Source organism: uncultured Stenotrophomonas sp. (assembly GCF_963519925.1).
In the GTDB taxonomy this organism is placed as follows: domain Bacteria; phylum Pseudomonadota; class Gammaproteobacteria; order Xanthomonadales; family Xanthomonadaceae; genus Stenotrophomonas; species Stenotrophomonas maltophilia_AE.
The window spans coordinates 57,104-172,446 of sequence record NZ_CAUQPH010000001.1 but is presented as its reverse complement, the minus strand read 5'-3'; the positions used below and the strand labels follow the sequence as shown (position 1 = coordinate 172,446).

Below are 115,343 nucleotides of genomic sequence, written 5' to 3'. Positions count from 1 at the left end.
TTGTTTCACATGAGCTCCCCGATGACTCGCCCTATCTGGCCGACCTACAGGCCCGCCACCTCGCTGTCATCGACGTCAGCAAAAGCTCGCTGGCCCCTTTGCTGAGCCAATACCGAAGCCGCAAGTCGTATTTGATGGGCGGTCCGGCGCTCCACATCTTCGTGGTCTCCCTGCGCTGCCATCACACCTGCAGCTACTGCCAAGTCTCGAGGCAAGGCGTCAACGCTCAAGCGTTTGACCTGGCCGACTCGCCAGCAGAACTGGCGGTGCAAAGACTGTTCGATTGGCCAAGCCCTGAGCTCACCATTGAGTTCCAAGGCGGCGAACCCCTGCTGAACTTTGAGCAGGTCATGCGTATCACGCGCCTTATCGTCGCGAGGAACCAGCACGAAGGCCGGGTCCTCCGATTCGTCTTGGCTTCCACCCTCCACGACCTGACCGAGGAACAGCTCGACTTCTTAGCCGAGCACCGCTTCAAACTGTCCACGTCCCTGGACGGTCCCGAGTGGCTCCACAATGCAAACCGCCCTCGTCCTGGTCGCGACAGCTATCGGCGGACAATAGAAGGCATTGAGCGAGGGCGACGCCGCCTGGGCGACGATGCGGTGTCCGCACTAACCACCTTGACCAAGCTGAGCCTCGCCGTCCCGGAAGAGATCATCGACGAATACCGGAAGCTCGGCCTCCACTCCATCTCGCTCCGTCCGTTGAGCCCTTATGGCTTCGCTACGAAGACAGTGAGCCGAACCGGGTATGCAACCTCGGACTACCTAACGTTCTACAAGAGGGCGTTTGAGCACTTGGTGGCGGTCAACCACTCCGGCTATGCAATGGACGAGTCCTACGCTGCGTTGCTCCTGTCCCAACTGTTCACGTCGTTTGGCCATGGCTACGTGGATCTGCGCTCGCCGTCCGGCGCCGGACTGGGGGCGGTCATCTACGACTACGACGGACGGGTATACCCCTCCGATGAGGCGCGGATGCTGGCTGCAATGGGCGACCCGACTTGGTGCCTCGGCGACGTCAGCCAGCCGGTCAGCGCTTGGCTGGAGTCCCCAGCCATGGCCTCCGTCCTCTTCGCTGGGGTTGCTGAGGCGCTGCCCACCTGCTCGGACTGCGCGTATGTGCCCATGTGCGGAGCCGATCCCGTGGAGCATTACGCCAGGCAGAGGGATACCGTCGGGCACCGCCCCACCAGCGACTTCTGCCAGAGGAACATGGGGCTGTTTGATTTTCTATTGGAGCGCTTTGAGAAGGGGTCAGCAGAGGACCAGCGGCTGATGCAGCGATGGGCCATGCGCCAAGATCCAGTCGAGGAGGCGCTTCATGTTGCCGCTTGAGAGCAAAGCCCTCATCTCGAAGTCGCTCGGCCCACGGCTTCTAAAAGTGGTTGGGCTCGCTGATTTCCCATCGGCCGTGCTGCCCTACGAGCGGATGGCGCTGGACCTGCGTGGGTCGCCCGCCGGGTTCATTGGCGGAGAGATGTTGGATCTGCCCTGGGGCGGGATCGTGCAGTCGCCGGAGGCGCCACGTGACCGTGAAAGGCCCTACGTCGAGATCCTTGGAGACCAAAGGGTAGCCAAGTCAGGGGACGTCATCGAACTGGACCCCTTCCGACAGCGTGTCGCCAGCCGGTATCGGCGTGGAGACAACGGCAACGTGCTCTTTGCGACCGAACGATGCAACAGCTTTTGCGTTATGTGTTCGCAGCCGCCCAGGCAGGTTCAGGACGATTGGCGGGTTGGCCAGCTTTTGGACCTCATTGACCTGATCGATGCGGACGAACCGTCCCTCGCGATAAGCGGGGGGGAACCCACCCTGCTCGGGGACGGGCTGGTGGAGGTCGTAGCACGCTGTGCTTCAGTGCTCCCCGACACCCACCTCCACATCTTGTCTAACGGCCGCCTCCTCGACGGTTCGACCCTGCACAGTCGCTTTGAAGGAATCCATCCGAACCTCAGCTGGGGCATTCCCCTCTACGGCGACCATTACGGGCTCCACGACTACGTGGTCCAAAGCGAGGGGGCGTTCGCTCAGACCCTGCGGGGCCTTTATGCCCTGGAAGCGGCAAAGCAGCGTATTGAGATCAGGGTTGTGCTGGTCCGGCCCACCTTCGAGCGGCTGCCGCAGATAGCTCGATACATTCAACGCAACCTGCCCTTTGTAGAGCACGTGGCTTTGATGGGCATCGAGCCAATCGGGTTTGCCAAGGCGCACTACGCGGACGTGTGGGCAGACCCAGCTGACTTCGGCGACCAACTGGCCGCAGCTGTCGGCATGTTCGATTCAAGCGGCATAGGCGTGTCGCTTTACAACCTGCCGCTGTGCACCATCGACCGCTCCTTATGGCCCTATGCCGCCCAGAGCATCTCCACCTGGAAGAACGACTATCTGCCCGCCTGCGCCAGCTGTTCGGTGAAGTCCAAGTGCGGCGGCTTCTTCTCTTGGGTAACGCCGGCTTGGACCAGCCGCGCGGTCGCCCCCGTCAAGGAAAATGAGACATGTCCAGCGCATTGATGATTGTGGGCGCGACCCTGGGGGCACTCGGGGCGGAGCCGAACCAAAAACCCCAGGACCTGTCGGCACTGACGGAGATGGACAGCAAATACGCCACTGTCCTGAGTTCATCGCTGAACTCGGGTCGGCACAACCTCTATGCCGGGCATCGGAGCCATAGTTCGCATCGCTCGCACAGCTCCCACCGTTCCCATTCGTCTGGCTCGGGGAGCTCCTACCGATCCTACACACCGCCGGCGACCTACACCCCGCCCGCTCCCGCCCGGACCACGCCAGCGCCAGCGCCAAGGCCAGCACCCATCCGCGCACCGGTCATCTCAACGCCGCGGCAACCTCTCAGCGCGCCTGTCACCTCTGCACCCAAGACAAATGCTTATCGGGCCTCCGGAAGCGATCTGAGCGACCTGGAGGTTCAGCGCCTGTCGGCGGAGCCTGCAATCGATTCGCAGACTTCTGTAGACACTGGTGACTCGGCTGCCCCTGACGCCTCGCCCTTCAACAACAACTTTTGGCCAACCCCGACGGCGCAGCCCCCACGCCCGGATGCGGATGAGCTCCGGATGCTGATCATGCGCGTCCAAGCCGCCCTCTACTCCAAAGGCCTTGACCCCGGCGCCATCGATGGCGTCATGTCCCAGAAGACGCAGACCGCGCTGCGCACCTTCCAAAGGCGCTACGGTCTGCAGGTCACCGGCACCATGACGACCCCAACGCTCGACGCGCTAGGCGTTCGACTCTAGGGCAATCGCCCCTTTGCTCGAGGTGCGCCCTGCAGTAGGCCCACTTGGACAACTATTTGCCATCGCGCATTCATTTATGTGAGGCGCCTCACGTCTGAGCTGTTGCGGAAGCGACAATTCCTGCTTGGATAGTGGTTCACCCACTACGCCAAGGAGCGTTCATGCCGTCCCCCCAATTGAGAATCGCCTCGAAACTTTTAGGGCACCTACTCTGGCAAGGTCCCAGCCGCGAGCTTCCTGATCGCATGGAAGATGTCCAACACGCGTGGGATGTGGCCGGAGCGCTTCTTCAGCTTTCCTACTCATCGGAGCCGGTGGTGGAGGATGGCTCGAGCGCTCCTCAAGCCGCCGCGCTCCGTCCCACGATTGAGGTCAGGCGTGCGATGGTCGACCGCAATGCCCTGCCAGTCATGCCACAGTCTGTGGAGCAATGGCGTGCAAGCAGATCTAAGAAAAAGCCTGGTGCTTCAGAGCTAGATCGGCCTCGCCGCCCTACCATCCACTGATACCGATTGCCCTTGGCCCAGCCAACAAAAAGCCCCGCTCGCGGGGCTTTTGGCTTTCAGGGGCTCGGACGCCGCCGTCTGGTCGTTGGGACGCCGAGAGGGGGAGTGCTTGGCACCCCTGCTCCAAGAGCGCCCTGCTCTGCTTCCATGGCACCTTGGTCTAAAGCCATCGACGAGCGGTGCTCCAGGGCCTCGTTGCGACGGACCACTTCCGCCTCGCATGCGTGCCGAGCCTCGTCGGTGGTCCCAGCCCTGGCTCGCTTAAGCTCATTGGACCTCTTGTCCAATGCGGCCAGCCGCCGCCCACGCCTCGCCAGCCAGTCTCGGGACATCCATTCGGTAGCTGGCTTCGGACAGTCTGCGTTGAACTGCTCCCAGGCTTGCTCCGCCATGTGGAACAATCGCTCCGCGCGCGTCACCACAGCGAGCCGCTTGGCAAACACCATCAGACCCGTTTTCAGCTGCTTCAGGCCGTCGACGACCGATTGCAGTTGGCGCCTAAGCGTTGGACTGTCCACGAGATTGGATAGCGCCGCTTGCCAATGCGAAACCAGGCGTCGAGTCTTTTCCAACGGCAGGTCTGGGTTCAAGGCGAGCACCTCGCTTAGCTCCATGCCGGCTTCATCCACCATTTCTTCAATCGACGCCCCGGCGACGGGTGATTTGTCGCTGGGGCGCTCGGCGCACAAGCCAATCTGGGATGCCCGAACGCCAGACAGCCCCTCTATGATCAAGCCATTGCCGACCACGTAGGGACCCCGTTGTCGCCGTTGATCCGCACGGGCTTGGGCTGCGCTGTGACCTGGCGGGACCGCGACGGCGCGCCCCTCCCGATTGGCTTGCTTGATGAGCGACTCGAACGCCTCTTCGTTTTCTTCAATGATTTGATCGTTCTGCGCTCCCCGTTCGGTTTCCATGCCCTTGCGCTCCATGGCGGTGACGTTCTTCCCGAGGTGCTTGGTGGGCTGGCGGGTCAGCGCGAAGGCCTCGGCCCAATCTCCCCTAAGCATCGCGTCCTCAGCCTGGACCTCCAAGCGTCTGTGGTCCACACGGGCCTCTATCCCTGCTAAAGCCAAGTGCGAATTGGTGAGCTCAGCCACAGTCGCTCGCACCCAGTCCACCTCCAACCGCCCCGATGAGCCGCCATCCAGCTCACGAGTTTTGTCTCCGAAGCCGTCGGGGGTCATACGGCGGGTCGTGGCAAGAATATGGACATGGAAATTCCGTCCGTCCCGTGTCCCGGGGCTATGGATGCTCGCCTGGATTGCAAACTGGTAACGATCAATGAGGGCCTCCGAAATGGCTACGGTGAGGTCTGACCGTTGCGCGTCGTCGAGTTCGTGAGGCAAGGCCACTTCGAACTCGCGGGCCACGGTGCTGTTCTTGCGATTCTCAGCGAGCTCGGCAGCCGGCCAGAGCTCACTGGGAATGAATGCCCAGTCAGGCGCCCCCTCGGGAGCCAAGCAGATGGACTCCACTACTCCCCCTCGGTGACGGTAGTCGTGGCGCCTGCCGGTGAGATGGTCTACGAGCAGAAGGCCTGCACGATAGGCAGCTGCGGCGACAGAGGAGTCGCCTTTGGCGCGACTAAAGGTTTTGATGCGGGAGTGGTAGATGGCCATGCTGGCTCCGATGTGGACTCTCGCTCTTTATGCCTTCGGTTTGAACTTTGGCAAGCGCGAAGCGCTTGGGGTCCCAAGGGCGAAGCCCTTGGCGCAAGCAATGTCGAAGACATTGCCTAATTGCGCTCTTGCTTCCCTCTTCTAAGCCCCTTTTTTTCGATCCTTTCGATTTCGAGAGGCTTCAAATCCCAAAGCCGGCGCAAACTTGACGAGCAGAGTTTCTTTGGTTGAATCGTAAGCACACAGAGGAGAAAAGCATGGCCGAACCGCATCACTACCACCAAAGAATTCAGCGAGCCACCGAACGGCTGGCTCAGCTCCAAGCCCGCGAACTTTTAGCGAACCAGCGCCAAGCGGTGAGAGCGAAGGAAACGCAGCGCCGCGAAGAAGCCAAGCGACGCTTGCGGGCCGCAGAGATTGTTTTCTTGGCCGGCGCCGGAGCGCTTGAGGATACTGAGTTGGTCGGCGCGCTGTTGAGCCATATGGAAAGTCGCAATGACCATGATGTCCGCAACCAGGCCCGTTCGCGCGGGACCTTGCGGCTGACGATGGCAGATGCAGAACATCGGAAACTCAGACACTGACCTGACTCTTCAGCGCTCGCACTTGCTGGCGGCCTCCGAGTTGCAGTCGTCTGAAATCTGAGCTAAAACATGTTTGCCGGTCGCTGAGAGACGGTGTTGTGCCCGCATGCCATAAGGCTCCGGGTGCCCGAGGTCCACCCAATGGGGGCACGGGAATCTTCTTTGATTCCGGAGCCAACCCATGAGCAATGAACGCCTCAAGACCCTTCGCACCCATGCATTCCAAGCCCAACAGGGCCGCTGCTTCTATTGCGGCTTTGTGATGTGGCTCTCTTCCCCTGACGAACTCATCCTACGCTCGCGGGCTTCGCGTGCTTACCAATGCACAGCAGAACATCTGCTTGCCCGACAGGACGGCGGCAAGGATGTGGCTAGCAACGTTGTGGCCGCTTGTCACTTGTGTAATCTACGACGTCATAGGCGTCCCAACCCTGCCCCATCGGCCGAGGTTTACCGGGCTCACGTCAGACAAAGAGTAGCCAAAGGAAAGTGGCATCCTCCAGATCTACGCGTCGCCATGGTAGCGGCGTCGCAAGAACTATTCATCGGGAAGCCCGCATTCCGCCACCAATGACGGCAGCGAGAATCATCCAGAACGCGATTGGCGAACGCAATGGCACGATTTCCTGCCACTTCGCAGAGCAGGAATATTACTTCAAACGACAACCACTGACACTTGGGCTGGATTGACACTGTGAACGTAGCCCAAGATTCCGTCAGCGACCTGCGACGAGCTCGCTCCCGCATAAGCCAGCCGGAAACGCTCGATCCTTTCCTTTGAGATGACCAATGAACCATGTGAGAGGTCTACATTGAAAGCAGTGACGGTCGGAGACGGCCCTTCAGTTTTTCCAATGCCCAGGGGCAGACCTGCGTCATTTGAGAGCTGCGTGAGCTTCGCTGCTGCATCGGCAAGCAGGGCAGCATCGTTGGACGACAGAACAATGTCATCCATGTAGACACTGACCTTGAGATGCTTGGCGGACGCGCATTGACGGAGAAATCTCCCAACGCGACTTTGGTCCAGAGCCAGGGATGCCAAGATAGGAGACTGGACGTAGCCATACGGCAGCATCGTTTGGACGGTGCCTGGCCTAAAGACCACACTGTTGCTGGCCATTTGCCGGGCGTCCGCGTAAGAGAAATAGCGCTTCAGGCAGCGTGTAACTCTCGTCTGATTGATCCTTCCGAAGAAGTCATCAAGATCGCACCGAAAGAAGTATTGATTTCCGACGTGCCGCCGAAGAGCTGCCACGTGCCCACCTTGGCGAAGATGGAAGTAGAACGGAGGGTGGAACCAAGCCTTTGCGACGGCCGATCGAATTTTCTCGCCGGCAGCCTTTCCTAAGGGCGGGGGCACAAACACCCAACGTCCGGGCTTTACCTCAAAGCGATGGTCCCACCTCTTCACGGCTAAACCTCTGATAGTTAGATGCCATGTTCAGGAGCGCTGCCAGGAAGCGGAGAAGTCCGCCCCCGAACGACAGCAACCGATGAACTAGGCGGGTCTTACGAAATAGTCTCTTCATAAGATCTCTCCTCTATTCATAGCTCCGGCTTGCCTAGCGCAGGGCGCATGGACACTTAACCAACAGCGACACCGCATAGCGAACAGCGGCACACAGCAAGTCACATCGTGACGAATAGAGGGATAGGCGCATGTGTCCTATCGCCAGAGCGTCGCCAGTATAGTCGTGCACGATCATCCATTGGAAGCCTAGTGAGGAGGAATTTCACCGGCGGCGCTTCGTTTGACGAAGCTCAATATGGACGAAGTTTTAACCTTGCTGCGGCGCCGCATGCGCGCCCTATTCTTTCCGTGCTATAAGCGAAAGCGTGACGGCCGTCACAAAGCGAACCATTCAAATCAGGATGAGGACTATGACGAACAAGGTTGTTTTTGTCGCATTCGCAATCGAAGACGTCGCCATTCGGGACATGCTCAAGGGCCAGTCACTCAACACAAAGACACCCTTTGAATACATCGACATGTCGGTGAAGGAAGCCTACGACGAGGAATGGAAGAAAAAGGTTCGGACCCGAATCCGCCGCTCGGATGGCGTCTTGGTAGTGGTCTCCAAGAACTCCCTAAAATCCAGCGGCCAGAAATGGGAGATTGCCTGTGCCAAGGAAGAAGGCGTCCCCCTGAAGGGCATCTGGGCATACAAGGATGACCGGACAGAGCTGGAAGGGGTCAGCATCATGACCTGGACGTGGGCGAACATCGAGAACTGGATTGATTCGCTGTGACCCGCCGTGCACTCGTGGTGGGCGTGGATTTCTATCAGCACGTCTCCTTGCTGCATGGATGCGTCAACGACTCCTTCGCAGTTAAGGCAATGTTGGATCGCCACACAGACGGCTCACCTAACTTCGGCGTCAAGCACCTGACCGGCACCGGAGCTCATGATCCAGTGCTGCGGGAAGAACTGCGCAGCGCCGTTGAGGAGCTCTTCGCGGGAGAAGGTGAAGTCGCGTTGCTTTACTTCGCTGGACACGGCCACATTGAAGAAACCGGCGGCTACCTCTGCTCTTCGGAGGTTCGGAACGGCCACGACGGCGTTCCCCTGTCTGAGATCATGACCATGGCCAACAACTCCAGGATGGCAAATCGGGTCATCATTCTGGATAGCTGCCACAGCGGGGTGGCGGGTGGCAGTGCGATCAACCAAAAAGTTGCGGAAATAAACGACGGCGTGACGATTCTCACGGCGTCCACTGCGGAGCAATACGCATCTGAAGAAGATGGAGCAGGCGTGTTCACATCGCTTCTCGTTGACGCACTCGGCGGGGCGGCGTCAAACCTGGTCGGGGATGTTACGCCTGGCGGCGTGTATGCCCATGTTGATCAGTCATTAGGCCCTTGGGCGCAGCGCCCGGTCTTTAAGACAAACGTCAAGACCTTCGTATCTCTTCGCAAGGTCCAACCACCACTAGAACTTTCAGACCTCCGTAGGATTTCCGAACTTTTTGGTGCCAAAGGAGCTACCCTCCAGCTCGACCCATCATATGAGCCTGAGCGATCAACGGACTGGAACCGCGATCCTGATGGAATTCCCGCGCCCAATCCAGACAACACGGCGGTGTTTGCGATACTTCAGAAATACAATCGCGTCGGACTGCTAGTTCCAGAGGGAGCGCCGCACATGTGGCATGCCGCCATGGAGTCAAAATCCGTGCGTTTGACTGCGCTGGGCGAACACTACCGCGCACTGGCAGAAAAGGGGCGCATATGAGTTCTGTTGCCCCTGACGAGGTCGAACGGATTCTGAACAAGCTAGTGGATGAGCTCGCCTCCATCGAGCATGCCCGGTGGGCCCATTGGCAGGCTTATCTGCATGACCAAGGTGTGAGGCGGGAGGACGGTAGCCTCGTCCTTCCGGCCGAACTGGTGTCACGCTGGGACCGACAGATTGCCACGCCCTACGAGGACCTCTCATCGGACGAACAAGCCGCTGACCGCGACCAAGTGATGAAATATCTTCCGACGATAAAGCGGCGGCTTGCTGGAGGTTGATTAGCATGTGGGGGGCACTACTTGCAGAGCCGATGCTTGCTATCTTTATTAGACTTGCGAGAGTGTTACTACCGCCATGGCCCGTATCCGTCCCGTCCGAGTCCTGATGCTTGCCTCGCTTGCAGTCATCTCCCTTGCAGGGTGCGCGGCAAGCAACCGGGTCGCGAGCCCTCCCGTTGAAGGCCCTGTGCGTCTGGGAGAAATTGCGGCGGTTGATGGCCCCAGAGTGCGTCCCAACCGCGTCATCGAAGACAGCCGTTGCCCTGCCGACGTTCAATGCATCCAGGCGGGCCGGCTAGTCGTCAGGGCGACAGTGCTCGGTGGCGGCTGGTCCAAGGAGATTGACTTCACGCTGGGCGTCCCGGCCCCTATAGCTGATGGGACGTTGACTCTTGTCGATGCTAAGCCCGTGCCCATCCTTGGGGAGACAGCTGAGTCCGCCGCCCGCTTCACCTTCAAGTTTCAGGGCGGCCGTTAGGTATCCCGTTGGATGTGCCATGGTGTCAGCCCAGCAGGACAGAGCGCCCGATTGTCCTGCTGGGTCTTCGTAAGCAACTCGCTCCCAAGAGCAATGGCGCCAAGGCACTACTTCCGAAAAACGTGCGGAGAGCGGTGAGCGCTAGCGCAGCCGATCGTCCCGTCGGGCAAGGAATCAAGCGTGGAACTCCTCAGCGCGGGGCACGCTGCTATCTCGAGCTTGGGCAGCACTTGACGACAGACCGTGCTCGTCGGACGCGTTAACACAATGTGCCGACGCGTCAGAGCTTATCGCTCGCATGCAGCGCTGACGGATCCGTTGACCTCTCCAATACGACGAACGTGGCCACCAGCCATCCGTAGTTGTCGCTCAACACGCCGGCGATATCATCCTCGCCGTCGCACTCGACTGTGCACTCCAGCGGCAGCTCAAGAATGTGCCCGTCCGTCTCCCACTCGATGCCTACTACACGATAGATCCCCACTCGCTCCAACCCCTCTAGGTCCAGGATTCTTACGTCGACGACAGGCCACAGCGGCAGAGGCCGACGCCAAGGCTGTGCCCTCCAGTTGTAGCAGCTCTACATTCTCGCCTTCTTGCTCCGAGAACTGCCCCGCCTCAATCACTTGCCGGTCTTATGCTTGTGAGGCTTCAAACCAGGCGTATTTCGGGGAGTGTCCTTGTTGTCCCGTCGGCGCTTATCCGGCTCCCCAGTAGACGGAGCGATTGGTTTCGGACCGGGCTTAATCGACATAGCTTGACTCCTTCAGTGAGAGGGAACGGCAGAGCTAACCTGCTACGTCACACTTCTACTGTCAACACAGACTAACAATCACGCACACCATTTATGCTGCGTTCAGCTTAATGTTAGCTAGTATCGCGATTATCGTGGCCCTGAATTTTTAAACAGTATGGTTATGACTATGAAGCGGCAGATACCTTATGCCGCTAAACCCTTGCTGCGCTTAGGTTTCATTGCGCGAAATAGATCGGATCCGCCGAGCTGGGAACGGCGCGACGTGATAGCCCTGAGAGTTTGCCTGAGGAAGTAAAAACCCGCTCAATTCGGATTGACGTTTAGCGAACTCGTCGTATCTGTACTTCCATTGTAAACAATGGAAGCAAAGCAGTGACTCAGTCCCCCACCGACATCCTCAGCAACTACATCGATTCATCTGGCGGCAGCTTGGTTCTCGACAGCCTTCAGATCGGCAGGGTCAAGTTCGGAAAGATGACGATCTCCGACCGCGAAGGAGCGTTCAACGCTCAGGACCTTATCAACACGGTCTTGAACAAGACCGCCCGCATTCGGAGCGGGAAGCACGGCACACGCTACTCCGAGCCGCTGCCACCCGGTAGCCCTGCCCGCCTTTTGTCCATCGAGATTGGAGATTTCTCGAAGCATCAGCAGCGGCGCAAGTTGAAGTCCACCACCATCAAGGACTACGCCCGCACCTTGAGCTTGCTGCTGCTGACGTGCGGCGATATACCCGTTTCGCGCATTGACCACACACACGTCGAGCGCTTCTGGGATCTCCTGCGATGGGCTCCCTCTGCTTTGCTTCAGGATGACAAGCTTCGCGCGATGACCGTAGACGAGGTGATCGCCCTGGGGCAAGCCAACGGAGTGCAAGGGGTGTCAGAGGCCACGCTCAGTAAGCACAACCTTTGCCTGAACAACTTCTTCCTCCGCCTGGTGGCCACCCGCGCCATTCCCGGCAACCCCATGGCGGCCATGGGTAAGATCAAAAAGAACTTGGTGATCGACCCTAAGCGTGGCAAGAAAGCCGAGCGCTTCTTGGAGGAGTCCGAGCTTCAGAAGATCTTCGAGCCAGAGACGTTCCTCACTTGGGCAAAGAAATGGCCCCACCGCTGGTGGATCCCCATCTTGGCTCTCTACAGCGGCGCGCGTGTCAACGAGCTCGCACAACTCAAGGTCCACGACATCGTCAACGAAGACGGTGTTTGGTGTATCGCTATCCAACTCACGGTAGACGACGACTTGGCGCATAACGAGCACTTCAAAACACGCCAGACCGTCAAAGGTGCTTCGGCCCTACGCCGCATCCCAATTCACCAAGCGGTGCTGGATGCTGGATTTATCGACTTCGTCGAAGATATCAAAGCATGCGGTCACCCTCGATTGTTCCCCAACTTGTCTGCCGGGACGTGTGAAGCCTCGGGTGAGACCAGCGCTAGATACAGCCAGGGCCTGGTGATCCAGTTCAGTGCCTACCTAAAGAAGCTTGGCTTCGGAAAGGGGGTCGGGTTCCACGCCTTTCGTCACACTCTTGCGTCCAAGCTCAAGCATGTCCTCGTCCCCCAAGAAGACATCGCCGCAATCACTGGTCACTCGGAGAACAAGCGCTTCCCTGTCTTGAATCTCTACCAAACAACTGAGAACCCCGAGGTAAGAACACGCCAAGTGGCCGCTCTGCAACGATACAACCCTCCGGTGGTGCTGCCCAAGTATCAGCGGGGCCAGTTCAAGAAGCAGCTGGGCAAGAAAGCGAAGTTCTATCCGTGACTGATGCCAACCAACGATCACGCCGGTATCTTGACTTCAACACCGCTCACTCCGCTCATATGCGCCACCGAATCGAAGAGTGGAAGTCGATCTACGACACGGATGACAATGCCATCACCAAGGCTCTCTCCACGCTTGCAAGGGACCTGGCTGCCTTCACCCTTATAGTCGAAATGGTCCGTCAGGCCCCGGATGAAGGCGAAGGCAAGCACCTCAACGGGATGGTGGTGGAAATGCGGGTGACCGGATTCTGGAACAGCATGCTGCAAGGGGTCAGGCGGCTGGCGGAACCGGGCCCCGTCCGGGGAAAGAGGGCCGTTTGCTCGCTTGGCGGCCTAATTCAAGATGCCAAGGTGGCCCACGCCGACATCACCCGGAGGGTGTTCGTGGAGGAAATCGCTGGCTTGGAATACGATTACGAGGCCATCGAAGGTTGCCACTGGGCCTACGTTTTTGCGCACCGGGAGCTGAGTTACATCAACATCCCTCGCGAACTTGACAGCGAACCCTCCCGGCAACGGCATGTCTCGTAACGACTGCGCGAAGACAGCGTCAAGCGCTTAGGCGACTTCTGGCCCGTCCACGAACACGGTGCGCGCGCTTCGTGCCTCCACAGTCAAGTTGACCGTGCGACCAATAGCGCGCGTTCGGTGCACCGTCCCTGCTGGAATAGTGACGCACTGCCACGGCCCGAGTGCGAATCCAGCTCCGGAGCCCAAATCAATGTGGAGCTCGCCCTCGACGACCAAGAAGACTTCATCGCTGTCGGGATGCACATGCCACTGATACTCCCCGTGGAAGACCGCCATCCGAATGCAGCTGTCATTGAACTCCTGCAAGACTTGGTTTTGGTATGAGCCAGTGACCCCATGTTGCAGGGACTGGATATCCAAGACCTGCAGCTCACCATGGCGTGGTCGTTCGGCGGCATACTCTTCAGCAGAAGGGAAATCAGTGTTCATGAGGCTCAGCGGTGGCACTCAGGGGATGGTAAAAATCCAAGGGACGAGCATCCCCGTCCTCTACGGCACTCTCTATGCGTAGGCGAGCGCGGGTAGGCAGACCACAGGCCCAGCGCCAAGCACGGGCTCCCGGATACGCAGGTGTCAGCCCCCGCTGCACTTCTGCGACCCACCTAAGTGCCTCGTGATGGTAAGCGGCTCCGTGGGGCTCGCTCCCATCCACTTAAGCTGCAGTGTATCGACCGCATGACCCGCGCCATGCTCAAACACCTGCTAGGTCACCTGCAATATCCGGGTTCCTTCCGCTTGGAGACACCCCTAAGGGTGGCGTCTCCCCCGTGGTTGTCAACAAATTTGCTCGCAGGCGCGTGAATGGCGTGAAAAGAAATCTCGTTCAACCCTTGCAGTCGCCGCTCAGAGCTGCTCGGAAGCAAGGGGCCTCACCAACATGCCCCTAGCAGAGGGACTGTTGATCGGCGACCACGAACGCCAAGCTGTTTTTGGCCAGGTGTGTCGCGGTGCGGTTCCCATGCCAGTCCGGTGAACCTCACACCGGCTGGTCGGTTGCCTGCGACAGACGGCAGGCGGCCCACTCCATCGAGATCGGGTGCCAAGATTGAAGCATGGGCCGGTGCCCGACGCTGATCACAATGGAATGCGGAAGTCGCTCTTCCAGCAGTTGATACATCCTCGATTCGCCATTCGGGTCAAGCGCCGACGTTGACTCGTCCAAGAACACCACCGTTGGCCTGTGCAACAACACCCGGGCAAAGCCCAACCGTTGCTGCTCGCCCGGTGACAAACGTCGATGCCAAGTTTCGTCGCACTCAAGCTCCTCCGCCAGCTTGCATAAGCCGACGTCAGCAAGCACTTCGCGCGCGTCATCGACGTGTAAGGTTTCCGGATCTGAGGGGTAAGCCAAGCATGCCAGAAGCGATCCGTTGGGCATGTAGGTTTGCTGCGGCACGAACATGGTGAGTCCGTCTGGCAAGGTCACTTCCCCCGAAGCGAAGGGCCATAAGCCGGCAAGAGCCCTGAGCAGGAGAGACTTCCCGCTCCCCGACGGGCCCTGGATCAACAGCCGGTCGCCAGGATGGAGGTGTAATCGGCCCACTGCCCCCAGGCTAGACCCGTCTGGAAGCTCCACGTTCACGGAACTCAGCACGAGATCGCGTCCTCCTTCCCGGCGCTTCAGGCCATTTCCGCTTGGTCTTTTTAAGGCCAAATCGAACTCATGAAGGCGCTGAAATACCGAGCGCAGCAGGGCCAAGTCCTTGTATCTGTAGACGAACCAAGACAGTGAACCTCGCACGCGATTGAACAGGCTGTTGAGCTGCATCACGGTGCCGATCGTGATCGCCCCGGAAAAGTATCGCGGGCCCGTGATCAGGTAGGGCAGCAGCATTGAGCTCTGAACGTAAAGGGCATTGAAGGCAGTGATGCGCTTTGTGTATCGCATGATCTCACCCCAGTTGGAGCGGATGCGCAAAAAAGCAGTGGCGAGCCCCTTGGATTCGACCGTCTCTCCACGCCACATAGCGATCGGCAAGGCGTTCTCGCGCATCCGGACCAGCAGGTAGCGAAAGTCGGCTTCTCGTCGCTGTTGCTGGTAGTCGATCGGAACCAGGCCTCTATCGATCCGCTCCATGATGACCGAGCCCACGAGCGCGTAAAGGACGGCGGCCCACATCATGTAGCCGGGAACTTGAATCTGCGCCCCCGCCAACGCAAAGCTCGCAGCTCCAGAAAGCCCCCACAGCATCGTTGCGAACGTGAAAAAGTCCACTGCATAGTTCAGCGCCCCCACTGAAAGCCGAAGCGTCTCGCTTGCCATCAGGCGAAGATCCTCGGCAATGCGCTGATCGGGGTTGTCCACCTTCCCGAACGTGCCCACGCGCCAGTAGGCGTGCTCCTTAGTCCACCGACTCAAGTAGTCGCCTGTTAGCCAAGTGCGCCACCTCATCTCCAGCGCTTGCTCAAACCACACCCGCCCGGTTCCCGCCACCACGATGCCGGCCACGATGGCCGACAGTTCCACCATCTGGCTCCAGAAGGCAGGCAGATCGCGTTCCACCAAGGCGTCGAAGAAGTTCTTCTGCCAAAGCGTCTGCCGAACCCCGATGTAAGTCAGGAAAACGTCCAGCGTAATGATGGTGGCGAGCAGTGCATAGGCCCGCCACCGATCTTCAGAAACCCAGTATGGGCGCACTAACCGCCACACGTCGCGTGCTGATAGCTTCATAGCACTGGCCGGGTGACGGTTAGAACGTCGAGCGCAAGGTCACAAGGACATTTCGCGGCTCTCCAGGCGTGTTGTAGCTGTTGAGGCCCCCAACCCGCTCAAAGTAGTGACGATCGAAGAGATTGTTGACCGCCACGCTCATTTGGAGGGTCTCGGTGAAGCGGTAGCCGGCGTGCGCGCTTGCGACCGCATAACCGCGCTGCTCCCGGACTCCTGCCACTCCCGTGCCCAAGATGCCGCTGGAGGCGTGCAACCCACCGCCCAATGACAGCCCGCCCAGCACCCCCGTTTCAATGCGGTAGTGCGCAAAGAGCTTCCACGTGTGGTCCGGCTCAAAGAGCGTGAAAGGGGAGCCCTCTTGAATGGTCTGGTGACGGACGTAGCGAGTCAGAAGCCGCGTGTAGCCCGCGGTCAGGTCAAGGTTTGGCCATGGGCTTCCGCTCGCCTCCACCTCCCACCCTTTGACCTCCACCTCGCCAGCCTGCAAGAAGAAGCCCGGGTTTGCCACGTCTGGATAGGAGCGGTTTACGTCCTTGGTCTGGAAGGCTGCGGCGGCCAGGTTCAGCGCACCTCCCCGAACGCTTGCTTTGGCACCGATCTCCAGCTGTTTTCCGATGCGTGGATCGATCGTTTCCCCAGAGACCTTTCGCTGGGTCTGGGGGATAAACGTGTCTGCATAGCTGGCGTAGGCCGTCACAGTGTCTGAGAAGTGGAACACGGCCCCAGCATACGGGGTGAACTTTCCATGGGCTTGGGCACCGTCGACCCATGCCGTGAGCGGCTGCGGCGATACCGACCGGCTTTTTACCTCGAAGTTGCTCCACCGACCACCGATCACGCCGGTAAGGCGGTCGGTCAATGCCAGCCGCAGCTGCCCGTAAAGCCCGCTTTGGCGTGTGATGGAATGGTAGCCGGAGGTGTAAGCAATCGGCACCTCAGGGACCACGTTGGGGGAAAGCACTGGAACGTCGCGGACCGCGGGGCCCTGGCCATACCGCGTGGTGCTTTCGTATTCCTCCATGGTCGCGCCAATCGTTGCATGATGGTCGCGACCCCACGCCTGGAACGCGCCGGCGGCAAAGAGGTCAACGCCCTCCCTAACCTCATCGCTGTCGCTTTGGCGACGGGCGTAGCTGGCTACCGTGCCCCTCTCCGGGTTGACGCCACCGGTCGGATAGCTGTCCTTGTAATACCAGTCCAAGCGTTGCCGGCTTGCGCGACCTTTGATTGACCATCCGTTGTCGAATAGATGTTCCAGGTCAAGCGTGATGGCCTCCTTATCCCACTGCTGGATGACCCAATCCGGGTATACGTAGAGGGCACGAGACGCGCCCAAAAATCGTTGGTCGGTGTAGGCCGGCTGCCCCATGTAGGGCATCACATCGTCCGTCTGATGCGTGGCGGAGAGGGAGACAGTGGTGGAAGGGGCAAGGTCCCAGTCCAGCGTCCCGTGGAACAATCGCTTGCTCGAGTCAGCGGTCTCATAAAAGTAATCGCGCTCCTGAGCGGAGGCGATGAAGCGGCTGCGCACGCGCCCTGCAGCGTCCAGAGGGCCGCCGATGTCCACCTCGCCGCGGTAGTTGGACCAACTCCCCGCAGAGAGCGCAATGGACCCGCCGAACGCCTCCCTGCCGCGCTTGCGAACGAAGTTGGCGACGCCGCCAGGCTGGCCGGACCCTTGGAAGATACCCCCCGGGCCTCGCAGCACCTCCACCCGGTCGTAGATGGCCAAGTCGAACTGTTGAAACGCGGACAGTGCTCCGTAAGCGGGGATGCCGTCGTAGGAAGACTCCAAGTTGTAGCCGCGGGACCGAATTTGGCTTGTGGCGCCGTCCCACGGGGTAACGGTGACGCCAGTCACTTCCCGAAGCGCGTCCTCCACGGTGACCAAGTTCTGGTCCTCGATGCGCTGGCGGGTGATGACGCTCATCGAGTTGGGGACATCCAACACCGGGACGGGGGCCTTGCCCCCCCAAGTGACCACGGGAGACGTATACGAGCCAGTGCCCTCTGTGGTGCCAAGGCGCTGCGCTTCGACCTTGACCGTATCCAAGTCCGAGACGGTGGTGTCCACCGGGGATCGCTTTGCTTCTTCTGCGGATGCATGACTCGCCGCAAGCAAGGCGCCGGCCAGCAAGGTGTGAACGGGGCGCAAGCGGCTATGCCTTGCAGAGCCGTTGGCTCGGCCCGAGGACGTGGTCGATTTGATCATGATGATGTCACTAAGGAGGCGTGCAGGCGGAGCATCGGCGGGCGCTGCACGTGCCCTCCCCCGTAGACCGGAACCGACGGCCTCATTGTAACGTTATGTCATAACATTTCAATGGCGTATCGGTTGGCGCTGTTGCTCGGCGAAGCGAGGACTGCAGACCTCTCTGCAGGCGAGCTCTTGCGTCCTGAGTCAGCGGGACGGTTCTCGGCGGGCCCATGGCCGGCAGCGCGACTACTCCGACCGCTTTGCCCGCCTCCATGTCAGTCTGGATGGCAGCACGCACCGACGACCGCCGCGATTTCTGGAGTGTCGAGCGTTTGCTTGAGGGCTGCTCAAGATCAAGGGCTCCATTGAGGGCGACGTTTCGCAGCCGTATCGAGGCATTCCCCTCTGGAGTGCCCCTTCAAAGCCCGGCGTTGGCCACCTGCCCGCGCGGATCGTCCGAGCACAGGTTGGCAGATGTCACTCACTGGCATCTGCCTCTCGATGGCGGCGGCTTAGCAGCATGCTAGATTGATCGGTTAAGACCATCCACCCACCTGCCGATGCCATCCATGCCCCAGTCCCGCCTTGCCGCTCAGCAGACAGCCGCCGCCTTCCGCACGCTTTGGCCGCTCTTGGCGGTCATGGTGTTTTTTGTCGGGACTGGCTTCCTCGCCGGCAAGAACATCCGAACTATTCGTGAGGGAAGCGCCTTAGTTATCCGCTCCCAGCAGACGATGACCGCCTTGGGCGATGTTCTATCGGCGGTGCAGGACGCTGAGACGGGTCAGCGCGGCTATCTGCTCACGGGCGACGACAGCTACCTCGAGCCCTATCGGACGGCCTTGGGCGTGGCCAGCACGCGCCTGGAGGCCATGGAACGGGCGTTAGCAGATGACCCCGCTCAAGTGGACGGTCTCAGGATGCTGGGGCGACGAGTCCAAGACAAGCTGGACGAGCTGCATGAAACGATAGAACTCCGCCGCACCCAAGGGCTAGAGCCCGCTCTGGCGGTGGTTACTTCCAATCGCGGCAAGGCCGCAATGGACGACATTCGGGCCCGTCTGGCTGCCATGGGTGCGATCGAACTGGACAAGCGCGCTAAACGCCTGGCCGAGATGGAATCCGCCTACAGCACGGCGCTGACCTCGGGCGCAGCCAGCGCTGTCTTGGGCATTGTGCTGACGATCTTCATCGCCATCCTGCTCCGCCGGCATGCCCGGATCCGGGAGCGCGATGCTTGGCTGCAGCAAGGTCGGCTTGAGCTGGCCACCGCCACTGGCGGGGACTTGGACAGCAGCACCCTGGCGCAGGCCAGCCTCGGCTTCCTTGCCCGCTTCACCGGCGCCCAGGCGGGCATGCTGTTCCAGCCGGTGGACGCTGGGTTCAAGCAGATCGGCGCAGTTGGCACGGCCCCCACACCGGGCGATACCGATGGGCTTCGGGCAAGCGGCAGCTTGCTGAGCCGCGCAGTGGACGAGAAACGGGTGATGGTCGTCTCAGAGGTGCCGACGGGCTACTTCATGGTCGGCTCGGGACTCGGGCAAGCCCAGCCGCGCCACTTGGTCATCGCTCCCAGCATCCACGAGGGCGAGGTGGCTGGGGTAATCGAGCTGGGCTTCTTCGGCGCCGTGCCCGCAGAGGTCGTCCAGCTGCTAGAACTCGCCTCGGGAGACATGGCTGTCGCCCTCCGTTCAGCGTTCTACCGGGCAAAGCTCTCCGAGCTGCTTGCGCAGACCCAGCAGCAGTCCGAAGCGTTGCAGGTTCAAAGCGAAGAGCTGCGGGTCTCGAACGAGGAGCTGGAGGAACAGAGCCAAGCCCTGCGTGCTTCCCAACATGAGCTGGAGGAACAACAAGCGGAACTGGAACAGACCAATAACCAGCTGTTCGACCAGTCCCAGCAGCTTGAGGCCGAGCGCGACAAGCTCGCGCGCGCCAATGCGGCGGTCGTCGCGGAATCGCACAAGGTCCAACGTGCCAGCCAATACAAGTCAGAGTTCCTGGCAAACATGTCGCACGAGCTGCGCACCCCGCTCAATTCGGCGCTCATCCTTTCCAAGTTGCTGGGTGACAATCGCGACGGCAACCTGAGCGCGGAACAGGTGAAGTTCGCGCGCACCATTCACTCTTCCGGAAACGATCTGCTCAACCTAATCAACGAGATCCTGGACCTCTCTAAGATCGAGGCCGGGCACATCGAGGTCCATGCCGAGCGATTTGGTGTGGAGAAGTTGCTGACCGATCTCTCTGAGCTGCTCGGCCCCGTCGCCAGCGAAAAAGGGCTGACGCTGGACGTGTCGATGATGACCGACTGCCCGACTATGATCGAGTCCGATCGCCAGCGAATCGAGCAGATCCTGAAGAACCTGCTGTCAAACGCGTTGAAGTTCACTGAAGTGGGTGGCGTTACCGTGTCGGCTTCTGGTGCTCCCAATGGCCAGGTGGCGTTCTCGGTGACCGACAGCGGTATTGGCATCGCCCCCGAGCAGCAGGGGCGCATCTTCGAAGCATTCCAGCAGGCCGACGGCTCTATCAGTCGACGCTACGGCGGCACCGGCCTTGGGCTTTCCATTTCCCGGGAGCTTGCTCGGTTGCTGGGAGGCGACATCGCCGTGGAAAGCGAGCCGGGCAAGGGCAGTTGTTTCAGGCTGACGGTGGCGACCCGGCTGCAAACCGAAAAACGCGCGCCGGCCGCCGAATCGGCCCCGGTCACCACGCCCGCGCGCGCCGCGTTCCCGGTAAAGGCCCCCACCCCTGCGCAGGAACCCCGCCATGTCAGCGTTGCGGGAAGCAAGGTGAGCAACGGCCGGGGCCTGATCCTGATTGTCGAGGATGACATCGCCTTCGGGGAGATCGTCAGCGACTTGGCGCGTGAAATGGGGTTCCGCGCTAGAGTGGCGCATACCGCGAGCGACGCATTGGCCGCCGCAAGGGCAGAACTGCCTCACGCCATTGTGCTGGACGTTGGTCTTCCGGACCAATCTGGTCTGTCCGTGCTTGATATCCTTAAACACGACATGCGCACGCGGCACATTCCCATCCATATGGTTTCCGCGATGGACCACTCGCGCAAAGCACTGGCGTTGGGCGCAGTGGGCTACTTGGGCAAGCCTGCAACCCGCGAGGATCTTTCCGACGTGCTGCTCTCACTGGAGCAGCGACTGTCGCAGCGGCCACGGTTGGTTCTGGTGGTCGAGGACGATTCCGTCCAGCTGGATGCAGTGCGCGACCTTCTGGCGTTGGCCGACGTAGAGACCATCGGCGCCCGGTCAGCGGCCGAATGCATTGAGGTTTTGGCACAGCATTCGTTCGACTGCATGGTATTGGACCTGACATTGCCCGACGCATCCGGATTCGAGCTGCTCGACCTGTTGAGCCAAGAGAGCGCTCGCCCCCTGCCCCCCATCATCGTCTACACCGGCCGGGTGCTCTCCCCGGCTGAGGAGATGCGACTGGGCCGCTACTCCAGCTCGATCATCATCAAGGGCGCGCGCTCGCCCGAGCGCCTCCTCGACGAGGTGACGTTGTTCCTTCATCAAGTCGTCAGCGAGCTGCCCGAGCCAAAGCAGGGGATGATCCGCACTGCGCAACACCGGGACACTGCGCTCGATGGTCGCCGCGTGCTGGTCGTCGAAGACGATGTCCGCAACATCTACGCACTCATGAACGTGCTGGAGCCGCATGGCTGCAAGGTGACGATCGCGCGAAATGGCCAGGAGGCCATCGACATCTTGACGGCCACGGTCGAAGGACCCGCCCCCATTGAATTGGTGTTGATGGACATCATGATGCCAGTAAAGGACGGCCTGACCGCCACGCGAGAGATCAGGCAGGACGCACGGTTCGCCAGGCTGCCCATCATCGCGCTGACCGCAAAGGCGATGCCTGATGATCAGCAGCAATGTATCCAAGCCGGGGCGAACGACTACGTCGCTAAGCCGTTGGACGTGGATAAGTTGGTGTCGCTGATCCGCGTTTGGCTGACGGCGTAACGCCGCCAAGACCGGCCCTGTGCGCCACCCCGTTGCCCGCTGACTCGCGGGCGCGGGACAGCAGCAATCGGCGACCAGCACCGGGCGACCGCGCAGAAGCCTTGCTGTGCTAAAGCGTAACGTCGACAACGTCACAGCTTGTGGGTGCCTGGATCGTGGCCGCGCCTCCGTGTGGCAGGGGCCGCCATCCACGCGAAAGCCTGGCTAGTTCGCGTTGATCATCCGCTTGTTAGCTGGTCGGGATGGCTCAGCCGTGTTTTGTCATCCAAGTCTTTGACTTCAAGCGAGATGATTTCCATGGCAACCACCTCCGCGCGGCGAAGAACCTCCAGACAGGAGCTTCCATGAAACTCGATCCCGCCAACCACACCGACCCTATGGACTTGCACCTTTAGCAGAGCCCAGCTTGTTTCCCTTTCGCGCAGTATCTCGGACGTATATATATGACGCCCGACTGACAAAGTGACTCGGCGAATGCTACTGGCTGGTCTTGGGGCCATTGCTAGATCCTGAGGCCGTTGCGTCCCGAGTGTGGCCCGCCCAACCTAAATCATCAAGCGCTAGACGCTGGTCCCAATCCGCGCTCTTCTCATCCTTGACGAACCCGGCCCATTCTGGGCCTCCGGGTCCGGGTCCGGCGCCTGCCTCACAATCCCTCTCACGACTGCCCTTGTCGCTTCGAAGCCAGCATGTCTTCGAATCGCTTCCGGCTCACCGCTTGGCGGCACCCGCAACCGGGGCAGGTCAACACGCCTCCACCATCAATGCCTTCGAGGCCTTGGCCTGCGGAGAGGACAGCGCTGCGTCCACACGACTTGCATATCACCCCTACCTTTCTTAGCGATCGCACCGTCGTTGAGTCAACCATGTCCGCCTGCACATCGGTGATTAAGAGGCGGCCTATCACGTTTTCACCTCCCTAGCCTGTGCCAAGCCATGCTTGATTTAAAGAATCCTGGGAACCACCAACGTGGACCAATCCATCAATGTGGCTCTGATTCTCTGCCGGGGCGGCTAAGGGAACGGTGATAAGACAGCCAACGCCGTGTCAGCGCGGCATTGTTGCCCCCTTCACGCTGCGCCGCTCCGCCTTCCTTCTTGCGGTGGATGATTGGCCCACAACTCCGACTCGGGGCAGATGGGTCCGTGCCCCCTCGTCGTCCATACAACGCGGATGGATGGCAGACCCGCCATTGCGGATGGGGGATATGAGTGTTGGAACGACACAATCAACGCTGGGTTGCATCCCTTAAATACTTTGCGAACGCTTCGTCCGACGACTGCATCGCGAACGCCAAGGCTTCCCCCTCCTCAACATCCGCCCCGAACTCCAGCAGGAGGGACGCGACTGCGACCTTGGTGTCCGTGTTCAGGGTGTCTGCGGTGATCAGCCATATCAGGGGAGGCTCGTCCGTTTCGTCTTCGGTGAACGGGTATGAATTCGGACCAATTCCTGCCTCCAGGAGCCCCCTGACTAGCTCCACGTCACCTCGCAAACATGCATGGTGCAGGGGTGGAAAGTCGAGCGAACGCCCTCGCTCAACCAGCTTAGGTGGCAGTCGATCGACAGCCGACATCGCGTGTCTAAACGCTTCGCGAAACTCGGGGACAGTCATGTAGAGCTTGCCCCACCCGAGCGCGATGGCCTTCGGCAACGCATCCATTACCCGATCTCCTAGCCGGTCAACTTGGCCCACTAGGCGGGCCTCTGGGGATTCTATACTCAGCAGGCAGCGCCAGTCGCCTTGGCCGGGGTGCTTGGGGGGATTCGTCCTGCCGGCCGCCCAGGGCTTGGCGCACGCCATTTCAAAGAATAGGAGTCGTCACGTGGGCATAGAGGTGCCGCGAGTTGTTTGGGTAGGGACTGGTCTGCTTGCTTTTGCTGCCGGGGTGGTCAACGCGGTGGGCTACTTGGGGTATGAACATCAAGCCTTCAGTCATATGACCGGCACGGTGAGCCTGCAGAGTATTGCCATCGAGGGCAGCAATTGGGGCAATGCCCAACAACTGCTCGCAGTGATTGTCAGCTTCGTCATCGGATCGTTCGGCGCCGGTTTACTGCTTCGGGATAGGAGCCTCTCTGGCGCCTATGTGGGACTTCTCGCCGTCGAAGCCATGCTCTTCATCGCTGCCGCAGCTCTGCTGGCCGGTGGAAATGCCTTCGGCGCCTGTTTTGCCGCAGCGGGCTGCGGGCTGCAAAACGCCATGACGTCCTTTTACAGCGGCTCGTCCATCCGCAGCACGCATTTGACGGGCTTCTTCACCGACTTTGGCCTCGTGCTCGGCCAAGTGTGTCGGGGACATCCCGTTCCGCGCCGCCGCTTGGCCATGTGGGGACTCGTGCTATTCAGCTTTTCAACGGGGGGCATGGTTGCAGCGACGTCCTTCCATCAATTGGGATTTCTCACGCTGCTCCTGCCAGCGGCTATCGTCGGCCTTTGCGCGATCGGGCTTTGGATTTATCTTCGTCCAGGCACGCTGCAAACGTGAGCTCGGGCTTCCTGCCGCCCTGCCCCACGGTGTGCGCCCGATCTGCTGCCGCTTGAATGCTCTTTCATGAGGTGACACATTGCGGGTGTGGCAGGCGATCGGAGCGTGAGCTCATGGAACTTCAAAAACGTCTGGATCTGCTGGCGGACCTCAGCATGGCGGCTCAGGGCTTTCGTCCTTCACCGGCTCGGCTGGTCCAGCTGACTTCGCAAGGCTTGATGTGGCTGCACCCATCTAAGCCACCTGTGACCGGCATGACAGAGGAAGGCAAGGCGGTCTTCTTGTCTTTGCTATGCGATGGATCCGGAATCGATTCGACCGACCTTTCCTGCTCGGCGCAGCGGTTCACGCCTTCGGTGAAGCAGTTCACGATGGGATCGGCATTTCTCGACACTTTGGAAGCCGAAGCACGTTCAGGAACCCGGGTCATCCCAAGCGTCGATGAGGCGCTGTTTGCATTCTGGCTTTGCCACCGGCAACCCCCGCCGCCCCCTCCCTTGGCGGATTCGGCTGCGGGCAATGGTCCAGAAGTGGGAGAATCAAACGTCCCGGGCATCGGCAGCGATTAGACAACTGAAACAGGACGCCGATGGCGCAGATTCCGACCTTGAGCTGGACGCTCCTCTGGGCATCGAGCCCGCTGCTGCCACCAACGAGCCTTCCCTCACAGCAGGACTTGGCGAGTGCTGCGAAGCAACTGGTGAATGCGCTGCTCAACATCCTCCTCGATCATGTAGACCGGTCGGCGGCCATTCGGGCACGGGAGGTTCGGAGTAGTGCCGAACAGCCGACAGATCAGAGGCCGCTCTTGGTAGACCTGGCACCCGCCTGCCCCCAAGTGCGGGCAACTCAACTGAGAAAGTGCCTCATCGCGCTCCGCGTCGCTTTTACGCGGCAGCCGCGCCATCTCGTCGGTCGACACTGTCACCGGACCACAGCAGTCATGACAGCCCACGATGCAGCGGAAGCCCGGGATCTGCTCACGCAGGCTGAAAATCGTCTCCAGGGCTTCGTAAGGCACTCTTCCACTCCTAATCATCCCCACCGGTGCGGAGGGGAGCGCTACGCTTGACCTCGACTCGGGCTCAGCCGTTCCATTTTAAGGCCAACGTCCTTGCCTGTCCCGTCTTCGCTCCGTAGCCAAGCGTCGCGATGCCGCCCTGCCGACCTCTCAGTTGAACGTTTCTGCGGCCGGGCATCCAGGCAACAGGAGCAAGTGGCCGCACTCGGCGGGATCGCAGTCCATTGTCAGGCATCGTTCGCCTGCTTCTGTCGTCCCGACGGTAAGGGGAACCAGGCCCGCGTCCAGCTCGACGTGGAACGTCCACTCCCCCCTGTCGATACCTGCAATCGCCGACTCGGCAGACAATGACCACCGACGCCCATGCGGATGCACCCCTCCGATCGTCGTTACCCGGCGCAAAGAGGGTTCCGGTGAGAGGGTTACGCAGGTAACGACACGCCCAGTTGCCATCGCTTAACTCCAGAAGCACGGAGTGAATTTACGCCCTTGGTTGGGGCGAGCAACGCGCTTTTCTGAAGCGTTAAGTCTGACCTCGGAACGGCGAACCCTCCATGGCCAACGAGAAGACTACTTCTTCGCCTCATCGTCTAGCGGCGCGCCATCGCCGCGGATCGTGCCCATCGTGAAAACGTAGCCTTCGTTGGATAAAAATTCCCGCATTCGTAGTTCGGCACTGCGTGGTGCAGCCAAGCGTTCCGGCGCGTAGAGCCCGTAGACGCATGCACCTCCAAGCACGTTATCCCGCCTTACCGCACATCTGCTAGTTTGCGCTGCGTTTGACCAAGCTTCTTTCAGCTTTCCGGGAGCGATCGACTGACCGTTTCGAAGACGGAAGCTCAACCAACGTATTCCCGCTTGCTCCATGTGATCCATTGCTCTCTCCATGCGTCATCCCTTCAAACTACCCTCCCATGGCCCTTCAGCCTACCCCCTTCTGGCCGCCGGGATGAATACTTAACCGTTCAGCATTGACGCTGAATTGGCCGTGGCAGTTTGCTACAGTCTTCACGCGCCCCCCACGCGCCTATTTTTAGGAAATGCTATGCCCTTACGGGCTGTCGTCTATACGAGCAAACGTTCAGAGGGCGTGACAGACGAACAGACTCTCCGTCTGGCCGCTGACGCGGAGCGCTTCAACCGCTTAGCCGGAGTCACGGGCGTGCTGCTCTCCGACGGCCAGCGATTCCTTCAATACTTTGAAGGGCCTGAAGACGGCGTCAGTGCTGTCTATGCGCGGGTCAAGGCGTCGAGAAGTCATACAGCGCTTCTGGAACTGGCCAACGGCACCGTCCATCAGCGTCTGTTTCCATACTGGGCGATGCACGTGATCTCCGCTTCCACCATGGACACGTCCCGTGTGGCCGCCGCTGCCTGGGCTCCCTTTGACGACGTTGATTCAGAAAACCCAGATCCCTCGTCGGGCATTTCTTGCCTGGATGCTTTAGTGAGGCAGCACCTTTCGACGCCGAACGGGCGTTCAACCTACTAAGTGCCTGCATTGCGCGAGAGTGCAGGCATGCTGATTGAGGGGGCATCCACCTCCCGCCAAGCATTGCGCAGGCCTCTGCCGCTGTCGGGCCCGCAGCGGGTCCGATGGTTGGTCGCCGCCCGTCGGCTCACCAGGAAGGTGCAGGTCGAAGAAAAACCGGTCACGACGGTGCCCCTAACGGGGGCGTCGACTCGACAATGGGGAAGCACACATGCTCCTGCTTTCATCGACGAGTCCCGGCATCGCAAGTGATTGCATCACTCAGGACTGCCCGAAGTTGGCGGACGTCGGGTTGGGTTCATGATGCCACGACGGCTAGCGGCGGAGCAAAGGGTCACCGCTATCGATCCCCGCCGCAGTCAACGAATGACCAGATAGGCGCTGGTAGCTAAGCCAAGCTAGCCATCAACAGCCAGCGGCTCCGATTGTTTCCTGCTATCCCGTTGCGTAGATCCTTTACGTGCAGGACGATGAGGCGGTTCGGAGGACAACCCGAGACCTTCTTAAGGGCATCGGGTATGACGTCGTAGCAGCCAGCATTGCAGAGGCGGCACTGAGCGCTATCGACACATACCCCCGCTTCGACCTGCTCCTCGCCGACCTTAGCCTGCCGGGATGGACGGCCGGGAGCTGGCGCAGCGCGCCCAGGCCAATCAGAACGACTTGCGCGTTGTCTTGGTGACGGGCTACGCGGGGCGCAGATGCAGATGCCACTTCGCATCTGCCACCCGCCACCGCCCTGTTGCGTAAGCCGTTCACCTTGCGTGAATTGCTCAACTCGGTCCGGCAATCGCTGTGATCGGTAGAAAGGCGACCCTCAGGTGCCCGCTCAACTCTCAAGCGTGCGTTACTCTCTGACGCTGCGCGCGCCTTGACCCTTTGTCTTCACGCGCGAGTGACCGTGCCGTGAGCATCATTTCTCAGGGCTCTGCTTCCACAGTCGGGCCGACCACTGGCAAAGACTAGGCATCGCTGGTCTTGGCTCTGCTGAGCCCGCATGGAGAGTCTTGCCAAGCCTGATAATGTTACTGAAGAGGATTGTGTCGTGCCCAATACCGGTGTCTTTCATCTCCGATCGGTCTCTGCAGAGGCGGACGGTCCAGAGACGATTCGAGCACTACGCTGTGTCGAAGTGCAGTGCACCGCTTGTTCTACAGTGTCGAGTCTCTCCGAGGGCAGTGGCCTGGTAGATCTGGGGGGCGCAGGCATCCTGACGTGCAGCACGTGCGGGGCGCGGCAAGGGGTTAGCCGAGTCCGCTTCGAGGAGTTCGTAAAGAGATTTCCAACCGGCGTGCTCGACGGTTCCGGATCATTTCATGCCCCCCCCGATCCAATGACATGGGTCGAAGCCCACTGTTGATCGAGTGAGCATTACTGGACGTTCCTCGCGGGTGTGCGGCCGCTTGTCATAACGCTTCACTCTCAGCCTGCGCGAAGGGCCTGAATGCTTCAGAACGGCACACAGGCTTTCTACTGAAGATTCGGCTACGTCAGCCGATAACGATGACGTGCCTCTACTTAAAGGCGTAACCTGTTCTCGCCCCAAATCGTCTGACGCCATGTCCCCTACCGTCACCGAAGAACGATTGACCGCCCTTAGCAGCTTGCAGGCCTTGGACAAGGCCGCGGGCGGGTCTTTGGATCGCCTGACAGAGCTGACCGCCTACACATTTGCGGCGCCGGTGGCCTTTGTCTCGATGATTGAGGTAGACAAGCAGAAGTTGATATCTCGCCTCGGGCTCCCGATGGCTGAAACCAATATCCGCGAATCCATCTGCTCTCACACCATCGGCTCAAACCAAGTCATGGTCGTGAACGATTTGACGAAGGACCCTCGCTTCCTGCAGAACCCCTTGGTGATCAAGCCGCCCCACCTGCGCTTCTACGCTGGGGCGCCGCTGATCTCTCAAAATGGAATCGCCATCGGGGCGCTGTGCATCATGGACGAGAAGCCTCGCGAATTCTCTGAATCTGATCGCCGACAGTTGGAAACACTGGGCCAAAGCGTGATGCATCAGCTCGAGTTAAGAGCGCTCTCGGGCAGGCGAGAGCCTGTAAGTGGGCTGCCCAACAGGCACCAGTTCGGTATCGACTATGCAAGCCTCGCGCTACGTGCGCCGGGCAAACGTCTGTATGCAGTCCTGATAGACATCCTGGATCTTCCTCGGGCCAATGAGGCGGGCCAGGTCTTGGGCATGCCTCCGCTTGAAGCGCTCATCCGGCGTGCTGGCGTCCGGCTCAAAGTTGCCCTTGACGGCGTGGCCGATGTCTACCACGTGGGCGTTACACGCTTCGCTTTCCTTGTCGACCTTCCGGGACCAGAGAGCGTCGAGTCGCTGCTCGCCGAAATCCAGAAGCGGATGATCCGTCCCCTGATGGCAGGCGCGGTGCCCATGTCTCCCATGTTCCACGCAGGCGCGTGTGCGGTTGACCTGTCGGTAGATGAAGCCAATGACGTCATCCGAAAAATCCTCATTGGCCTGCATGCGTCCATCGCCTCTCAGAGCTTGGTTCGTTGGTATTCGAAGGCCCGTGACGAAGACCTGCGACGCGGCTACCGCTTAGCCGTGGACGCTGAGCGCAGCTTGCGCCAGCAAGACTTCCACTTGGTCTACCAGCCAAGATTCCATCTGTCTGATCTGCGCGCACGTTCTGCCGAGGTCCTGATCCGCTGGAACCATCCCCGGCTTGGCCCCGTCAGTCCAGCAGAGTTCATCCCCGTATTCGAGCGAACCGCGCTTATCGGCAGCGTGACCGCTTGGGTGCTTGAAAATGCGTTGGAGCAACTTGCGCGTTGGAGGCGCGACGGCGTGGAGCTGTCCCTCTCGATCAACCTGTCTGTGAAGGACATAGCCAAACCGGACGCGGCCGAACGAATCCTGGACTTGCTTGGGATCAAAGGGCTGTCGCCCTCGGACGTGGAAGTGGAGATCACTGAAGGCGAATGGCTGCGTGCAGACTCACTACCTGGCGAGCAAATCTCGGCGCTTGCAGCGGCTGGAGTTCGAGTAGCTATCGACGATTTCGGCAATGGCTATAGCAATTTCGGCTACCTCACCGAGCTGCCCATCCATACCCTCAAGCTCGACAAGTCCTTGATAGACAACATCGCCGTCGACGAGCGAGCACTTCTAAAGACGCAGGCGATCATCCGACTTGCGCAGGATCTAGGCTACGCGACCGTCGCTGAAGGGGCGGAAACGGCTGAGCAGGTAGAACGTCTTAAGGCCTTGGGATGCGATGAGATCCAAGGCTACGCCTTGGCTCGCCCCATGGATCCGGACCTTCTGATCACCATGCTTCGGGACCTTCCCGCTTTTCCCTGGCAATCCGACGCTGCTCGTTGAATCACGCGTAGCCATGGGCCCGACAAGCTCACGTGGACCCCGCAGCACTAGTCGTTACGCCGCCACATGGCACCTGCCATCACAAAACAGGCGGCTATCCGACAATTAGACTTTTGGCGACGTTCTCCGCTGCAAACAGCGCGGCCTCCAACGTTGCAAAAGATGTTCGCTGAACCTTTTCGCTTTCCCCGGACTCGAGGCGGACACTAAGAAGGATCCAGTCGTCTACCGACTCGTGCCAGACCTCTGCGGTGTAGCTGGTATCAAAGAGGCCCAACACCACGTTGAAATGACGATCGTCCGATTGTTGACTACCCATGTTGTTCGTGCCTGGACTAGCCCTCCAACATCACTCCCGCAGTGCACTCCTTACACCACTCGCAAATCTGTCGGCAAGCTGCTTAATGCTGATAAGAAACGCTACCCCGATGCTTCCTGTCATGGTCGCGCTCCGCCATCTGGGCCATTGAGCCCGAAATCACATCACTCAAGGAGCATTGCACTGGGGGCGGTGGATAGCAATAGGGTGTGTTCGCTGCTGGCGTCGCTGCACTATCGTGTGAAAAGGGGACCGATGCCAGCACCACATGGGGAATGGCCGCTGCTGTGGGTCTGTCTTCCCCGCAAAGAAGGTGTCTCGAAAGGTGCGCCAAGGCTACAGCATAGAGCACGACGGCCACTGTCGGTTGCTCGGCTCACTTGGAAGAAGAACTCCCTCAGTTCAGAAAGGACGGTCAGGGATGAAGCGTTCAGCAGATCAAGCCAAATGCACGGCAACTACCCTCGCCTCTCAGCCCAGAAGAACACAAAGCGGGCTGCCAAGTGAGCATCGAACAATGGGTAGCCGTTGGCTAGGCAGATGTGAGGGTTCCACTTGGCAAACGCACAACCCCAAGTGCTACCGCGTGCAACATTCCCGCCAACGCAGCATCCGCGACGGTTGCGGTGAAGTGGGTAAAAGTCAGGGGAGGGCCCGCGAAGATGGTGGTTAATAGCCGACCATAGACAAGCATCTGGATAGAACGCCCAGCCGCGTCTCGAATTAAACTGTTCAGGAGGTAAAGCGAATCCGGCGAAAAGTGGATCCGGAACTGGGGATGGCCTGCCCGACCGTAGCCTAAGAATTCCACTGCACTGAGTTGGACGTCTAATCTATTCGGTTGCAAGGCAAGCTCGGGACGCAGTAAAGGTCGCGCTGGTGCGCGCAACGTCAGCGAACCGTATCCGCTGGGCGAAGCATCCTTGCATTTCTCGTCCATAGCCGCGAATTCACTCGAACGGAACCCGCAGCCTTAGCGCCATCATGTCAGAAGTCTCGGCGGAGGTCTTGCGGTGAGTCAGCTCCCCCCTCCCCTTGGCCGCGTGAGCACGCCTTGGTCAAAGGACTCCCTTTGGGCTGGGCGGGTCAATTGCCCCGCCTATTGCCTGGTGTGCCTCGACGGAACGCTCGGGCAAGGGCGTGCAGTCCTCGCGCAGTGCTGTCCTTGGGTAGTAAGCCCAAGTCTAGGAAAGACAAGCGACAAGCGTTGCTGGACCGAGCGCTACCCCTCAGCCGCGCCGAGAAGCGGCCTGGGTCTGGCCTGGAACCGGGGTGTGCAGCGAGTCGCGCAAACATGAGCCAAGCGGGTCGGCGTGTGCAGCATTCCACACTGCTACCATGAATTAACCCCCAACTGGTTGAGCACTATGGAGCTATCGAACCTGTCTGTCATTCAACAGCGCATTCGTGGCATTGAAGGGCAACTTGAGCTGTCTCTTGCGCACGTCAAGGCACTGGAAGTCGGCCTGCGACTGTCTATTGCAACCCACTCTGATCTGACCAACTTTCTCGCAGCGTTGGACATCTTCGAGGAGGGGAGCGATGGCGGGGGGCCTCTGGCCGGAAGCGGTTGCTCGGCCAACTATCAGCGCGCCTTCAGCGAAGGCATTGCGAACGTAAGGAAAGACGTCCTTAGCTTCCGAGAGAAAAGCGCCGGTTAGCACACTATCTTTCACTGCAAACGGTCGCTCTTAGGAACAGCCGGACCGCATCGAGGGCGTCCTCCTATTGAGCGCCACGTGATCCATCTTGGAAGATGACAGCATCTCGCGGACGACGGAACTGCAGGCCACGGTGTTGTCGCCGAGTGTGGGCCTACACAACCTGCTGGACACTCAAGGACGAGGAGGTGGCGATGCGCCTCGATCATGCTCGCGAATGCTAACCATCGAGCTCCCTAGGAAGAGGCGCGCTGATCCCGTTGGGGAAGCGCTCCATGAATTCAGCAAAACGTCGCCCCGCGATGGCCTGGCGGGCGGCGCATTTCGGACATACCAGGACCGCGCCCCCTCGGGGCAATCGAATCAGGGACGGCTCCTCATACGCCCAAAACAGATGGCTGCAATACAGGCACCTCGCGTATACGCAGTCCACGTGCACCGTATCGGGGTGGGCCGCCACGTTGTAGTCGCTTTGGATCTCAAAAAGGTAAAAAACGCCGGTGTCGGGCATGACAGAGCCTCTCCTTGCGGCGGGGACGGGCGACAAGTCGTCTTGAGACCGTCAAAGGCCTCGCTTCCACACCATAGCGCTCCATTTGTTAAGAAGAAGCATCCTCGTCTCCCTGACGTATACCCAGCAAAAGCTATACCCGGTCTTCGTCCTCCCTCGGTTTCTTCACAAACACTGCAGCGGGCCCGACAGAGAATGCGGCCATGAACAGCGCACCCGAAGGACCCGATGGCATATGCATTACCCTGTATCGAGATACTGGAAGCACGCAACTTGCGCTCAATGATTTGTCCTCACTGCGCTTAGCGGATGACGAGCTGCTGTGGGTAGACGCTTGTGGCGGTGAAGAAGAATCGCTACGGTCGGTCTGGGATGCCCTCGGGCTAAAGGGCAACTCGCTCGTCGCCTGTCAGGGCTCAACCAATCCCCGTCTGGAAAAGTTCGCGGGCTGCTTTATGGCCAAGGTGGTCGCGATTATTCCGTCGGAGGCGTTGCGATTTCGTGGCGCCGTGTTGACCATCATAGCCGGGCCTAACTTCGTCGTAACGCACCACGACGAGGAGATCGACTTCCTATCCGACATTAAGGATCGAGACCCGGACGCCGCCTGCGACATCGGCTGCCTCGGCGAAGCAAGCTTTGTAGCGGCCGTGCTGGACTGGCATCTTTCCACCTACTTCGCAGCGTGCGCTAGGTTCGAGGTTGAGATTGAGCGGCTCGAAAGCCGTATCTTGTCGGATCAGCCACCAGGCCGCTCGGCACTCCCCCAGCTGTGCGCATTGCGAGGTGCTGCGTCCCGGTTGCGACGAATGCTGGCGCCCCACCGAATTGTATTTGATGGACTGTCGCGAGCCGACTTTGTTCCCGATGGGAACGAAGAGGTCGCCCGCCACCTACGGGACTTGGACGATCGCTTCGAGCGCGCCATGGACGTGGTGGAGAATGCCCGGGATCTGGTGGTCGGGAGCTTCCAGCTCTTTAGCACGCAAACTGAGCTTCAGACCAATGAACGCATGAAACTGCTGACGTTCGTTACAGTCGTGACGGGGTTGCTGGCGGTCATCGCAGGGGCGCTGGGGATGAACTTCGAGGCCAACTTCTTCGGCGCGAAGACTCTCGGCTTCTGGTTGGCGGTGCTTCTGATGGCCAGCCTGGGAGTCGCTGCCGTCGTGATTGGAAAGCGACGCGGGTGGTTGTAGAGCCGTTTGGGACCACCGCTTCGAAACCATACTCGTCAGCACAGCACCGGACGATTTACCCTGCGCGCGAGGATGAAACTAGTTCTCCCCGCCCCTCTCCCTCTGGTTCACTCCAACTCCACCGCCATCGGAAACCTCGGCATGTCCAAGAGCGCATGTGCCCTACCCCGTAGGAAGCGCAAGCTGCATAGCGACCTGTTCGAGCTTTTGGAGCTTCGCTGCGACACCTTTGAGACGCCATCGGCCTCCTTTCGCATCATGCCCACATTGGCCGTTTTGCAATCGATGCCGGAGGCGCATCACGGTGTTCGTGCGCCAGGACTGGAGATAGTCACTGGTAGTCGCGTGGTGATGCGTCCCTGATGCGCCCTCGTTTTATGGGGAGCAATGCTCGGTTTCGGCACTTCTTGTAGCCAGATGAGTCGGAAAGGAGGGCTGCTGCGCTGGGACTGCCTTCTTGATCCAAACCCTTCCTCGAGCCCGACCTTCTGCAGTTGCCTCCCACGAGCGATAGCGAGGGATAGCTGAACTGTTCATCTTTGGCGCCACGGTGCTAGAGGTCGACTTCGCTGTCCTGCATACTGGGGTCGATAGGAATGGGTGAGCTTGATTGATGCCAATGTTGACAAGGCTTCGAGTCCTGATGGTCGAGGATCAAGAAGATCTGCGGGAGTTGATCGGGTCCGCCCTCCGGGACTATGGGATCGCAGTCACCACGGCGGCGGACGGGGTGGCGGCACAAGCGTTGATTGATTCGGGCGAAGAGTTTGACGTTGTATTTACCGACGTCAGGATGCCCAACGGCATTTGCGGGGTCACGCTCGCGGAGAGCATTAGGGAAACGAGGCCGCACGCTCGGGTCATACTTACCTCCGGCTTCGCGCCCGCGCAACTACCGCCCTTGCCGCCCGGTGTGGCCTTCCTCCAAAAGCCCTACCGACTCAAGCAACTGTTTGCGATTTTGAGCGCAGTCGCTGCAGCGAAAGAATGAGGCGCAGCGGAGCCGCTATCAGCGGAAGCCTTCGGACGGCCCGCTGAGCTTGGAGGTCAACGCAACGTAGCGTGGACTCTGACCGGGAATGTGCCCATACCGACGACCTTCGGCGGTGCGGCGTGCAAGCGAAAGTTCTCCGGCGGCAGGTCTTCAAGGCGCGTCATGTGCTCAATGATGGGAATGCCGGCCGCCAAGAGAACCGAGTGAACGGGGCGCTCGCTGCCTGCTGTGTTGTCGATGTTAAGCGAGTCGATCCCCACCATAAGGGTGCCTTGGTCGCGCAGGTATGTAGCGGCCTTCTCTGTGAGGTAAGGGTGCCCATCAAAGTAGCGTTCGCTGCCCCAGTGTTGATCCCAACCCGTGTGAACCAAGACCGCACGACCCCGGCACTCGTATGGCACGAAGTGGTGCCAGTCTATGGCGCGGTCGGTAGCGCCGAGCGCCTTAACGGTGATCCCAGGCACGTCCGCAACGCGGTCGAGCGACAGGCCCGCCAAGTCGTATCCGTCTGCGTAGCGATGGAACGGCACATCGATGTAGGTCCCGGTGTTACCGACCATTTCAAGACGGTTGATTTGGAACTCCGTGCCGGCGCCATAGAGCGAGCGGGAAGCTACCCTGGAAAGGTGGTCGCAGATCATTGGGGCGGGTAGGCCTTCAACTGTCACCATGCCGCTGCTGATGGAGTGACTAAGATCAACGAAAACTGGACTATTACCTGCGCATGCCTCCCTTGAAGCTTGACTCGTGGAGCGCTTGTGGGCCTCTTGGATGATGCGCTTGTTGAGGATATGCGCTTTGCCGACCATCAACAGCCGCATGTCTCGGATGACGTAAGCGGCAAGCGACTCATCGTCGATGTCGTCCCCCGGGATATCCAAGCGGAAACCGTGGCCCTGGATGCCGCCCCCGTTGCTGAACTCAATTTCGAAATCGAAACACGCTCTCTTCTGCATTTGTTGGCGCCTCCGTTAGGTCTCAGTGTCGCGTCGTGCTCTGTGTGCTCGAACTTTTGCCCGGTTTCCGCAGCCGCTGGCCGACGAGCACCACCGCCTCTTTCCTGGCCGCGAGGTGTCCTCAAACACCATCGCGCACTCGGGGCAGCGCCTGAGTCGCTCCCGGCGCGGCACCACCAATAAACCTAGGGCGTCTTCCGCCAAGACCGACATCGCAGCGTTCAACGGTTGGTCGCCGACGCGCACAAGCACACCATCCTGCAGACGAGGTCTGAGCGGCATCCTGCTTGCCGTGAGGTTGAGACAGGCGACGTCATCGGCAGGGAGCGCCCCGCCATCGATGACCGACGTCGTGCAGCGATAAATCGCTTCTCTAACGGAGCGCGCAATGGCCAGGTCATTAGCGGAGAAATCGACGCCGCCCGGCGCAAGCTCTGCCTGTCCCAGCCACGCAGCGAGGGCATTTTCGTCCTCTAAACGCTCTCGCCCCTGCCCGGCGCGCTCGCCGAGTGTGTCGACGAAATCCAAGGCAAGGCACCCGGCGATGAATTCAAACCCGCTCAATGGCTTCATGTAACCTTTTTAACAGGTGTCATTTGTGCCAGTCAAGGGGATCGCGCGATAGGCGTCACCCGGACCAGCGACACGCAAGGGCGTCGCGGCGATTAGCCGGACGGTTTAACGAATGAGCCCTGTTTAATTCAGGCCTTGGGTGGGAGATCATGGTTGCTAGCAGGGCTTGCTGGTGTGCAGCTGAAGGCAAACAGAGGAGCTACCGTCGTGCTAGTCACTGACAGATTCATCATCGTCAATGTCATTGAAGCCAAGCGTCTGAAGCCCATCTCGCCGGCCGAGGACCTCGTCTGGAACGGCCTGGAAAGCATGGACGTCGAGTGCCTGTCCTGCCACGGCCGATGGGTAGCTTTGCTGACCGGCGCTGAGACTCATGGATCCGCGCTCAGGGTCTCCTGCCCGAAATGCGGGGCAGCAGAATCAGTGCCCGAGCGGGCACTTCAAGACGAGGCGACGCGGTAGTTGCGAGTGCCTTGCTAAGATTTCGCAACGCTTTCATGGGATGTGGTTCGAATTGGTGATATAGAGCTAGCCATCACCCCCCTCGTTATCGCGCAGTAGCTATGAACGTGCCTATTACCGAAGCGCAAGAACGAATGGCGGTCCTGGGCACGATGCACGTCCTGGACTCCGAATCGGGGCCCTCCTTGGACCGCGTCACCGCACTGGCTGCCTTCGCCTTTGATGCCCCGGTCGCGTTCGTCTCCATCGTTGGCGAGGACAAACAACGATTCATTTCCCGGATCGGCTTGCCAGTTGCCGAAACCGATATTCGCGTCTCGGTTTGCGCTCATGCGATCGCCTGCAACGAGGTGATGGTCGTCCCTGATCTTCGTCAAGACCCGCGCTTTCAGCGCAATCCATTGGTCGTCGCGCCACCACACCTCCGGTTCTACGCTGGAGCTCCCCTCGTGGCGAAGAACGGGGTGGCCATAGGGGCCATGTGCATCATGGACACGCAGGTGCGTGAGTTTTCGGAGTCCGATCGCGCTCAGCTTTCGACGTTGGCGCAGTTGGTCATGGCGCAACTCGAGCTTAGAAACATGTCAGGGCGCTTGGAGCCTGTCAGCGGCATGCCCAACCGCCACCAGTTCCACATTGACTATGCTGGCCTGGCTCAGCGGCACGGTGGGCAGCGGGTGTTCGCGGTGCTGTTGGACGTATTTGATATCCCCCGCGCAAACGAGGCCGGGCAGGCCCTCGGCATGCGGCCTTTGGAGGCGTTGATACGGCGGGCAGGTGTTCGGCTCAAGCTCGCCTTGGAGGGCTTGGCGGACGTTTACCACGTGGGCGTGACGCGATTTGCATTCATGGTCGCCCTGCCGAGTGCAAAGGATATCGAAGGGCTGGTAGGCGAACTTCGGCAGCGCATGTCCCGCCCACTCATGGCCGCCGCCGTTCCGATGTCCCCTCGATTTCACGCGGGAATCTGCGCTGTGACGTTGGGGGAGGACACAAGTGACGACGTGATTCGAAAAATGTTGATTGGTCTGCATGAATCATTCGAAGCGCGACAGGCTTTCGCTTGGTATTCCGAGCAACGCGACCACGACATGCGCCGCGCATATCGCTTGGCCGCAGACGCGGAACGTGGCCTGCGAAAGGATGAGTTCCACTTGGAATACCAACCGCGTTACCGCGCGTCGGATCTGCAACCGGTATCCGCGGAGGCGTTGCTTCGTTGGACACACCCTCGCCTAGGTCCAGTTAGCCCGGGCGAGTTCATTCCAATCTTCGAGCGAACCGCCTTGATGGCAACGGTGACCCCATGGGTGCTCGACGCTGCACTCGATCAGATGGTCGCGTGGCGGGACGTCGGTTACCACGTTCTACTGTCCTTCAACCTGTCCGGGGCTGACCTTTCCTCTGAAGATGCCTGGATCCAGATTCGTTCGAAGCTCGAAGCTCGTCTTCTCCCATTTGATTCCATTGAAATTGAGATCACAGAAGGTGAATGGCTCCGCGCCGATTCTGTGGCAGGCGGACAAATACAGGCTATGGCAGATGCCGGCATCAAGGTTGCCATCGACGACTTTGGAAGCGGCTACAGCAACTTCGGCTACTTGTCGGACCTGCCGATTAACACGATCAAGATGGATAAGTCCCTCATCGAGAACCTTGAGTCGGATCCCAAGGCCAAGCCTAAGGTCGCCGCAATCATCAATCTGGCTCGGGAGCTGGGCTACCACACGGTCGCCGAAGGGGTAGAGACTGCCGCTCAGCTCCAGTTCCTTCGGGAGAATGGGTGCGATGAGATACAGGGCTACGTTCTCTCCAAGGCATTGAGCGCAGAAGCGTTACTTGAAGTGTTCAGGAGCCACAATGCCGAGCAAGCCGAAAGCAAGCTGCATATCCGCTCATAGCAAGTGCAAATAGCAGCAAGCTTGTGGAACCCTCTACCCCATTGGCCGCGAGCAGCTCACCAATCCGCCTTACAACTGGGCAGCGTGCGCCTGCGAACCTGGTTGGAAAGGCTGGCTCACATTCCTGATGGGCGAGCTGTTTCTGCGGCCCGCCCTTGGCTTGGAGGCGGGCGGGTTGCGCCCGGACACTCCTGCCTGGCCTATCAGTTGGGCCACTCGGTTGTGTATTGCTGAACCCAGGGCTGAGCCGAAGCCCACGAAGAAAAGCCAATACCCGTCCGGACGGACGACCACCTCTTCCATGCCAGGCGTCGAATCGACAACTTGGCGAAGGCGATCCACCCACACCTTGGATGGCTCCTGGTCGAGCTGGGCCACAACGGCCACCTCGCCAGCGTCCAAGTCCATCACCTCAATGCGAACAACTACGGGAACAGGGGTTGTAGTGGCCATGCTGCGCTCTCTGGTCAGTATTTTGCGGAGTATCCAGTGAACATGCCAAAGCGGCGTCAACGCACCATGATAGAACCATCAATGACGTAGGGGGCTTTGTGCCCTACTCGCGCCCTGAGAGCCCCTAACCCCATTCGCGCTCCAGCCTTCCAGTCTCCGCCCTGCAGGCTATTGGTCGAGGCACTCACTAGCGGCTGTTCACCTTTGACACGCCACCGCCCCGCCCGGTCGTTGCCAACCCACGGGTGGCCGTCCGCTGCCTTTCCCGCCAGGACCATGAGCCTACTCACTGAACGGTTTAGCAATATGCCAGACGCGTGTAGCGGACGTTTGGTCTCCCGACAGCGCTGTAACTGCACAGTGCTTAGCGTGTTCTCACCGGCCTCGTTGCGGGGCCGCGAACGGAGAATTGCCATGGGAATCCAGAACCAGAACCAGCAAAACCCTAATCCTGACCAGAACCAGCCAGGCCAGCAGAATCATCCTGGTCAGCAGGGGCAGCAGGACCGGGACACGCAACGGCAGGGCCAGCAGCAGCAGGATCAGCAGAACCAGCGCCCGGGGCGCCAGGGCGGCGAAGAGGAGGAGTAAGAGTAAGACTAGACCCCAGAGGATGCGGTCCACACCTAGAGGGGGCTTCATCCTTCCTCTCTCGCCTCAGATCGAGCAAGGCGACGCTAGATGAAGCTCAGTCCACATTGGCGATGAGGCTCAACGTCGTCGCAGCGCGCTTCCTGCCCGGCCTTAAAACCGGCGGGCGCGGCAGCAACTGCCCATAATCCGTCCCCATTCTCCTCAGCAATCCAATCCGGACTGGCCAATGTCGAGCCCCGTCGCACAGGACGCTTGTGCCGTCGGTGGAGAGCATCTGCCACCGCTTCCATTTCATGTGAGAACCAGCGATAGCCGTTCGCGCAAATTTCAACGGGTTGGTCGTTTGGGCGCGGATAGTGAGGTAGCAGCTCTGCCAAGTGCACGGCGGCCTCCGCCGCTGTCTGGCGGCCAAACTCCTCCGTTGAAGCCCACAGCTCAAGAAGCCTTAAAGATGCCGGGGTCATGGGGTCATCTCCTCCTGCCAGCAAAGTTCGCATCGTCAGGTGGCATCGGTTAACTCCACGCGAAGGCCACTCAGCGCATCCACAGGGCGGATAGGCTTCCACCAAGCGCCACATCAACCCCGCAGGAAAGCTGGTGGTGAAAGGGGACGCAAGGCGGCCCATGACAGTGTGAGGAAGCGTGAGGACGTGAGAGGCTCCAGTCTTTAATCAGACGTCGGTCACACGGGGATCTGGTCAACCCTGAGCTTAGCTCTCGCCGCCGGTCGCATTAGCAACGGCTTTCGGAGGTCCACTAAGCTGCGTGGAGAGCAACCAAGACAAAACAATCCGCCCTGCTCGGCGGTCGGCGCCAATCGATGCCCGCAACGCGCCTGGGTTTCGATCTCGTGTAGAAACGCAGAGGTTGCAGCGAACCCGATAACTGAAGAGTTCACCTGTTTTGCGAAATCAGAGACTTCAGAGGGTGTGAGAGAAGTCTCTTCGTAGACGAGGCAGACGAGCTGCATCTTTCCTAGCTCAGGTAGCCGGTGCTTGAGAGGTTTTGCCACCAACACCCAAAAGTAGCCCTCGGCGATAAGAGCCGCCGTTCTATCTGGAGCTGGATGAAAACCCTGCGCCAGCATGCAGAGATCTGCTATCAGGCAGAGCCGCTGCTATGAAAGGGGCGATGAACGCCGTTCACTCACGGCATCAATCTGCTACCGACTCTGACGAATATTAAGACGCTAGCGATAGCGGGCTCATCGACAGCTTCATGAAAAGTGCTGGAGACCATTTGGGACAAAGTGCCATGGAAGACACATGGAGCGGAATGCCCCCCTAATTTCCGCACCTAGAGCCGTCTAGCGAGAATCGTCTTAAGTGACACCATGGTCGCCGTGCTGGCGTCCTCCAACAACCGCAGAGCCCGGACCTTCTTTGAGCCCATGCCAGCCACCGCTTCCGGGACAACGATGGTGTCGTATTCCCTGGCATTGCTGTCGTAGCATGTGGCCGTGATGCAGGACTCGGCCGCCATGCCTGCGATCACGAGCTGATTGCAGTCGAGTTTGGCTAATAGAATCGAAAGTGGCGTAGCCAAGAAGGCTGAGTGCTTCGGTTTGAGAACGAAGTAGTCTCCTGGCGACGGCGCCAGAAGCCGTGCGATTGCCGCAGGCGTGCCTTCGCATCCGAGGCACACCTGAACGAGTTCTTTGAAATCCAACTGCCAATCTGCAAAATTGTCGTTGGCGTAGATCACCGGCCGGCCGGAGTCTTGGAAATGTTTCCGCAGCTGTGCGATCGCTTTCGCCGCAGCAATCGCGCTGGCCTCGAGCGCCTCCGCCTGGGGGAAGTCGAACTTGCTGAACATATCTACGATGAGTAAGGCGGAGGCTGACTTGGCCATGGCGGGACCTATCGCGGTCAATCCCCGGTTTGGCTGTGGGGTGCAGCCAATGCCTTGGACTGCGGCGAATCCTTCTGGCGAAGGAAGATGGTGAGCACGACCAACGAGAGAACCGCCAAGAATTCGCTCTGCCAGTTCTGGAAGGATTCAAACCAAAAACTACTACTGAAGAGGTGTTCGACCACCGTCGGCGCGGGGAGGCCCTTGGACACGCTTTCATCCACTTCACTGCGCCAGCTGCCGGCTAGGTGCAGGCAAAAGCTTACGACGAAGAGCGCGGCAAACGCGATGGCCAGGGAATGTCCATACAGCATCTTCCAGATGCCCCCCTTGCGAACCGGCCAAGGCGTCTGACCCTCCTCAATGCGGTCTTGCTCTTCGTCTTCTGACATTGGACGGGACTCGGCCGAACCCTTCTGCCGCAGTGACACCGTCAGCAGGACATACATCCCCATTTGTAGAAACTCGCTTTCCCAGTTCTCGAAAGTTGCGCTGACGAAATGACCGCTGTGGAGGTAGCTCCATAGATCTAGGAGGGGTCGATGGGCCTCCCCAAGTTCATCGTTGTGCGTGAGGAACCCGCTCCAAATCTGCCCCAGCAGGGACGCGATCAAAAGAAGGAGCAGAGCTATCGACAAGCCATTTCTCTTCCACATGTCTACTCATCGCCCAGTTCTTGCGGCTTCCACGGCAGACACCGCAGTAGCCTTCTGCTGCTTCACAAACGGAACGCAAAAATGCGCCACCCTTTCTCACAGGGGCTCTGGCTGTTACCAAGAGCTAAGCCTCCAACTGCGCTTACCGAGTTCGCGCAGTCAAGACGATAGAAGCTGGTTCGTGGGGGCCGCGTGAGCACTCAGCGCCCGGTAGGCGAGAGACGGATCCTAGGTGATTCGCTCCAGACGCCTTTGGCTAACGGGACTTCTCGATCCGCGGGCCCAGCCTCTTTTCAGGGCAGGCCATTCCCCCTAAGCCCCTAGGCTCCCAGGCCCCCTTTCCGTCGGAGGCCCCACACGTGAATGGGCCTCATCGGCCTCCCGACAAGGTCCTTGGGAAGTCCAAGCGGCAATCGTTGGAATACACGAAAGTCGTGATCCGGTGTGCCGCCGGGCCCCCTCCACTATGCCGCTCAATCGCGCGATTCTTCACGTCGTTTTGCGTAGACGAACGCGCATGCTTGCGTCTCCATTAAACGCTATTAACGGAACCACCCATGGCGATTAAAACCGCAGAAGAACTGTTTGTGCACGAGCTGTCGGACATCTACAGCGCTGAGAAGCAGCTCACCAAGTCCCTGCCCCGTTTGGCACGGGCCGCGGAGAATCCCGCGTTGGTTGCAGCGTTCGAAACCCACTTGGAAGAAACGCAAGGCCAAATCGAGCGCATTGACCAGGTAGTGGAAGTGCTGGGGATTCGCCTCAAACGCATCAAGTGCGCCGCTATGGAAGGTTTGGTTGAAGAAAGCAAGGAAGTGATCGATTCGATTGAAAAGGGGCCTGTTCGTGACGCCGCGCTAATCGGCGGCGCACAGAAAGTGGAGCACTACGAGATCGCTTCCTACGGCACCATCACCGCGCTCGCTAAGCAGTTGGGCTACAACGATTCCCTCCCCTATCTTCTGGAGACGTTGGAGGAAGAGAAGGCCACGGATGAGAAGCTGACGCTGCTGGCTGAGCAGGGAGGCAATCAGAAAGCCGCCGCCGGCAAGAAGTGAAAAAAAGAGACGGGCCCCAGGCCCGTCTTTCATTTCGGAGGATCGAACCTGATTGCGACAGGGTCTCGCGGCCTGTCCCCCGTTGTCTGCGCAATAGGCAGGACCTCCCATGCCCTTCGACGGCCGTGATTGTGAATCTCCCCTCATTCCTCCCAATCGGCCATTGCGCCTCGGTCGACACCTGCGCTTCCTCGCCCCCTGGGCAGAGGCGGGGTATAGAAGCCAATCGCCTAACCGGTAGCGACGCTAAAAAGCAGCGTCACTTGAGCGGCGGTTGGGTCTGTTGATACGTGCCCACGATGCTCCCCTTTGCCAGCACATGACCCTTGGCAGCGTTAAGCACCTCGTCGCGCGTCGCACCCGGCTTGGCGTCCAGCTTCTTGTCCAATGCGAGCACTTGGAAATGATAGTGGTGCGGCGGGTCACCTACGGGCGGCTTCGGCCCGTAATAGCCAACCGAACCTCGGCTCGTTGCTCCTTGGAGCACTCCCTCCGGATCAGTCAACCGTGGCTGCACCTGCAGGCCTTCCGGCAGGCTTGTCACCGAAGCAGGAAGGTTCCAGGCGACCCAATGGACGAACGGCTTGACGGGCGTGGAATCGGGATCTTCCGCAATCACCACGTAGGTCAGCGCGTTGGGCACAGCGTCCCACGCCAGCGGGGGTGAGAGCCCTTCGTGGTAGGCACTGAAGCGCGGAGGCAAGGGCTGACGGTCTTGGAAAGCGGGTGAGTGCACGGCCACAGAGGGAGCGTTTGGCGTGCGCTCCAAGGCCAAAGGAACGCCAGTGCCTGCTGCCAACTGCCTTTCGAGGGATTGCGAAGGGACAGCAGCGGGCCTTGACGGCGCAGCGGCCGCCCCCTTGTAGCTCACCCGGTAAAGGGTGCCGTTAGCGTCATCACCGACCAGCAGCGCCCCGCCGCGGGTAACGCCCAGGCCCACGGGTCGGGCGACATGCCTCTGCCCCCCATCGACTAGGAACCCTGTAAGGAACGGCTCAAATGCCGTCGGCTGTCCGTTGCGAAAACGCACCCTCACCACTTCGTAGCCGGAGGCTGGCTTGCGGTTCCAAGAGCCTCGCATGGCCACGAACGCGTCGCCTCGGTATTCAGCCGGGAACTGATTGCCCGTATAGAAGACCATCTGCATCGGAGCAGCGTGGGCCGTATAGCCCATGACCATGGACTCGCTCATCTGAGCCCACTCGGCCTTCGTGATTTCCCCAGGCGGCGTGCTCTGGGGGTTCTGGCCATCCTTGCCCCAGATGTGCGGCCAGCCATACTGCTTGCCCTTGATGATGTGGTTCAGTTCTTCGGGTTGGACGTCATCGCCAAGGAAATCGATGCCATGGTCCATGCCCCACAACTCGCCCGTCTTCGGATCCCACGCGAACCCGATCGTGTTTCGCAGCCCACTGGCAAAAATCGTCCTGGTTTTCCCGTCGGGCGTTGCGCGCAGCAGCGTTGCATGCTCCGGATTGGTTTCGTTGCACGCGTTGCAAGACGAACCCACGCTGATGTAGAGCATGCCGTCTGGGCCAAACGCCATCGTCCGGTTGGGATGCTGACCACCGTCCGGCAGATCGTTAATGATCCGCTCGACCGCGCCTAAGGACCCGTCGGGATTGATGGGGCCGCGGAAAACCTCGGTTGCAGTAGCCATGTAGAGCTGGCCGTCCCCAATCGCCAAGCCATGAACATTCGGCCGGTGCGTCACTGCCCTCGGGGCCTCATCGAGGACGCCGTCCTCGTTGGCATCCCTCAGCAACAGCACGTCCCCTTGCTCTCGACGGGAGACGTAAAGATCACCGTTGGGAGCAACCGTGATGATCCGAATGTTCTTCAAATCGTTAGCGAGGGTCTTTACCTCGAACCCCTGCGGCACCTGGAGTGCCGCAATCCGTTCATTGGTTGCCGGGACCTTGTCAGGCTTAAACGTATTGACCCGAGCAGGCACATCCGTTCCGTCTCCGTGTTGGGCCAAGACTGGACTGGTGATCGTGCAAAGAAGAGCCGCGTATATGAGGGTCTGCTTCATGGCGCTGATCCGAGGTTAACTGGAACGGGAATCATCAACCGTTCATGATCAACCTGGTGCGAGCGTTATGCGAGTAGAGCGTGAGCCCGTGCCCATGCGCATATGCCTCGCCTACCTCACTCTGGAGGGTGGCTGGTTTTCGCTTGAGCCGTTCGATGTCGCGTTTTCACCGCGGCCGGGCACCTCTTTAATCTGGCTCTGCTGGCCATGGCTATGCCCGCCGCTCGGGTCTTTGATCTGCACGACCTGCCCCTTCTGCCAAGCGTCTGCGCCCGAATCTATGGTGGGCGCAGGGATATCTGCGCGGGCCTTCCGCTTGTCCTCACTGCTAACGCCCAGCCGGGCGTCACGCTGGGCCACCATCGCGGGGTCGGCTTGGCCATCCGCCGTGAAGCCCATCATCAACTGGGGCATGCCCCGCGGCAGGTCCTTGTCCAAGTCGGTGTGCCAGGTGTGCCACGCTTTCCCATACGTGCGGATAAGCTTTTCCATCAGCTCGTGCTCGGCAATCTCAGGAATACCAGGCGCAACCAGCTGGCCTGATTTCACTTCATGAACGTGGCTGTGCCAAAGGGCCTTTTCCTGCGCAGGGAGCCCGGCAAACAACGTTTCACTGATGATGTATTCCACGCCCATCAGCTTGGCGTCTTTTACGTTGCCGTCGTAGATCGTGCATTGGATAACGTCCTCGTTGAGGATCGAGCAGTAGTGATGGGCTTCCATCTGCACGTCCATTTGGCCGTTGTAGAAATGGAAGCCGTCCAGGTAGGCGTTGATGGCCTCAATGGGCGGCCGGTCCTGCAGCACCGCCGCGCCGGTCTCCAGAGCCTTGGTCTTCGCTGTTTCCTCGGCCCCAGGGGCTTGCACGCTGGACTCTGTGTTCCCGCCTCCGCAAGCGGTCAGAGCGAGGGCGGCTGCGGCGGACAGGATGGATCGATACATGTTGGTTTGCTCCAGATGTTGCATGGCGGCCAGGATCAATCGTCCTGCGCCCAGCGGGCCAGGTTTTGCTGGATCGTGTTGATGTCCGCCCAAGGATCTTTCCTGCGTCGAGCCAACTTCGCCGGCACGTCCTTCATGGTGAAGGCATCTGCGCGGGTCAACTTGGCAAGCTCGCTCCAGGCGATGGGCATGGCCACCGGCCCGCCCGGGCGGCCGCGTAGGGAATAGGTCGCGACAGCGGTCGCTCCGCGGCCGTTACGCAGGTAGTCCACGAAGATGCGTTTGTTCCGCAGGCTCTTTGTCGACGTGGCCAAGAACCGGGCGGGCTCGGATTGTGCCAGCGCGTCCGCAAACCCCTTGGCAAATCGCTTGGTCAGGTCCCAATCGCAACCCGGGTTCAACGGCACGACCACATGCAACCCCTTTCCTCCCGACACCCGCAGGAACGACTCTAACTCCAGCTGCGCGAGCAGCTTGCGGATGTCCACGGCGGCCTTCTTGACTTCAGAGAACGGCACGTCCGGGCCCGGATCAAGGTCAAAGACCACGCGGTCAGCCCTGTCCGGCGCTTCCGCGCGGCTGCCCCACGGATGCAACTCGACTGCGTTGAACTGAACCAGCTCAAGCAGACTTGCTGCATCCCTGACCACCAGATAGTGGGCGTTGATGCCGCTGTCCTCTTTCAGGCGAACCGAATCCACAAGTTCCAATCCCGCCGTGTGGTGCTTCTGGAAGAAGCACGGTTTAGCGGTGCCACTCGGGCACCGGATGATCGACAAGGGGCGCCCAATGATCTCGGGCAACAAGTGGCCCATCACAGCGGTGTAATAATCCCACACGTCCTGCTTGGTGGCCTTGATGTCCGGAAAGATCACCTTCGTCGGACTGGACAGCGTCGGCGGCGTGCGCCCCTTAGCCACTGTCGAGGCAGTGCTCGGCGTTGCGGCGCTCTTTAGCTGCTTTCCAAAGCTCTTAAGCCTAGGAGGGTCGACGTGCTTGTTGCCCAAGGCACTGCGGTCCGAGTCGGCCAGATCGGCCACGTCCTTGTCCCGCCTGATGGCCTTGAGTGAGGATTGCCGGAGCAGTTGCTGTCCTCCAATGCCGCGATAGAAAACCTCCACCACGAATCTCGGTTCGAACCACATGGCCGAGCGAAGGTCGGTGTCCTTGGTCGGAACGTAGGCCGTGGGCGTCTTTCCTCCGGCTCGGCCGATCAGCTGATTGACCTCTTTGAGCAACTCATCGGAGAAGCCCGATCCTACTCTGCCTACGTAGAGCCAGCCGTGCTTCGGGTCAGGCTTGGCCAAGAGCAGCGACCCGAAGCCCGACGGGCTGCCTTTGGGAGCCGTGTAGCCCACCACGGCAAACTCATCGCTGGCGAGCTGCTTGGTCTTCTTCCAATCCTCGCTGCGGCCCCCGTGGTAAGCCCGGTCCGCACGCTTCGAGATGATGCCTTCAAAGTGGCGTTCGCCTGCCAGCTGGTAGGCCGATTCTCCATCGCCGTCTATGTGGGAACTGAAGGCCAAGTGCCCTGGACTCCCCTCCAACAGCTCTTGGAGGAGTTTCTTGCGCTCCAGAAGAGGTGCATCGGCTACATCTACACCATCGATGTGCAACAGATCGAACAAGGCATACGCCAACGTGCCCTGCCGTTCGCCCGAGAGGGTGGCTTGGAGGAGGTTGAAGTCCTCTTTCGTGCCGTTGCCGGCGATGAGCTCTCCATCCAGTGCCCCAGACTTCAGCCCAAGGACTGCAACGGCATCCCGGATTTCGGGAATCTTTTCGGTCCATTCCAAACCATTGCGTGACCAAAGGCGCACTTGGCCGTCGGCGATGGTGGCCAGTATGCGGTAGCCGTCCCACTTGATCTCATGCACCCAGTGGTCACCTTGGGGCGGAGCGTCACCAAGCTTTGCCAACTGCGGTTCGAAGGGCCCGTCTGGCGGGGCGGCCTTCCTGGCCTTGGTCAGCCCGGCGGCCTTCTTTGCCCAATCCTTGCGACGGCCCGTTTTTGGCAATGCGATGGCTGTGAGCTTTTTCTTTTCCGCCTTGCCGGCCCCTGCCCGCTTCAGATCATCTGGAGGCGGCGCGGTGACGTCACCTAACAAGTCATCTGCCTCCACATCGCTGGCGAAGGCATCGTCCTCTTTGAACAGGAGCCATTGCGGCTGCTTGGCTGGCTTGCCGGACCGGACCAGGTGCCAACCGCCTTTGAGCTTGTTGCCAAACAGCTCGAAACGTAGATGCCCCTTGGCCAGTTGGGCCTCCGGATCACCGGAGGTTGCCCACACTCCGTGATCAAACTGGGCGACGTGGCCGCCGCCGTATTGTCCCTTGGGAATCTCACCTTCAAACCCGGCGTAGTCCACGGGGTGGTCTTCGACCTCCACCGCCATGCGCTTGACCTTCGGGTCGTAGCTGGGCCCCTTTGGAACGGCCCAGCTCTTGAGTGCGTCCCCGACCCGGAGCCGGAAGTCGTAATGTCGGCGGCTGGCATGGTGAAGTTGAACCACGAAGATCGCCCGTTGCCCTGATGGCAGCGCCTTCCCTGGCTCGGGCTCCTTCGTCTTGTCGAAGCTCCGCTTGCGGCGGTATTCGGTGAGGGACATGCCCTACTCCTGGCTACTTGCCAAGGTGCTCACGCACGGCCGCTGCAGTTGGGCCAACGGCTTTGACGGCTGCGCGGAGCTCATCGCCACTGACGCCCAAGGCCTTGGTCCAATATTGAAGCTCGTAATCTTCGTTGACGTTGATGCGGTCGCGGTCGGGGCTACCGGAGTTCTTCTTGTCGTCGGACATGGTTTTCTCCTCATCTTTACCAATGTGACGGTTTCTGGGGGGCCGAAATCACTGCGCGGACAAGGCTGGCGCCGGGACAGACGCTGCGGAGCGAGTTATGGGGGTCGTATAAGCCAACTCGCCTGCCGCTGCGATCACATCCAAGAGGTCACTTGCCCCAGGGCCAGCCGACTTCCGGATGCCGATGAATTGGACCCACGCGCCTTCGACCTCCACTTCTACGCCGGAAAGCGTTGCGGACTGACTAACCAGCATCCGCAGGGTCTGAGTCCAGGTCTCGCACGGCGCCCCATCAAGCTGGACTACAGTTGTGCCGTCGCCGACGTAAAGATCTGCCATCTCCAACCGAGTCACACGGGGCGTGGCGGCCCGAAACTGTGGGTATGCGCTCATACCGGTCTCCTATCAGGTTGAAGAGGACTATCCACCGCGGAGAGGGCACGGCGCGTCAGCACAGCGTCAATGGCCTGTCAAATCGCGGGAAGCTCAAGCAAACACATTGCCAAGCGGTGGGGTGGTCTACTCTGGGCCAGTCGATCATCGTGTGGCATGGGATTAAAACGGCCGTGAATGCCCGGGCTAAATCAACCAGTGAACAAAAGCGTCTTTCCTCATCATGGACGTGACGGCTTGGCACGCCCTGTATCTGGTCTGGTTGGGTGCAGGAACCCTTGATTTCTGGCTGCATAGAGCCAGTGGTATTGAATCCACTTCAGGGCTGCGAGAGTCCACACTGCACTTGGCTCAGATCGCCGTTCTCGGATTAGCCACGATCCTGTGGCTGAGCTTTCGATCTTCGCCGGCGTTCTTCGCCATGCTCCTGGCGTTGGTTCTCCTGCACGCAGTTGCGGGCTACTGGGACACGCGCGTTGCCTACCCCAAGCGCGCCATCCGGCCTCTGGAGCAGCACGTTCACAGCATCTTGGACATCGCGCCGTGGATCGCTGCAGGGGCCATTTACTGGGCGATGCCCAGTGAGCCCTACGGTCCCCTTTTGACGCTGGAACCAAAGCCACCGGCCTTGTGGCTGTTCGCCCTTATGCCTGCTCTGCTCCTAACCGGCCTACCGGCTGTCTATGAGTTTTGGCGTTGTTGGGACCACCAGCACCGTTCGGCCGGTCGGAAGGCGAAGAAACCTTCCGACAGGACGTCATGACGCCGGGGCTTACTTCTTGCCTCCACTCCTGGCGTAGCGTCGCGACCCATGAATTCCTGTGTGATTTCCGGCAGATGAGCGGCCAGCCACTCCGCCATCGCTTCATCCTGCACTAGGATTTCTCCTCACAAGCCTATGCTGTTTGGGCCTTACCCACCGTCTTCGCCGCAGCCATGAGCGCCGTGTAAGAAGCGATTTCAAGGTGCTCAAAGGCGTAACCGGCCACCGCCTCCTTCACGATCCGATTGGATGCAGGCCCACTCCAACGGCTCTCGCGGGCAGGACACAGAAAAAGTATGCGTCTCAGGAGTTAGGGGATGAGGATTACCTTACGGCATTCCTCCTCCTTACGGTCAAAGAGTTCATAGCCGCGCACGGCTTCCTCGAGGGGAAGACGGTGGGTGATGATCACGCCCGGGTCTAGCGAACCTTCGCCAATGTAGTCCAACAGCTCTGGCATCAGACCCTGCACATGCGTCTGGCCCATCTTGAAGGTCAGTCCCTTGTCGAATGCATCGCCCAACAGGAACCCATGCAGGTAGCCGGCGTAGACGCCGGGAATGCTTACCGTGCCGCAGCGCCGCGTGGCCGCGATGCACTGGCGGATCGCCACGCCACTGCTGCCTTCCACTTTGAGTGTAGTCAACGCGGATTCCAGCGCGCTGCCTTCGGCTTCGAAGCCGACTGCTTCGATGGACGCGTCTACGCCCCGCCCATTCGTTTGCGTGATGATGTATTGCGCCGGGTCTTCGATCTGACTGAAATCAACTGGGGTCACGCCGTAAGTCTCCGCGGCGAATGCCAGGCGGTATGCCAGATGGTCCACCATGAAGATCGTCTCAGCACCCAACAGACGACAGCACGCGGCCGCCATAAGCCCGACGGGCCCTGCGCCAAAGATCGCCACCGTAAATCCAGGTTTCACGCCTGCGTTGATCGCGGCTTGGTAGCCGGTGGGTAGGATGTCCGACAAGAACAGCACCTGTTCGTCAGGCAGCGCATCTGGCACACGGAGCGGCCCCACATTTGCCTTGGGCACCCGCACGTATTCAGCTTGCCCGCCCGACACCCCGCCGTAGAGATGGCTGTAGCCAAACAGTGCCGCCGGTGGGCGGATACCCTTCTGATTAACCGCCGCGCCCTTACCTGTGTTGGTGGTCTCACAAGCCGCGTGTTCAGCCAGCTTGCAGTGGAAGCACTCGCCGCAAGCGATGACAAACGGCACCACCACGCGGTCGCCCGGCCTAAGATCCGTTACACCACGGCCTACCTCCTCCACGACCCCCATGAACTCGTGGCCAAGCACGTCACCGGTGTGAAGGTCCGGAATCTTGCCGCGGTAAAGGTGGAGGTCCGAACCACAAATGGCAGTCGCGGTGATACGCAGGATGAGGTCATCGGGCGCCGCCAAGGTGGGATCTGGGACGGTATCCACTCGAACGTCCTTGCTGCCGTGGTAGGTCAATGCGCGCATCGGGGATTCCTCGTGACGTGAACGATGAGACCACAGATACCGGTCCCGACGTTCCACCGCAGTGACTGGGATGTCGTGAACGTGTGGAACCCATCCAAACGTCGCGCTCATGGCTACTGGCTCAGCATGGGTATGACCCCAAACGCTGGAGCGACCGTTGACCCAGCTACCTCTTAACCCTGGTTCCGACGCGGCTGACCAAGAAAAGGCGCGCTCAGCCGAAAAGCCTCGTAAGGATGACGCCACCTGGAAGGACAAGGACATACCGGAGGCGGAGCACACCGCGACACCCGAAGACTACGGGCGGCCGGCGAAGCCGTGAGCGACGCAAGTCGACACCCTTTTTTCAACTCAGGAGAAACATATGGCCTTGATCCATTCGATTCTAATGGGCGCAGTAGCCGGGATGCGCGCGATGACCCCTTTGGCTGCGGTGACGAACGCCGCGCGGAGCGGCAACCTTCCGGCCGATAATGGGGCGCTGCGCCTCCTGTCCAACAACGTCGCCTCGGCAGGCATGCTTGCATTGGCAGGGGGTGAGCTTATTGGCGACAAGATGAAGACGGCCCCCGACCGGATCGTCCCCGCAGGCATGGTGGCGCGCATTGCCACAGGGATGATTGCCGGTGCGGCTTTGGCTCCCTATCGGCAGCGAAAGCTAGGCGCGCTGCTGGGCGCCGGCGCAGCGGTGGGAATGGCGTATGTGACCTTCGATCTGCGCATGCGCGCGATTGCCCGCTATGGCCAGACCAGCACCGGGGCCATGGAAGATGCCATCGCCGTGGGAAGTGCGGCACTGATCACCCAGGCTGCAAGGGGACCCAAGCGGAGAGGACGTCGCTGATGAAACAAGAAGAGCAGACATCGATCGGTCGGCGGTGCTGGGCAATCGCAGAGGGCTACATTCCTGCCTGGAGCAACGGTCCGGAGCCAGAGCTGCAAAGCCATGAAACCTGCTGCGTCCTCAACGCGGGCCCGGTTGATGCTCAGGTCACTCTGACACTGTATTTCGAAGATCGCGAACCACAGGGCCCTTACCGCTTTACCGTGCCCGCCCGGCGAACGTGTCACAAACGCTTCAACGATCTTGAGAGCCCCGCAACAGTGCCTCGGGGCGTGGGTTTCTCGTGCGTCATCGAATCGGATGTCCCGGTGGTAGTCCAGCATACGCGACTGGATTCGCGCCAAGCCGCGAACACCATCATGACCACCATCGCCTACCCTCTCTAACCATTTCGCTTTTCTCAAGACCCTACACAACCCGTCGACATCGCTGGGGCGCGACGTTTACTAGCGCAACTGCACACTGGCTGTTCCTCCACGCCCCAGAGGCTCAACCGATGCCCGTGCCCAACTATCCCAAACCGCCGTTCAAGGCCCAGCAGCAGTCGTTTCCCGGGAAGACCGACAAGCTCGACCCTCGGCCAGACCACGGCGAGGAAAGCTACGTCGGCCACGGCCTGTTGAAGGGTAAGAAGGCCCTAATCACCGGCGGGGACAGCGGCATTGGTGCTGCAGTGGCCATCGCCTACGCCCGCGAGGGCGCCGACGTGGCGATTGCGTTCCTTGAGGGCGAGGAGAAGGATGCCGCCAGCATTGGCGCTCTGATCGAAGCGGCGGGTCAGAAGGCTGTCCTGTGTCCCTGCGACATCAGCGATGACGCCCAAGCCGAGGCGCTCATCAAACAGGTTACGACCGACCTTGGCGGCTTGGACATCTTGGTCAACAACGCTGCGTATCAGCGCTACTACGAGTCCTTCGACGACATCACCTTGGACGATTGGCGCAAAACGTTCGAGACCAACGTGCATGCCGTGTTCAATCTCACCCGTCTGTGCGTGCCGCATCTGGAGGACGGTGGTTCGGTGATCAACACCGCCTCAGTCAACTCCAAGAAGCCCACGCCCAACATCCTCCCCTATTCAGCGACGAAGGGCGCCCTAGCGAACCTCACCATCGGCTTGGCCGGTCTTCTCGCAGAGAAGGGTATCCGAGTCAACGCGGTGCTGCCCGGCCCGATCTGGACGCCCTTCATTCCCGCCGGCATGGCCGCGGAAGAAGTTGAGCAGTTTGGCAGCCAGACGCCGTTCGGTCGACCAGGTCAGCCAGCCGAGCTCGCTTCGGCTTACGTGATGCTCGCGGCAGATAGCGCCAGTTACACCTCCGGCGCGCTGCTCACCATCTCCGGCGGCGCTGTCACCCTATAACGCCTTTGGCTCCCTCCTCCCCCAAGGACTCCAATGACTTCTCGCAACCAATACGACATGCGGAACCCGCTTACCCAGTTCCCGCAGCCCACCTACCCGACGCAGGTTCAGACTCCGCCGGGCACCGTTCATAAGCTGACGCCTGCCGCCGACCATGGGGAGAAGAGCTACGTGGGCCTGGGCCGCATGAAGGGCCGAAAGGCGCTGGTGACCGGCGCGGATTCCGGCATTGGACGTGCGGTAGCTATAGCTTTTGCTCGGGAAGGCGCAGATGTCGCACTGAACTACCTGCCCGAAGAGGAAGAAGATGCGGCCGAAGTGGTGGCGTTGATTGAAGCCGAAGGCCGCAAGGCGATCGCCATCCCTGGAGACCTTCAGGACGAGCAGTTCTGCAGCGACTTGGTGGCGAAGGCAGTCAAAGGTCTCGGCGGACTGGACGTGCTGGCCAACATCGCCGGTAAGCAGTTGGCCGTGGAAAAGATCGAGGATCTGACCACCGAGCAGTTCGACGCTACTTTCCGAACCAACGTGCACGCGTTGTTCTGGGTATGCAGGGCCGCCCTTCCGCATCTACCTGAGGGCGCCACCATCATCAATACTGCGTCCATCCAGGCCTACCAGCCCTCGCCCAACCTGTTGGACTATGCGCCCACCAAGGCCGCCATTGTGAATTTCACCAAGGCCCTGGCCCAGCAGGTGGCCGAGCGTGGCATCCGTGTCAACGCCGTGGCCCCGGGCCCGATCTGGACGCCTCTGCAGCCGGCCGGCGGCCAGCCGCCAGAAGCCATTCCAGAGTTTGGCTCGAAGACCCCGCTCAAGCGTGCAGGCCAGCCTGTGGAAATGGCCCCGGCCTATGTGCTGTTGGCGACACAGGAATCGAGCTACATCACCGGTGAGGTGATCGGCGCCACCGGCGGCATGCTGCTGCCGTGACCGCTGGGCCCGAGGATGCCCGCAAGGTGCCTGTGGAGCGGGACGCGGACGGGTATGTCCCCATCGACTCTTACGCCGCCGTTGGCGATGGGCGCTCCAGCGCGCTCATCGCTCCAGATGGGAGCATTGACTGGTGGTGCGCCCCTTGCATGGACGCTCCACCGTTGCTGGACCGCCTGCTGGATGCCCCGGCGGGCGGCCGTTTTGTCCTGCGAGCCTTGGGCGCTCAGCAGGTCAAGCGGCGCTACCGCGACAACAGCAATGTATTGGAAACCCAAGTCCGCACGGCTACCGGCGTGGCCCGCGTGACCGAGTCCCTCAACAGCGGCCCAGCTGGAAGGTTGCCTTGGTCAGAGCTGGCTCGGCGACTGGAGGGCATCGAGGGCGAAGTGACCTTCGACCTGCTCTACCAGCCCGGAACCCGGGCCGGAACGTGCACGCCTTGGATGAGCGACACTCCCAATGGGTGCGTCCATCACGCCGGCCCCGTAATGACGATGCTGCGCTGTTCCGAGCGGGTCCGGATCGACAACTGCGACGACCGCGAAGTGCGCGGCAACCTCACCCTGAGTGCCGGAGACCGAGAGGTCGTGGCACTGCTGGTCTCCCAGGACGAAGTGCTCCCGGTCCCACCCCTGGCCGACATCGATACCCGTATAGATCGGTCCGACCGGGAGTGGCGTGAGTGGGTGGACGATTTGCACTGCCATGCAAGCCGCCACGCAGAGGTCATCCGATCAGCACTGGCTTTAAAGTTCCTGTGGTTCGCTCCGACCGGCGCCATTGCTGCAGCGGTGAGCGCCTCGCTGCCCGAACGCATCGGCGGGGACAAAAATTGGGACTACCGGTATGCCTGGGTGCGCGACGCGGCCTACGTGATCAAGACCTTTCTCCGTGTGGGCGCCCTGCCTGACGCCAAGGCAGGCTTCAGCTGGTTGATGACCACCATTGGCCGCCATCGCCCTGGTCTTGCCCCTTGCTACACGCTCCGAGGCGACCGGGTCGAACAAGAACGCTACATTGACGTGCCAGGCTACCGCAACAGCCAGCCCGTGCGCGTGGGTAACACCGCCTCCGACCAGCTGCAAACCTGCGCTTACGGCGACGTTCTAGAAATGGCGAGCAGGATGATCGACGCTGGCCATATCCTCGATCCCACCACGGCTCGATTGCTGTTTGAACTGGCCGACGAGTGCGCCGACAACTGGATGCGCAAGGACAGCGGCTTCTGGGAACTGGAAGATGCGCAGCACTACACCATGTCGAAAGTGGAGTGCTGGATGGCCCTGCGCCGTGCCTGCGAGCTGGCCGAGCGAGGTCACATCACCACCGCCCGTCTGCCGCGCTGGCAGCGCGAGAAGGAGCGCATCTTGGCCTGGGTCGACGAGCACTGCTGGGATGACGCAAAGCGGAGCTACGTGATGCACCCCGGCACCGACCGTCTGGACGCCAGCCTCATGTTGGCCTCACGCTTTGGCCTTGCCGACGTCCGGCGGGAGCGCTTCATCTCGACCCGAGAAGCCATGCGGCGCGAATTGTCGGATGAGAGCGGGGACCTGCTTTGGCGCTACAGCGGCATGCAGGAGTGCGAGGGAACGTTCATCAGCTGCGCGTTCTGGATGGTGGAAGCCTACGGCCTGTTGGGCGAAGGAGTCGAAGCCACTCGGTTGTTCGAGTCGTTGCTGGCCCGGGTGCAGAACGACGTGGGTCTGATGCCGGAGATGTGGGACCCGCAGGCCGAGCAGGGTCTGGGCAACACCCCGCAGGGCCTGAGTCATCTGGCATTGGTGCACGCTGCCTACGCCCTCGATGGCGAATAACGTGAACGCTCGGCTGTGGTCCCAGTCGAGCGAGCCCGGGCGACCTTAGGGCGCGACGCGGACTGGGGTGCCTATATCTTCGCTTTCTTTACAGCGGATTGAGTGACCTTCTTTGCGGACTTCTTGGTCGAAGCACGCTTGGCGGGCTTCTTAAGGACTTTCTGCTCAGCCTTGACTGCCTTCTTGGCCGGCTTGTTCGCGGACTTCACAGAACTTTTTGCCGGCGGGAACTTGGACTCCGGGTGCGCTTTGGCCCAAGCCCTACCCTCTGCAGATTTCGCCCAGGCAGCGAAGACCTTGGGCGACAGTCCCCGCCCCGTCCAAGTCTCACCAGTCAGCAGGCGGTATTTCGGTGCGACCGAACCGAGCTTGCGCCCCTTCAATGAGCCCTTTGGGGTAGTGGCAGTGCGTCTGGACGGGGCCTCTACCGTCTCCCCGATGATCTTGGCCACCTGCCGGCGCTGGGCAGGGTTAAGGACCTTGGCGTAGCGCTTGAGCACAGCCAGAGCCTTGGGGACTTCTCCGTCGCGCATCTCTACCCGCTTCTTCGGGGCTTCCAAGCTTCTAATTTCTGCGTTGGGCGATTTGAGCGTTGTGAGGCCAAAGGAGGCGTCCTTCTACGTGAAACGAGATTCATAGCCCATTTGGCGCGCACTCGGATGTCGTCATCTCGGCCAGGCAAATCCTGCTTGCTGTAAATTCTGCCCTGATAGGAGCAATCCCGCTTTTTCATGGTGAATCGAGGCTACGCACTATGACTGCTGAACAGGCCGCTCAACCACCAACCCATTTCGCAAATCCAAAGCACCACGCGCCAAAAGTGATTCGGTCCGCCCCACCAGAACGGCACGCAACTGCGCGCTCGTTGTCCGGAAGCCAAGCCGGCGCGACACGTGGAGCGCGACTTCGTCCAATGACGCGCCCAGGTTCTCGCGCACCAGCTCCAAGATCGCGACATCCATCTCCATGGGTGGAAGCAGTTCGGGGCGCCGCAGACCCAGGGACTGAACGTCGCTTCTGTCACGCACTCGAACAGCGCGACCGGGCCACAGGAGGAACTCCCCGTCCTGCAGCACAAGATCGTCTTCAACTGCCCTCCGGATTCCCTCATCTACCGCACTCTGGATACGTCCTCCGGCTCGTTGCAAGCCCCATAGAGATCGGATGCGCACAACGACCTCTGATCGATGGATTGGGCCCTCGACTTGAACCACGTCGCGCACAAGAGCTGCCATCCGCATTGCGGGAACTGCATGCAGCTCCTGCTGCTGGCTTGGCACCGCGAAGTTAGCTTCCACATAAGGATCGGTGTCGGGTAACTCGTCAGAGCTAACCAGACCCACTTCGACGAAGTCGTCGTGGTCCACGCTCTCGATGTTGACTGGAACGGCGCGCGACCGAGAGACCATCTCTGCCTCAAAGGGATCCGGCTCCAGTTTTGAACGCTCGATGACGCGCACCAACGCATCAAGTTCCGCGGCAGGCCTGAGGAACCATTCCGCACTCCATACCCTGTGGACTTGCCAGCCCTTATCGCGGAGCGCCTGGTCGCGTAGACGGTCTCGATCGCGCGCACCGTTGGCCCTTCGGTAGGAGTCTCCATCGCATTCGATACCAATGACGTAGCGCCCTGGCTTCTCCGGATCGGCGATGGCGATGTCGACAAAGAACCCGGCCACGCCCACATGCATATGAAGGTCGTAGCCACGAGCGATCAGCGCTTTGGCAACCTCCTGCTCAAACGTCTTCTTGCGTTCCTCGACAGCTTCATTTGCGATATGGAGACGCCCCGTGCGGGCATAGTGCAAGAACAGCTTGAGTGCAGCGGTGCCCTTACCCTTGCCTCGACTAAGATCAATGTCTTCATCGGTGATGGACGAAAAGACCTCACATCGTTGTTTGGCGCGACTGATGAGCACATTGAGACGGCGTTCGCCGCCTTCGCTGCTGACCGGACCGAAGTTCATACTCACGCCGCCGCGCGCATCTCGGCCATAGCCGATAGAGATGAAGATGACATCGCGCTCGTCGCCCTGGATGTTCTCCAAGCTTTTGACGAAGAAAGGCTCGTGGGCGTGCGCCGTGAAGAAACCTTCGGTCTCAGGGTGTTGGCGACGCAGCAGTTCCACTTCGTCAAAGATTGCGCGCCGCTGCTGTGTCGAGAAAGCGGCAGCCCCCAAGGTAAGATGCGGTGTCGTTTGTGCGTGAGCAATGACCGCCATGGCAACCGCCTTCGCCTCGCGCGCGTTGGTGCTAGTGCCACCACGATCGTAAACGGCGTCGGGCAGGTGGTGGAACCGCAGACCCACTCCCGCCTCACTCGTGTAGGGGCTTGGCACGATCAGCAGCTTGTTCTCGTAGAACTGACTGTTAGAAACCGCGATTAGAGACTGGTGGCGGCTTCGGTAGTGCCACTGGAGCATTCGGTCCGGCAACCCACGCGCCAAGCACAGGCCCAAGATACTCTCCACGTCGGCAGGCGCTGCGGACTCATCCACAGGTGTGGACGAATCGCCCAGAGCTCTTGAGAAGAACCGCGTGGGCGGCAATTGACGCTCGTCCCCTACGATGACAAGTTGCTTGGCGCGGGCAATGGCACCCAAGGCGTCGATTGGCTGGACCTGACTTGCCTCGTCGATGACCAAAAGATCAAATTCCACTGCCCCCGGTGGTAGAAACTGCGCCACCGACAGCGGACTCATCATGAATACTGGCTTGAGCGCCTGGATGGCAGGCGCCGCCGACACCATCAGTTGGCGAATGGGGAGGTGGCTTCTCTTCTTCGCCATCTCGCCGAGAATCACCGCCACAGGGCCCGCGGCCCCGCTCTTCGACGGGATTCGTTCGCGATGCGAGCGCGAAACCTGCCGCCGAGCCAGGTCAATGCGGCTTCGGTCCAGCTCGCAGAACGACTCAACAATCTCGGTCTGCTTTTTGCCGTCGAACGTCGCCAGCTCCGGGTCTCGGGCCACCATCGCCGACAGAACCGCCTCGTAATAGGCTAGATCGAACGTGCCGCGAGCCTCGTCGGCAGCCAGCGAGCCGGTCGCCAGCGCATCGACGAAGTTCTTCAGTCCACGTCGTTCGGCCACATTTGCTTGAGCGATATAAGCAACCCATTGCGGGAGACCTTCCGGATCTGCTTCCCACGCTTTGAGCTGGACTATCGCGGCATTCACGGAGACCTCAGCGGGATCCGACACGACCTCTTCGTTACCCGCAAATCGCAGGGCAGTGAATAGCTCAGAAAGCTTGATGCCCAGCCTTTCAGCTTCCTCAAGCTGATTTGTCGCCTGCTCGATCTTCTGCTGGGGGTCAGCAGTCCGCGAGGCCAGCACCCTCAAGTCAGTGTGGGTAGTCATCCAGAGACAGGCTTCTTGGAGCGCAGCAGCGTCCGAGGCGAGGCCTAGCCACAGGTCACCGAACGCGGCTTTACCTTGCGGATCGATTTGAGCAAGTGCGGCAAGTGCTGCCTGAGTGCTGGTGAGAGCGTCGATGCGTTCGATGGCCAGTGACACGGTCAACGCCTTGGCGTCATTCAGCGAATCGCACGCAAAAATGGCCTGCCCGAACGGGACCATGTCGTCCAACAATCGAAGCAGCGGAACCCTCGGAAGCGAGGACTCTACCGCGCTCCACAGCATCTGCTTGCTGGTGAGCAGTGATTCGTGTATGGGAGACAAAAGCGCCTGAACTTCGGCAAGCCCGGGGACCAAACGAGCCGCCAACTCAGCCGCCAACCCCCTGTCACCAATAGCAGCAACTTGCTCGCGGGCGCCCAGCCCGAGCGGGCGCATGCCGCGCATCCAAGCTACTACGCCCCTCAAGAAAGCAGTATCAGAGCGATCACGCTCCCAGTTAGCACCGAATGCCTCCTCGCCCTGAGCATTGCCCTCCTCGACCCGACGAAGCGCCGCCTGTGCGTCAAGGAGCTTGTCCAATTCTGGAAGCAACTGATTAGCCGGCAGCTTTGGATTTCGAAGCTGCGCGCGGACCAGCCGATTCGCGGCGCGCCACTCGCCGCTTACAAAGCGGAAGAAACTGCCACTGCGGCTTGCGATTTGTAGCCGGGCATCCTCAAGGTCAGCGGACCAGGCAGACTCGCGGAACACCCCGCTGAGTTCACGGCGGGCCGTCTGGACTTGCTGCACCCAATCAACCAGGTTCTGGACCGAGTCAACGCCTCGCTCCCAGATACGGGCAACTAAAGCATCGCGATCGATCTGCGGCGCTGAGCTAGCCCGCTCCGCAAGCGCACAGACATGAGCCATTACCTCAAATGTCAGCGGTCGCTGCTCCCCTAACAGTTGGGCTAGCCGGGCTAGGTCAGAAGCCATTCCCGACAGCTTCTGGTGCGCATCGCGCATCGCAGACAGTTCGTTGCCTAGGACGAAGTCTCCAGGAACATTCGACAAGTCCTGCCTCGTCTGCCCCCAGTCCTGTTCAAGTGCGGATTCGTCTGCAAACTCGTTACAAGTTTGGCGCAGCTCCTGCGCCCGCCGGACATCTTCGATGAGGCTTTCGGGGCCTGCAGGCGCCTCCCACGAGGCGTCTGCGAGTGCGTCGGACCCGAGGGGCGGTGCCGTCAGCAGAATATTGGCTCGGTCGATTCCGGCTTGTGGCGCGTCGAGGCGGTCGGAGAACTGAAGATCGAGCATGCCTGACAGCTCAACGACGCGTTGCCTCCAGTCCTCCAGTTTATTGGCAAGGTCAGCGATCTCCCGAATCAACCGGTCCCGATCGTTCGGCAGGAGAGCCTCATTCTCCACACCGGCCCAGGCGTGCTGGTCGGGGATGCCCATGGTGAGGACGCGGTCACACAAATCCTGAAGCAGCTTCTGGTTTTCTCCCACTCTGTCCCACGCCCACTCGAGCGGCGAATCGAGTCGGATGCGTGCTGTGACATGCCCCTCCCGACGCAGCCGAACAAGGTTGCCGAATACTTCGTAAGGCGTCAGTTTCGACGGCAGCAGTTCTTGGTGTAGGCGCAAGGCATGGGCATTAAGCAAATCGCGTCGCTCAGTGAGCTGACGAACGATAGGGCCGCTGTCCTCATCGGCCAGTGGGCTCAAATTCCATGTCAGTCGCAGTTCTTCGAGCAGGGCTCGCTTGTTCGCCTTGTTGCTGTGAAGCTCAAGACACGCTGTGCCAAGGCGAACTTGGTCTAAGCGCCTCTTCACAACTTCCAGTGCCGCCAGCTTCTCCGCCACGAACAACACGCGCTTCTTCTCGGCGATCGCCCCAGCAATAATGTTGGCGATGGTCTGAGATTTGCCGGTGCCCGGAGGCCCTTGGACCACGATGCTGCGCCCCTTGAGCACATCATGGACGACGAGGGACTGGGAGCTGTCGCTGTCGACGACATGGCGCATATGCTCCGGGTTAACAGTAGCGTCAATGTCCTCATCGTTGATCGAAATAGCCGCGCCGGGGAAGCCGTCCGAAACTACGCCACGAAGTGCGGGGAGCGCTTCCAGGCCACCGGACTGCTCCCAACTCACGGGGTCTAGATCTCGATACATCATGAACTTAGCAAACGAGAATAGGCCTAAGACCGCATCGTCCGGAACAACTGCCCAGTCAGGCTTGCCCTCAATCAAGGCAGCCACCTTGGACAAGTAGTCATCGATGTCGAGGCTCTCGAACTCGTCGATCTCTGGGAGCTTCATCTCAAACTGACGGTGCAAGAAAAGCTGAAGCGACAGATTGGCGACGATCTCGTCACCCTGCCATCGAAGGTGGAATTTCTCGCCTGCGTTGCTGCGTTCCAAGGCAACGGGCACCAGCACGAGGGGAGCATACCGGTCGATCTTAGGCGTGGTCGGCGCTCGCCATTTGAGGTAGCCGATTCCGAGATAGAGCACGTTGATGCCCTGCTCTTCCTGAAGCGTGCGGGCGTCGACGTAAAGGTCTAAAAGCCGCTTCTGTAGGCCGGTCGGCGTTAAGCGCGTCATCAACTGGGCATCCCAGTGGCTGACTCGGCGCCCTTGCTCGTCCAGCTCTAGGTTCGGCTGCGCCAAAAGCTCAAGGTCGTCCGGCTCATCCTCGAGAAGCGTGAGGTCAACTTCAGCATCAACAGCGTTGACCTGAACCCGGATGGCCAAATCGGGCTGATCACTTTCCTCGCCAACGGTATCGTCTACTGCCGTCTTTGGGTCAGACCTGCCAGCGACGAAGGTGAAGCGCTTCCCGTCAACGACGAGCGTCTGATACATCGCTCGCGCGAGCTCATTGACCACTTCGACCGTCTTGGCGTGGCCGGACCTGGGGACGTTCAGCAACCGGTTACGGGTCGATAGGTCCAGCAGCTCCAGGCGGGCGCGGTTGACCTTGTCAATTAGCGAGCCTCGCTCCCGGAGCACAGACCCGCTCTCCGGAGCGTCGACCGTCCCTTCCTCAAACGACCTTTCCATGTCTACCCCCTATGGCCCGGGACTGGGCGCCAGAGCTATAGTGCCCCCATCTGGGCCGGCCTTCCAGCCGGCCAGCGAGGGGACCCATGGAAGGCCTACGCCCGACGGAAATACACTGGGTTATCAGCCACTATATCGGCGTGTCGGGCGGCTACCTTGGCGATTTCACCTATCAGGCCCACCGCGAGTTCTACGCCGCTTACTGCAACCTAAAGGTCGATCCCGAAGACTACCCGGGCACCACGCGCCAACGCTTCTTGGCGGTGCTCTCTTCCGCCGATCCGCAATCCCAGGCGGCGATAGTGCGAGGCGTTGCCCGTCGGTTCCCGGTGGGATCAGAGGTCCAGCGAACCCAAGATGCACGCGACAAACTGCTTGCCATGGCGAAACGCTGCAGCCAAGTAGCCGCCGTAGCGCCGACGTCGCCCAAGTTGGCCAGCGAGCTGGTTCGCCAGGCCTTGGCCGACGCTGCATCACTGCTGGAGGTGCAAGGCCCAGTGAGCGCCTTGGATCGCGTTCACACAGCCCTCCATGGCTATTTGAAAACGGTATGTCGATCGGCAGGATTGGACATGGCTTCGCTGCCAACGGATCCTGGAGTCACTCAGATTTTTAAGCTGATGCGTGAGCACCACCCCGCGCTGCGCGATATGGGCGTCCAAGACGACGCAATGCGCAAGATCATCTTTTCCATAGGCAACATCCTCGATGCGCTCAATCCACTGCGTAACCGTGGAAGCCTTGCTCATGCCAATGATCAGCTGGTCGAGCGCGATGAGGCACTACTTGTCGTCAACCTTACTCGCAGCATCATCCAGTATCTAGACAGTAAAACGCAGAAACACGGGCCAATAGGTCAGGATGACAGTGTAGCCGGAGGCGACTCTGTTACTTAGCCAACTGCTGGAGTTTAAGGTGTGCAGAACGCCGGTGAAGCTGAAAGGCACTTCATTGAAGACCAAAATCAAGCGTTGCCACAGCGCCTGTGACAGCCTTTCTTGCCAATACTTGTTCGATTGGAAAAGCTGGAATCGACCGCGTTGACCGGCTGGCCGGAAGGTGGCTACCGCGGCGATTACATCGAAGACGTGGCCAGGGCCTACCTGGCCGGTGCCACATCCCTGACGGCAAACTTTCTACCGCCCTCCGCAAGAGACAGCTAGCATCCGAGGCAAATCGCTGAATAGAGGCTGCTGCCTATTCAGCCACCACCCACCCTGATTTCCAGTCGCTCGCGGCCGAGAATGCGAAAGACGGCACCGTATCACCTGAGAGGAACGGCGGTCCGATCCCACGCCCGCTTCGCCCAGCCCAGCACGACGGCGGGCACCCCGATGACTAAGGGGCCATAGAGGTAGGCCAAGTAGAAGGCGACCACCGCCAGCTCGCCATAGACCGGATGCTCCGAATGCGTCCAGCCGAACCAGCCGCAGCCCAAAACCGCGAGACTTCCCGCCGCGCCTCCAAGCAGTACACCCTTCCAGAAACCTCCGCTGCGGAAGACGGGAACATGGCCAGTCCGAAGGTGCCATGCCCATACCTGTTGGGCACGAACATGAAGCGCGAGGCAGAAGCACAGAAACCCAAGGATGAGCACGCCGCCCGAGCAATACACTACGCCGAGCAGTTGCTTGCTACTGATTGCCTCGAGTCCACCGGCCACCAGGAGTAATGCCAGAGGACCCAAGATGAGGGTCGGCAGGATCATTGCGGCAGGCCCGGAGGGCGGGCTCAGCCGCTGTGAGACGGAATAGTGGTTCATGCGCTGTCCTTACTCTATGGAACGCTGGCCGGCGAACAGCCGGCCAGGTCGAAGATGGCCGCAACGCGGGTGCACTAGCCCGCCGCGGTCCCTTGATCCGTGACTTCGAAGACTTCCCAGCCCTCGCCCGCCGCCCGGAACCGCACCCGAAGGTTCAATCGCATTTCCTTGGGCTCAGGTGTCGTGGGCTGGCCTCCGATGACACCTTGGGCGTCCACTGCGCCGGTCACCCGACACTCCTGGTCCCCGTTCGGCCTCCCTTCGCAGTCCAGCTTTAGTCCACTCGCCTCCTTTACCTCCAGACGCCACGACCGCTGCAAGGTCGCCTGCTGTCCTTGGTCGGTGTAGAACCGCTCGACCGCCTTGACCGCGTCCTGCTTGCTAGGACCGTGCGCTCCACTGCACGCCGAAAGGAGCAACGGAACGAGGCAGGCCGACATCCAACTCTTCTTTGAAACGCGCATCAGGATTCCCCTTCCTTCTTTTTCTTGGTCAAGTCCACGCCGATGACTTCGTTTCGATAGCCCACCTGGACCCGCTCTACATCTACCTCCGCTCGGGGGCCAGCCTGCTCGACCCAAACGCGTTTTACGGAGAAGATGACCAAGTCGTCCCTGGCATCTCTTCCCTGTCGGAAAAGACCCTGGGCCTCGCTCTCGCTCATGCGAATCGGAAGGTGGTATCGCCCTGCGTTCTGCGGCGTCCAGCTTGTCCGCTGGCTTCGAGCGCTGCTCGGCCGGAACCCGTCGCCGGTCACCCCGCTGACCTCGAACCCGTTGATCCAAGGAATGGGGACGTAGATATCCAACGTGCCGCGGGCCCGGTCATACGTGGGATGTGGGTCAATGTTGGGACGAAGAGCGAACCGCTGGGTATTGCGGAAGCGCTCTTCTCGAGCATCGAACGCCGCACCATACTTGCGCTCGATCGCCTCGGTCTGTTGGGGTGTAATCCCGTTCGGCCCATGCTGCTTCGTATCGATCAGCCACTCCGCATAGAGGCACTTTTCCCGCTCAGACCTGGACAAGCGGTAGGTAGACCGTGCCATCGCGATGAGCCGGGCATCGCACGTCTGCGCCCCACCCGACCCCGTCGACGCCAGTCCCGCGCGGACATGCTGTGCCCCGGCAAGTGTGTCTTCGTCTCGATCCCAGTAGGTCCCTGCAGGATCCCTATAGGGGCTCTTGCTCGCTTGGGCCGAGGCTTGGGGCCCGCTCGCAATCGCCCGTCCGATCTGTCGGAGCAGGCTTGCCCCGTCCTGTGCCTGCACCGCCATGCTTGCGGTCAGAGCGAAAGCGCCCGTGACCACCGCCCACTGCTTCTTCATACCCCGCTCCTTTGGGTTGCGACAAACTTACGTGTCACGTAGAGTCTACCCGTGGCGTAAGGGTTCAGTCATCCTGTCGGCATGCCTGCATTGCATCCGTTCAGCCTGTGAAGCCCGCCACTCCCGCCCCACGGGACGTCGTGGCCGCGCGCCTGCGCCAAGCCCGCGAAATCCGGGGCATGAGTCAGCGCGAAGTAGGGATTCGGATGGGACTAGACAAAATCGCAGCGTCTGCCCGAATCTCTCGATACGAGTCGGGAGCCATGTCAATAAGTCTAGAAGCGCTATTCGAGCTCGCCGAAGCGCTGGAGGTGCCGCCGGCTTTCCTGTTAGCCAGCAGTCCGAGCATGGCAGGCGCCATCTTGGCTCTAAACGGTGAAAGCCAGGATCAGCAAGACCACTTGGCGCAGGTTTTAACCCAACTGACCAAAGTTCCTCTCCCGGCAAGAGAGGAACTTATTCGCAGGCTGCTTACGGCGCCTGCGGGCAAATGAAGCTCCTCAAGTAAACGCAACGGACGAAAAACGATTCCATCGAATGGAGCTGCTGACCGTCGGCGGGGGCACCCCAGGTCCGTGGCAACCTAGCAATGCGTATCCCTAGCTGCGATCCAGTCCATCCAACCGGATTGGCCAGCCACAGCGTCGGCCCGCAACTGCCCAGGACCCGAAAACAGACGGAGCATTTCCGATTGTTCCCGCGTTTGAGGGAAAAACGGGCCATCTACTCCGTGCAAGAAATGGTCGCCTTGGAGCGTGTCGCAAGTGCTGCAGTGGTTGGCCCAGTAAACCTCTCCGAATCGATTTGAATGCCCTGGCCTGAGCCATGGAGCCATCTCTCTGAGGTGCCTGACTGTTTGCTCGTCGAGCCCTTGGATGTAGCGAAGCACACCTGCTCCACCGTCCATAGCGCATTCATGACCCCCATCCTGCTCTTCAAGGTCGACGAAAGAGGGAACCCACACCGCCGTCACAGGTGTATTGCTGAGGCACTTCCAGCGCTTGGCCGTGGCTTGGAGCAGAACATAGCTAGGGGCAGTCAATGTGAGTCCGGTGGTCACGCTTCAACTTCCTCTCAGGGCTTCCGCCTCGCTCATGGCGACAAATCGTCGCAGCACCAGGGCACCAGCGGACGAGCTCCAATGCCGGGGCGGTCACGTCGCCGAAGAGTAGATGACTGCCGTGCCGCCGTCGCCGGCCTGCTTTACATACCAGAACACCCGCCTACGAGCCCGGGTGACGCCCACATAAGCCAATCGAAACGCCTCGTCAGTGGCGGCGTCATCGTAGGTGTAGCGAGAATACATGCCACTGGCAGCATAGAACATGTTTCGGATCGGGTATGACGCCCCTGGCGCGCAGTCCCCGACCATGACGGCAATGTCCGCCTCCAAACCCTTTGCTTGGTGGTAAGTGCAGATCGTCATGCCTGGATAGCGACCAGGCGGAAACGCACTTCTTAGCCTGTCGCGCATGTCCCCGCTGCGGGTCATCACCATTACCTTCTCGGTCGACTTCAGCTTCATTTCCAAGGCCGATCTGTAGATGGAGGAAATCTCGGGAATCAGGAACCGGACCTCCTCTTCTCGGGACATCGCCCCTTCTTTGTTCGCGTATTGCCGCAAACGAACCCCATGGTCTCCAGGCAGCTGGGACACCTTGGGGTCACAACGCTTCGCAACCTTGACGCCTACCCGGTCAATGAGACGCTCCGCGTCCACGAGAACAGCAGGAACAGAGCGGAAGTTTGCCGTAAGGATGAGTTCACCCGCCGGCCCTAGCGCCTTATGTGTTCGGAAGTAGTCTGCGAACTTGATGAAAAGCTGCGGTGCGCTGCCCCGCCAACCATAAATGGATTGCCAATCATCGCCGATGGCCATGATGCTGACCGCCTTGCTTGGGTTGTCAGACAGGAGACGTCCCTGCATCGCTTTCAACCAGTTGGCGATCTGCGGAGAGATGTCCTGGAACTCGTCTACCAAGAGGTGGCGGAGGCCACCTAGCCTCTGAGCGTTTAGTCGAACGGTATCTGCGACACCTGTTAGGGTCAGAAACGCTTGGTTGTAGGTATGCAGCTTGTGTTGCTCCATCTCCTTGCGCAGATGCGGCCAAAACAGGCCAAGTGCCGACAGGAAGTGAGCGTTGACGTCAATGACCTGTGGTGCGGGCAACCGGTTGATCATCTGGGACACTTCAAAACCAAGGGTCTCGATGAACTCGCCTTGGGAGAAAAGTGCTTCGTAGATCAACGCCCCTTTAATCTCTCCATCCAGCTTTACTGGGAAGACCGGGGCATCAGAAGGCAGGCAATGATCGTAGGGCTCGCTCAGAACCTTCTGACGCAGCAAAAAGTTCTTCAGATCAGATTCCGACTGAATGAGTATGTATGGTCGCTCCGCATACCTCGACAGTATCGTCTTCTTCTCCCACTGGGCCTGACCTAGGCTAAAGTCGTTGATCCCTTTGACGACCACGGGCATTGATCGCTCGCGCTCATCGGAGGACGGCGGAAATCCGAGCACCACAGGGGTATTGGTCACCTTCTCGACACCGCTTGCATACAGCTTGTGGGTGCCGAGGGAAGCGGGGATTTCGATGGGCCCAGCCTCAACGCCTTCGAAGGGCCAGCCATGGCTTTCCCAAAGGCGCTCCAGCATCTCTCTAACGGCGTTATCGCGCTTTGCCGCGTAGTAGATCCGGCCTTGCTTGAGATCCTCTCCGGCCCTATCGAGGGTCGCAACGGCAAGTTGCGATCGCACGATTGCCAAAATGCTGGAGCGAAACTCTTGGCTCTGGCTAAACAAGGAGCCATAGGCCTCCCTTAGCACAGCCGCTTGCGCGTCATTGAGCCGCGAACCGATGATGGGATTGTCCACATCCACATCCACCTCCTCTGCCTCCAAGTTCGGGTCCGTTCTATCACCCAGAAACGTGAAGAGCTTTCGACCAGGCAAGGAGGTTTCGGCAAGGCCGCAAAGGACGGAATGGAACGTCCTCACGCGACGATTGGCCCATTTCTCCGAGATCTCAGAACCGCGCCAGAACCCGAGCACTTTCCGAAGCGACTGCCTCAGATCGTGGCAGGACGCCCGGGTGAAGGAGATGACGGTGAGCTCATCGTCGCGCACCCCTAGGTGCTCCAACATGAACACTACGCGTAACACCAGGGTTGTGGACTTCCCCGATCCTGCACCGGCGGAGATACAAGTGGCAGGGTGATCAGAAAGAATCATCCGCCACTGCTCATCTGTGGGCAGTCGAACGATGCCCGCAGCCACTGCAGCAGCCACTTGGTTGCGCATCTGGGCTTCGACCGCCGCTACTGCAAATGGAGCGGGTCCGTAGATCCCAGGATCCGACCCTTTAGGCGGTCCGGCCGGTGCGTCTTCCACCTTGTAAACCAGCTGCCCTTCCTTGAGCCCTTCCGACCACCCTTCCGCTCGCCCGTCTGCAAAGCCGCGCCGGCGACCTTCCTGGAACGCGTGACTAGTGACCTCCTGGATATGCTCGCGTATCAGAAATGCCAGGAACTTCACGGCCGATGAGTGGATCCATTCCAAACTTTTGGCTACTACAGACGACATTGACCGGACGACTCCCAAGCTTTTTCCCGAGCGTAGCAAAACGAGAATGCGAACCGAATGCTGACGTATTATTGACGCTGAATGACAACTAAATGGCTCCAGTAGGGGCTACGGAGCCTTTATTGCGGTTGCTAGCAGCTCAAGATGACCGCGCTTATTGATTTCAGCGAAATGTTCGCCGATGATCAAGGTCGTGGCAGAATCAGGCTACCGGGCTGTTCCGGCGTTGAAAGGAAGCAAACGTGGCTGAAATGAATGCAGAGGTCGCCGGAGAGATTCGCGACGCAGCGCGCTCAAGCGGAAGCATTGTCGAGCTTCGCGAGCGGGTGGACAGAGAGATCAAGAATCACGCACAGCTTGGGCTGAGCAGCTTCGACATGTTTCACTCTCCCGTGTATGGAGAGGTCCTCTATGCGGCACTGATCATCCAGCTGAAAGAAGATGGTTTCGGCGTGGAGACTAAGACCCCAAACGTCAGCCGAGTCACCTGGTAACTCCGTTTCTCTGTAAAAGTGCCCCGTCTTGACGGGGCTTTTTACGTCGATCCTCGCCAACACGGGCAACTGCTGCGATCCTGGCCTTTAGGCTTGGCGGAAGGCCCACTCGCTTACTCCCCACGCTATCTTCTGAGCCATAAGCCCACCTAGAGAGAAAGAGACGGCTTGCGGGCTTCCACCTCAGAAGACTGAGCGCAAAGTCTCTTGAGGCAGAGGCAGCCTCGCATCCAAATCTCGACTGCGCTGAGCTGAGCGCTCAGCCCTTAGTTGATCATCAACTTGACCTAGAGCCTGGTCCATTTGTTGCGCAAAGACATCTCGCTCGTCGCTGTTGACCCACGGCATGCCCAGCACCTCCCTGAGCGTGGCATCCACTATGTCTCCAGCTTCCAAGGCGGCCCCAAGCGCTTCCATGGGGACGGTCAGGACATGGCCGAGGACAGACCCCGCAGCCGCCGCCCAGTGATGAGTGGTTTCCAAGCATTCCCTCGCTGTCTCCAATGCCAGAACCCGACCGGCCTTTTTCGTCATCCGGGCAACCTGCTCGCGTAGTGATTGAAGCTCAAGCTCCATCTCCAGCTCACGAGCGCGCTGCCTCAGCCGCTCCAGCTCATCCACCAGGCGCCGCTCTTTGACGGTCTTTCCAGTTCTGGCCGACTGCCACTCCTCAAGGTCGACGAAACGGTAGCGGACGTGCTGATTGGCTCCGCCCTCGTTGTCCCCCGCCCCCTTCTGGAACGCTGGGCCCAATGGCGGCATCCGCCGCCGCCATTGCCCGAGGGTATCAACATGGACGCCCAGGAACCGAGCCGCCGCCTTGCTGCTCACGGAGGAAGTCAGCCCGGCCCTAGCCCGCTCCAACTCCCTATCCACAGCAACATCGGTCAGTGCGCGGTATTCCTCCTCGCTACGAACAAGGTCCAAAATGACATCCCTGATTGACCGGGCATCAGTTTATCAGAGGCGCCCTTGCTTTATCACAATCGAGCCGGAAGGTATGCGGTAGCTACGCTCCCACTGAACGTGGATTGACAGACCTAAAAACCGCCTTAACCTCCATGCCTTTAGCGGATTACCATCATGAAAGGCAATACTAGCCCACGAGAAATCACGTTTTTCTTTAATCTTGGACTCTCCCTTGAGCGCCCGGACGCTAAGCGACACTGGATAGTCAGGCGTGACGGGGAACAATTGGAACCCACCTTCCCATCAAAGGCGGCAGCGATTCGACATTGGGAGCGTGCACTGCTCCAACTAGCACAATCCGACCACTTCTTTGAGACACTCGCAAGAAAGGCAGAGACTTGGAAATGGGAAGAGATCGAGCCGATTATTACTTGGCTGACCGCCCCCGGAAGCCCCTACCCCCCTGTTCTTTCGGAGATGCAAGGGGTAGCGTTCGAACCGACAAAGCAGTGGCGGCACAAGGCTTCAAAGATTTACAAGAAACATAAAAAAATTGGCACCGACGCAGAAATCATCCTGAGAAAGAACACATCGTCTATACTGCGGGCATCAAAATATGCCATGGTGAAGAAGGATGCTTGCGCCCGAAAACCTACGCGCCTCACTTAGGGCAGAAATCGACCAGTTGGCAACGAAAGTTGATCCAAGCCTAGGCGAGAATGCATTGATGGCGACGTTCCAAGTCGCTTTAAAAGAATTCATATCAAGCGCCTACTTCGAAGGGAATGATGAAGAGACCACAACAGGCGCACTTCTAGGTTCGATAGCAGCTACTGCCCCTTGGGCGTTCAAAGCATTCGGCCAGACACCGGATTTCAACTGGGTCCGATATCCGAAAAGCGGGAATAGCAAAACTGCTGAGCCATCATCAGGGGCTGACTTTGCGTTGATTCTGCGAGTAGCCCCGAACCGCTGCAGGATCGCACTTTTCCAAGCCAAGCGCGCCAACAAGGACGGCTCCTTCTCCGTTCACCAGATTTCGCCCGCCCGCAAGACGGAAAGCAAGATACCGGAGCCACAGTTCTTAAGGCTAGAAGATTATGCCAATAGCCTACTGGATGGCGCCGGAGGCCTGCCTACCACCGCAACAACGCTACACTGGGTTCACTACATATCTTACGAGCGCGAAGCGATCATAGCGACACCGCTGTCCGAGTTGCAGCATATTTCCAAACACTATCGCGCTAGCCGCGCTGCTGCGGCCAATGCCTACGCCGATCTATTGAAAGAACGCTTCAGAAATATCACCAGCAACGACGGCATAAGCAAACAGAAAGGCGAAAATAACGAAAACCGAGGACAAGGCGAGCAGGACACGGAAGAATATGAAGATGACATCATCGGAAAAGAGCCCACATCTCATGACAGGGCGGGCCTGGCAAGAACGGCCTGGAAATCCAGGAAGCCAGGGAACGTCAAGCCGAATGAAGATGCCACTCACTTCGCTAGCTTACTCATTCTCGGAAGCAGCAACTGCGTTCAAAATGCACCAGGATGGATGAACATTTCCACTCGAATGAAAGCCAGGAAGCTTATTGAGATTTTGAGCAAGGACTTGGATGTCTATGTGGCCCGGATTACAGGGGACGCCAGCCTGGACCCTACATTTGGCGGGTTCTTGCAAAGCAAACTGACGACGCATCAACATAGGAAAATCAGAATCGCCAAGAAGATTGATGAGGCCGTGAACAGAAACATCGACGCGGCAAACTTGTTGATCGAACCAAAAGTGGAGTCTGACCCTTCCCCTACAACATCTCGCCGACGCAGCCCCAGTTAGACACCACAATATTTTTCGGAATTTTTCTGACACTCAATAATTTTAATATAAGATTGAGGCGTGCGAATCTCATAAGGCGCCTCAATCCAAGTCATCCCACGTCGGTGACCGTCGATTTCTGCTAGCAAAGATGGCAACGGGGGCGTCGTTCACCTCATCTAAGCGCATCCGGTCTGTCCCTTTGAGTCGATTCCATACCCTTGGGCTCATGGCGATCATACTTTCCTCGACCCGCCCCATGGCCTCCCGGAGCTTAGACCACTCTTGCTCAGTGTAGCGTTCGGAGACCGCAGCCATGCGATCCGTCCCCGGACCGGGTGTGTGGTGGTGAAGTAGCTGGGAAACGATTCGGCTTTCGCCAAACAGCAATGATGCATACCGGCCAAGGGTTCGCCGAAAGTCATGCGTGGTCAAGCCAACGTCGACCTGCGCCCTCAAGTCCACAAGCCCGGCATCCCGCCGGACGTTGGCCACGATGCTCTTACTGTCCGAGTAGTGGCCTGTCTTACTGCGATAGGATCTGGCCGGGAAAACGAAGATGGACCGCGCCAGCGCGCGTCGCGTGCGCTCAACCTCTTCCTCTAACCTCAGCAGCACCTCGTTACGGGCATGCTTCGATTTCCCCGACTTGAGCAGTGCCTCGGCGTCGGCGAGCTTCTTTTGCGCTTCAACTGCATCAACGCGTTCATCGAACCGACGCTGCAGCACCTTCTCGGCGAAGTAAGTGACCGGCAGGTAGCGCTCCTCCCCGCTCTTGGTGTCGAACAAGTAGACCTGCGAACCCGCACGGCGGGTATAGGGATTGACTTCATGGGGCCCGGCCAGCCAGACCCAGGACACCTCGGATTGCCGCAGCTCCCCGGGGGAGCACCGGTCGAACCACCGCAGTTGGGCCGCCTCACTGCGACGCGTCCCCCACAGCAGGGTCAACAGCAGGTAATCCGCTCCCGTGGCGTTCAACCCCCCCTGCTCGTCCCGGCGAGCCAGGATCACCTTCAGCACCCGAGGCAGCGTTTGGTCGCCCAGCGGGTTCCGAACCTCGGCCCGCTCGTAGTGCCGGCGGAGCTCCTGGGCATCCCGAAGCATGTCGTCGTCGTGAATGACCTGGAACGGGTTGTAGCGCAGCACAGGTTCGCGCTGTTCCCTGGCGGCTGCTTTCCGCTCCCGCTTGAGCACCAGGTCAACCGCCCGCTTGGCGTCGGTGAACGAATGCTCTGTCGACGCCCTCCCAGCGGCTTTGACACGCTGCAGGTATCGACCGCTGATCCCAAGAGCCTCCAGTTGCTGTGTGGAGAGCTCTGCCCAATCGGAGTGGCCTGCCAAGGCAGTCCGCATAGCCGTCGGAATCCGGTTGGACCGAACCATCGAAGACCGACGCAGATTCTCGAAGGCTTTATGGATGTCCCGGTCCGTCAGGTGGAGGATGGCATTGTCGGCCAGGCCGACTTCAGGCCGCGCGAAACGCGCCAGGCTGTCCTGAACTGCTCGGACACTGGCAGGCTTGGCTTTCTTGTTGCGGACCTTCTTTTCAAGCTCTTCTATGTAAACGGCAAAGCAACCGGCCAAAGTGACCCCTTTCAGCTCTACCAGGTGCTCGCTGCGGGCCTCCTGCCGGGACGGGTGCTCGCCGGTCTCACGAACCACTGCCAGCTTCTGCCGGGCCAGCTCGTAAGCCTGCTCCGGCCCCATGTCGGCCACATTCCCTAGCGAGAACCGCCGAACCCCTGAGGGCCCTCGAACCACGACTTCATACGTAGTCCGGGTGGTGCCTACGTAGAAGCCAAAGCCGGTGGGCGCTCCCTGGTTGCCATCCAAGACCCGATAGGGCCTCCCTGCTTCGGCTGCCGGCCGTGGGGCAATCATGGCCCGGCCCTGCGGCCCTTCAACGGGTCCTTTGACCACGCTCAATTCGCAGATCTGCCGGTAGGACAGCTTAAACTTGGTGCCTCGGCGACGCGGGGCATCTGCCTCCGTCGCAACAACCTTATCCATGGTCGATCCGCTGTGAGTCCGTCGCAACATCGATTTGATCCCTTTTGAGTGACCGCCGCAACCGCGACGTAACAAAGAACACCGCTACTTGCCGCCAGTAACCCGGATTGACTGCTACATCCCGTAAGGACGTTTCTTGCAAACCACTGATTCCAATCCGAAAACCTCGTCCCAGAAGAGTGCTGCCGAGCACACCCCGCTCATGAAGCACCATTGGCGTAGGAACAGTATCGACTCATAAACCCTTGCTCTGCAAGGGTTTTTTTATGCCTTATGGTGGACGCACCCCGCATGGACACAACATGGACACAGGCTGTTTCTCGTAGCGTCTCAGCCTGTCTCAGCGTGCGGGTGCGTCAAAGGGCAAGCAGTGCATGGGTCCGTGTCCACGGGACCAGGACGCCCTCATCAGGCCTTGACCAACCATCCGGAAAGAACAAATGCATTGATTGATCGTCAATGCATTGAAAGGCATAAGCTTGCAAAATGCGAAATCAACCGTAATGTAAAATCAATCGAGTTGATATGCAGGGGGAACAATGCGTGAAAAAGGATTTAACTTATTTGAATTGACTTTGTGTGTTGCCCTGATTGTGGGTCTCGGAGCAATGACTTACAAACTTTTCACGCCATCAGCCTCAATGGCTGCAATTCGCGTTGAACAAGAGCGCGCAGCTAAAATTGTCCAATCCGTCACGGACCTATACGTCCTGCATCCATCTTACGATGGATTAAACACCGATACACTTCGCAACACATTCAACTCCAACTTTGTCGTACAAAACGGCGCATTGCACCCGCCTTCCTCCGTTGCTGAAATGACAGTTGTCCAGCCGGGAAGCGCATTTGGCAACAACGACTCAATTGATCTAGTGTATTTGTCCGTGCCAAGCAAGACATGCATAAAGCTTGCCAGTGCCATTGGCGTGTCAGCGGATTTCGTCAGAGTCAATGGATTTCAGCTGCAACGGCCTTATAGCCCTATGCGCGAGGACCTATTGGCAACCCAATGCTCAACTCGTAACGACAACGAGATTCTGTTTCGATACACGAACAAGCATACGGTGACAGCCGCAGAAGATATCAGCGCGTGCGAATGCTCACCAACAATTGAAACACAGACCCTTGCTTGCGCTGGAAATACCAGTGGATCAATTACACAGCGCCGCAATGGGACTTGCCCATCGTCCACATGCCCTAAACTGCAATGGTCATCCTGGGCAACGACGTTCAACACGTGCGCCGCAAACGCGACACCAATAGACCCGATAACACCAACACCGCCGTTAAGTCAGTGCATTGAGACAACTGAAACGCAAATCGGCAACTGTCCGGCAACCCAAATCGGTTACGTGGTGAACACCCGTACAAAACAATGCCCGAGCGGACAGTGGGGGTCATGGACAACCACATTGAGTACATGCAAGAGCCCTTTGCCTGTTCCACCGTCGTGCGCATTTGACCCAATTACGGACAAGGAAACATCTTCAATCGCGTGCCCGGCCGGTCAAGGGGGCAGCATATCGCGAGAAAGATACCGCAACTGCAATGGCAGCGCCATTAAGGAATGGGGAGACTGGAAAACAGTCAATAACTCATGTGCTGCTTCGTGTTTCACCTTGGGCACATGCTGTACGCCAGGACGTTTGGAACGCCCTGCAAATGCCCCCTGCCCCATCAATTCGTACGGCATGCGCAATGGTGTTGAGCAACAATACTCTCGCTGTGCGAGCGCAACTGAAACCCCGGTTTGGAGTGGCATATGGGAAATGAAAGGCAGTTCAATAGTTGGTGTATGCCACACTTGCCCCGCGAACTCATCAAGCACATTGGAGCGTACGGAACCACGTACGGGTGCGTGCCCAGCGGGAACGTTTGGCAATCAAGCGTGGGAAGCAATCTTTAAACAGACTGTCAACATCACATACGCATGCAATTCTTCGGCAAACCAAACAGACCCAGGACGCAGCGAAACGTATGGCAACTGGGTCGAAAGCGGCAGCCGCAACCACAATCAAAATTGCAGTGCATGCCCCTCACCGTATAACGAGACGGACGAACAATGGGTGCGTGTGGATTACGGATGCCCCGTTGGCTACTCCGGGCAAAACGGGTTTGATAAACAGCAGCATCGTCAACGCACGATAAGTTTTAGCTGCCCCAGTGGACAGACAACACCACCGTCGCCGAACGTCGGGGCCTGGAGTGGCTGGTATGACACAGGCGCGCAACGCAATCACGTGAACTCTTGTGCGGCCAGTTGCACGGTCGAAAACCGTTCGTACCGCATTGCGTGGCAGAACTCGTCCCCACTCAATGGATTGAAGGATTGCAATGGATCAAATGTCGGTCAGAGGTCGTGGTCCAACTACATCAGTTGCAGTGGAATGGGTCCGTGCGGTGGTACTTTCCGGGCAGCCATATGTACTGCAAGCGGATGGCAGATCGTTGCCGGTGCCGGATCATCACCATACGTAGGATGGGCCAGTGGCCGTCCAGCGGAGTGGGACTCTGTATACATGCAGGGCTACAACGATGCCCCGGCAATCGGGGCGCAACAGGGATCGGCGGGGCAATCGAATTGGATTACATACCAATGCTTATGATGCGAACCTTCTTTGGGCCGTCTTGGTGCATCAAGCGGCCCTTGTCCGTCACCATGTAGCCAGGTCCTGACTTGAAATCCTCAGGTGAGAACACGTCGGTTTTCCCACGCTGCTCTTTTGCACCCAGCCGATAAAATGGGCCACTCAAGAGCACCGCTTTATCCGCATCGTTGAGGTTGTAGCTTCCACCTGTCGGATGAGAATGTATGCCTTCACCTGTTGGCGTCATGCCAGATGGACAAGCTCCAGTAATGGGGCACATGACGTGTGATCCGACGGTCGTAATTGTTGCGCCCCATGTTCCATCACTCGATTTGCAGATCTGAGCACACACTTCGTGCTGCAACTGCTTGGTGTATTGCGCGATTGGTTCCGCCAAGGCGCTCGCAAATTCATCCTGGCTTAGTGCTTTGGGCGCTGTGATTTCGGCAAGAACACGTCCAGGCAGTGATTTTCCGTTGACATTGATTGAGGCGTCTACGGGTGCATATTCCAGACGACGCCAATTGCCAGTGTGATACACGATGATATCCGCACGACGGGACAACAAATTGCAATCGGCAGCGCCTATGGCGTACTTGCCATTTTCGCGCCGAATAAACCCGCACGTGCCCGCACGATCCTCCAAAGACACGCGCTCAATAAATTCGTGAAGATGTTCCCCATCCAAACTCTCAGCATCAACTGTGCCACCAAAAGCAATGGGTGATGCGATAAGCATTAAGCCAAACGCGCAAATATAAATTACCTTAGACATACTCACCTCAACACATGATTTAAATTCACGTTATGAGCAAAATGAATATTGTCAATGATCTTGACATGTCTTCGCGCACTGTTAGTTTGAGATAGCCGAAAGCCTCACCTCCTTGGCGATATCGGCAAGCCCCCGTAATGGGGGCTTTTTTATTTCTTAATCTGATAAATCAAGTGCGCACCAGATAAAGCACTTGACAAAATAGAAATGTTTGCTTTTCTAAAGCAATGCCGTTTCTCAAAACATAAGGAGGTTTCTATGAGTCAAAAAATAAAAGGTGCTTTGCTTTTAGTCGGCATTGCGCTTGCCATGCCAACGATTGCTATCGCCGAGGTATCAACAAGCCTCAGTGAAAGCCAAAAAGAGTTTTTAATGAGCCGTCCAGAGTGGCAAGTGCAGCCGCTGGACCCTGATCTTAGTGAAGTCGTGTATTACAACAGACTGGATATAGATGGCTTTACATATTACGGCTACCGATATGGAAACCTGATGTTAAGATCCGATTACGACTTGTCTGGACAAACATTGATGAAAGCTGGGAGTGGTTTCATGGGCATTTCGCAAGGAATAGGTGCAGTTGCGCGGCCTGACGGAATAGCTACGGGTGTCGGCTCCTATGCTGGGTCTCAAGGAACAAGTTACGGCACCCAGGGGTACGCAGGGAATTACTCAACGCAGATTGGATTCTTCGGCTATGCAGGGGACAACGCCACCTCGATAGGTCACGGTGCGTATGCATCGGAACCATTTACAACAGCAATTGGCGGCTTCTCAAGTGCGACTGCCTGGGGCTGTGTCGCCATTGGAGATAGATCGAGTTGCAGAGAGGCCGATGTCTTTTCAATCGGTGACGATAGATATCAGCGGCGTTTGATCAATTTGCAAAACGCGCTCAACGACTCCGATGCGCCCACCTTTGGTCAGTTGAAATCCGTCACGTCCACACTGGGCGGCACTGCTGGCTTCACCTACGGCGTGTACAACGGCTGGGCCGTTTCCCTCGGCGGATCGAGCTACTCCAATGTTCACGATGCTCTTGTCTCCATCGATGGTCGTTTGACCACTGTGGAAAACTCTTCTGGCGGTGGCAGCGGTGCCCCTGGCCCGCAGGGACCCCAAGGCGAACCGGGAGAAAGCATTACTGGTCCAAAAGGCGATAAGGGTGATCCGGGCCGCGATGGATCGGCATCAATTGCCGCTGGACGCAACATCACGACTGACACCGACAGCACAGGGGCCACAACTGTGTCGCTGAATGACAGTGTGGAATTGTCCGAGCAAGGTGGCTTATCAATCAACGGCGGGGCATCAATCTCAGGAACCGGCTTAGATGCTGGAAGACACCGCGTCACCAACGTTTCAGATGGCCGAATTGAACAAGGAAGCCTGGACGCCATCAATGGTGGTCAGGCGTGGGCGATGGAACAACGATTTAACGATCAGTGGACCGCAACCAACAACCGCATTGATGCACTGGAACACCGTTTCGATGACAAGTTGAACACTCTTGGAGCGAAGGCTGCGGCTATAAGCCAGGTCAATGTCGGAACTTCACCATTAGAAGTAGGCGAAGGAGAATTTGGGTTTGCTGGTGGTGCTTCGTCCAACAAAACAGCAATCGCCGTGGGTGCCAATTTCCGTGTAAGTGAGCGCTGGTCACTCAGCGGTGCATTTGCCGTGGGTGGAGGATCTTCGGCCATGGGAGCAGTTGGAGCCCATTACCGATTTAGGCGATAAATCATCAGGGAGCACATGAGCTTCGCATGTCATTACAACTCGGCAGTACCAATGGGGGCACCGTCAAGCGCCCCCATTTTTTTACTCAAAAAGGAGAATACACATGATCAAATTTCTAATTATTGCAGTCTCACTGTTGTTCGCTTCGTCAAATGCACATGCATCTAACGTACTTGCGTCAGACATCACAGGTGTGGTTGTCGATGCGCAAGCCAAACCAATGTCAGGCGAGATTGTTCGTGCCTATCACCATGAAACGCACAGACTGATTGAGCGCCGCACGAACAGCAAGGGCCGATACCACTTCAACAACGTCCGATCAGACGGTCAATACACTGTCGAACACAATGGAGTGTCATACACCGGTCGCCTTCTGCTTGGAAAGACGCACCGACAAAACTTTGTTGGCGAGCCAGCCCGGTATGACACTCCAACCATTTTGTTCTCATGGATCTGGTCTGGCCCAGGGCGCTCTCGCAGCGATGTGACATTTATATCTCAAGACGAAAGGGGTGAATGATGTCTCAATACTTCCATGTCCCCTTCATCGAGAAAGATAAAGCACGCGCACTGGGTGGGCGCTTTGATGCGGAATGTAAAGCTTGGTACGCCGATACGACAGACTCAGCTCAATCGATGTCCCTGCACTTCACTCCGATTAGCAATCCCTCACCGATCACCACGTTGACTGGAGAAGATCGAACATACGGCGGCAACCATTTGCATATTGCAATGGTTCCAATGAGTTGTTGGATGAGATCAGTCAAGAATGCCCTAGATCCGTCTGATTGGAAGCGTCTGTCCAATGGCCTTCGACAACGCAGCAATCACACGTGTGAGTTGTGCGGAGCGGTAGAGGATCCTAAACGCGAAGAATACTTGGATGTCATAGCCCGCTGGCATTACAACGACGCCTCAAAAGTGCAAACCATGAAACGGCTTGTAAGTGCTTGTCAAAAGTGCGTACGTGCGACGAACTACGGGTACTCGAAACTTGTTGGCGAAGAAACGGAAGTGCGGCATCACTTCAAAGCAGCAACAGGCTGTGATGATGAATTTTTAGACAAGCACATCTGCGACGCATTTGGATTATGGACACAGCGCTCTTCCAACAATCAGAAGTGGACCATGGATCTCAGTCTTTTAAGTGACAATGGGATCCGCTTACGCCAAGGGGGCGGATGAGTGGCTCTGAGGCGGCACGGTTTGGCCGCTCAGAGAAATACCGACCACGAACACGACACATCTACGCACTGCTGTTTGAGAACGGCTGCTGCTACGTAGGCCAGTCTACCGACCTCAAGCGTCGCGAGACGCAGCACCGGCGACCGGATGGGGGCTGGCAAGATCAGCGCTTCACCATGCTTCACCTCGCGAGCCTCGTTGGTACAACGGCCCAGGCAGAAGATCATGAGTACGCATGGCGGTACACAGCGCAGCGGGCTGGATGGAATATCTACGGCAAGCCGCCCAACATCCGAGTCAACACCGTACTGAGAATGACACCCGCGCGCATGGAGATCGCCAAGCAATGCCGGTGGCCCGTCTCCAAGAAAACCAGATCGTGGACCTTGATCCCTTGGTTGCTGGGCATAGGGGTTACCGTGGCCGCTGTAGCCGCATACCTATAAAAGACATGGCCCCATCGGGGCCATAGTCTTAGAAGTAGCTGCGTTCGTTTGCGTCGCGCCGCCGCTCCTGCTCTTGCTCAGACGGCAAAGCTCGGCTCCTGGCGCGGCGATAGACAACGCCCGCACCGATGACAATCAAAATGATTGCTGCGGTGATTAACATAATGGTGATCATTGCTTGTGTTCTTGAACGCTAGCACGGTGTCCATGGACCGTCAACGCACGCTTATCAGTAGCCTGACGAATTACGTCAACGTGTTTGTTCACCCAGTCGTCCATTTCCCTGGAAGCGAGTTGTTCCCGTGCATCCACAGCCTTCTTTTTTGAATTGGTGGACTTCGCTCTTAAATCGAGAGTGTCTGTTTTCTTGATTTTGAAACTGTCAAATATTTTTTCCAAGTTCTCACCCACCTCACCACGAACACCAACATGTAAATTGTTCTCCTTTGCCCGATCCAGTGCCACACGCTCACGAATTGTGTCCGCGTTGTCGGACGACACGTACAACGTGAACTTACCTTTTGTCACGCGCGATATGGCAACCATCATCGAACTGCTGTCGGTCATACCAGCGTTCCCCAGCAAGAACACGTCGGTCTTCCCCTGCCCCTGAGCGCCGTGAACAGTGCGCGCGTAGTTGTGTTGAATGGCCTTCCACTCCTCAGTGTTGAACTTCAACTTGCGGAACACACCACCACCTTCGTCAACGTCAACATTCACGTCATAGCCACCGCGCTTGCGGTTGGGAACAATGGATGTGATGCACGCCTCTGTTCCGTTCACAACCTTCATCACACTGTCCGCTGTCGTGAAGCGTATGCGATCCCCTACTGATATGGACATATCCTCAAAATACTTCTTACCAATTGCACGTATCTGCACCTCTTCACTGTCCACCACCCCGCGCTCCTGGAAGCCCTTACGGATGGCTTGGTTGAGCGTCTTCAAATCTGCATTGGAATGCGCCAGTACCAAGCGCTCATCGGTTGTGGCGGTTGACTCAAAGTAGTCGCTCACCAGCGTCGTTACAGCCTGTGCATGGGTGTCGTACTCATCCACACATCCCGCCGCTTCCATGGCAGCCCAAATTTCGGCCGACTGTTGCAGCACTTCATCGCGCGATTTTGGTGTGCGCTGCTTGACCGGCATACCGTTGCTGTCAAACGCGTAGAACATCTTAACGATCTCGCGCATCTCAAGATCTTTTTGACGGCGAATTTCAGTGAGAGTGCTTGAGCCCAGGATGTCGCTCATCAAAGCCATGCCCTGCCCTGCACCCACGGGCTTCAACTGTTCTTCGTCGCCTTGCAGTATCAACTTCGCTCCTGCCGCTTTGCAGTACGACGACAGCGCTCTGATCTGCGGCACGTCAATCATCCCTGCTTCATCCAACACAACCACGTCGTTTTCGCTGAGCACTACACGCTTGCGCAGCAAGTCTGCGAGCATCTTGGTGACCGAACTGCACTCCATCCCGGTTTCACTTTGAAGCTTCTGCGCAGCCTGGTTGCCGATAGCGCATCCCAGCATGCGCTTCCCCATCGATCGGTAGACCTCCGAGTAGAAATCGGAGACAGTGGTTTTCCCCGTTCCCGCGAAGCCTTCCGCAATGCACACGCCCGCGCTGTTCGACACGATGTGTTCAACTGCACGCCGCTGATCGACGGAGAGCTTGAACCCTTTGCGCTTTTCCATTCGCTCGATGATGGGCTGAGCGTAAGCCTGTGGCACCTTCCACCACTCCTCGGCCTTACGTGCCTCGGTCATTTGAATAAGCTGCAACTCGCTTTGAACCATCCACTTCGCGGCGTAACGCATTTCAGTGTGCCTGCGGGCCAGCGTCAAGCCCTTGTCGTCGTCATGCAGCGCCATTGGGTTGATTTCATACAAATCCTCAGTGTCCTGCACAGTCTCATCCACAGCACTGAAAAGTTCGTCGGCGGTCATGAAGCCCAGGTTCTCGATGCCCAACTGCTTCAACAGCGTTGGATACGAAAACATCGAATCGTTCTCGTGTAAGAGCTCCAACATTTCTTCACGTGTTCGGGGAGCACAACGCACATGATTTTGCTGTCTCAACTCTTCGACAGTTGGGATGCTTCTGCGCTCGCCTACAGAAGCCAGCAACTTATCAAAGTGATCGATCAATTCGGGGTAGGACGGTTCGTCTTTGTGCTTACGCGTCTTGGCCCAAGCCAAAGCATCCGCTGTACCCTTCCCGCGCTCCGCCATGATTTCAAGATGTCGCGTTGAGAACTCATTGATCAACTCACGGTCGTGCAGTCCGGCAACCTCCCACGCACGCTCACCGGTTCTTTTGCCATGGGCGTCGAGCTCCTCGGTTTGGTGGATCTTAAATCCCGCCTTGGTGAGCTCAGTAGCCAACACGTTCTGGTAGACCATATCGGCGGAATGGCGGAAGCGGAATATTTCGGAACTGTCGAACGTGCTATAGCCGCCATCAGAGCCCTTGCACACGTTGTACACCAGAACGTGCGAATGAATGTGCGGCTCTAGATTTCGGTTGCCGAACTGCATGTGCATCGAGTACGCCAAGCCATCAACGTCAATAACATCTTTGCCACCCTTACCCCGACGGCACTGCGTATACGCCTCAAACATTTTTGACATGGACGCATCGACAGCGACGCGCTGCGCCTCCATTACGACCTTCTTGGTTTCGTCATCGCCCAACGCCAGGAGCAACGACACAGACTTTGGTGGGGAGTGTGTCAAGTCAAACGCCGCTCGCCGTCCGCCCTTGTCCACCGTCATAACGCTTCCGTCTTCATTCAACCTGGGCTTGCCAGTCTTGGGATCAATCTTGACCTCTGTCCGTGGCTTTTGACCCGCGTTTTGACACAATTTGTCACCGTTGGGAGCGTACCCCTCAAACAGCTTCAACATGTCATCTTTGTTGACTGGCTTACCAGTGAGCCCCAGGTCTTGCGCGAGTTTTCCACCCCAATGCGATGTCGTTATGAGATGTGTTTCGATCTTGGTATCTTCGGCGTAATATTCCGACACTGCGTCAACGCCCGCACTTTGAACCTGCGCCGAAATCTTCAATTCGAGATTAGGAACAGACAACAGATACTCGATCAGGTCGTCGCCCTTCGGTCTTTTTGACGACAACTTGATTGGTTTATTTTGGATCATTTATTCCCCCTTACTTCGTGAAGTGATAGTTCATCCAATCAAAAATAAGGGGTTTGTCAAGGCTCATTGCATCCTTGTGAATGTCAGTCGAGGCATTTCGTCATCCCGCCCAACAATGTATTGAAGTGATGCATTCGACAGCAGTCGTTGCTTGTACGAGGCAGCAGCGGTATTGCTAAGCGTTTGGTCACTATCAACCTCGCCGTGTCTACAACCATGTTCTTCCAACCATCGCACTGCCACATCGTGTGATTTTCTCAATGCAAGATCCATAGGAGTTTGTTTAAGCAGATCCACGGCGTGAAGGTCAACCCCGTGCTTGTGCAACAAATCAAGGCATTCGACGTTACCGCTTTCGCTGGCAAGGTGCGCTGCGTTCTGCCGCAGTGGACTGAGGGCGGATGGATCCGCTCCATGCACAAGCAGGACTTCAAGGGCGTGTATCGAGCCGCTCTTTGCCGCCAGGTGAACCGGGGGCGTAGTCGATGGATGGAAGTGCTGAGCGTCCGCTCCCGCGCTGAGAAGCTCTGCAACAACCTCACTGTGACCGTTGAGCGCTGCGTGCTGCATGAGGCTGTAGTTGCCGTAGTCCAAGGCGTGAAGATCACCCCCCATGGAGATGTATGCGCGGGTCTGTTCAAGGTTGCCCATGCTTGCTGCTTGATGTGCCGTTAGTCTGTGATCTTGCCGGTTGTTCACCACAGGCCTGCGCAGATCAAAGGGCTTCATGCCGTATCGATCTACGGCTTCGATATTCGCTCCCACATCGAGCAACACCGCTGTGATGTTTGATCTTTCGCCCAGGACAGCGTAGTGCAAAGGCGTGATGCCGTTCTCGTCTGTTACGTTTGGTCCGACTTGTTCAATTTTCTGTTGAACGGCGGAGACATCATTGTCAATGATCGCCCCTTTAAATGTATGGTCGAAATAATTCATTGTCACTCCTTGTTTTGAGACTATCTCCCACTCAAACAAAGATATTTTCAATGTCAAGCTAGAACCTGAGCATTAACGCTAAATTTACCGAAATAGTTCATACAACTCTTGTTGACTCATAATTTGTGATTGATGGGCTGATACTTCCAATCCGCCATCGGCTACGGCTTCCGGCTCCACGTAAGGCTCCTGCACTTCAGCCTTCACCGCAGCGGCCTCCGTCATCCATTTAGCTGGCACTTGCCCAGGACGTTGCTTCTCTAAGCTTTGACCGGGAAATGCCAAAAGCAAAGGATCGTAACCGGCAGTAGCAACTATCGCCCGGACTTCAAATCCGCCGTTCTTTGTTTTGCGTGGCCCAAGCTCGTTGGTAAGTTGATGCTCAAAGACAACCTGTCGGCCGTCTTGGTGGACGTTCGCCTGCTCGTCGTGTGCAAGGGTTGCAGTGACATTTGTGCCGAACATGTCGGCGACTTGCTTGCGTGTTTCGGACATCTGAAGCTGGCATATCACGTGTGTACCAACAATCGTTGGTATGATTTTCGCGTCTTCCTGGGAATACACTTTTGCAAGTTGTCCCAACTCCTGGATCCCTGCGATCAAGGTGACACCTTTGGAGCGCCCCTTATCAATTAGTGGCCCAATGTTCAACCAGCCTGCTGAGGTCAACTCATCGAGGACGATGTAAATACCACGGTCTTTGTTTTCCGTCATTTTTGGGGAAATAACTTCGCCCACTAAAATGTTGATCAGCGCTGAGATGTAAGAGCTTGTCAAAACCTCCATTCCACCGCCTTGGACGATCACTCCGCGACGACCCTTATAGTCGTCTTGTGCCCACTCAACGATGGAAAAGCGACGTTTTCCGACCTTAGGCCATGCTTTTGCCATGTACTCAATGGCCTGCATATTCGCCATGATTGTTGACATGATGCTTGCCGTCGTCTGCGACTCAGTGTTTTCAATCAGCGGAAATGCTTTCTTGTAGTTGGCAAGAATGTCCGGCTTCATCTGCTCAGCCGTTTTATTGAGTTGCGCATCAAAAACAGGCCACCCCCACGTTTTACCCATATTTGCCACCAAGGTTCGCAGTGATCCAACAAGGATCATTCGCGCGGTGTTGGTAAAGAATGGGTTGCTTTCCCCCGGCGATTGGGGAATAAGGCATCGCGCGAACTCTTCGATCTGAACATTTGTGTTAACATCACATGCCACATCCCACACGTATCCTTGACGGTCGTATGGGCTGACAATAATTGGCCGTGGGAAAACCGCCTTGCAAAGCGCGGCTTGCGCCCGTTGAGCACGCGTCCATGTGGGATCTATGTACGTCGCTGCGCTGAAATCGCCGTAGCTGGTAAAGTCACCTTTCACATCATAGAGAAGCAATTTTTTTCGCTTGTAGATAACCTGACGAATGATTGGCAGTAGAACTTGGGTCTTGCCTGATCCCACGGATCCGTAAATCAACATGTGGCGGTTCCAGCGCTCCTGGGAAAGCCTCAGAAGCGGGTGAAGCAGCAAAGGCATTGCGCTGTCTTGAACCTCAATCTTTGTAATGCGCTTTGCTTCTTGCTCCGCGCTCTTCCCCTTCAACAGCTGAGGTCCGTCCAATACATACATATTGCGACGGGGTTTCAAGCCGTACTTCGTCGCCCAAAGCCCAAGCGCAATGGAGATATAAAAGCAGGCAAGCGTCGAATAAAAGTGTTGTGTCATACGCAGCACTTCTACGGTCTGCGGTGACACGTCTCTCAGAAATGTTCCAAGCGTTGCGTAGTGGATTCCCGAGTAGATCCCAACCTGTAAATGCAAAACGTAGGGAACGGAGTAGTACACATCCCCAATTCGTAAAATGGCGATACCAATTAGGTATGCCGCGAGGAAAACGCCAGCTCCAAAAAGCAAGGCGGTATCCCAGCGTCGAACCAGTGTATGCGGCGCGATGTGTTTGCCCACGCGCCCAAAGGCATCATGTATCTTCTCCATAAACCCCCTCTTTTCAATGAATGTAAAGAGGGTTTGATTGCTGTCAAGCTCACACCCAATTCAAATACGTGTTTTTAGACCATATTTGATGGCTGTATTGGTAAACGGGGCTTGGACACATCTGTGCAACAATTCCAAATTGCGTTTCACAGGGCTGATCAAATGTGCAAATTGTCGCTACCGCTGTTGAATTAAAGTGGGCTGCAATCACCAGCTCCGGGTCAACCATATCCAGTGAGGCGACCATCATTGGAGGTTTCTTGCCAATGCGATACGCGCGTATTGCCTGACGACACTCCACTTTCATTTCCACATGTGGGTAGTCCTGGATACGGGTCCAACTACCACCCCACTCCAACCCCAATGCTTGGGTGAGCTCACCGAACATCAAGTAGCCCTCACGGACATGTGCGTTATCGATGTCCCATGTGGGTTTGCCATCCACGTGCATAACGCTGTCGATAGCGTAGCCGTGATTGTGACAACTCATCCCAGCCCCTACGCTCGTCACCCCGGTGTTGCTCGCGAGCAACGCTGCCTGCCTTGCCTCGCTGCGCACGCCCTCCAGCGGTCGCATGTCATAGCCACGCTGAGCCATAGCCTCGTAGACGGCCTCTAGCTTCATCTTGAGATCTGGGTGAACGCCTTTCCAAATCTTTTGACTGTGCTTCTTCTTGAAGAAGTTCCACCATTGCGCTTCGTTGGCGTTGCGTACTGGGGCAGGACTCATCTGCAATTGATCGCCTGCAAACGCATCTACGCTTTTTTGCTCGATTGTAGCGCCCGCTGGCAAAGCCCAAAAAATCAGCAACCCAGCAATCATAATGTTTTTTATCATTCAAACCACCTAATTTGTTAACTCCTTTTATTCAAATCCAACTCCCAATATTGTCAATAGCAAAACTTGATAAATTGCCTATACAAAAAAGGCCAGCTTATGCTGGCCTTCATTGTTTGGAAGATAAGTCATTGGGCGTAGACCTGCCCGCGCCGTTGAGTTTGATCTTGAACTTGAGCTTGCTCATCTGTATCGACTGGCGCTTGAACTTGATTTCGTTTTGCAATCAGTGCATCGACCTCTTTTTCTTTAGGCCAACGGTTGTGCTCCATGACAAAACCGTGCTGAATATCTGCGAGCATCTTTTCTTCATCTGTGGGTTTTGACAGCGTTTCAGCGGCCCATGCTGGTCCACCCGTGCGTTGACCTTGAGCCCCTTGGCCTTCAGCTTCACCCTGTTCAGTCTGCTGAGTTCCGCGTCGTTCCATCAACCGCTGGGAGATCGAAAATGCACCCTCACCCTGGAACAGTTCGTAGGCATCCTTGCTTGCTTGAGCCTGCATCAACTGCTCAGATGGCAATTCACCGAGCTTCTGGCGCTGGCCCGTAGCTTCCAGCATTTCCTCAAATTTCTGGTTTCGCCGCTGGGTAAGTTCGGACAGAACTTCTGGTGAAGACTTCTCCTGCCACTCCTGCATTTGTTCTTTTTGTTTTGAAATAGCATTCTCATACCCATCAAACTGTTCCTGCCACTTGTCCTTGCCGAACATTGCTGGCTTAGGGTTGTTCTCAAGAAATTGGCTGCGTCCCAACAACATGCGTTGATAGTCATCCTCCAATTTCAAGACATGCGTGGGATCCTGGCGTCGCGAGATCTCACTGTCGTATTGGTCAATGCGCCGCTCAAGACCATCAACCATAGTGTCCTGTGACACCCAGGCTTGCGCCTGAGTGTCCCCTTGCTCTGCAGCTTCTTTCTTCTCCGAGCGGAATGCATCATCCGGAGCCGTGAAGATTGAATTGAGATCCGTGCTCAACAGGCTGTTGTTGTATTGCTCTTGCTTGTTAATATCTTTATTCATTTTTTAGTCTCCTGTTTGGTTTTTGTTATGCAGCTTCATTTTCAAACAACTCACTTTCCAAATTATCCTTGCGGAACTTCTCTAGGTACTCATCCACTGTGGATGGGGTCACCGGAATTGTGCGTGCGAAGTCAACGCGGCGGACGTTCCCACGATTCAAATAAACCAGTGCTCGTGCACCACCACTCGTGTTGAGTTCCTGACCCAACTCAGCCATGGTTACAATCGGACCGTCTTGTTTTGAGCCCGACCCACCGATCATGATTGCGGAGCGTGATGAGAAACCACGTTCGTCCACATTAGTGCCACGCAGTGCGTCCCACTTTTGATCCCAGCGACGGCCATAGTCATTCGCCATCATGTCGCGCGAAACAACCTTGCCCAGTCCCCAACGCTTCATACGACGCAAGAACGCACGCTGAGGATGATCTTCCATGTTTAGCGCTGAACGTTTAAACGCATTGGTCCCAGCCTTATAGTCCAACCCTCGACCAGTGGGTTTGTATTGGATCAAGGATCCGTGGCCAACTTTGCGCATTACGAAATCATAAGTTGCCTCAGAGGCCATGGAACAAGTGATAGATTGGAATTGGTCTAAGAAACCTTCCAGCGCATCTTTTGAGTCGAAACAAGGCATCAAACCCTCAACGTTTTGAGTCAAGTACGCAGCGCCCATCCCCAAAGATCGCGCGATTGAAATTAGTTCACGCTCTTGCTTACTAACCAAAAGCTGGCACTCATCCATCACTTGAATAAAGACGGTTGCATCAGGATTGTCTTTTGCCCAATTACCAACAGCACGTTTTTTGAGTTGTGCATACACACGTTGCTTGAGCAGTATTGATACTGCAACACCGGCGCTACCATAAATGGGTTGCGGCAAATCGATTCCGTAGCGCGCACCGCGCATAACATCCGTTATATCAACACCTGTTGTCAGAGCGGTCCAGGGCGTTCCATTCTCGTCAACCAATTTTTTCGACTGGATCAATGGATTGATCCGCTGGTCCACGTTTAAACGGAAAGACTCGCGCTGTTGATGGGGCCTTGGCACCCACGTTTTGACCACATATGAGATTGCCTTTTGAAGACTAGACCCGTGACGGCGCACTTCTGGATGTATAGCAATAGGTTGACGTTCGTCACCCACAACGTTGACACCCAAGAAGTTCAACCAACGTTTCAGGTTCTTGCCAATTTCCCCCACCTCGCTGCCGCGCGGGATCTCAACGTCATCCAGCAACACCAGTACGGCCAAGAAATCATCAACGCACCACCGCCATTCACGTGGACGCTTGATCTCCGCAATGTAGAAGCTGCGACGGTCGCGGGTGTTCTGCAATTCCCTTACTGCTTTCACATGCTGCTCAGATCCCTGCGTATTAGGATTTTTGTATAAATCCTTCACTATGTATTCCAAGTTTGGAAGCATCATGTCTATTTTGTTTAGCTCCATTACAGCATGTTTGTACACGGCCTCTTCGTGTTGGCAGAGTGCCTCAAAAAGAATTGCAGCGTTAACAACATGCGTGTCGGCACCTTGGGACCACAATGGGTCTTTGACACCATCTGATGACACCATTGAGTTAATGGCTACGGCCAACTCTTCTGCGTCAAGACCTTCGATCAGACCAACGGCCATCCCAGGCTTGATGTTTTTCTCCAGCACGTTGTTAAGCTCTCCAGGCAATGAACCTTTGCCGCACAGAACAAACAATCCAACTCGGTAACCTTTCATTGACGCGAGAGCAATTTGCAAAGCAATCAGACGTGCGAAACTTGTTGTCTTGCCGATACCCGTCCGACCCAAACACAACATGTGGGTGCAAAGGTCGTTGATTGATAGAACCATTTTCTTGTTCGCGTCAGGGCTGAACTCATAGCCTTTTGATGCCAAGTAGCCCGTGGCGATTGCAATCACGATTGTTGGTGATTGATCCTTATGCACGTTCTTTGCTTGAAACTGACGATCTTCGATTGCGCGCGCATGTGAACGGTCTTGAATAACACCACCGATGACTTTGTTCTGTTGATCAAGGATCCAACCTCTCGCTTGGAAGTTTCTCTCCGTGTAACGCATTGAATACGCCGCAGCAAACAGCAGAACTACCCAAGGGGCCATCATCGTCGGAAGCATCAATGCTAAAGCCACCCCGACCGATAACTTCGTCCATCCCCACACCCAATCAATGCCACCTTGGAACGCACCACCGAGTTTATCTTGGTTGTCGTAATTAAGAATGCAGCCCACGGTAAATATGACTGCGGTTGCAGCGAACCAGAAGAACACACCCACTCCGGCCTTAAAAACGCTCATAAATCCGTCGCTTAGCTTTCCTATCATGGGCAGGACTTCCCCAGCGCCGCCCGTGGACGTCATAGCATCCAGTGGAACAGGAGCCGCGCCTAATTTGATAGCCATAACCGCATACACCGACAACAACACGGGGAATATAAAGGCAATGAAGCCTATCTTTACCGACTCCGCGAAGCTCTCGCCCTGCTTCAATGCAACGAGATGTGGAATAACCAAAAGCGCTGGTATCAACGCCGACAGTGCCAGCCAACTTGGCAGAGCCAGTAGAACGATTGTCAGCGCAGACAGCACTGGAATCATTCCGTAGACAACCGATGTTGCAGTGGAGTCGGCTCCGCTTGATGTATCGGTCAAGGTGACAAAGTTTTCCCAAGGCAAGCCATCAGCAGTGGTCTTGTACAACGAATGCTCGTCGTCCAGGTCTTCCGCAATCATTGGCGAGTATTTTCGGAATGGCGAAAGATCCACTCCCTTGGGAACGAACAATGATCCGTCCTCACGCTGTTCAGCGCCCATCTTCAAAACCTTGTCTACGTCTTTTGGTTTGACATTTGGCAATTCGCCATTCAGAACATAACGATCACCACGGCCGATCAACCGCATGTAACGCTTGTTTGCGTTGACAACTGTTTTCTGCTCGCTCGTCTGAACCACCTCGCCTTTTAATCGACCAAAAAGCTTGTCGATGAAGTCTGTGATAAAAAATATGTTTAAGCCCATGAAACCTCCTTTCAATTGTTGAGATGAATGACAACCCAAAACGCCACACCCAATAGTCCAATCAACAATATTGAAGTGTAGAAAACCGCACGGGAGACACGAGGTGCCTCCTCATCGCGGACCTGTGCCAGCAACAAACTTTGATCGCGCCAGTTCGATTCGGATTCTTTAATAGCCTCGGTGCTGGCTCGATCACCCACGTTGTAATAGTATTCGCGCTCCAAATGTGGGTTCATTTTCGAGAACTTATGCAATGGAGTCCGTATGACGTAGCGTCCGTAAAAATCGTAAACGCGACTGCCAAGAGACAAGTTGAACTTCGTTTTGTATTGATCGTATATTTTTGAAAGCATAAAACCTCCTTTGTGGTTGGTGAACTCAATCAAACACGGATAAATCTATTGTCAAGAGTCAAAACTGTTTTCCCCATGCATCAAGATCTGCGGACGCTTTGTCTTGCCATTCACTTGGCTTTGGTGGAACTTTGTTTTCGCTCTTCCCGCGATCAGCAGATCGATGAACGCCTGGTGCCGTTTGCGGTTTACGGCTTGCAGGTTTCGGTTGGGCCCTACTCTCATCATTTGCCTTTACATCAACTGTCACTCCCTTCATCGCAGGCTGCACCTTTTCCTCCACGATGGATTTCGGCAATGGCTCCTTTGCAACCTCTGGCTCGGGTTGTTGCATTTCGCGCTCAATCAACGACTTGTCTTTGAGCATAACGAACATACCCTCTAGAATTTCCACAGTTATTCCCTTTGGCGTTACATCCTCTATCGAGTCGTAATTGATTGTCATGGGAATGTAGTCATCATCGCCGTATACAAATAAAATTCGAGGATTGAGTTGTGTAGGGCTGTAACTCTCTTGCGGCTCAATTGAAAATGTCACGACTGAGTCGCGATCATCAACCGAAAGGGTCACAACGCCAGTATCGGAAATTGAATAGTTATTTAAGCCATAACTCCAAGTCTTTCCAAAAATTGCCGTCACACGCTCATTTAATATTGCTCCGCGTGGAGTTTTGAATTCGCGCATTGGCTCCGATCTAGCTTCAACTGTCTGTTCGTTCGAACTCGCCACTTCAGAACCACTTTGTAACCACAAGTAACCGCAAACGGCCATTCCAATTGCCAGGACCGTCCCAATGACGAATAGGCCCGTTTTGTTTGACTTCTCATTTCCGACCGTGGCGGGACGCTCTGCCTCTTCGTTTAGATGTTCGTCCGCGCATTCATTTTCGTCAGCCGGGATAATTTTTGTTTTCGTCTTAGGCTTAACAGGTACAGATGTGGGCTGAACCTGTTTGGCGTTGCCCACAACTTCCTGAGCGCCGTTTTGAAAATCTCCAATGCGGTCATCGGCAATGCCGTGCTCCCCAATTAAGCTGCTCGCGTCCTCGCACAAGGCCAATTGCGCCGACGCAGACATTGGCTGGCTAAATTTCAAGTCAAATGCCGCGCGGCTTCCGCCCTTGTCCTCCGCCATACAACTTTCATCTTCGTTCGAATTCGCCTTTGCAGTTAACTGCGCTGCACCCGCTACTGGCGCATCGTCCTTGGATTTGCGCTCTGCAATTTTTTGGGATGCGCTTGATGCTCCTTTCTTTAAACCAGCCCAGATGTTCGATCCCATTTTTTTCGCACCATCTTTCACTTTGTTAGCAGCCTCCAATGTTTTATCTACGGCAAGGTCTACGGCCTGCTCGTTTTCGTCAAGCTCACCGTCATCGTCCATTTGCATGTCGAGGGCTCGCGGGTCAATTTTTGGTTCGTTGTTGCTTTCCATATGCCTACTCCTTATTTTTATTGTTGGTAAAGAGTGGCAGAGCACCATTGCCCCACCACCCTTCCGTTATTACCGCTGAGCCAACTCTGGCAATGGAGTGATGACAAACTTATTGTCGCCCTGACCGCAACTCACTTTGACTGCATGTTGAACACCAGCGCCATTGAAGGCCCCACGCTTGCCCAGCTCGGCCAGGGGGAGTTCGCAACCAACCTTTCCACTGAACTCAAACGTCAGCTGATTTTTTGAGCGCGAACTGATAGCAGCAACCTTGTCGAACACTGCCGCCGTCTTTTCTGTAACCGGGGACAAGTCTTTGGGTTCATAAGCAATGACCATTGCTCCAAGCTCTTTTGTCGGCTTGCCCTTCTCATCCACACCATCGCGCTCGTTCACCGTTGCATGAAGCCCAGCTTGTTGCGCCTGGACGCTTGCCTCTTTGAACTCATTGAGTTGTTTTGCCTTGCTCCACTTCTTCCCAAAGAAGTTGCCGCCTGCGCACCCCAACGCTCCACCACCCAATGCACCCGCAGTCTTGTCGTCTTTGAACACCTTGGCCCCGACGACACCGCCGAGTATTCCGCCGACTGCGCAACCAATCTTTCCGGCCTTCGATGTACGCTCCACATCTTCATGTTGAGTTTGTTGTGCAGTTGCACCAAATGAACTCGCAGCCAACGCCATTACTAATCCTGCTGATAAAAATACTTTCTTCATATGTACTCCTTTGTTTGTTGTTGAATAATGTTTTTCCTTACCGGGGTACTTAAATCTAAAATCGTGATGCACCCCTTAACACCACGAGATTTCTTTACTCATCATTCGGGAACGATATCGGCCCCTGTCCACCGTCGAACTTCGATTTGCTCTGATAGGGCCGTGCAACGCCGGACCCGCCGCCTGCGAATGTTCCGCCCTCAATGCCTCTTTGGAACACCGTGGTCAAACCGCTGATATGTTTTTTGCAGATGTCAATGTGACGCTCCGACATCTGCTCGTTTAGAGACCGTGTTTGATCAATGAACGTTTTTTGATCAGCGAGAATGTTTAGACGCAGGTTTGCAACCTCCCGCTGCACCTCGACCTGTGTTCTCAATAAATCAGCTTTCGCTTCTTTAATTGCATTAACTGTTTCAACATGACCCAGCTTGATCTCTATTGCGTTCCTCACCCAATCGGTAAATGTCATTCCCGATATAGCCATTTGCTGCTCAATGCGTGCAACTTGCCGCTCTGCAATTTTGATGTGCTTGCTAATTGTTTTCATTTTTCCTCCTTTTTCGTTACTTCAATGAAACAAAAAACAGAGAATTGTCAAGCTCACACCTCAAAGCCTTATAAATAAAGGTTTTTCGCAATTAAATATGGGGCATGAAATACACGGGTGTGTATACGGTCCAGTTATTGACGGAGAAGCGTCCTCGGGCTTTTTGCTGGTTTTTATGTACATGGCGTTAGAACACCATAGGTGCGACATGTGCATAAGTTCCTTACAGTCCCTATCCGACATCTTTCTCTTTCGGCCACCGCGCGCCGTTGATTTTTCTTTTTGCTTTTCCGATTTTTTTTCAGCGCACGTCACACTCGCCTTGTTCCGGCTGTCCTGCTCTCGCCGTTCATTGGCTTTCGCGTTTTTGTTTGTTTCGGGCGTCACATTGCGATGGCCACCCTGCCCCTCTGCGCGGCTTCCATCCTCCGTTGGGTGCGCCCTCTGCCGCCTCCTGGGACGCCATAGGCACGGCCCGTACCGGGCCTCCTGCAGCTCCATGGGTCTTCGGTGTGAACGTGAGCCGTTCGCTCCTCGCCTCTCGGCCGGTGCTCTTCCGCGTTGCTTACCCGCGTCGTCTGCGTCGTTGGTCACAGGCTCGATGCACTGGGCTCGCGGTCGTCTGGTGTGGCACCACTGCCTATCGGAGTGAGAGCGGGCCGTTCGTCTGGTGGCCGCACGCTTTCAAGCGATGTCAGCTCAGTGTCCAGGTTCATCAGTTGGGCACGTCCTGGGCGACTGCTCGTGCTGCACTTTGGTTTGCCGTCAGGGTGTGCCGTATCGGATGACTCAATGTCAGGCGCAGCGGCATGGGATTACCGCGCATCTGCATCCGAAACGAAATACGTCAAATTGACAATTTTCGTTTATCTGATTGGATGACTTTTACCGAACCCAAGGAGCGACAATGACAAACACAAAAGCCGTTATGATTGAAAAAATTCTTATGCAAGACGCGCGCAGGCGGATCAACATTCCCAAATATCAAAAGCCGAATATTCTCGATAAGTTCGGCGGTGTGTGCGCCTACTGCGGCACAGTTTTGAACGGATCAAAGAAGAACGCTTGGGGTGTCACGCACGCCATACCTGTTCACTTGGGCGGCGAACTATCAGCGGACAATCGGATCCCCTCGTGCATTCCATGCATCCAAAAATTTGGATCTGCGGATTGCTTGTCGGCGTTGACAATCAATTCCCAAGCTCTCACACCCACCTGGTCTGACAAGCTCAGAAGTATTCGCTTTGACGCATCACTGCGCTCTATGAACCATCTGACGCCTCTGTCGCCCCGATCTGATTTGAAGTTGGTGAGCGCGCACGTCGAAAAGCGCTGGCTTCAAGAGCGCACAACGGCGTTCCTGACCGTGCTTCCAACGCATGCCGTCGTTGGCCTGACAAACAGAAGTGGCTCGTCTGAGCGTGTGTCAAGCATGGCGGCGTTGGTCAACTTTGGTTTCAGTGCCGAACGACTTGACACTCATGGTGATCACCATAGCCATGCCCAAAAGGCAGGGCTGCATTTGTTTGTGGTTGAGCGTAGTCGGTTGGCGGATCTGGCAATGGCGTTGATAGAAGAGAACTGTTTGCTCCGCGAGATCCGTGTGGAGATCACGCCAAGTCATGAGGATCCCCAGGACTGGCGGTCGTACTGGCCCCGCTCGTACCCCACGCTCAAAGACAATCAACGCCGGAAGACCTATGGAGAAATGCAGGCTCCCTGGGCCGTCAAACAAACTCTATCGAAGACGGCCGGTGCGGTGCGCGCACGTAGGCACTACGCCCGCAAGCAAGAAGAGCGACTGGAACACATGCAGCGCCATGCGCACGTTTCTGATCTTCGCGTTGTAGCGGGCCAGCCTGCTGACTGGGACATGCGCTGCAAGCAGCTGGAAGAAATGCTTGAGCTCCAACTCAAACTCTCGTAACGCAAAAGGCCCGATCACTCGGGCCTTTTTATCTGTTCTTCATTGCCGTGCACCTCAGATCATCGCGCCCGCTGTGAACGAGAAGATCGCAAGCATGGCCGTCATGGCAACGTTGATCTGGACCCGCGTACGCGCTTCGAAGTCCATGAGCTTTCGTTTCGATTGACTGGATTTCATAATTGCTTACTCCTTAGAAGAACCATCTGCGACTGTGGCGATGGGTTGCTCCAGGACCATTGGATCGTTCTCCTCAACATACACAACGTAGAACACTGCATAGAAGTCAAAGGCGATGGCCGCGTACAACGCTGCTTTAAGTGCGTAGTGGGTGAATGCGCTGCGGGCGGGTTTATTGGCGTAGTGTAATTTCATAGTGTGTTTTCCTCAGTATTCGACAACGGCGGTGTGTTTGTCGTAGGTGCTCATGTTCACGGATTTCATGTAAGCCTTAACGTATGGCGACAGATGTTGACCGAACAATTGGAATATTGTGCAACCCGATCCATCAACCAACGCGCCTGTCCGGCGGTCAAACTTACGGTTCATTTCTATTGTGAGAGATGCGTATCCATCCTTCGAAAGAACTTCAATGATCCTGTCGTACGTGTCTGCCAATGTTGAGTTACTGGACATCACAGCCTTGCGGTACAAGCAACATGCCAAGTGAATGGCTGTCGCGTCACAGGTGGTTGAACGCCGGTTGGTCAGGATCGAAACGGTTTCAGGTGTTGGACGCCCTTTGACCTCAGCGTAAGCATGAACAATCGATTGGACGGCGGACAAGTCTGCGGTTTCGACTGCGTTGAAAAGTTGGGTTGATGTATTCATTAAATTCTCCAAGTGGATATGTGATTAGCGGCGTTTTGTTTTGTCTTGCAGTTTTTTACTCAGACGCTTGTTGCGTCGCGATTTGTCTGATATTCGCCTGAACTCGATTTTGAAAGTCCGATGTATCATTGATATTCTCCGGTTGTAAGCGCTCCATTAGCGCGGTTTCATTGCAGATGCTGTTATTGCATCTGCACGGTCGTACATGGACCCTGTGTTGGACACTGAGCCAAAGATGCTCGATCCGATTGCCCATACCATCCAGCAGACAACTGCGATCCCCAGGATGGCAGCGGCGGCTTTGATTGTTGTTTCATTGATGATGTTGTCCATGGTGTCTCCTTATGTGTTTGGCGAAATGCGTCAGATGCCGCAGATGTTGTTGATCAAATTGCAGATTGATACGTGCAAAACCGTTGCTGTTAGTAAAGTGGCGATAATCATTTTTTCTTCCTTATGTGTTGTCTATATATTCAATATAAATAAACTTTATAATTCGTCAAGCGCAGAACTTGATAAATTATTCAAAAAGTGTGAGGCAACCGACAGTTTTTGATATTGGTCAAAAATAACTGAAAACTTTTGTTGCGGGCACAAAAAAAGGCCGGTTTCCCGGCCTTTATATTTCTTGCTGTTAGCATTTTTTACTCAATATCCATCATCAAAACGGGTATGCATACACCAAACGCAGTTAACAGGGGCAAGAATAAAGTCATCGACACAGGTACATGCGGAATGGCGATTGAAATGGCGACAAGCACGACAGACATCAAAAGTGCCACGGTAAGAACCCCAACTATGTAGTATCCGATTTTCTTCATACATAGCCCTCCTCACCATTACGGCGATTGATCTCTATTGCCTGCTGGATGAGCCCAGGAACTTGATCATCTGAGATCTCAGACGCGTCAATCCAATTGAATGTCAGGTAATATTGCGAAGAAAAGTTCCCTTCCCAACCTCGCAAGAGGTCATCACTGTCACGTGCTTGGGCACGAACAATAGCCTCACGAATAATTCCCTCTCGGCTCCAAAGTTGGGCGCTCTCTGTTAATTGGATAAATCCATTTTCGCTCAGTTGTGTATAGAAGTTTTCCATAAAGCCTCCTTGATTGCGGTATATATTCAATCAAACACGGATCTCAATATTGTCAAGCCGTGGAGTTGATGAATTCATAGATGGAGGCTTTTGCTTTGATGATGAAAAAAATTCCCAAAAAAAAAGCCCGCTTTCGCGGGCTCATCTTTTACTTGCGTGTGATCTCTTACAGATCGCCGTAGGTCGGCTTGCCTTCCTTTTTCAGCTTCACACCGGCATCGCTGGCTTCAAACTCACGCAGGATGTCCGGCTTGCGGCCCTTGCCACCGTATGCAAACGGGGTCTTCTTACCGTCGTGCAGGAAGCGGTTGTGTGCACGCGGTTCCTTGGGAGCGGTGTTGCGCGGCTTGCTCGTGCCCTTCACCTTCTTGCCCGAGCCAAACAGATTGGTGACCTGAGACTTCTGCGCGTCGGTGAGGTATTCGGCGATGCTGGAAAGGGTGTCCAACGCTTCGTTGAGCGCGTCACCAGCAGAAGAGCGGCGAGCGTCTTGGATACGCTGGCGGTCCGCAGCCTGACGCTCTTCCAGTGCAGCCAATTCTTTGGCGAGCTTCTCTTCCAGCGCTTGGGCTTCTTTCCAATTCAAAGACTTGTCGGTCATGTCAGGTATTCGTCAGTTGGGCCGCTATTGGCAATTGGATCATATCCCATCAAATTTCAATTGCCAAGCTAATCAGATCTTTCTTTTCATTTGCTGCTCAACCCCGCCCACTCCGCCCAATTGAAGCAGTAGAACACGGCGCTGAGTGAAGGTTTCAATGAGCTCAGCCAGGTCCGGACGCGCCGTAAGTAAAGCCGCTTCAATGGCCGTCATGCGGTAATGGCACACAATGGATGGATCTGCCCCCAAATCGAGCAAGCCTTGGACCATAGCGCGCTCTTTCGTGTGGATGCCCTCAGCGACTTCGTTAAGGCGAGCCGCACCCCATACGAATGCATGCAAGGGTGTCTCACCGCGTTCGCTTAGGGCGTTGATGTCCCAACCCTGGTCAATCAGTGTACGAACTGCATCGAGATCGCAAGCGTGTGCTGCTACGTGCATGACGGTGTAGCCGTGGAGATCAGAAATCGACTTTTTGGATTGATCGGCGCTCACCATTTGACACACTCCATGAAGCCTTCCTCACAGCCTCGGCAGTCCTCGTCACCATCGTCTAGCGACTTGAGCGTTTGCTCAAGCAACCGCTCTTCCAAATCCTGCCACGCCTGCACGATGTCTTCCTTAGATGTACCGGACACCAGCACTTTGATGGGATCCGCAGACCAACCGTCCTCGCTCCAGGTCGCGGCGTCGTACACGAGATCCTTAGATAACGTCCGCGACAAGGTGAAGCGAACTGCGGAATTCTCTTCTGTGCAGATGACATTGTTTGAGTTGATATAAAACCGATCCATGTGAACCCCCTTTGTTGTAGTGATAATCCAACAACAACATGGATCCCAATATTGTCAAGGCCCATTAAGGCTCAAACCTTCTTGCTGACAACTACATCCGGCGGCGCGTTCCAGGTGCAACAGCCGTTCGCTTATGTCCAAGAGATCTTTTGAGCGCCGTCCTCTGACGGCGGGCCATATACGCGTTGAGCATCTCTCGCACTTCGTCACAGGTGGCAAGATCCACTGGGAGGTACCCTTCATTGTCTGCAATAAGGGGATCTGCCTTCTTCTGAAAGAGCCAGTTCAATCTCTTCTTGTATCCCCACAGAACCATTAAATGAAGGGCAGTCCGACCCTCCACATCTTGCGCATTGACATCGACTCCCAGGTCGATGATTCGGTGTATCAAAGCACAACTTGTGTTGTACTTAAGTGCGCAGTGCAAAAGAGTTCCACCATCGCGCGCAAGAGGCTTATCCAGAGGGTTGTACCCAGCATCAAGGACAACCCGCAGAACATCCGGACTTTGCTTATGCCGCTCACCGAGCACACCCAACCCTTTGTGATTGGTTGCGTTCACATCCGCACCCGCTTCAATTAGGTGTCTGACCCCATCGCCATCCTCATAATTGAAGCCGTAGCACATGTAATGCAGTGGAGTGTCCCCATGGGAGTCACGCGCATTAGGGTTGGCTCCTGCCTCGATAAGTGCTTTTACAACCTCACCAGATTTCAGTGTATGGAGTGCAGTCCTACGGCCTTTAGCTCGCGCCTTCAGGTTCGCCCCTGCCTTGACCAGCGACCCCACGACATCGGCACTGTGTGCTGTGTGTAATGGCGTTTCGCCCTCATCATCGGTTGCATTGACATCCGCGCCATACTGAATGAGTACAGTCGCCACCTCGCCGGTTTGTGCACTGTGGAGCGCCGTTCGACCTCCGTACGTCGTGTGCTTGGCATCAACTCCCACACTGCACAAGTACGCAACGACTTCGGCGTTATCCTGATGAAAGAGTGCGTCGGAGACAAAGGGATTTGCACCACATTCGATCAGGCCGCGCGCATGGTCTGCGCTGTTAGACCAGCGCAGACACTCTTGATGTAGTTTTATGGCACTGGGAATGCCGAGCAATTCATTCTCAACGATCTCGTGCACTGCTAATGAGTTTCCGGCCTCTTGCAAGGACTGTTCATCGGTCGCATACGGGTCCGACTCATCATCGTCAAAAATGTTCTTAAATAGATCCGTGCCATGGGTCCTACGGGAACGCTCGTCGTGACTAAGCATCTTCGTCAACGGCTTCAAAAATGACGCTGCCTCATCGCTGAGGACGGTGTAGAACGCGGGCAACCCATCAGGTCTGTTTGGATCACCGCCAGCAGCCAGGCATGCCTTGATGACTTCAACACTCCTGGCCTTGCCCATAACGTTGTCCAACGTAAGATCTGGATTGCATTCATCAGGAATAATCGGGATTACGGCAATTGATTGAGCCAGTTCATCGAACCGCTGCTCATTAGCCAATTGCTCAAGATGCGTCACGACGCGCCGTGGACCCATACTGCAAATCATTTCTGTCATCGGAACCCCAATATTTTAGTCATCCTTAAGTATCGGATGAGCCCACCGGTGAAATAGAATTGCGAATGCAACGATGAGAACGGTGCAAAAAGCTATTAGTAATGTCTGCATAAATGCCTCCTTAGGCTCGTCAACATTTTCCCAACAAAACATGGATGGCAATATTGTCAAGCTACAAAAAAGCCCGCTTTCGCGGGCTTGTTCGTTACGCATGGATCTCATCGTCCCAACCCAACTGACGCGATCACTCGGGATATCAACTGCTTCTCCTTTCCGTCAAAGTCAACGCAAATGCCGTCAGACGCCATGTCCTGGGCGACATCCTCTTGGACCAACTGAATGTATTCGTTAAACCGTGCTCGCTCAAAAGCTCCTTCTTTTGACAGAACCGCGCGAACCCGGTTTTCTGTAACGTAGAGGGGGTATTGAACACTCAACCCCGAACCGACCACCTTCTCAACAAACAAGTCGTTCTTGAACTTGTAGACCTCACCACTTGCGTCGCAGCGGAGTATGTAGCCCTCACATGTACACGATCCGTCCACCAACGTGGGGAATTTGTTCCCATGTTGGATGACTTCCGCAAACGACCCGACTGCGACAACGGGGGCCTGTTTTAAGCCGGTTGCATCGAGGACGTGGTTGTAGGGCAGACGCACTCCGTCCACAACGATGTCGAACAGATAGAAGTCCAGAGAGCCGTAGTCCGCGTTCTGCTGAACCTTCAAGCCTGCAGCTTCACCAGCGAGCTCACCGTAGAAGCGTACGGTCTGCCCTTCATTGATCACACCAGCAGCAGACAGTTGGCGATGGTTCTCACGCACAACGTCAGCGTACCGGTCAAAGACAGTCTTGTGATTAAAGAAGACCTCATCGGTAAGGATACGATTGCGTGAAGCGGAGTGTACCTCGATCCCGTCCGTAATGAATTGATAATTTGCACCATGAATTTTCTCAACTGCGAACCATTTCTCCGTACTGCGCAAACAGCACAATTTTATCTTTTCTGAAAACGTATCAATTGTTGGATATCGCTCAAAACCTAAAGTCATTGGAACCTCCTATTTATTTAACTGAAATTTCAGCTAAACAGGAGATCCAATATTGTCAATGCTTGACAAATGAAAAGTGGACGGCAGAATGATTGCGTAAAGGAAATAAAGGAACTTACTCACCCTTTATGAAATTTACATCGGGACGACTAACCAGGTGAAAGAGAGCGTCTCCCAGCAGTCAATAGTGGCTGTCCCTGTTCACAACAGGGTGAAAATGGTTTTCTGGATCTGAGTATAAAAGGCGCCATTGGCGCCTTTTACTATTCATACCATTTGCAAATGATCACATCCGTCGGACTTGTGATCGCCGATCATCCAGTACGTCTCCGAGTTCCGTTTGTAACTTTTTCTTAAGAGCGGTACTTTCCAATAGCAATCTAGCCTCCTGACTTTGTTGCCGATTAACACCATGGACATACACCATTTCAGAAGGCAATTGCCCCCTGTTGTTTCGAACCTCCGGGTCCGCCCCAGCGTCTAGCAAATTTCGTATTTCTTCCAATCCGTCACCCTTCATTATTAAAAGGTGCAGCGCAGTGTTACCAGCATCTTGATCCGTCGAATTCAAATCAATACCTAGATCTTTCATGATCTGCACACCTGCACGGCTTGCATTTCGCTTTACAAACGACGCATCACAAAAGCCAAGGAAACTTTTACCCCCATTGTTCTCAATGGTCATTGACGCACCAGCGTCCACCAGATATTTCACATGCTCAATGCTCCGAACATAGTGGAGAGCGGTATCACCATTGTGATCCCGGGCGTTAACGTCATGGCCTGCAAGAATAATCTTTTCCAGTAAGGTGGAACCATCCTCATGAATTCCAAGCCACATAAAATGCCGTGGTTTTATCATGTCAATATACTTATCAGCGATCAGCTCTGGATCACCGCTTGATCGGATCATCAATTCAACGTGTTTCTCTTTGACTGGGGCGCCATTTTTTACCAGCAACTCAATTCGTTGGCCACCATTTGCGATATCAACGAGGTCAGTAGTTTTGTTGCATTCAAAATCATAGTCCAAATCACCATCACCATCACCATAACGCTTGATTACAACGATGGAATTTACATTCGCGCCCAATTCGATCAGGTCGCTCATGACATCCAATACATGCTCTTCGTCTTTGAAAGACATCACCTTTGATGCCACAAAAGCCAAGGGTGTCATCTCCTTATTGTCAATCAAACTCAGGACGTTGAAAGAAGCGTTGACATCATGTGTCTCAAAGAACTTTCGTACGGCATTGCGATTTAAAACGGCATTGGATTGATCTGTTTTGAGAACAGAATGCACATCCGGACTACTCAACACCTGGGCGACTGGGTTAGTGTGGGATGCAAATAAAGTTTCATCCTAACCCTAAAAACAGAGAGAAACGTCGCGCGCTCTCCTATTCATAAAAAATCCCTTTTATATCAGTATGTTGTGAGCACTTACACCCGAGACTGGATCGTTTTGCCTTTCATGGGAGAGTGATTAAGGGCGCTAAAGTATCATCCTAATTTTCGCCCAGGCTCGAAAAATACGGTAAATGGTGAAAATAAAGATTCATCCTTTTCCGATGTTGCCCGTTCCAACATGTAAGCAGTCAGTCAGAAAAAACACATAGATCCAATCCCTAGCGAGCATTGAGCTCTCTCATCCGTGCCAACTGCTCCAACCCTTGGACGCCCTAAATGCTTACCCAAAAAAAATCAACACCTTCTTTTAAAAACACAATCAAAAATGACTCCCTTATATCCATTTAACCTAAACAGCCTTCCCCCCACTGCACTAGCTAGGGCTCGTAGTTCGGCGCAAGGCTGAAGTCGCTTGGCTGCTTCGCTGTGCAGATCCATGACCCACTTTCCATCAAACTCCCGGTTGTAGTTCCACAAGCATCTCGCGAGTCTTGCCGGCCCGCTCCACTAACAAGACCACAACATCTCCAACGTTCTTGTCGTCTAGCCGGGCCTGTAATGTGGTGACGTCGTCGACGGCGATACCGTCGATGCTGATAACGCGATCGCCGGGCACGATGCCGCCTGCGGTGACCTCGACGCCGACGAGCCCGGCCCTGTGCGCCGCCGAGCCCGGCGTCACGCGCAATACGAATACGCCCTTACTGCCGGTCAGCGCCTGCAGACGCGCGTTGAGCTGCTCATCCACCTCGATGCCCAGCGCCGGACGGATGTACTTGCCGGTCTTTATGAGTTGCGGCACCACGCGCATGACGGTATCGACCGGCACCGCAAAGCCGATGCCGGCCGAGGCGCCAGACGGACTGTAGATGGCGGTATTGATGCCGATCAGCCGCCCAGCCGAATCGAGCAGCGGGCCACCGGAATTGCCGGGGTTGATAGCGGCGTCGGTCTGGATCAGGTGGTCAATGGCCGGGCCACTGGCGTCGCCGGAAAGGGTGCGGTCAAGCGCCGAGTCGATGCCGGTGGTGAGCGTCCAGTCGAGCCCGAAGGGATTGCCAATGGCAAAGACCTTTTGCCCCACCTTGAGATCGGCACTGGTGCCCACCGGCACCGCCGGCGGGCGCTTGAAGCCGACGCCAATCTTGAGTACCGCGATGTCGTGCGCAGGACTGGCGCCAACGAGCGCAGCCTGATAATCGCGACCGTCGGCCAGTTTGACCGTGGCAGACGATGCCCCCTGGATCACGTGGAAGTTGGTCACCACGTGGCCGGCATCGTCCCAGATGAAGCCGGAGCCGGTGCCGCGCGGCACGGAAAAGACATTGCGCGACCAGACGTCACGCACTAGGCTCTGTACGTAAAGTATTGTCGCAAGCACCGCATAGCGCAGGCCAATGAGACCATCGCCGCAAAACTTGTTGCGAGCTTGTCGAAGCGCGTCACGATGCGACGGTTCTCCTTCAGCCAGCCAAACATGCGTTCGATGATGTTGCGCTGCCGATATTTGGGGCGATCAAAAAGTCGAGGCAATCCTGGCTTGGTTTTGCGCTTCATGCTTCGCAACGGAATGACTGGCTGCATGCGATAACGATCACAATACTGGCGCAGCGCTTCAGCGTCGTAACCCTTGTCAGCCAGCAACCAGCGGCAACGCTTGCGTGGGCGACCGCGCAGGCTGGGTATGCAAGCCTGATCGAGTAGCGGTTGGGCATAGGCTATATCGCTGGCTTGTCCGCCTGACAACAGGAAACGCAGAGGCACACCATTGGCGTCGCACAGCATGTGAATCTTGGTCGTCAGGCCACCCCGGCTGCGCCCGAGCGCGAGGTCTTGCGGTTCTTCAAATCCCCTTTTTTCCCGGCACCTGATGAGGCCCGGGTTGCTCGTACGGCAGTGGAGTCGATCATCCATGTTTCCAAGTCAATCAAACCCTGCTCATTCAATCGGATATGAAGACGCTTGAGCATCTGATCAAAAGCTCCGCAATCACGCCATCCCGGAACCGTTGATAGATCGTTGACCAAGGGCCGAATCGTTCGGGCATGTCTCGCCAGGCTGCGCCAGAGCAAAGCACCCAGAGAATACCGTTTAGCATCAGGCGATCATCGGCCCGAGGGCGCCCGGTGCGCTGATTTTTGGTGAAGATATCTGCAACCAGATCCCAGGCTGCGTCGGGGAGTTCATACCGCTTTGCCATCTTGGCCTCCTGGCTTTAATGGCGGTGTATTTTACAGAAAATCGTATTTCTTGGGTTTACGTACAGAGCCTAGTTGTGCCGTGGTGATGTAAACCACCGACCCGCGCGATTTCTCGAACAGCTCGATGGTGGTTTTTTCGTCGGCGGCCAGGTCGCCGCGCGGCGTCACCGTGCGCTCCTGCGTTTCGTGGGGACTGAACCAGGCTTCGATGGCGGGCAGGAACTGCCACAGCAGCATGAGTGCGGCGATGCAGCCAGTGATGACGAGCCAGCGCCGGATGAATCGATCCGGCGCCGGGCGGCTGTAGGGGTCGGGGTAGGTCACGTCATTCTCCATGTTGAAATCAGCGCCAAAGGCCGCCGGTGCGCCAGCGTGGCGGACGTGGTGATACGGTCACCTCGGGGACGAAACGGGCCGATGGAAACGGCGGCATCGCGGGCGGCGGAGCAAGTTCCAGCAAGCGCTCAATGCGTTCAGCCGTCGCCGGATGCGTGCGCAACCAGGAGGGTTCCGGATTGCCCCATCCGGGCAGCAGCCAGGCGCGCCAGGAGCGGCTCACCCGCTCGATCTTGGCGAGCGCCGAGGCCAGCCCGTGCGGGTCGCCGGTCAATTCGGCAGCGAGCCGGTCGGCGTCGAATTCGCGCACCCTGGACAAGCCCAACTGAGCCAGCAAGGCTAGCTGTGGCGCGACCGCCAGTAGAAGCAACGCGGGCCAATTGACTTCCGTGACTCCAAGCAATAGCGCTGGCAAGCTGAGCACGATCGCAAGCTGCCCCAACAAGGCTAGAAGATGGGTGAGCCGGCTGATGGAATCGGCCAAGCCCATGACACGCAAATCCTCGTTCGCAATATGCGCGATTTCGTGGCCGAGCACGCCGGTCAACTCGCGGGGCGTGAGGCTACGCAGCAGGCCGTCGGTCAGCGCGATGGCCGCGTGATGCTTCGAACCGGTGGCGAAGGCGTTGACGACCCCGCTGGGCACGTAGTGCGGTACCGGCACGGCAGGCAGCCCGGCCCGCGCCGCCAGTTCCGCGCAACACAGCCCAAAGATCGGGCGCTTCATCCGGGTGCAGGGGGCGTGCGCCATACAGCCGCAAGGTCAGCCCGGAGGCGGCCGCCGGTTCGAGCAGCAGGGTGAACCCCGCGGCCGCAAGCGCCAGCCAAAGCCCGCCGTCACCCAACAGCAGGCTGCCAGCGACGGCGGCAATCCCGAGCAGGGTCAGCACCAACAGCGCGGTTTGCAGGCGATTGAGCCAGCGATGCCGCGCGCCGACATTCTGCGCGTGGCGCAGATCACGACTGATCATCTGAGCTTTCCCCGGCTGTCCGGTCATCGCGCTCGCGCAGCAGCCAGTAAGTCGCCCCGAGGGCCAGTGTCGCGCCTGCGAGCGCCGCGACCTTGGCGGGGCCGGTCTCCGGGTCGAGGATCACGAATTTACGCGCCAGGGCGATCAGCCCGATCAGGATCACCGTCTTGACCTGGATGATGCTGTCGCGCCGCAAGGCCACCCGCACGATGGAATGCTTGAACTCCATGGCGATGAGCAGCGTCATGATCATGCCGAACACGGTCTGGAAGACCTTGTGATCGAGCGGATTGAACGCATCAATGATCAGCAGGCTGAAGACGATCGAGATCAGCTGCAGCAGCGAGACCACGATAATCACGGCAATGATTGCGGACAGCGCGAGCGCGATCACCTGTTCGAAGCGCTCGTAGAACGTCATCACTGCCCATTGGGCGCGAAATGTTTTGATCGGGTCTGCTTGCTTTTCCTTCATCGCCACTCCTCTCAATTCTGAAATACTTGTGCACCCACAACTTGGTTGCGCCCTTGTCTTTTTGCCTGGTAGAGCGCGCTGTCCGCCTGCTGCATCACCTGCTCGGAAGAGTTTAAGCGGACGTCGAGGGGAGCCACCCCCATGCTGGCGCTATAGCTGATCGACACCTCTCCACACACCAGCGCTGTCGCCGCAACGTCCTGACGAAATCGCTCCGCCCATACTTGGGCGTCTTCTATCGATGCCGCTTCCAACAACACAGCGAATTCCTCCCCCCCAATCCGTGCAGCCATGTCGGTTGCGCGAACATGTTCCCTCAACCGTGAAGCAAAGTGCTTGAGCACCTCATCGCCGCATCCGTGCCCATAGGTATCATTGATGCGCTTGAAGTGATCGATATCGCAGAGCACAAGTGCTGCTTGTATCTCCGGGCTGCGTTTGAGGCGCGCCCATTCCAGCTGTAATCGTTCGTTAAAAGCCCGCCGGTTCGACAAGCCGGTCAAGGGGTCGGTGATCGCCATGCGCAGCAACCGCTGCTCCATTTCCTTGCGAGAAGAGATGTCGAGCAGAGTGCCCACCATCAATTGCCTGCCCGTGTCACCCAGCCAACGACCGCGATCCAGCACCCAAATCCAAACGCCGGATCGATGACGAACGCGGTACTCGCACTCCAATCGCTCCGACGGATTTTCTTGGTAAGCGCGCACCTTTGCCAGAACGACCGGTAAATCCTCCGGATGAATACGCGCTTGCCATGCGGCATGGGTGGCGCCAATCTCCTCGTCGGAGGTCAAGCCGAACATCGCCAGACTGCGGGCAGAAAGCCTGAAGCTGTCGGTGGCAAGATCCCACTCCCAGAATCCCAACTCTGCGCCTTCCAGGGCGATGGCGATCCGTTCGTTGTCGCCGATTTTCGCTTGTTGGCGATGCTTCAGCTCGTCACGCCTGTGGCGATTGGTACGAGCAAAACGCCATAACGCAACCGCCATGCCAACATTGGCAAGTAGCGACACCATCAGCCAGATGGTCGGCCCGTTCATGGTCTATCCCCGCCTGACTGACTGAGTGCCTGCCGTAATTCCTCGATCCGGTGGTCGACTTGGTCGGCGTTGATGCCCAACATCAACAGTACCTGCTCGGCCAGTCCCAGTCCCGCAGCCAGGTACAACGGGTACAGTCTGACATTGGGCAGATTACGCAAAAGCTGGGCATCCGTTACGCGCTCAGTGGCCACCACCACGGACAAGCTCAGGCGGCGGTCGAGAACCGCCTGAGCGATACGCAGGGCCGTCTGCGGACGGGCAAACGTCAGCACCACCAGGCGGGCATGGGCCAATCCGGCGGCGGCCAGGGTGTCGAGCCGACTGGCATCGCCATACGACACCGGCGCCCCCATCGCACGCCCCGCTTCGACCCGTTGGCGGTCCGATTCCAGCAGCAAATGCGGTATGCCTGCCAGGCGCAGCGTTCGGCTCAGCAGCAGCCCGACGTCATCCGCCCCACAGATGATCACATGGTCGCGCAACGACCGCGCCCGCTCGGCGACTTCGCCTTCTTCGGCCTGCGGTGGCTGACCGAGTGCGCCCGAGCGGCTGAAAGCCCGCGCCCATCGGTCATGGTGTCGGATCAGGAGCGGTGCCAACCCCATGCTCAACACCAGTGCCACCAGCATCGGTTGCACCATGGTGGCGGCGATCAGGTGCTGCTGCATGACCATGCCCAGGAGCAGCAGCGCAAACTCGCCGCCATGACCCAGCACGATGCCTGCGCGCCAGGCGTCGAGCGCCGACAGGCGGGTTGCGCGCAGCGCCAGAAAGTTCAGCCCCATCTTGAGAGGCACCAAGGCCAACAGCCAACCCAGTACCGCCAGCGGTGCGGCCACGATCTGCGCGGTGTCCAGCTGCAGGCCAATGGTCACGAAGAACAGGCCCGACAGCACATCACGAAAGGGCTTGAGGTGGCTTTCCATGTGGTGCCGGAAGTCGCTCTCGCCCAGGACCATGCCGGCGAGAAAGGCCCCCAGGGCGGCGGATACGCCGACGGCGTGTGCAGCAGCGGCTGCCGCCACGACCACGCACAAGGAGACCAGCACGAAGGATTCTTCGTGGCCCTGCCGCGCCACCCAGCCCAGCAGGCCATGCAACAGACGACGCGAGGCAACCGCCGCTGCCGCGAACAACACCAGCACGCCCAACACTTCGAGCAGCACGCTCTCGATCTTCGGCGAGTCGCCGCGCGCCCAGATCGCCAGCAGGGCCAGCAGGGGCACGCTGGCCAGGTCCTGAAAGACCAGCACGGCGATGGCACTGCGGCCGTGGCGGGTGGTGAGCTCGCCTTGGTCGGCCAGCTGTCGGCTGACCAGCGCCGTGGACGACATGGCCGCTGCGGCGCCGAGCAGTGCAGCGCTCTGAGCTGGCTGACCCAACCCGATCAGCACCAGGGTCAGTGGCGCGGCCACGACGACCATCTGCAAGCTGCCGGACGCCAGTACGGTCTTGCGAGTGAGCCAGAAGTGCCCCAGCGAGAATTCCAGTCCGACCATGAACAGCAGCAGGGCCACACCCAGTTCGGATATGAAAGTCAACGCCTCTCCCGGCGCGATCACACCGCTGACCGAGGGGCCCAGCAAGGCGCCGACGGCGAGGTAACCCAGCAAGGCGGGTACTCTGAACGCCGCCGTCGCCACCACCGCGAGGCTGCACGCCGCCAGCAGGATCAGGGTAGTGCCGAGCAAATCCTGCATCGGTCAGCGTCCCACCTGTGCAGAGGCCCAGCGCACGATGTCCTGCGAGCCCATGGCGCCTGCCTGGCGGGCGATCTCACGTCCGCCCTGGAACAGGGCGAGCGTCGGAATGCTGCGGATACCGAACTGCGCGGCCAGGTGGGGCTCAGCCTCGGTGTTCACCTTTGCCAGCCTGATCCCGGGTTCGAGCTGGCGCGCGGCTTGTTGAAACTGCGGCGCCATCATCTTGCACGGCCCGCACCAGGGCGCCCAGAAATCGACCAGCAGCGGCAGATCGCTGCGCTCCACGTGGCGCGAGAACGTCGCCGTCGTCAACTCGATGGGCTCGCCGGTGAACAAGGGCTGCTGGCAGCGGCCGCAGTTGGGACGATCCGCGAGCTTGGCGGCCGGCACGCTGTTGATGGACTGGCAATGTGGGCAGACGATGTGGAGTTCATTTTTCATGGTTCGCTTCCTTGGACTGCGGTGAGGTTGCCTCGCTTCGGATCACCGACATCGCCGACCAATTTACGCCTTTGATCCAATCGTTCCCGTCTTCGCTCACGCCGGCATCTTCCACGTGAGCCGCAATGAAGGCTTCGGCTTGAATGAGCCCCGCTCTGACAGCATCTATCTTATTAGGCATCCGCAGGATTTCAGCAGCGCAGCCTGCATCCAGCCCATCCACCCGGATAAGCAGAAAAATGCGGCGCCACAAGTGCGGCATACCCTTCATCAGGTCGAATGCAAATGCGAATTCGCTCGATCTGTCACCAATTTCCTCCTGTTCGGCGATTGCTGCTGGGTCGGGAAGCCGACTATCAGCCATGACGTCGGCCAGGCTGAGTGCGTCATCAGGCTGATAAAACTCGTAGAACTCTTCCTCTACCATGGCCTCCGCCATGTCCTGCGCATCCGCTTCGACCGGCGCATCCAGCGAAACGGCCTCGCCATATTGCCGGCTGTTTGCCACTTCGCGATCAATGACGGCAAAAAGATGCTTCAAAAGATCGAGGTAAGCGGCATTTTCTTCTGGAACGGATGTCCATACCGATTCAGCCAGAGCAATCGCTTCGTCCACCACGTCGTGCAGCGTCGGATAATCGCGAGGCAAATCACCGGCGGCATGCAGATAAGCCAACTCGCGTTGCGCAACGGCCTCAACCTTCGGCAGCAGCGTCTCGATTATCCCGCGTGCTTGCTGGACGACAGAGGCAGGTTGAGTGTCGATCCGCGCCTTGAGCTCGCGCAAGCGTTCACGACGCGCCTTACGCTTGATTTGATCCTGAGCGCTCAGCCGATCAAAGTGCTTCTTGGCCTGCCGGAACAACGCCTGCGCTAGCATGTGCGCGAGAGGCGTCAGATCGTTATGCGATGCAGTGACGCTGACGATTTTTTTGCCCGGCAAGTGCATGTGGCCACTGGCCGTTAAGCGAGATCCTTTTTTCGCGCGTTCGAGGACGATTTGAAGACGTACCGAATCTTCGGAGCGCTTTTCGATCAGCGGCTTGAGAGCGGGTTCAACCGCTTTTTCTACAGACATTCGCCAAGGTTCATGAAATTCTTTTTCGACGAGTCGATAGCTATATTGTATACGCATGCTCAAGCCCTTTAGGGTTGTCCGCCCAGGTGAGTGGACCCGGGTGATTGGATATGTTGATTTTCAAAGATGATCTTACGGTTTGGTTTTTCACGCCCTTACCGCTGACGCGCTTTGCGCAAACGCCAACTAAGAAGCAAAAGAGTCATACCGAAGATCGCAGCATGGAAACCCAATACCCAGCCCGCGGCCAGAAATGATTCGATCGGGCGGGTAAAAAACATCCATAGGATGATCGCACCGAGGAGCACGGAAAGCAGCCCGCTGAGGGCAAGCCAGATCTCGCCCTTGATTTCCCGGCGCAGACGAACGGCGGCGGATATCTCCAGCATACCGGTGAAAATTGCCCAGAATGCCACGCTTACCCACAAGAAATAGGCCAACGCCAAAGTGGCAGCCAGAGGGGCAACTACCACAACGACACCGGTGAGTATGCCGACGATGCCGCTGAACAACAGCCAGCCCCAGCGCTGCTTTTGCCGCATTTGCCGCACCGCTGCAACCAGGTTGAACGCACCATTGACCAAAGAAAATGCGCCGAACACTATCGTCATGGCGAACAAAGCCGAGTGTGGCATCCAGAACGCAAGGGCTGCGAAAATCAATGCCAAGACACCGCGCAACGCAAAAATCCACCAATTTTCGGTCAATGAACACAGTGTTTTGGTGGGCTCATCCGCACTGGAATCGGCGATGGTGTCTGTGTTCATGCTATATCTCCTAAAGATCTAGTGGGGTGAAAAAGTAAACACTCCTGAGCCAAGAGAGGGGCGCGACGCGCCCCTCTTACGCCCTATCCAGCGGTTTCAGAACAACTTGGACAGCTTTGCCTTGATTTCATCGAGCCAGCCTTTTCCGCTGCCTCCCCCAGCCGTCTTTTGCTTGACTTTCTTGAGTTCAGCATATAGGGGCTCAAAGTCCTTCTTCTTTCCATAGCCCAGCAGTTCTGCCATTTCCAACTGCTGCCGCGCTTCTTTCAATAATGTCTCCAGGCGCTCATTGGACGCTTCGCTCCGCTGACCATCTTCTACCAAGGTCTCGGCGCGCTTCAGGAGCAGCCTGGCGCGCAGGGCGGGCAGCGGATGCACGCTGCGCGTCTCGACCAGCGTGCTGAGCGCTGCCTGCAGCGCGGCTTTGGCTTCTTCAATCTTGCCCTGATCGATCAGCGGCACGACTGACTTCACGGCTGCGGGATAGGACGCCAGAGGGATGTTGGTGACCGCGATCACGATTTCACTGGCCAGCAAAGCCAGCACGTGACGTGCCTGTTGCACCTCGCCATGTTTGAGGGCATCCAGCGCCTCGTCGGTCATCGCCTCAATGGTTTCCGTGTTGGCGAACAAGTCGTGCACGATGGTGCGCACATCAACGGGGGCCAGGGCGAGCGTGGGTTCGCGCGCAACGATCAGCTCCAGCTTTCCCGTCACTTCGGCCAGCGTTGCCAATGCGCGTGCAGCGTCCTTGCCGTCAAGTGCGGCCAGCGCTGATTTGGTCAGCGCCAAGGCCGAGACGGCCTCATCGAGGACTTGTTTACGTTTGTCTACCGCCTGCGAGTCCGTTTCCTTCTGAACCTCAGGCTGTACCTCCGTGACGACTTCAGGCTTGGCCTCTGGACTGACAGGAAGGCTGCTTACCGCGGCCTGTTCGTTTATTTCTTTGTTCGTCGCATTGGGATTCGATGTTTGCTCATTCATGGTGATATGCCTCGTATGAGTTAGTGAAAATAGGCGAATCTATTGGGGCTGACTGCGAACATCGCGAGACTGACCGACCGAACAGTCGGCCCCTTCATCACCTCAAAACAGCTTTTGGAGGCGCGTCTTCAACTCGTCGAACCATCCCTTGCCGCTTTTTCCTCCGGCGGATTTCTGCTCGATAGCCTTCACCT

General features: G+C 57.6%; 93 protein-coding genes and 5 pseudogenes (2 of these 98 running past the window's edge). 38 read left to right on the top strand and 60 right to left on the bottom strand.

The window, feature by feature from the left end:
• The 3 genes in view from hxsB to hxsA are tightly spaced (each overlapping or abutting the next) and all read left to right on the top strand, a layout consistent with a single transcriptional unit that may run on beyond the window.
• Positions 1–1,340, top strand: partial view of a His-Xaa-Ser system radical SAM maturase HxsB gene (gene hxsB / locus RWO33_RS00790; protein WP_314101029.1) — the 3' portion only. 154 nt of this gene lie to the left of the window's left edge; only the last 1,340 of its 1,494 coding nucleotides appear in the window; its start codon lies beyond the left edge, outside the window; its stop codon occupies positions 1,338–1,340.
• A complete protein-coding gene (hxsC, locus tag RWO33_RS00785; RefSeq protein WP_314101027.1) occupies positions 1,327–2,517 on the top strand; it encodes a His-Xaa-Ser system radical SAM maturase HxsC in 1,191 nt (396 codons plus the stop codon). The genes hxsB and hxsC overlap by 14 nt, the downstream gene beginning before the upstream one ends.
• Positions 2,502–3,257, top strand: a complete 756-nt coding sequence (gene hxsA, locus RWO33_RS00780) for a His-Xaa-Ser repeat protein HxsA (protein ID WP_314101025.1) — start codon at positions 2,502–2,504, stop codon at positions 3,255–3,257. The genes hxsC and hxsA overlap by 16 nt, the downstream gene beginning before the upstream one ends.
• Positions 3,258–3,819: 562 nt before the next feature.
• Here hxsA and RWO33_RS00775 read toward each other — a convergent pair.
• Positions 3,820–5,385, bottom strand: coding sequence for a MobA/MobL family protein (locus RWO33_RS00775; RefSeq protein ID WP_314101023.1), 1,566 nt, complete (start codon positions 5,383–5,385; stop codon positions 3,820–3,822).
• Between the two features lie 257 nt (positions 5,386–5,642).
• Here RWO33_RS00775 and RWO33_RS00770 point away from each other — a divergent pair, with 257 nt between their 5' ends.
• Together RWO33_RS00770 and RWO33_RS00765 are read left to right on the top strand one after the other, a co-directional pair.
• On the top strand, positions 5,643–5,969 hold the full coding sequence (locus RWO33_RS00770; RefSeq protein ID WP_314101020.1) for a hypothetical protein: 327 nt from the start codon (positions 5,643–5,645) through the stop codon (positions 5,967–5,969).
• Between the two features lie 181 nt (positions 5,970–6,150).
• On the top strand, positions 6,151–6,543 hold the full coding sequence (locus RWO33_RS00765) for an HNH endonuclease (protein ID WP_314101018.1): 393 nt from the start codon (positions 6,151–6,153) through the stop codon (positions 6,541–6,543).
• Between the two features lie 81 nt (positions 6,544–6,624).
• Here the strand turns inward: RWO33_RS00765 and RWO33_RS00760 are convergent, their stop codons facing one another.
• Positions 6,625–7,329: a reverse transcriptase domain-containing protein gene (locus RWO33_RS00760; RefSeq protein ID WP_314101051.1), complete on the bottom strand. Its 705-nt coding sequence runs from the start codon at positions 7,327–7,329 to the stop codon at positions 6,625–6,627.
• A gap of 521 nt (positions 7,330–7,850) precedes the next feature.
• Between RWO33_RS00760 and RWO33_RS00755 the strand changes: the two genes are divergently transcribed.
• The 6 genes from RWO33_RS00755 (at position 7,851) to RWO33_RS00730 (ending at position 13,024) form a co-directional block, all read left to right on the top strand.
• On the top strand, positions 7,851–8,219 hold the full coding sequence (locus RWO33_RS00755; protein ID WP_314101016.1) for a TIR domain-containing protein: 369 nt from the start codon (positions 7,851–7,853) through the stop codon (positions 8,217–8,219).
• Complete coding sequence (locus RWO33_RS00750) at positions 8,216–9,205, top strand: caspase family protein (RefSeq protein WP_314101014.1); 990 nt, start codon at positions 8,216–8,218, stop codon at positions 9,203–9,205. The genes RWO33_RS00755 and RWO33_RS00750 overlap by 4 nt, the downstream gene beginning before the upstream one ends.
• The gene (locus RWO33_RS00745; protein WP_314101012.1) at positions 9,202–9,486 is read left to right on the top strand and encodes a hypothetical protein; all 285 of its coding nucleotides are present in this window, start codon (positions 9,202–9,204) and stop codon (positions 9,484–9,486) included. The genes RWO33_RS00750 and RWO33_RS00745 overlap by 4 nt, the downstream gene beginning before the upstream one ends.
• A 76-nt stretch (positions 9,487–9,562) precedes the next feature.
• Entirely contained in the window at positions 9,563–9,964 is a 402-nt protein-coding gene (locus RWO33_RS00740) for a hypothetical protein (RefSeq protein ID WP_314101010.1), read from the top strand.
• Between the two features lie 1,129 nt (positions 9,965–11,093).
• Positions 11,094–12,491, top strand: a complete 1,398-nt coding sequence (locus RWO33_RS00735) for a site-specific integrase (RefSeq protein WP_314101008.1) — start codon at positions 11,094–11,096, stop codon at positions 12,489–12,491.
• Positions 12,488–13,024: a hypothetical protein gene (locus tag RWO33_RS00730; RefSeq protein ID WP_314101006.1), complete on the top strand. Its 537-nt coding sequence runs from the start codon at positions 12,488–12,490 to the stop codon at positions 13,022–13,024. Before RWO33_RS00735 ends, RWO33_RS00730 begins: the two co-directional genes overlap by 4 nt.
• Before the next feature lie 27 nt (positions 13,025–13,051).
• On the opposite strand, the gene RWO33_RS00725 is transcribed toward RWO33_RS00730, so the two are convergent.
• The 3 genes from RWO33_RS00725 to RWO33_RS00715 all read right to left on the bottom strand — a co-directional run bounded on the left by RWO33_RS00725 (position 13,052) and on the right by RWO33_RS00715 (position 17,907).
• Positions 13,052–13,453 carry a cupin domain-containing protein gene (locus tag RWO33_RS00725; RefSeq protein ID WP_314101004.1) on the bottom strand — a complete coding sequence of 134 codons (402 nt, stop codon included), beginning with the start codon at positions 13,451–13,453 and terminating at the stop codon, positions 13,052–13,054.
• 547 nt (positions 13,454–14,000) lie between these two features.
• On the bottom strand, positions 14,001–15,695 hold the full coding sequence (locus RWO33_RS00720) for an ABC transporter ATP-binding protein/permease (RefSeq protein ID WP_314101002.1): 1,695 nt from the start codon (positions 15,693–15,695) through the stop codon (positions 14,001–14,003).
• A gap of 19 nt (positions 15,696–15,714) precedes the next feature.
• Entirely contained in the window at positions 15,715–17,907 is a 2,193-nt protein-coding gene (locus tag RWO33_RS00715; protein WP_314101000.1) for a TonB-dependent siderophore receptor, read from the bottom strand.
• 554 nt (positions 17,908–18,461) lie between these two features.
• On the opposite strand from RWO33_RS00715, the gene RWO33_RS00710 reads away from it, so the two are divergent.
• A complete protein-coding gene (locus RWO33_RS00710) occupies positions 18,462–21,881 on the top strand; it encodes a response regulator (RefSeq protein WP_249832695.1) in 3,420 nt (1,139 codons plus the stop codon).
• A 1,229-nt stretch (positions 21,882–23,110) separates the two neighbouring features.
• On the opposite strand, the gene RWO33_RS00705 is transcribed toward RWO33_RS00710, so the two are convergent.
• Positions 23,111–23,545, bottom strand: coding sequence for an ankyrin repeat domain-containing protein (locus RWO33_RS00705; RefSeq protein WP_249832696.1), 435 nt, complete (start codon positions 23,543–23,545; stop codon positions 23,111–23,113).
• A 163-nt stretch (positions 23,546–23,708) separates the two neighbouring features.
• On the opposite strand from RWO33_RS00705, the gene RWO33_RS00700 reads away from it, so the two are divergent.
• On the top strand, positions 23,709–24,371 hold the full coding sequence (locus RWO33_RS00700; protein ID WP_314100997.1) for a YoaK family protein: 663 nt from the start codon (positions 23,709–23,711) through the stop codon (positions 24,369–24,371).
• A gap of 113 nt (positions 24,372–24,484) precedes the next feature.
• Positions 24,485–24,940: a hypothetical protein gene (locus RWO33_RS00695; RefSeq protein WP_249832698.1), complete on the top strand. Its 456-nt coding sequence runs from the start codon at positions 24,485–24,487 to the stop codon at positions 24,938–24,940.
• 95 nt (positions 24,941–25,035) lie between these two features.
• Here RWO33_RS00695 and RWO33_RS00690 read toward each other — a convergent pair whose 3' ends face one another.
• Together RWO33_RS00690 and RWO33_RS00685 are read right to left on the bottom strand one after the other, a co-directional pair.
• Positions 25,036–25,392: a YkgJ family cysteine cluster protein gene (locus RWO33_RS00690; RefSeq protein ID WP_314100994.1), complete on the bottom strand. Its 357-nt coding sequence runs from the start codon at positions 25,390–25,392 to the stop codon at positions 25,036–25,038.
• 570 nt (positions 25,393–25,962) lie between these two features.
• Entirely contained in the window at positions 25,963–26,268 is a 306-nt protein-coding gene (locus RWO33_RS00685) for a hypothetical protein (RefSeq protein ID WP_314100992.1), read from the bottom strand.
• 169 nt (positions 26,269–26,437) lie between these two features.
• Here RWO33_RS00685 and RWO33_RS00680 point away from each other — a divergent pair, with 169 nt between their 5' ends.
• The 5 genes from RWO33_RS00680 to RWO33_RS00660 all read left to right on the top strand — a co-directional run bounded on the left by RWO33_RS00680 (position 26,438) and on the right by RWO33_RS00660 (position 34,912).
• The gene (locus RWO33_RS00680) at positions 26,438–26,884 is read left to right on the top strand and encodes a BLUF domain-containing protein (RefSeq protein WP_314100991.1); all 447 of its coding nucleotides are present in this window, start codon (positions 26,438–26,440) and stop codon (positions 26,882–26,884) included.
• 1,559 nt (positions 26,885–28,443) lie between these two features.
• Complete coding sequence (locus tag RWO33_RS00675; protein ID WP_314100990.1) at positions 28,444–30,231, top strand: sensor domain-containing phosphodiesterase; 1,788 nt, start codon at positions 28,444–28,446, stop codon at positions 30,229–30,231.
• A 1,686-nt stretch (positions 30,232–31,917) separates the two neighbouring features.
• The gene (locus tag RWO33_RS00670; protein ID WP_314100988.1) at positions 31,918–32,211 is read left to right on the top strand and encodes a hypothetical protein; all 294 of its coding nucleotides are present in this window, start codon (positions 31,918–31,920) and stop codon (positions 32,209–32,211) included.
• Positions 32,212–32,925: 714 nt separating this feature from the next.
• On the top strand, positions 32,926–33,921 hold the full coding sequence (locus RWO33_RS00665; RefSeq protein ID WP_314100986.1) for a CorA family divalent cation transporter: 996 nt from the start codon (positions 32,926–32,928) through the stop codon (positions 33,919–33,921).
• Positions 33,922–34,540: 619 nt separating this feature from the next.
• A complete protein-coding gene (locus RWO33_RS00660; RefSeq protein ID WP_184123600.1) occupies positions 34,541–34,912 on the top strand; it encodes a response regulator in 372 nt (123 codons plus the stop codon).
• Between the two features lie 56 nt (positions 34,913–34,968).
• Here RWO33_RS00660 and RWO33_RS00655 read toward each other — a convergent pair whose 3' ends face one another.
• Together RWO33_RS00655 and RWO33_RS00650 are read right to left on the bottom strand one after the other, a co-directional pair.
• Positions 34,969–35,871 (bottom strand): cyclase family protein, encoded by a 903-nt coding sequence (locus RWO33_RS00655; protein ID WP_314100985.1) that lies wholly within the window; start codon positions 35,869–35,871, stop codon positions 34,969–34,971.
• A gap of 15 nt (positions 35,872–35,886) precedes the next feature.
• A complete protein-coding gene (locus tag RWO33_RS00650; protein WP_249832706.1) occupies positions 35,887–36,444 on the bottom strand; it encodes an ABATE domain-containing protein in 558 nt (185 codons plus the stop codon).
• A gap of 563 nt (positions 36,445–37,007) precedes the next feature.
• Here RWO33_RS00650 and RWO33_RS00645 point away from each other — a divergent pair.
• Positions 37,008–38,807 carry a sensor domain-containing phosphodiesterase gene (locus tag RWO33_RS00645; protein WP_314100982.1) on the top strand — a complete coding sequence of 600 codons (1,800 nt, stop codon included), beginning with the start codon at positions 37,008–37,010 and terminating at the stop codon, positions 38,805–38,807.
• An 867-nt stretch (positions 38,808–39,674) separates the two neighbouring features.
• Positions 39,675–39,851, top strand: coding sequence for a hypothetical protein (locus tag RWO33_RS00640; protein ID WP_249832709.1), 177 nt, complete (start codon positions 39,675–39,677; stop codon positions 39,849–39,851).
• Between the two features lie 86 nt (positions 39,852–39,937).
• On the opposite strand, the gene RWO33_RS00635 is transcribed toward RWO33_RS00640, so the two are convergent.
• The 3 genes from RWO33_RS00635 to RWO33_RS00625 form a co-directional block, all read right to left on the bottom strand.
• Complete coding sequence (locus RWO33_RS00635; RefSeq protein WP_314100979.1) at positions 39,938–40,318, bottom strand: hypothetical protein; 381 nt, start codon at positions 40,316–40,318, stop codon at positions 39,938–39,940.
• Between the two features lie 832 nt (positions 40,319–41,150).
• On the bottom strand, positions 41,151–41,705 hold the full coding sequence (locus RWO33_RS00630; RefSeq protein ID WP_314100977.1) for an isochorismatase family cysteine hydrolase: 555 nt from the start codon (positions 41,703–41,705) through the stop codon (positions 41,151–41,153).
• A gap of 17 nt (positions 41,706–41,722) precedes the next feature.
• A complete protein-coding gene (locus tag RWO33_RS00625) occupies positions 41,723–42,361 on the bottom strand; it encodes a DUF6766 family protein (RefSeq protein WP_314100976.1) in 639 nt (212 codons plus the stop codon).
• Between the two features lie 557 nt (positions 42,362–42,918).
• Here RWO33_RS00625 and RWO33_RS00620 point away from each other — a divergent pair.
• A complete protein-coding gene (locus RWO33_RS00620) occupies positions 42,919–43,419 on the top strand; it encodes a ferritin-like domain-containing protein (RefSeq protein WP_314100974.1) in 501 nt (166 codons plus the stop codon).
• Between the two features lie 259 nt (positions 43,420–43,678).
• On the opposite strand, the gene RWO33_RS00615 is transcribed toward RWO33_RS00620, so the two are convergent.
• The 4 genes from RWO33_RS00615 to RWO33_RS00600 form a co-directional block, all read right to left on the bottom strand.
• Entirely contained in the window at positions 43,679–45,454 is a 1,776-nt protein-coding gene (locus RWO33_RS00615; protein WP_314100973.1) for a YbhB/YbcL family Raf kinase inhibitor-like protein, read from the bottom strand.
• 111 nt (positions 45,455–45,565) lie between these two features.
• Positions 45,566–46,435: an OBAP family protein gene (locus RWO33_RS00610; protein ID WP_314100972.1), complete on the bottom strand. Its 870-nt coding sequence runs from the start codon at positions 46,433–46,435 to the stop codon at positions 45,566–45,568.
• Positions 46,432–49,005, bottom strand: a complete 2,574-nt coding sequence (gene ligD / locus RWO33_RS00605; RefSeq protein ID WP_314100970.1) for a DNA ligase D — start codon at positions 49,003–49,005, stop codon at positions 46,432–46,434. The genes RWO33_RS00610 and ligD overlap by 4 nt, the downstream gene beginning before the upstream one ends.
• Before the next feature lie 13 nt (positions 49,006–49,018).
• A complete protein-coding gene (locus RWO33_RS00600) occupies positions 49,019–49,195 on the bottom strand; it encodes a DUF3606 domain-containing protein (protein ID WP_184123616.1) in 177 nt (58 codons plus the stop codon).
• 616 nt (positions 49,196–49,811) lie between these two features.
• On the opposite strand from RWO33_RS00600, the gene RWO33_RS00595 reads away from it, so the two are divergent.
• The gene (locus RWO33_RS00595) at positions 49,812–50,351 is read left to right on the top strand and encodes a hypothetical protein (protein ID WP_314100967.1); all 540 of its coding nucleotides are present in this window, start codon (positions 49,812–49,814) and stop codon (positions 50,349–50,351) included.
• A 14-nt stretch (positions 50,352–50,365) separates the two neighbouring features.
• On the opposite strand, the pseudogene RWO33_RS00590 reads toward RWO33_RS00595, so the two are convergent.
• Positions 50,366–50,601 (bottom strand): annotated as a pseudogene (locus RWO33_RS00590) (DUF892 family protein); the annotation flags it as partial.
• A gap of 60 nt (positions 50,602–50,661) precedes the next feature.
• Positions 50,662–51,825, bottom strand: coding sequence for a zinc-dependent alcohol dehydrogenase (locus RWO33_RS00585; RefSeq protein ID WP_314100965.1), 1,164 nt, complete (start codon positions 51,823–51,825; stop codon positions 50,662–50,664).
• 364 nt (positions 51,826–52,189) lie between these two features.
• Between RWO33_RS00585 and RWO33_RS00580 the strand changes: the two genes are divergently transcribed.
• The 5 genes from RWO33_RS00580 to RWO33_RS00560 all read left to right on the top strand — a co-directional run bounded on the left by RWO33_RS00580 (position 52,190) and on the right by RWO33_RS00560 (position 56,785).
• Positions 52,190–52,669 (top strand): DUF4126 family protein, encoded by a 480-nt coding sequence (locus RWO33_RS00580; protein ID WP_314100963.1) that lies wholly within the window; start codon positions 52,190–52,192, stop codon positions 52,667–52,669.
• Positions 52,669–53,055: a sensory rhodopsin transducer gene (locus RWO33_RS00575; protein WP_184123621.1), complete on the top strand. Its 387-nt coding sequence runs from the start codon at positions 52,669–52,671 to the stop codon at positions 53,053–53,055. The genes RWO33_RS00580 and RWO33_RS00575 overlap by 1 nt, the downstream gene beginning before the upstream one ends.
• Before the next feature lie 110 nt (positions 53,056–53,165).
• Positions 53,166–54,032: an SDR family oxidoreductase gene (locus RWO33_RS00570; RefSeq protein ID WP_184123622.1), complete on the top strand. Its 867-nt coding sequence runs from the start codon at positions 53,166–53,168 to the stop codon at positions 54,030–54,032.
• Between the two features lie 33 nt (positions 54,033–54,065).
• Complete coding sequence (locus tag RWO33_RS00565; protein WP_314100957.1) at positions 54,066–54,965, top strand: SDR family oxidoreductase; 900 nt, start codon at positions 54,066–54,068, stop codon at positions 54,963–54,965.
• Between the two features lie 26 nt (positions 54,966–54,991).
• On the top strand, positions 54,992–56,785 hold the full coding sequence (locus tag RWO33_RS00560) for a glycoside hydrolase family 15 protein (RefSeq protein WP_314101048.1): 1,794 nt from the start codon (positions 54,992–54,994) through the stop codon (positions 56,783–56,785).
• A 71-nt stretch (positions 56,786–56,856) separates the two neighbouring features.
• Here the strand turns inward: RWO33_RS00560 and RWO33_RS00555 are convergent, their stop codons facing one another.
• Entirely contained in the window at positions 56,857–57,345 is a 489-nt protein-coding gene (locus RWO33_RS00555; protein ID WP_314100955.1) for an H-NS family nucleoid-associated regulatory protein, read from the bottom strand.
• 192 nt (positions 57,346–57,537) lie between these two features.
• Entirely contained in the window at positions 57,538–63,198 is a 5,661-nt protein-coding gene (locus RWO33_RS00550) for a DUF3320 domain-containing protein (RefSeq protein ID WP_314100953.1), read from the bottom strand.
• Between the two features lie 86 nt (positions 63,199–63,284).
• Between RWO33_RS00550 and RWO33_RS00545 the strand changes: the two genes are divergently transcribed.
• Positions 63,285–64,094, top strand: a complete 810-nt coding sequence (locus RWO33_RS00545; RefSeq protein ID WP_249832724.1) for an abortive infection family protein — start codon at positions 63,285–63,287, stop codon at positions 64,092–64,094.
• Between the two features lie 368 nt (positions 64,095–64,462).
• On the opposite strand, the gene RWO33_RS00540 is transcribed toward RWO33_RS00545, so the two are convergent.
• Entirely contained in the window at positions 64,463–64,960 is a 498-nt protein-coding gene (locus RWO33_RS00540; RefSeq protein ID WP_314100949.1) for a hypothetical protein, read from the bottom strand.
• Positions 64,961–65,423: 463 nt separating this feature from the next.
• Positions 65,424–66,287 carry a hypothetical protein gene (locus RWO33_RS00535; protein WP_314100947.1) on the bottom strand — a complete coding sequence of 288 codons (864 nt, stop codon included), beginning with the start codon at positions 66,285–66,287 and terminating at the stop codon, positions 65,424–65,426.
• Between the two features lie 107 nt (positions 66,288–66,394).
• Here RWO33_RS00535 and RWO33_RS00530 point away from each other — a divergent pair, with 107 nt between their 5' ends.
• Positions 66,395–66,781, top strand: a complete 387-nt coding sequence (locus tag RWO33_RS00530; RefSeq protein WP_314100944.1) for a helix-turn-helix transcriptional regulator — start codon at positions 66,395–66,397, stop codon at positions 66,779–66,781.
• 659 nt (positions 66,782–67,440) lie between these two features.
• On the opposite strand, the gene RWO33_RS00525 is transcribed toward RWO33_RS00530, so the two are convergent.
• Positions 67,441–69,822, bottom strand: coding sequence for a UvrD-helicase domain-containing protein (locus RWO33_RS00525; RefSeq protein WP_314100942.1), 2,382 nt, complete (start codon positions 69,820–69,822; stop codon positions 67,441–67,443).
• Between the two features lie 290 nt (positions 69,823–70,112).
• On the opposite strand from RWO33_RS00525, the gene RWO33_RS00520 reads away from it, so the two are divergent.
• Positions 70,113–70,364 (top strand): hypothetical protein, encoded by a 252-nt coding sequence (locus RWO33_RS00520; protein WP_314100939.1) that lies wholly within the window; start codon positions 70,113–70,115, stop codon positions 70,362–70,364.
• Between the two features lie 183 nt (positions 70,365–70,547).
• Here RWO33_RS00520 and RWO33_RS00515 read toward each other — a convergent pair whose 3' ends face one another.
• On the bottom strand, positions 70,548–71,195 hold the full coding sequence (locus RWO33_RS00515) for a nucleotide-binding protein (RefSeq protein WP_314100937.1): 648 nt from the start codon (positions 71,193–71,195) through the stop codon (positions 70,548–70,550).
• A gap of 252 nt (positions 71,196–71,447) precedes the next feature.
• Between RWO33_RS00515 and RWO33_RS00510 the strand changes: the two genes are divergently transcribed.
• Positions 71,448–71,942, top strand: a complete 495-nt coding sequence (locus RWO33_RS00510) for a hypothetical protein (RefSeq protein ID WP_314100935.1) — start codon at positions 71,448–71,450, stop codon at positions 71,940–71,942.
• A complete protein-coding gene (locus RWO33_RS00505; protein WP_314100934.1) occupies positions 71,908–73,113 on the top strand; it encodes a hypothetical protein in 1,206 nt (401 codons plus the stop codon). The genes RWO33_RS00510 and RWO33_RS00505 overlap by 35 nt, the downstream gene beginning before the upstream one ends.
• A gap of 81 nt (positions 73,114–73,194) precedes the next feature.
• Here RWO33_RS00505 and RWO33_RS00500 read toward each other — a convergent pair whose 3' ends face one another.
• Positions 73,195–75,105 carry an integrase gene (locus RWO33_RS00500; RefSeq protein ID WP_314100932.1) on the bottom strand — a complete coding sequence of 637 codons (1,911 nt, stop codon included), beginning with the start codon at positions 75,103–75,105 and terminating at the stop codon, positions 73,195–73,197.
• Between the two features lie 2,586 nt (positions 75,106–77,691).
• The gene (locus RWO33_RS00495) at positions 77,692–78,468 is read right to left on the bottom strand and encodes a hypothetical protein (protein ID WP_314100931.1); all 777 of its coding nucleotides are present in this window, start codon (positions 78,466–78,468) and stop codon (positions 77,692–77,694) included.
• 207 nt (positions 78,469–78,675) lie between these two features.
• On the opposite strand from RWO33_RS00495, the gene RWO33_RS00490 reads away from it, so the two are divergent.
• From RWO33_RS00490 to RWO33_RS00480, 3 genes are all read left to right on the top strand, one after another.
• On the top strand, positions 78,676–80,205 hold the full coding sequence (locus RWO33_RS00490) for a YadA-like family protein (protein WP_314100930.1): 1,530 nt from the start codon (positions 78,676–78,678) through the stop codon (positions 80,203–80,205).
• A 103-nt stretch (positions 80,206–80,308) separates the two neighbouring features.
• Positions 80,309–80,725, top strand: coding sequence for a carboxypeptidase-like regulatory domain-containing protein (locus RWO33_RS00485; RefSeq protein ID WP_282257665.1), 417 nt, complete (start codon positions 80,309–80,311; stop codon positions 80,723–80,725).
• A complete protein-coding gene (locus RWO33_RS00480; RefSeq protein ID WP_282257667.1) occupies positions 80,725–81,390 on the top strand; it encodes a DUF5710 domain-containing protein in 666 nt (221 codons plus the stop codon). Before RWO33_RS00485 ends, RWO33_RS00480 begins: the two co-directional genes overlap by 1 nt.
• A 474-nt stretch (positions 81,391–81,864) precedes the next feature.
• On the opposite strand, the gene RWO33_RS00475 is transcribed toward RWO33_RS00480, so the two are convergent.
• The 11 genes from RWO33_RS00475 to RWO33_RS00425 all read right to left on the bottom strand — a co-directional run bounded on the left by RWO33_RS00475 (position 81,865) and on the right by RWO33_RS00425 (position 95,872).
• Positions 81,865–82,011 carry a hypothetical protein gene (locus RWO33_RS00475; protein WP_282257669.1) on the bottom strand — a complete coding sequence of 49 codons (147 nt, stop codon included), beginning with the start codon at positions 82,009–82,011 and terminating at the stop codon, positions 81,865–81,867.
• Positions 82,008–84,995, bottom strand: coding sequence for a MobF family relaxase (mobF, locus tag RWO33_RS00470; RefSeq protein WP_314100925.1), 2,988 nt, complete (start codon positions 84,993–84,995; stop codon positions 82,008–82,010). Before mobF ends, RWO33_RS00475 begins: the two co-directional genes overlap by 4 nt.
• A gap of 63 nt (positions 84,996–85,058) precedes the next feature.
• Complete coding sequence (locus RWO33_RS00465) at positions 85,059–85,931, bottom strand: ankyrin repeat domain-containing protein (protein ID WP_314100923.1); 873 nt, start codon at positions 85,929–85,931, stop codon at positions 85,059–85,061.
• 84 nt (positions 85,932–86,015) lie between these two features.
• Positions 86,016–87,920 carry a type IV secretion system DNA-binding domain-containing protein gene (locus RWO33_RS00460; protein ID WP_314100921.1) on the bottom strand — a complete coding sequence of 635 codons (1,905 nt, stop codon included), beginning with the start codon at positions 87,918–87,920 and terminating at the stop codon, positions 86,016–86,018.
• A 49-nt stretch (positions 87,921–87,969) separates the two neighbouring features.
• On the bottom strand, positions 87,970–88,758 hold the full coding sequence (locus RWO33_RS00455) for a M15 family metallopeptidase (RefSeq protein ID WP_314100919.1): 789 nt from the start codon (positions 88,756–88,758) through the stop codon (positions 87,970–87,972).
• 128 nt (positions 88,759–88,886) lie between these two features.
• Positions 88,887–89,780: a hypothetical protein gene (locus tag RWO33_RS00450; RefSeq protein WP_314100918.1), complete on the bottom strand. Its 894-nt coding sequence runs from the start codon at positions 89,778–89,780 to the stop codon at positions 88,887–88,889.
• 25 nt (positions 89,781–89,805) lie between these two features.
• Positions 89,806–92,817: a hypothetical protein gene (locus tag RWO33_RS00445; protein ID WP_314100916.1), complete on the bottom strand. Its 3,012-nt coding sequence runs from the start codon at positions 92,815–92,817 to the stop codon at positions 89,806–89,808.
• An 11-nt stretch (positions 92,818–92,828) separates the two neighbouring features.
• The gene (locus tag RWO33_RS00440) at positions 92,829–93,203 is read right to left on the bottom strand and encodes a hypothetical protein (RefSeq protein WP_282257683.1); all 375 of its coding nucleotides are present in this window, start codon (positions 93,201–93,203) and stop codon (positions 92,829–92,831) included.
• 25 nt (positions 93,204–93,228) lie between these two features.
• Positions 93,229–94,605 carry a hypothetical protein gene (locus RWO33_RS00435; protein ID WP_314100914.1) on the bottom strand — a complete coding sequence of 459 codons (1,377 nt, stop codon included), beginning with the start codon at positions 94,603–94,605 and terminating at the stop codon, positions 93,229–93,231.
• A gap of 69 nt (positions 94,606–94,674) precedes the next feature.
• Positions 94,675–95,322 (bottom strand): glycine zipper 2TM domain-containing protein, encoded by a 648-nt coding sequence (locus tag RWO33_RS00430; RefSeq protein ID WP_314100912.1) that lies wholly within the window; start codon positions 95,320–95,322, stop codon positions 94,675–94,677.
• Between the two features lie 94 nt (positions 95,323–95,416).
• Positions 95,417–95,872: a hypothetical protein gene (locus RWO33_RS00425; protein WP_314100910.1), complete on the bottom strand. Its 456-nt coding sequence runs from the start codon at positions 95,870–95,872 to the stop codon at positions 95,417–95,419.
• 907 nt (positions 95,873–96,779) lie between these two features.
• On the opposite strand from RWO33_RS00425, the gene RWO33_RS00420 reads away from it, so the two are divergent.
• Complete coding sequence (locus tag RWO33_RS00420) at positions 96,780–97,799, top strand: hypothetical protein (RefSeq protein WP_314100908.1); 1,020 nt, start codon at positions 96,780–96,782, stop codon at positions 97,797–97,799.
• Positions 97,800–97,853: 54 nt separating this feature from the next.
• Here the strand turns inward: RWO33_RS00420 and RWO33_RS00415 are convergent, their stop codons facing one another.
• Genes RWO33_RS00415 through RWO33_RS00405 form a run of 3 tightly spaced genes read right to left on the bottom strand, consistent with a single transcriptional unit; the run spans position 97,854 to position 98,627 of the window.
• On the bottom strand, positions 97,854–97,976 hold the full coding sequence (locus RWO33_RS00415) for a hypothetical protein (RefSeq protein WP_282257693.1): 123 nt from the start codon (positions 97,974–97,976) through the stop codon (positions 97,854–97,856).
• A 6-nt stretch (positions 97,977–97,982) separates the two neighbouring features.
• On the bottom strand, positions 97,983–98,171 hold the full coding sequence (locus RWO33_RS00410; protein ID WP_282257695.1) for a hypothetical protein: 189 nt from the start codon (positions 98,169–98,171) through the stop codon (positions 97,983–97,985).
• Between the two features lie 12 nt (positions 98,172–98,183).
• A complete protein-coding gene (locus tag RWO33_RS00405) occupies positions 98,184–98,627 on the bottom strand; it encodes a hypothetical protein (protein ID WP_282257697.1) in 444 nt (147 codons plus the stop codon).
• A gap of 235 nt (positions 98,628–98,862) precedes the next feature.
• On the opposite strand from RWO33_RS00405, the gene RWO33_RS00400 reads away from it, so the two are divergent.
• Positions 98,863–99,183 carry a hypothetical protein gene (locus tag RWO33_RS00400; protein WP_314100905.1) on the top strand — a complete coding sequence of 107 codons (321 nt, stop codon included), beginning with the start codon at positions 98,863–98,865 and terminating at the stop codon, positions 99,181–99,183.
• A 261-nt stretch (positions 99,184–99,444) separates the two neighbouring features.
• Here the strand turns inward: RWO33_RS00400 and RWO33_RS00395 are convergent, their stop codons facing one another.
• The 19 genes and pseudogenes from RWO33_RS00395 to yfdX1 form a co-directional block, all read right to left on the bottom strand.
• On the bottom strand, positions 99,445–99,726 hold the full coding sequence (locus RWO33_RS00395; protein ID WP_314100903.1) for a hypothetical protein: 282 nt from the start codon (positions 99,724–99,726) through the stop codon (positions 99,445–99,447).
• A 166-nt stretch (positions 99,727–99,892) separates the two neighbouring features.
• Positions 99,893–100,327 (bottom strand): hypothetical protein, encoded by a 435-nt coding sequence (locus tag RWO33_RS00390; RefSeq protein ID WP_314100901.1) that lies wholly within the window; start codon positions 100,325–100,327, stop codon positions 99,893–99,895.
• 72 nt (positions 100,328–100,399) lie between these two features.
• Positions 100,400–100,822, bottom strand: a complete 423-nt coding sequence (locus tag RWO33_RS00385; protein ID WP_314100900.1) for an ankyrin repeat domain-containing protein — start codon at positions 100,820–100,822, stop codon at positions 100,400–100,402.
• Positions 100,819–101,121: a hypothetical protein gene (locus tag RWO33_RS00380; protein WP_282257709.1), complete on the bottom strand. Its 303-nt coding sequence runs from the start codon at positions 101,119–101,121 to the stop codon at positions 100,819–100,821. The genes RWO33_RS00385 and RWO33_RS00380 overlap by 4 nt, the downstream gene beginning before the upstream one ends.
• Positions 101,122–101,212: 91 nt before the next feature.
• Entirely contained in the window at positions 101,213–102,685 is a 1,473-nt protein-coding gene (locus RWO33_RS00375; protein ID WP_314100898.1) for an ankyrin repeat domain-containing protein, read from the bottom strand.
• A 218-nt stretch (positions 102,686–102,903) separates the two neighbouring features.
• Positions 102,904–103,737 carry an RNA ligase family protein gene (locus tag RWO33_RS00370; protein WP_314100897.1) on the bottom strand — a complete coding sequence of 278 codons (834 nt, stop codon included), beginning with the start codon at positions 103,735–103,737 and terminating at the stop codon, positions 102,904–102,906.
• Positions 103,738–104,023: 286 nt separating this feature from the next.
• Positions 104,024–105,043, bottom strand: coding sequence for a hypothetical protein (locus tag RWO33_RS00365; RefSeq protein ID WP_314100895.1), 1,020 nt, complete (start codon positions 105,041–105,043; stop codon positions 104,024–104,026).
• A 558-nt stretch (positions 105,044–105,601) separates the two neighbouring features.
• Positions 105,602–106,522 (bottom strand): annotated as a pseudogene (locus tag RWO33_RS00360) (trypsin-like peptidase domain-containing protein); the annotation flags it as partial.
• Positions 106,498–107,350, bottom strand: a pseudogene (locus tag RWO33_RS00355) (IS5 family transposase). The pseudogenes RWO33_RS00355 and RWO33_RS00360, both read right to left, overlap by 25 nt.
• 70 nt (positions 107,351–107,420) lie before the next feature.
• A pseudogene (locus RWO33_RS00350) lies at positions 107,421–107,675 on the bottom strand (2-alkenal reductase); the annotation flags it as partial.
• Between the two features lie 19 nt (positions 107,676–107,694).
• Positions 107,695–108,658, bottom strand: a pseudogene (locus tag RWO33_RS00345) (zinc metalloprotease HtpX).
• Positions 108,645–109,133 carry a phosphate-starvation-inducible PsiE family protein gene (locus RWO33_RS00340; protein WP_004152114.1) on the bottom strand — a complete coding sequence of 163 codons (489 nt, stop codon included), beginning with the start codon at positions 109,131–109,133 and terminating at the stop codon, positions 108,645–108,647. Before RWO33_RS00340 ends, RWO33_RS00345 begins: the two are co-directional and overlap by 14 nt.
• A gap of 11 nt (positions 109,134–109,144) precedes the next feature.
• Entirely contained in the window at positions 109,145–110,173 is a 1,029-nt protein-coding gene (locus RWO33_RS00335) for a sensor domain-containing diguanylate cyclase (protein WP_178125697.1), read from the bottom strand.
• A complete protein-coding gene (locus tag RWO33_RS00330; RefSeq protein ID WP_016782893.1) occupies positions 110,170–111,876 on the bottom strand; it encodes a cation:proton antiporter in 1,707 nt (568 codons plus the stop codon). The genes RWO33_RS00335 and RWO33_RS00330 overlap by 4 nt, the downstream gene beginning before the upstream one ends.
• Before the next feature lie 3 nt (positions 111,877–111,879).
• Positions 111,880–112,320: a heat resistance system thioredoxin Trx-GI gene (gene trx-GI / locus RWO33_RS00325; RefSeq protein WP_000787151.1), complete on the bottom strand. Its 441-nt coding sequence runs from the start codon at positions 112,318–112,320 to the stop codon at positions 111,880–111,882.
• The gene (locus RWO33_RS00320; RefSeq protein WP_029611654.1) at positions 112,310–113,455 is read right to left on the bottom strand and encodes a hypothetical protein; all 1,146 of its coding nucleotides are present in this window, start codon (positions 113,453–113,455) and stop codon (positions 112,310–112,312) included. Before RWO33_RS00320 ends, trx-GI begins: the two co-directional genes overlap by 11 nt.
• A gap of 98 nt (positions 113,456–113,553) precedes the next feature.
• Positions 113,554–114,165 carry a DUF308 domain-containing protein gene (locus RWO33_RS00315; RefSeq protein ID WP_314100836.1) on the bottom strand — a complete coding sequence of 204 codons (612 nt, stop codon included), beginning with the start codon at positions 114,163–114,165 and terminating at the stop codon, positions 113,554–113,556.
• Positions 114,166–114,261: 96 nt separating this feature from the next.
• Positions 114,262–115,149 carry a heat resistance protein YfdX2 gene (gene yfdX2, locus RWO33_RS00310; RefSeq protein ID WP_314100835.1) on the bottom strand — a complete coding sequence of 296 codons (888 nt, stop codon included), beginning with the start codon at positions 115,147–115,149 and terminating at the stop codon, positions 114,262–114,264.
• Between the two features lie 102 nt (positions 115,150–115,251).
• Positions 115,252–115,343, bottom strand: the end of a protein-coding gene (gene yfdX1, locus RWO33_RS00305) for a heat resistance protein YfdX1 (protein WP_282270882.1). 823 nt of this gene lie beyond the right edge of the window; only the last 92 of its 915 coding nucleotides appear in the window; its start codon lies beyond the right edge, outside the window; the stop codon is at positions 115,252–115,254.

Bases quoted from the DNA above. Each gene is read 5' to 3' on its own strand.
- hxsC (WP_314101027.1), top strand. From the start codon at position 1,327: ATGTTGCCGCTTGAGAGCAAAGCCCTCATCTCGAAGTCGCTCGGCCCA.
- hxsA (WP_314101025.1), top strand. From the start codon at position 2,502: ATGTCCAGCGCATTGATGATTGTGGGCGCGACCCTGGGGGCACTCGGG.
- RWO33_RS00775 (WP_314101023.1), bottom strand. From the start codon at position 5,385: ATGGCCATCTACCACTCCCGCATCAAAACCTTTAGTCGCGCCAAAGGC.
- RWO33_RS00770 (WP_314101020.1), top strand. From the start codon at position 5,643: ATGGCCGAACCGCATCACTACCACCAAAGAATTCAGCGAGCCACCGAA.
- RWO33_RS00765 (WP_314101018.1), top strand. From the start codon at position 6,151: ATGAGCAATGAACGCCTCAAGACCCTTCGCACCCATGCATTCCAAGCC.
- RWO33_RS00755 (WP_314101016.1), top strand. From the start codon at position 7,851: ATGACGAACAAGGTTGTTTTTGTCGCATTCGCAATCGAAGACGTCGCC.
- RWO33_RS00745 (WP_314101012.1), top strand. From the start codon at position 9,202: ATGAGTTCTGTTGCCCCTGACGAGGTCGAACGGATTCTGAACAAGCTA.
- RWO33_RS00740 (WP_314101010.1), top strand. From the start codon at position 9,563: ATGGCCCGTATCCGTCCCGTCCGAGTCCTGATGCTTGCCTCGCTTGCA.
- RWO33_RS00725 (WP_314101004.1), bottom strand. From the start codon at position 13,453: ATGAACACTGATTTCCCTTCTGCTGAAGAGTATGCCGCCGAACGACCA.
- RWO33_RS00720 (WP_314101002.1), bottom strand. From the start codon at position 15,695: ATGAAGCTATCAGCACGCGACGTGTGGCGGTTAGTGCGCCCATACTGG.
- RWO33_RS00715 (WP_314101000.1), bottom strand. From the start codon at position 17,907: ATGATCAAATCGACCACGTCCTCGGGCCGAGCCAACGGCTCTGCAAGG.
- RWO33_RS00710 (WP_249832695.1), top strand. From the start codon at position 18,462: ATGCCCCAGTCCCGCCTTGCCGCTCAGCAGACAGCCGCCGCCTTCCGC.
- RWO33_RS00705 (WP_249832696.1), bottom strand. From the start codon at position 23,545: ATGGATGCGTTGCCGAAGGCCATCGCGCTCGGGTGGGGCAAGCTCTAC.
- RWO33_RS00695 (WP_249832698.1), top strand. From the start codon at position 24,485: ATGGAACTTCAAAAACGTCTGGATCTGCTGGCGGACCTCAGCATGGCG.
- RWO33_RS00685 (WP_314100992.1), bottom strand. From the start codon at position 26,268: ATGGATCACATGGAGCAAGCGGGAATACGTTGGTTGAGCTTCCGTCTT.
- RWO33_RS00680 (WP_314100991.1), top strand. From the start codon at position 26,438: ATGCCCTTACGGGCTGTCGTCTATACGAGCAAACGTTCAGAGGGCGTG.
- RWO33_RS00675 (WP_314100990.1), top strand. From the start codon at position 28,444: ATGTCCCCTACCGTCACCGAAGAACGATTGACCGCCCTTAGCAGCTTG.
- RWO33_RS00670 (WP_314100988.1), top strand. From the start codon at position 31,918: ATGGAGCTATCGAACCTGTCTGTCATTCAACAGCGCATTCGTGGCATT.
- RWO33_RS00665 (WP_314100986.1), top strand. From the start codon at position 32,926: ATGAACAGCGCACCCGAAGGACCCGATGGCATATGCATTACCCTGTAT.
- RWO33_RS00660 (WP_184123600.1), top strand. From the start codon at position 34,541: ATGTTGACAAGGCTTCGAGTCCTGATGGTCGAGGATCAAGAAGATCTG.
- RWO33_RS00655 (WP_314100985.1), bottom strand. From the start codon at position 35,871: ATGCAGAAGAGAGCGTGTTTCGATTTCGAAATTGAGTTCAGCAACGGG.
- RWO33_RS00650 (WP_249832706.1), bottom strand. From the start codon at position 36,444: ATGAAGCCATTGAGCGGGTTTGAATTCATCGCCGGGTGCCTTGCCTTG.
- RWO33_RS00645 (WP_314100982.1), top strand. From the start codon at position 37,008: ATGAACGTGCCTATTACCGAAGCGCAAGAACGAATGGCGGTCCTGGGC.
- RWO33_RS00640 (WP_249832709.1), top strand. From the start codon at position 39,675: ATGGGAATCCAGAACCAGAACCAGCAAAACCCTAATCCTGACCAGAAC.
- RWO33_RS00635 (WP_314100979.1), bottom strand. From the start codon at position 40,318: ATGACCCCGGCATCTTTAAGGCTTCTTGAGCTGTGGGCTTCAACGGAG.
- RWO33_RS00630 (WP_314100977.1), bottom strand. From the start codon at position 41,705: ATGGCCAAGTCAGCCTCCGCCTTACTCATCGTAGATATGTTCAGCAAG.
- RWO33_RS00625 (WP_314100976.1), bottom strand. From the start codon at position 42,361: ATGTGGAAGAGAAATGGCTTGTCGATAGCTCTGCTCCTTCTTTTGATC.
- RWO33_RS00620 (WP_314100974.1), top strand. From the start codon at position 42,919: ATGGCGATTAAAACCGCAGAAGAACTGTTTGTGCACGAGCTGTCGGAC.
- RWO33_RS00615 (WP_314100973.1), bottom strand. From the start codon at position 45,454: ATGAAGCAGACCCTCATATACGCGGCTCTTCTTTGCACGATCACCAGT.
- ligD (WP_314100970.1), bottom strand. From the start codon at position 49,005: ATGTCCCTCACCGAATACCGCCGCAAGCGGAGCTTCGACAAGACGAAG.
- RWO33_RS00600 (WP_184123616.1), bottom strand. From the start codon at position 49,195: ATGTCCGACGACAAGAAGAACTCCGGTAGCCCCGACCGCGACCGCATC.
- RWO33_RS00595 (WP_314100967.1), top strand. From the start codon at position 49,812: ATGGACGTGACGGCTTGGCACGCCCTGTATCTGGTCTGGTTGGGTGCA.
- RWO33_RS00585 (WP_314100965.1), bottom strand. From the start codon at position 51,825: ATGCGCGCATTGACCTACCACGGCAGCAAGGACGTTCGAGTGGATACC.
- RWO33_RS00580 (WP_314100963.1), top strand. From the start codon at position 52,190: ATGGCCTTGATCCATTCGATTCTAATGGGCGCAGTAGCCGGGATGCGC.
- RWO33_RS00575 (WP_184123621.1), top strand. From the start codon at position 52,669: ATGAAACAAGAAGAGCAGACATCGATCGGTCGGCGGTGCTGGGCAATC.
- RWO33_RS00570 (WP_184123622.1), top strand. From the start codon at position 53,166: ATGCCCGTGCCCAACTATCCCAAACCGCCGTTCAAGGCCCAGCAGCAG.
- RWO33_RS00565 (WP_314100957.1), top strand. From the start codon at position 54,066: ATGACTTCTCGCAACCAATACGACATGCGGAACCCGCTTACCCAGTTC.
- RWO33_RS00550 (WP_314100953.1), bottom strand. From the start codon at position 63,198: ATGGAAAGGTCGTTTGAGGAAGGGACGGTCGACGCTCCGGAGAGCGGG.
- RWO33_RS00545 (WP_249832724.1), top strand. From the start codon at position 63,285: ATGGAAGGCCTACGCCCGACGGAAATACACTGGGTTATCAGCCACTAT.
- RWO33_RS00540 (WP_314100949.1), bottom strand. From the start codon at position 64,960: ATGAACCACTATTCCGTCTCACAGCGGCTGAGCCCGCCCTCCGGGCCT.
- RWO33_RS00535 (WP_314100947.1), bottom strand. From the start codon at position 66,287: ATGAAGAAGCAGTGGGCGGTGGTCACGGGCGCTTTCGCTCTGACCGCA.
- RWO33_RS00510 (WP_314100935.1), top strand. From the start codon at position 71,448: ATGAAAGGCAATACTAGCCCACGAGAAATCACGTTTTTCTTTAATCTT.
- RWO33_RS00505 (WP_314100934.1), top strand. From the start codon at position 71,908: ATGCTTGCGCCCGAAAACCTACGCGCCTCACTTAGGGCAGAAATCGAC.
- RWO33_RS00500 (WP_314100932.1), bottom strand. From the start codon at position 75,105: ATGGATAAGGTTGTTGCGACGGAGGCAGATGCCCCGCGTCGCCGAGGC.
- RWO33_RS00495 (WP_314100931.1), bottom strand. From the start codon at position 78,468: ATGTCTAAGGTAATTTATATTTGCGCGTTTGGCTTAATGCTTATCGCA.
- RWO33_RS00490 (WP_314100930.1), top strand. From the start codon at position 78,676: ATGTTTGCTTTTCTAAAGCAATGCCGTTTCTCAAAACATAAGGAGGTT.
- RWO33_RS00485 (WP_282257665.1), top strand. From the start codon at position 80,309: ATGATCAAATTTCTAATTATTGCAGTCTCACTGTTGTTCGCTTCGTCA.
- RWO33_RS00480 (WP_282257667.1), top strand. From the start codon at position 80,725: ATGTCTCAATACTTCCATGTCCCCTTCATCGAGAAAGATAAAGCACGC.
- RWO33_RS00475 (WP_282257669.1), bottom strand. From the start codon at position 82,011: ATGATCACCATTATGTTAATCACCGCAGCAATCATTTTGATTGTCATC.
- mobF (WP_314100925.1), bottom strand. From the start codon at position 84,995: ATGATCCAAAATAAACCAATCAAGTTGTCGTCAAAAAGACCGAAGGGC.
- RWO33_RS00465 (WP_314100923.1), bottom strand. From the start codon at position 85,931: ATGAATTATTTCGACCATACATTTAAAGGGGCGATCATTGACAATGAT.
- RWO33_RS00460 (WP_314100921.1), bottom strand. From the start codon at position 87,920: ATGGAGAAGATACATGATGCCTTTGGGCGCGTGGGCAAACACATCGCG.
- RWO33_RS00455 (WP_314100919.1), bottom strand. From the start codon at position 88,758: ATGATAAAAAACATTATGATTGCTGGGTTGCTGATTTTTTGGGCTTTG.
- RWO33_RS00450 (WP_314100918.1), bottom strand. From the start codon at position 89,780: ATGAATAAAGATATTAACAAGCAAGAGCAATACAACAACAGCCTGTTG.
- RWO33_RS00445 (WP_314100916.1), bottom strand. From the start codon at position 92,817: ATGGGCTTAAACATATTTTTTATCACAGACTTCATCGACAAGCTTTTT.
- RWO33_RS00435 (WP_314100914.1), bottom strand. From the start codon at position 94,605: ATGGAAAGCAACAACGAACCAAAAATTGACCCGCGAGCCCTCGACATG.
- RWO33_RS00430 (WP_314100912.1), bottom strand. From the start codon at position 95,322: ATGAAGAAAGTATTTTTATCAGCAGGATTAGTAATGGCGTTGGCTGCG.
- RWO33_RS00425 (WP_314100910.1), bottom strand. From the start codon at position 95,872: ATGAAAACAATTAGCAAGCACATCAAAATTGCAGAGCGGCAAGTTGCA.
- RWO33_RS00420 (WP_314100908.1), top strand. From the start codon at position 96,780: ATGACAAACACAAAAGCCGTTATGATTGAAAAAATTCTTATGCAAGAC.
- RWO33_RS00415 (WP_282257693.1), bottom strand. From the start codon at position 97,976: ATGAAATCCAGTCAATCGAAACGAAAGCTCATGGACTTCGAAGCGCGT.
- RWO33_RS00410 (WP_282257695.1), bottom strand. From the start codon at position 98,171: ATGAAATTACACTACGCCAATAAACCCGCCCGCAGCGCATTCACCCAC.
- RWO33_RS00405 (WP_282257697.1), bottom strand. From the start codon at position 98,627: ATGAATACATCAACCCAACTTTTCAACGCAGTCGAAACCGCAGACTTG.
- RWO33_RS00400 (WP_314100905.1), top strand. From the start codon at position 98,863: ATGCTCGATCCGATTGCCCATACCATCCAGCAGACAACTGCGATCCCC.
- RWO33_RS00395 (WP_314100903.1), bottom strand. From the start codon at position 99,726: ATGGAAAACTTCTATACACAACTGAGCGAAAATGGATTTATCCAATTA.
- RWO33_RS00390 (WP_314100901.1), bottom strand. From the start codon at position 100,327: ATGACCGACAAGTCTTTGAATTGGAAAGAAGCCCAAGCGCTGGAAGAG.
- RWO33_RS00380 (WP_282257709.1), bottom strand. From the start codon at position 101,121: ATGGATCGGTTTTATATCAACTCAAACAATGTCATCTGCACAGAAGAG.
- RWO33_RS00375 (WP_314100898.1), bottom strand. From the start codon at position 102,685: ATGACAGAAATGATTTGCAGTATGGGTCCACGGCGCGTCGTGACGCAT.
- RWO33_RS00370 (WP_314100897.1), bottom strand. From the start codon at position 103,737: ATGACTTTAGGTTTTGAGCGATATCCAACAATTGATACGTTTTCAGAA.
- RWO33_RS00340 (WP_004152114.1), bottom strand. From the start codon at position 109,133: ATGAAGGAAAAGCAAGCAGACCCGATCAAAACATTTCGCGCCCAATGG.
- RWO33_RS00335 (WP_178125697.1), bottom strand. From the start codon at position 110,173: ATGAACGGGCCGACCATCTGGCTGATGGTGTCGCTACTTGCCAATGTT.
- RWO33_RS00330 (WP_016782893.1), bottom strand. From the start codon at position 111,876: ATGCAGGATTTGCTCGGCACTACCCTGATCCTGCTGGCGGCGTGCAGC.
- trx-GI (WP_000787151.1), bottom strand. From the start codon at position 112,320: ATGAAAAATGAACTCCACATCGTCTGCCCACATTGCCAGTCCATCAAC.
- RWO33_RS00320 (WP_029611654.1), bottom strand. From the start codon at position 113,455: ATGCGTATACAATATAGCTATCGACTCGTCGAAAAAGAATTTCATGAA.
- RWO33_RS00315 (WP_314100836.1), bottom strand. From the start codon at position 114,165: ATGAACACAGACACCATCGCCGATTCCAGTGCGGATGAGCCCACCAAA.
- yfdX2 (WP_314100835.1), bottom strand. From the start codon at position 115,149: ATGAATGAGCAAACATCGAATCCCAATGCGACGAACAAAGAAATAAAC.